Origin of the sequence: Aurantimicrobium photophilum (genome assembly GCF_003194085.1) — a bacterium.
Taxonomy (GTDB): domain Bacteria; phylum Actinomycetota; class Actinomycetes; order Actinomycetales; family Microbacteriaceae; genus Aurantimicrobium; species Aurantimicrobium photophilum.
Genome location: NZ_CP023994.1, coordinates 226,032 through 338,825, shown reverse-complemented (window position 1 = coordinate 338,825; position 112,794 = coordinate 226,032). Strand labels below are relative to the sequence as shown.

General features: G+C 54.7%; 116 protein-coding genes, 2 tRNA genes, 1 other RNA gene and 2 riboswitches (2 of these 121 running past the window's edge). Of the genes, 51 read left to right on the top strand and 68 right to left on the bottom strand.

Features of this window, described 5'->3' with window-relative positions; all coding sequences use genetic code 11:
- On the top strand, window positions 1-1,169 hold the 3' portion of the coding sequence (locus tag AURMO_RS01780) for an acyl-CoA carboxylase subunit beta (RefSeq protein ID WP_420807776.1). Its footprint begins 430 nt before the window's first position; the window shows 1,169 of its 1,599 coding nt (coding positions 431-1,599); its start codon lies off the left edge, out of view; the stop codon is at window positions 1,167-1,169.
- On the top strand, window positions 1,166-1,381 hold the full coding sequence (locus AURMO_RS01775) for a hypothetical protein (RefSeq protein ID WP_110232876.1): 216 nt from the start codon (window positions 1,166-1,168) through the stop codon (window positions 1,379-1,381). The genes AURMO_RS01780 and AURMO_RS01775 overlap by 4 nt, the downstream gene beginning before the upstream one ends.
- Window positions 1,382-1,384: 3 nt before the next feature.
- On the opposite strand, the gene AURMO_RS01770 is transcribed toward AURMO_RS01775, so the two are convergent.
- On the bottom strand, window positions 1,385-2,686 hold the full coding sequence (locus AURMO_RS01770) for a class I SAM-dependent RNA methyltransferase (protein ID WP_110232875.1): 1,302 nt from the start codon (window positions 2,684-2,686) through the stop codon (window positions 1,385-1,387).
- A gap of 33 nt (window positions 2,687-2,719) precedes the next feature.
- On the opposite strand from AURMO_RS01770, the gene AURMO_RS01765 reads away from it, so the two are divergent.
- Window positions 2,720-3,346, top strand: a complete 627-nt coding sequence (locus AURMO_RS01765; RefSeq protein ID WP_420807775.1) for a Maf family protein — start codon at window positions 2,720-2,722, stop codon at window positions 3,344-3,346.
- Between the two features lie 86 nt (window positions 3,347-3,432).
- Window positions 3,433-5,208 carry an acetyl/propionyl/methylcrotonyl-CoA carboxylase subunit alpha gene (locus AURMO_RS01760; protein ID WP_110232873.1) on the top strand — a complete coding sequence of 592 codons (1,776 nt, stop codon included), beginning with the start codon at window positions 3,433-3,435 and terminating at the stop codon, window positions 5,206-5,208.
- A gap of 67 nt (window positions 5,209-5,275) precedes the next feature.
- On the opposite strand, the gene AURMO_RS01755 is transcribed toward AURMO_RS01760, so the two are convergent.
- The gene (locus tag AURMO_RS01755; RefSeq protein WP_110232872.1) at window positions 5,276-6,712 is read right to left on the bottom strand and encodes an NAD(P)H-quinone dehydrogenase; all 1,437 of its coding nucleotides are present in this window, start codon (window positions 6,710-6,712) and stop codon (window positions 5,276-5,278) included.
- 39 nt (window positions 6,713-6,751) lie between these two features.
- On the opposite strand from AURMO_RS01755, the gene AURMO_RS01750 reads away from it, so the two are divergent.
- Window positions 6,752-7,606, top strand: coding sequence for a purine-nucleoside phosphorylase (locus AURMO_RS01750; protein WP_110232871.1), 855 nt, complete (start codon window positions 6,752-6,754; stop codon window positions 7,604-7,606).
- On the opposite strand, the gene AURMO_RS01745 is transcribed toward AURMO_RS01750, so the two are convergent.
- Together AURMO_RS01745 and AURMO_RS01740 are read right to left on the bottom strand one after the other, a co-directional pair.
- The gene (locus AURMO_RS01745; protein ID WP_110232870.1) at window positions 7,603-8,724 is read right to left on the bottom strand and encodes an adenosine deaminase; all 1,122 of its coding nucleotides are present in this window, start codon (window positions 8,722-8,724) and stop codon (window positions 7,603-7,605) included. The genes AURMO_RS01750 and AURMO_RS01745 overlap by 4 nt on opposite strands.
- 30 nt (window positions 8,725-8,754) lie before the next feature.
- Window positions 8,755-9,879 (bottom strand): mannose-1-phosphate guanylyltransferase, encoded by a 1,125-nt coding sequence (locus AURMO_RS01740; RefSeq protein ID WP_110232869.1) that lies wholly within the window; start codon window positions 9,877-9,879, stop codon window positions 8,755-8,757.
- Window positions 9,880-9,942: 63 nt separating this feature from the next.
- On the opposite strand from AURMO_RS01740, the gene sdhC reads away from it, so the two are divergent.
- The 4 genes from sdhC to AURMO_RS01720 are packed head-to-tail and all read left to right on the top strand — an operon-like array spanning window position 9,943 to window position 13,419.
- Window positions 9,943-10,362: a succinate dehydrogenase, cytochrome b556 subunit gene (sdhC, locus tag AURMO_RS01735; protein ID WP_110232868.1), complete on the top strand. Its 420-nt coding sequence runs from the start codon at window positions 9,943-9,945 to the stop codon at window positions 10,360-10,362.
- Window positions 10,359-10,811, top strand: coding sequence for a succinate dehydrogenase hydrophobic membrane anchor subunit (locus tag AURMO_RS01730; protein ID WP_110232867.1), 453 nt, complete (start codon window positions 10,359-10,361; stop codon window positions 10,809-10,811). The genes sdhC and AURMO_RS01730 overlap by 4 nt, the downstream gene beginning before the upstream one ends.
- A 35-nt stretch (window positions 10,812-10,846) precedes the next feature.
- Window positions 10,847-12,661, top strand: coding sequence for a succinate dehydrogenase flavoprotein subunit (sdhA, locus tag AURMO_RS01725; RefSeq protein WP_110232866.1), 1,815 nt, complete (start codon window positions 10,847-10,849; stop codon window positions 12,659-12,661).
- A gap of 2 nt (window positions 12,662-12,663) precedes the next feature.
- A complete protein-coding gene (locus AURMO_RS01720) occupies window positions 12,664-13,419 on the top strand; it encodes a succinate dehydrogenase iron-sulfur subunit (RefSeq protein WP_110232865.1) in 756 nt (251 codons plus the stop codon).
- Window positions 13,420-13,505: 86 nt separating this feature from the next.
- Here the strand turns inward: AURMO_RS01720 and ptsP are convergent, their stop codons facing one another.
- Complete coding sequence (gene ptsP, locus AURMO_RS01715) at window positions 13,506-15,149, bottom strand: phosphoenolpyruvate--protein phosphotransferase (RefSeq protein ID WP_110232864.1); 1,644 nt, start codon at window positions 15,147-15,149, stop codon at window positions 13,506-13,508.
- A gap of 216 nt (window positions 15,150-15,365) precedes the next feature.
- Here ptsP and AURMO_RS01710 point away from each other — a divergent pair, with 216 nt between their 5' ends.
- From AURMO_RS01710 to AURMO_RS01630, 17 genes are all read left to right on the top strand, one after another.
- Window positions 15,366-16,127, top strand: a complete 762-nt coding sequence (locus AURMO_RS01710) for a DeoR/GlpR family DNA-binding transcription regulator (protein ID WP_110232863.1) — start codon at window positions 15,366-15,368, stop codon at window positions 16,125-16,127.
- On the top strand, window positions 16,124-17,110 hold the full coding sequence (locus AURMO_RS01705) for a 1-phosphofructokinase family hexose kinase (RefSeq protein ID WP_110232862.1): 987 nt from the start codon (window positions 16,124-16,126) through the stop codon (window positions 17,108-17,110). The genes AURMO_RS01710 and AURMO_RS01705 overlap by 4 nt, the downstream gene beginning before the upstream one ends.
- Window positions 17,107-17,568 carry a PTS sugar transporter subunit IIA gene (locus AURMO_RS01700; protein WP_110232861.1) on the top strand — a complete coding sequence of 154 codons (462 nt, stop codon included), beginning with the start codon at window positions 17,107-17,109 and terminating at the stop codon, window positions 17,566-17,568. Before AURMO_RS01705 ends, AURMO_RS01700 begins: the two co-directional genes overlap by 4 nt.
- Window positions 17,568-17,987, top strand: a complete 420-nt coding sequence (locus tag AURMO_RS01695) for a PTS fructose transporter subunit IIB (protein WP_110232860.1) — start codon at window positions 17,568-17,570, stop codon at window positions 17,985-17,987. Before AURMO_RS01700 ends, AURMO_RS01695 begins: the two co-directional genes overlap by 1 nt.
- 88 nt (window positions 17,988-18,075) lie before the next feature.
- Window positions 18,076-19,194 carry a PTS fructose transporter subunit IIC gene (locus AURMO_RS01690; protein ID WP_239406850.1) on the top strand — a complete coding sequence of 373 codons (1,119 nt, stop codon included), beginning with the start codon at window positions 18,076-18,078 and terminating at the stop codon, window positions 19,192-19,194.
- Complete coding sequence (locus AURMO_RS01685; protein WP_110232858.1) at window positions 19,187-19,462, top strand: HPr family phosphocarrier protein; 276 nt, start codon at window positions 19,187-19,189, stop codon at window positions 19,460-19,462. Before AURMO_RS01690 ends, AURMO_RS01685 begins: the two co-directional genes overlap by 8 nt.
- A gap of 72 nt (window positions 19,463-19,534) precedes the next feature.
- Complete coding sequence (locus AURMO_RS01680) at window positions 19,535-20,440, top strand: YihY/virulence factor BrkB family protein (protein ID WP_110232857.1); 906 nt, start codon at window positions 19,535-19,537, stop codon at window positions 20,438-20,440.
- A gap of 17 nt (window positions 20,441-20,457) precedes the next feature.
- A complete protein-coding gene (locus tag AURMO_RS01675) occupies window positions 20,458-21,297 on the top strand; it encodes an exodeoxyribonuclease III (protein WP_110232856.1) in 840 nt (279 codons plus the stop codon).
- Window positions 21,298-21,305: 8 nt separating this feature from the next.
- Window positions 21,306-22,316, top strand: coding sequence for a tryptophan--tRNA ligase (trpS, locus tag AURMO_RS01670; RefSeq protein WP_110232855.1), 1,011 nt, complete (start codon window positions 21,306-21,308; stop codon window positions 22,314-22,316).
- A gap of 72 nt (window positions 22,317-22,388) precedes the next feature.
- Window positions 22,389-22,530: riboswitch (FMN riboswitch) on the top strand.
- Between the two features lie 92 nt (window positions 22,531-22,622).
- On the top strand, window positions 22,623-23,660 hold the full coding sequence (gene ribD, locus AURMO_RS01665; RefSeq protein WP_239406849.1) for a bifunctional diaminohydroxyphosphoribosylaminopyrimidine deaminase/5-amino-6-(5-phosphoribosylamino)uracil reductase RibD: 1,038 nt from the start codon (window positions 22,623-22,625) through the stop codon (window positions 23,658-23,660).
- Window positions 23,660-24,286, top strand: a complete 627-nt coding sequence (locus tag AURMO_RS01660) for a riboflavin synthase (RefSeq protein ID WP_110232854.1) — start codon at window positions 23,660-23,662, stop codon at window positions 24,284-24,286. Before ribD ends, AURMO_RS01660 begins: the two co-directional genes overlap by 1 nt.
- 1 nt (window position 24,287) lies before the next feature.
- On the top strand, window positions 24,288-25,571 hold the full coding sequence (ribA, locus tag AURMO_RS01655; protein WP_110232853.1) for a GTP cyclohydrolase II: 1,284 nt from the start codon (window positions 24,288-24,290) through the stop codon (window positions 25,569-25,571).
- Window positions 25,568-26,038 carry a 6,7-dimethyl-8-ribityllumazine synthase gene (gene ribH, locus AURMO_RS01650; protein WP_110232852.1) on the top strand — a complete coding sequence of 157 codons (471 nt, stop codon included), beginning with the start codon at window positions 25,568-25,570 and terminating at the stop codon, window positions 26,036-26,038. The genes ribA and ribH overlap by 4 nt, the downstream gene beginning before the upstream one ends.
- Before the next feature lie 16 nt (window positions 26,039-26,054).
- Entirely contained in the window at window positions 26,055-26,414 is a 360-nt protein-coding gene (locus tag AURMO_RS01645; protein ID WP_110232851.1) for a hypothetical protein, read from the top strand.
- 10 nt (window positions 26,415-26,424) lie between these two features.
- Window positions 26,425-28,365 carry an ABC transporter ATP-binding protein gene (locus AURMO_RS01640; protein WP_110232850.1) on the top strand — a complete coding sequence of 647 codons (1,941 nt, stop codon included), beginning with the start codon at window positions 26,425-26,427 and terminating at the stop codon, window positions 28,363-28,365.
- A gap of 96 nt (window positions 28,366-28,461) precedes the next feature.
- Window positions 28,462-28,935 (top strand): helix-turn-helix domain-containing protein, encoded by a 474-nt coding sequence (locus tag AURMO_RS01635; protein ID WP_110232849.1) that lies wholly within the window; start codon window positions 28,462-28,464, stop codon window positions 28,933-28,935.
- On the top strand, window positions 28,887-29,795 hold the full coding sequence (locus AURMO_RS01630) for an IS3 family transposase (protein WP_110232848.1): 909 nt from the start codon (window positions 28,887-28,889) through the stop codon (window positions 29,793-29,795). Before AURMO_RS01635 ends, AURMO_RS01630 begins: the two co-directional genes overlap by 49 nt.
- Before the next feature lie 67 nt (window positions 29,796-29,862).
- Here AURMO_RS01630 and AURMO_RS01625 read toward each other — a convergent pair whose 3' ends face one another.
- A complete protein-coding gene (locus tag AURMO_RS01625; protein WP_110232847.1) occupies window positions 29,863-31,335 on the bottom strand; it encodes an NAD-dependent succinate-semialdehyde dehydrogenase in 1,473 nt (490 codons plus the stop codon).
- 123 nt (window positions 31,336-31,458) lie between these two features.
- Window positions 31,459-33,714, bottom strand: a complete 2,256-nt coding sequence (locus tag AURMO_RS01620) for an MMPL family transporter (RefSeq protein WP_110232846.1) — start codon at window positions 33,712-33,714, stop codon at window positions 31,459-31,461.
- A 147-nt stretch (window positions 33,715-33,861) separates the two neighbouring features.
- On the opposite strand from AURMO_RS01620, the gene AURMO_RS01615 reads away from it, so the two are divergent.
- Window positions 33,862-35,040 (top strand): IS481 family transposase, encoded by a 1,179-nt coding sequence (locus AURMO_RS01615; protein ID WP_110232845.1) that lies wholly within the window; start codon window positions 33,862-33,864, stop codon window positions 35,038-35,040.
- A 53-nt stretch (window positions 35,041-35,093) separates the two neighbouring features.
- Here the strand turns inward: AURMO_RS01615 and AURMO_RS01610 are convergent.
- The 4 genes from AURMO_RS01610 to AURMO_RS01595 form a co-directional block, all read right to left on the bottom strand.
- Window positions 35,094-35,169, bottom strand: a tRNA-Thr gene (locus AURMO_RS01610).
- Between the two features lie 69 nt (window positions 35,170-35,238).
- Window positions 35,239-35,838: a copper resistance CopC family protein gene (locus AURMO_RS01605; RefSeq protein ID WP_110232844.1), complete on the bottom strand. Its 600-nt coding sequence runs from the start codon at window positions 35,836-35,838 to the stop codon at window positions 35,239-35,241.
- Window positions 35,835-37,091, bottom strand: a complete 1,257-nt coding sequence (locus AURMO_RS01600) for a Dyp-type peroxidase (RefSeq protein ID WP_110232843.1) — start codon at window positions 37,089-37,091, stop codon at window positions 35,835-35,837. The genes AURMO_RS01605 and AURMO_RS01600 overlap by 4 nt, the downstream gene beginning before the upstream one ends.
- A gap of 9 nt (window positions 37,092-37,100) precedes the next feature.
- The gene (locus tag AURMO_RS01595) at window positions 37,101-37,607 is read right to left on the bottom strand and encodes a copper chaperone PCu(A)C (protein ID WP_110232842.1); all 507 of its coding nucleotides are present in this window, start codon (window positions 37,605-37,607) and stop codon (window positions 37,101-37,103) included.
- A gap of 88 nt (window positions 37,608-37,695) precedes the next feature.
- Between AURMO_RS01595 and AURMO_RS01590 the strand changes: the two genes are divergently transcribed.
- Both AURMO_RS01590 and AURMO_RS01585 read left to right on the top strand, forming a co-directional pair.
- Complete coding sequence (locus AURMO_RS01590; protein ID WP_110232841.1) at window positions 37,696-38,058, top strand: BlaI/MecI/CopY family transcriptional regulator; 363 nt, start codon at window positions 37,696-37,698, stop codon at window positions 38,056-38,058.
- A 16-nt stretch (window positions 38,059-38,074) separates the two neighbouring features.
- Entirely contained in the window at window positions 38,075-38,842 is a 768-nt protein-coding gene (locus tag AURMO_RS01585; RefSeq protein ID WP_162532640.1) for a M48 family metalloprotease, read from the top strand.
- On the opposite strand, the gene AURMO_RS01580 is transcribed toward AURMO_RS01585, so the two are convergent.
- From AURMO_RS01580 to AURMO_RS01540, 9 genes are all read right to left on the bottom strand, one after another.
- Window positions 38,839-40,356, bottom strand: coding sequence for an alpha/beta hydrolase (locus tag AURMO_RS01580; RefSeq protein WP_110232839.1), 1,518 nt, complete (start codon window positions 40,354-40,356; stop codon window positions 38,839-38,841). The genes AURMO_RS01585 and AURMO_RS01580 overlap by 4 nt on opposite strands.
- Window positions 40,353-41,522: a DNA polymerase III subunit delta' gene (locus tag AURMO_RS01575; RefSeq protein ID WP_110232838.1), complete on the bottom strand. Its 1,170-nt coding sequence runs from the start codon at window positions 41,520-41,522 to the stop codon at window positions 40,353-40,355. The genes AURMO_RS01580 and AURMO_RS01575 overlap by 4 nt, the downstream gene beginning before the upstream one ends.
- 36 nt (window positions 41,523-41,558) lie before the next feature.
- Window positions 41,559-42,179, bottom strand: a complete 621-nt coding sequence (gene tmk, locus AURMO_RS01570) for a dTMP kinase (RefSeq protein WP_110232837.1) — start codon at window positions 42,177-42,179, stop codon at window positions 41,559-41,561.
- Between the two features lie 3 nt (window positions 42,180-42,182).
- Window positions 42,183-45,017, bottom strand: coding sequence for a type I DNA topoisomerase (gene topA / locus AURMO_RS01565; protein ID WP_110232836.1), 2,835 nt, complete (start codon window positions 45,015-45,017; stop codon window positions 42,183-42,185).
- Window positions 45,018-45,080: 63 nt separating this feature from the next.
- Window positions 45,081-45,422, bottom strand: coding sequence for an Rv3654c family TadE-like protein (locus AURMO_RS01560; protein ID WP_110232835.1), 342 nt, complete (start codon window positions 45,420-45,422; stop codon window positions 45,081-45,083).
- Window positions 45,412-45,750: a TadE/TadG family type IV pilus assembly protein gene (locus AURMO_RS01555; protein ID WP_110232834.1), complete on the bottom strand. Its 339-nt coding sequence runs from the start codon at window positions 45,748-45,750 to the stop codon at window positions 45,412-45,414. The genes AURMO_RS01560 and AURMO_RS01555 overlap by 11 nt, the downstream gene beginning before the upstream one ends.
- Complete coding sequence (locus tag AURMO_RS01550; RefSeq protein ID WP_110234829.1) at window positions 45,728-45,928, bottom strand: DUF4244 domain-containing protein; 201 nt, start codon at window positions 45,926-45,928, stop codon at window positions 45,728-45,730. The genes AURMO_RS01555 and AURMO_RS01550 overlap by 23 nt, the downstream gene beginning before the upstream one ends.
- 79 nt (window positions 45,929-46,007) lie before the next feature.
- On the bottom strand, window positions 46,008-46,796 hold the full coding sequence (locus AURMO_RS01545) for a hypothetical protein (RefSeq protein ID WP_110232833.1): 789 nt from the start codon (window positions 46,794-46,796) through the stop codon (window positions 46,008-46,010).
- A 58-nt stretch (window positions 46,797-46,854) separates the two neighbouring features.
- Complete coding sequence (locus AURMO_RS01540; RefSeq protein ID WP_110232832.1) at window positions 46,855-47,796, bottom strand: TadA family conjugal transfer-associated ATPase; 942 nt, start codon at window positions 47,794-47,796, stop codon at window positions 46,855-46,857.
- A gap of 337 nt (window positions 47,797-48,133) precedes the next feature.
- On the opposite strand from AURMO_RS01540, the gene acs reads away from it, so the two are divergent.
- On the top strand, window positions 48,134-50,089 hold the full coding sequence (gene acs / locus AURMO_RS01535; protein WP_110234828.1) for an acetate--CoA ligase: 1,956 nt from the start codon (window positions 48,134-48,136) through the stop codon (window positions 50,087-50,089).
- Between the two features lie 70 nt (window positions 50,090-50,159).
- Here the strand turns inward: acs and AURMO_RS01530 are convergent, their stop codons facing one another.
- Both AURMO_RS01530 and AURMO_RS08975 read right to left on the bottom strand, forming a co-directional pair.
- A complete protein-coding gene (locus AURMO_RS01530) occupies window positions 50,160-50,630 on the bottom strand; it encodes a RidA family protein (RefSeq protein WP_110232831.1) in 471 nt (156 codons plus the stop codon).
- A 21-nt stretch (window positions 50,631-50,651) separates the two neighbouring features.
- A complete protein-coding gene (locus AURMO_RS08975; RefSeq protein ID WP_204163632.1) occupies window positions 50,652-50,813 on the bottom strand; it encodes a Sp36 family protein in 162 nt (53 codons plus the stop codon).
- Window positions 50,814-50,861: 48 nt separating this feature from the next.
- Between AURMO_RS08975 and AURMO_RS01525 the strand changes: the two genes are divergently transcribed.
- On the top strand, window positions 50,862-53,459 hold the full coding sequence (locus AURMO_RS01525) for a transglycosylase domain-containing protein (RefSeq protein ID WP_110232830.1): 2,598 nt from the start codon (window positions 50,862-50,864) through the stop codon (window positions 53,457-53,459).
- Window positions 53,459-54,406, top strand: coding sequence for a metallophosphoesterase (locus AURMO_RS01520; RefSeq protein WP_110232829.1), 948 nt, complete (start codon window positions 53,459-53,461; stop codon window positions 54,404-54,406). The genes AURMO_RS01525 and AURMO_RS01520 overlap by 1 nt, the downstream gene beginning before the upstream one ends.
- A gap of 3 nt (window positions 54,407-54,409) precedes the next feature.
- Here AURMO_RS01520 and AURMO_RS01515 read toward each other — a convergent pair whose 3' ends face one another.
- Window positions 54,410-55,486 carry a lipid II:glycine glycyltransferase FemX gene (locus AURMO_RS01515; protein WP_162532639.1) on the bottom strand — a complete coding sequence of 359 codons (1,077 nt, stop codon included), beginning with the start codon at window positions 55,484-55,486 and terminating at the stop codon, window positions 54,410-54,412.
- 67 nt (window positions 55,487-55,553) lie between these two features.
- Here AURMO_RS01515 and murJ point away from each other — a divergent pair, with 67 nt between their 5' ends.
- Complete coding sequence (murJ, locus tag AURMO_RS01510; RefSeq protein ID WP_110232828.1) at window positions 55,554-57,170, top strand: murein biosynthesis integral membrane protein MurJ; 1,617 nt, start codon at window positions 55,554-55,556, stop codon at window positions 57,168-57,170.
- On the top strand, window positions 57,170-58,006 hold the full coding sequence (locus AURMO_RS01505; RefSeq protein ID WP_110232827.1) for a polysaccharide deacetylase family protein: 837 nt from the start codon (window positions 57,170-57,172) through the stop codon (window positions 58,004-58,006). Before murJ ends, AURMO_RS01505 begins: the two co-directional genes overlap by 1 nt.
- Here the strand turns inward: AURMO_RS01505 and AURMO_RS01500 are convergent, their stop codons facing one another.
- From AURMO_RS01500 to AURMO_RS01450, 11 genes are all read right to left on the bottom strand, one after another.
- Complete coding sequence (locus AURMO_RS01500; RefSeq protein WP_110232826.1) at window positions 58,007-59,320, bottom strand: UDP-glucose dehydrogenase family protein; 1,314 nt, start codon at window positions 59,318-59,320, stop codon at window positions 58,007-58,009.
- Between the two features lie 8 nt (window positions 59,321-59,328).
- The gene (locus tag AURMO_RS01495) at window positions 59,329-59,991 is read right to left on the bottom strand and encodes a thymidine kinase (RefSeq protein WP_110232825.1); all 663 of its coding nucleotides are present in this window, start codon (window positions 59,989-59,991) and stop codon (window positions 59,329-59,331) included.
- Window positions 59,991-60,647, bottom strand: coding sequence for a response regulator transcription factor (locus AURMO_RS01490; protein ID WP_110232824.1), 657 nt, complete (start codon window positions 60,645-60,647; stop codon window positions 59,991-59,993). The genes AURMO_RS01495 and AURMO_RS01490 overlap by 1 nt, the downstream gene beginning before the upstream one ends.
- Complete coding sequence (locus AURMO_RS01485) at window positions 60,637-61,734, bottom strand: hypothetical protein (RefSeq protein WP_110232823.1); 1,098 nt, start codon at window positions 61,732-61,734, stop codon at window positions 60,637-60,639. Before AURMO_RS01485 ends, AURMO_RS01490 begins: the two co-directional genes overlap by 11 nt.
- Window positions 61,727-62,929, bottom strand: a complete 1,203-nt coding sequence (locus tag AURMO_RS01480) for a sensor histidine kinase (protein ID WP_110232822.1) — start codon at window positions 62,927-62,929, stop codon at window positions 61,727-61,729. The genes AURMO_RS01485 and AURMO_RS01480 overlap by 8 nt, the downstream gene beginning before the upstream one ends.
- 48 nt (window positions 62,930-62,977) lie before the next feature.
- Window positions 62,978-64,453, bottom strand: a complete 1,476-nt coding sequence (locus tag AURMO_RS01475; RefSeq protein WP_110232821.1) for a malate:quinone oxidoreductase — start codon at window positions 64,451-64,453, stop codon at window positions 62,978-62,980.
- 120 nt (window positions 64,454-64,573) lie between these two features.
- Complete coding sequence (locus AURMO_RS01470; protein ID WP_110232820.1) at window positions 64,574-65,635, bottom strand: aspartate-semialdehyde dehydrogenase; 1,062 nt, start codon at window positions 65,633-65,635, stop codon at window positions 64,574-64,576.
- Entirely contained in the window at window positions 65,632-66,897 is a 1,266-nt protein-coding gene (locus AURMO_RS01465; RefSeq protein WP_110232819.1) for an aspartate kinase, read from the bottom strand. Before AURMO_RS01465 ends, AURMO_RS01470 begins: the two co-directional genes overlap by 4 nt.
- 87 nt (window positions 66,898-66,984) lie before the next feature.
- Entirely contained in the window at window positions 66,985-68,082 is a 1,098-nt protein-coding gene (locus AURMO_RS01460) for a M20 family metallopeptidase (RefSeq protein WP_110232818.1), read from the bottom strand.
- A 21-nt stretch (window positions 68,083-68,103) separates the two neighbouring features.
- Window positions 68,104-68,700, bottom strand: a complete 597-nt coding sequence (recR, locus tag AURMO_RS01455) for a recombination mediator RecR (RefSeq protein WP_110232817.1) — start codon at window positions 68,698-68,700, stop codon at window positions 68,104-68,106.
- Between the two features lie 2 nt (window positions 68,701-68,702).
- Window positions 68,703-70,724, bottom strand: a complete 2,022-nt coding sequence (locus AURMO_RS01450) for a DNA polymerase III subunit gamma and tau (RefSeq protein WP_110232816.1) — start codon at window positions 70,722-70,724, stop codon at window positions 68,703-68,705.
- A gap of 135 nt (window positions 70,725-70,859) precedes the next feature.
- Here AURMO_RS01450 and AURMO_RS01445 point away from each other — a divergent pair, with 135 nt between their 5' ends.
- Window positions 70,860-71,423, top strand: a complete 564-nt coding sequence (locus AURMO_RS01445) for a type IV toxin-antitoxin system AbiEi family antitoxin domain-containing protein (protein WP_162532638.1) — start codon at window positions 70,860-70,862, stop codon at window positions 71,421-71,423.
- A complete protein-coding gene (locus AURMO_RS01440; protein ID WP_162532637.1) occupies window positions 71,416-72,363 on the top strand; it encodes a nucleotidyl transferase AbiEii/AbiGii toxin family protein in 948 nt (315 codons plus the stop codon). Before AURMO_RS01445 ends, AURMO_RS01440 begins: the two co-directional genes overlap by 8 nt.
- Here AURMO_RS01440 and ffs read toward each other — a convergent pair.
- Window positions 72,363-72,459, bottom strand: an RNA gene (ffs, locus tag AURMO_RS01435) — signal recognition particle sRNA small type. The two genes, AURMO_RS01440 and ffs, sit on opposite strands and share 1 nt — an antisense overlap.
- 109 nt (window positions 72,460-72,568) lie before the next feature.
- On the opposite strand from ffs, the gene AURMO_RS01430 reads away from it, so the two are divergent.
- Window positions 72,569-72,656: transfer RNA gene (locus AURMO_RS01430), tRNA-Ser, on the top strand.
- A gap of 443 nt (window positions 72,657-73,099) precedes the next feature.
- Here AURMO_RS01430 and AURMO_RS01425 read toward each other — a convergent pair.
- The 5 genes from AURMO_RS01425 to AURMO_RS01410 all read right to left on the bottom strand — a co-directional run bounded on the left by AURMO_RS01425 (window position 73,100) and on the right by AURMO_RS01410 (window position 78,388).
- The gene (locus AURMO_RS01425; RefSeq protein ID WP_204163631.1) at window positions 73,100-73,624 is read right to left on the bottom strand and encodes an SRPBCC family protein; all 525 of its coding nucleotides are present in this window, start codon (window positions 73,622-73,624) and stop codon (window positions 73,100-73,102) included.
- The gene (locus tag AURMO_RS01420) at window positions 73,621-75,777 is read right to left on the bottom strand and encodes a heavy metal translocating P-type ATPase (RefSeq protein WP_110232813.1); all 2,157 of its coding nucleotides are present in this window, start codon (window positions 75,775-75,777) and stop codon (window positions 73,621-73,623) included. The genes AURMO_RS01425 and AURMO_RS01420 overlap by 4 nt, the downstream gene beginning before the upstream one ends.
- A 75-nt stretch (window positions 75,778-75,852) precedes the next feature.
- Window positions 75,853-77,250, bottom strand: a complete 1,398-nt coding sequence (locus AURMO_RS08885) for a multicopper oxidase family protein (RefSeq protein ID WP_162532636.1) — start codon at window positions 77,248-77,250, stop codon at window positions 75,853-75,855.
- Between the two features lie 55 nt (window positions 77,251-77,305).
- A complete protein-coding gene (locus AURMO_RS09090) occupies window positions 77,306-77,707 on the bottom strand; it encodes a DUF6153 family protein (RefSeq protein ID WP_420807774.1) in 402 nt (133 codons plus the stop codon).
- 258 nt (window positions 77,708-77,965) lie between these two features.
- Window positions 77,966-78,388, bottom strand: a complete 423-nt coding sequence (locus tag AURMO_RS01410; RefSeq protein WP_110232812.1) for a cupin domain-containing protein — start codon at window positions 78,386-78,388, stop codon at window positions 77,966-77,968.
- A 108-nt stretch (window positions 78,389-78,496) separates the two neighbouring features.
- Here AURMO_RS01410 and AURMO_RS01405 point away from each other — a divergent pair, with 108 nt between their 5' ends.
- The 5 genes from AURMO_RS01405 to AURMO_RS01385 are packed head-to-tail and all read left to right on the top strand — an operon-like array spanning window position 78,497 to window position 80,482.
- Window positions 78,497-78,895: a VOC family protein gene (locus tag AURMO_RS01405; protein ID WP_110232811.1), complete on the top strand. Its 399-nt coding sequence runs from the start codon at window positions 78,497-78,499 to the stop codon at window positions 78,893-78,895.
- A gap of 46 nt (window positions 78,896-78,941) precedes the next feature.
- Window positions 78,942-79,211 carry a hypothetical protein gene (locus AURMO_RS01400; protein ID WP_110232810.1) on the top strand — a complete coding sequence of 90 codons (270 nt, stop codon included), beginning with the start codon at window positions 78,942-78,944 and terminating at the stop codon, window positions 79,209-79,211.
- On the top strand, window positions 79,199-79,600 hold the full coding sequence (locus AURMO_RS01395) for a type II toxin-antitoxin system VapC family toxin (RefSeq protein ID WP_110232809.1): 402 nt from the start codon (window positions 79,199-79,201) through the stop codon (window positions 79,598-79,600). Before AURMO_RS01400 ends, AURMO_RS01395 begins: the two co-directional genes overlap by 13 nt.
- Window positions 79,601-79,640: 40 nt before the next feature.
- Window positions 79,641-80,111: a phage tail protein gene (locus AURMO_RS01390; RefSeq protein ID WP_110232808.1), complete on the top strand. Its 471-nt coding sequence runs from the start codon at window positions 79,641-79,643 to the stop codon at window positions 80,109-80,111.
- 14 nt (window positions 80,112-80,125) lie between these two features.
- Window positions 80,126-80,482, top strand: coding sequence for an iron chaperone (locus AURMO_RS01385; RefSeq protein WP_110232807.1), 357 nt, complete (start codon window positions 80,126-80,128; stop codon window positions 80,480-80,482).
- A 65-nt stretch (window positions 80,483-80,547) separates the two neighbouring features.
- On the opposite strand, the gene katG is transcribed toward AURMO_RS01385, so the two are convergent.
- Entirely contained in the window at window positions 80,548-82,710 is a 2,163-nt protein-coding gene (gene katG / locus AURMO_RS01380; protein ID WP_239406848.1) for a catalase/peroxidase HPI, read from the bottom strand.
- A 229-nt stretch (window positions 82,711-82,939) separates the two neighbouring features.
- Window positions 82,940-83,383, bottom strand: coding sequence for a hypothetical protein (locus AURMO_RS01375; protein WP_110232805.1), 444 nt, complete (start codon window positions 83,381-83,383; stop codon window positions 82,940-82,942).
- Between the two features lie 50 nt (window positions 83,384-83,433).
- On the opposite strand from AURMO_RS01375, the gene AURMO_RS01370 reads away from it, so the two are divergent.
- Window positions 83,434-83,823: a hypothetical protein gene (locus AURMO_RS01370; RefSeq protein WP_110232804.1), complete on the top strand. Its 390-nt coding sequence runs from the start codon at window positions 83,434-83,436 to the stop codon at window positions 83,821-83,823.
- Window positions 83,824-83,846: 23 nt separating this feature from the next.
- Here AURMO_RS01370 and AURMO_RS01365 read toward each other — a convergent pair whose 3' ends face one another.
- Both AURMO_RS01365 and AURMO_RS01360 read right to left on the bottom strand, forming a co-directional pair.
- Window positions 83,847-84,131, bottom strand: a complete 285-nt coding sequence (locus tag AURMO_RS01365) for a hypothetical protein (protein ID WP_110232803.1) — start codon at window positions 84,129-84,131, stop codon at window positions 83,847-83,849.
- Between the two features lies 1 nt (window position 84,132).
- Window positions 84,133-84,588, bottom strand: coding sequence for an EndoU domain-containing protein (locus AURMO_RS01360; RefSeq protein WP_162532635.1), 456 nt, complete (start codon window positions 84,586-84,588; stop codon window positions 84,133-84,135).
- Window positions 84,589-84,634: 46 nt separating this feature from the next.
- Here AURMO_RS01360 and AURMO_RS01355 point away from each other — a divergent pair, with 46 nt between their 5' ends.
- A complete protein-coding gene (locus AURMO_RS01355) occupies window positions 84,635-84,823 on the top strand; it encodes a hypothetical protein (RefSeq protein WP_110232801.1) in 189 nt (62 codons plus the stop codon).
- A 49-nt stretch (window positions 84,824-84,872) separates the two neighbouring features.
- The gene (locus AURMO_RS01350) at window positions 84,873-85,154 is read left to right on the top strand and encodes a hypothetical protein (RefSeq protein WP_110232800.1); all 282 of its coding nucleotides are present in this window, start codon (window positions 84,873-84,875) and stop codon (window positions 85,152-85,154) included.
- An 86-nt stretch (window positions 85,155-85,240) separates the two neighbouring features.
- Here the strand turns inward: AURMO_RS01350 and AURMO_RS01345 are convergent, their stop codons facing one another.
- The 9 genes from AURMO_RS01345 to AURMO_RS01305 all read right to left on the bottom strand — a co-directional run bounded on the left by AURMO_RS01345 (window position 85,241) and on the right by AURMO_RS01305 (window position 88,691).
- Window positions 85,241-85,516, bottom strand: a complete 276-nt coding sequence (locus tag AURMO_RS01345; protein WP_162532634.1) for a hypothetical protein — start codon at window positions 85,514-85,516, stop codon at window positions 85,241-85,243.
- Window positions 85,517-85,526: 10 nt separating this feature from the next.
- A complete protein-coding gene (locus AURMO_RS01340; RefSeq protein ID WP_110232798.1) occupies window positions 85,527-85,913 on the bottom strand; it encodes an EndoU domain-containing protein in 387 nt (128 codons plus the stop codon).
- A 161-nt stretch (window positions 85,914-86,074) separates the two neighbouring features.
- Window positions 86,075-86,350, bottom strand: a complete 276-nt coding sequence (locus AURMO_RS01335; protein ID WP_162532633.1) for a hypothetical protein — start codon at window positions 86,348-86,350, stop codon at window positions 86,075-86,077.
- A gap of 10 nt (window positions 86,351-86,360) precedes the next feature.
- On the bottom strand, window positions 86,361-86,747 hold the full coding sequence (locus AURMO_RS01330) for an EndoU domain-containing protein (protein WP_110232796.1): 387 nt from the start codon (window positions 86,745-86,747) through the stop codon (window positions 86,361-86,363).
- A gap of 162 nt (window positions 86,748-86,909) precedes the next feature.
- Window positions 86,910-87,185: a hypothetical protein gene (locus AURMO_RS01325; RefSeq protein ID WP_110232795.1), complete on the bottom strand. Its 276-nt coding sequence runs from the start codon at window positions 87,183-87,185 to the stop codon at window positions 86,910-86,912.
- Between the two features lie 7 nt (window positions 87,186-87,192).
- Window positions 87,193-87,468, bottom strand: coding sequence for a hypothetical protein (locus AURMO_RS01320; RefSeq protein ID WP_162532632.1), 276 nt, complete (start codon window positions 87,466-87,468; stop codon window positions 87,193-87,195).
- 10 nt (window positions 87,469-87,478) lie between these two features.
- Window positions 87,479-87,865, bottom strand: coding sequence for a hypothetical protein (locus AURMO_RS01315; protein ID WP_110232793.1), 387 nt, complete (start codon window positions 87,863-87,865; stop codon window positions 87,479-87,481).
- A gap of 159 nt (window positions 87,866-88,024) precedes the next feature.
- Window positions 88,025-88,300, bottom strand: a complete 276-nt coding sequence (locus AURMO_RS01310; protein ID WP_110232792.1) for a hypothetical protein — start codon at window positions 88,298-88,300, stop codon at window positions 88,025-88,027.
- Window position 88,301: 1 nt separating this feature from the next.
- Window positions 88,302-88,691, bottom strand: a complete 390-nt coding sequence (locus AURMO_RS01305; RefSeq protein ID WP_162532631.1) for an EndoU domain-containing protein — start codon at window positions 88,689-88,691, stop codon at window positions 88,302-88,304.
- Window positions 88,692-88,821: 130 nt separating this feature from the next.
- Between AURMO_RS01305 and AURMO_RS01300 the strand changes: the two genes are divergently transcribed.
- From AURMO_RS01300 to AURMO_RS01290, 3 genes are all read left to right on the top strand, one after another.
- Window positions 88,822-89,103: a hypothetical protein gene (locus AURMO_RS01300; protein WP_162532630.1), complete on the top strand. Its 282-nt coding sequence runs from the start codon at window positions 88,822-88,824 to the stop codon at window positions 89,101-89,103.
- A 34-nt stretch (window positions 89,104-89,137) separates the two neighbouring features.
- Window positions 89,138-89,797 carry a hypothetical protein gene (locus tag AURMO_RS01295; protein ID WP_110232789.1) on the top strand — a complete coding sequence of 220 codons (660 nt, stop codon included), beginning with the start codon at window positions 89,138-89,140 and terminating at the stop codon, window positions 89,795-89,797.
- 47 nt (window positions 89,798-89,844) lie between these two features.
- Window positions 89,845-89,964: riboswitch (SAM riboswitch) on the top strand.
- Window positions 89,965-90,004: 40 nt separating this feature from the next.
- A complete protein-coding gene (locus AURMO_RS01290; protein WP_110232788.1) occupies window positions 90,005-90,763 on the top strand; it encodes a hypothetical protein in 759 nt (252 codons plus the stop codon).
- 109 nt (window positions 90,764-90,872) lie between these two features.
- On the opposite strand, the gene drmB is transcribed toward AURMO_RS01290, so the two are convergent.
- Genes drmB through AURMO_RS01265 form a run of 5 tightly spaced genes read right to left on the bottom strand, consistent with a single transcriptional unit; the run spans window position 90,873 to window position 100,386 of the window.
- Window positions 90,873-92,690 (bottom strand): DUF1998 domain-containing protein, encoded by a 1,818-nt coding sequence (gene drmB / locus AURMO_RS08970; RefSeq protein WP_110232787.1) that lies wholly within the window; start codon window positions 92,688-92,690, stop codon window positions 90,873-90,875.
- Window positions 92,690-96,247 (bottom strand): helicase-related protein, encoded by a 3,558-nt coding sequence (locus AURMO_RS01280; protein WP_110232786.1) that lies wholly within the window; start codon window positions 96,245-96,247, stop codon window positions 92,690-92,692. Before AURMO_RS01280 ends, drmB begins: the two co-directional genes overlap by 1 nt.
- Window positions 96,244-97,836, bottom strand: a complete 1,593-nt coding sequence (locus AURMO_RS01275) for a nuclease-related domain-containing DEAD/DEAH box helicase (RefSeq protein ID WP_110232785.1) — start codon at window positions 97,834-97,836, stop codon at window positions 96,244-96,246. The genes AURMO_RS01280 and AURMO_RS01275 overlap by 4 nt, the downstream gene beginning before the upstream one ends.
- On the bottom strand, window positions 97,824-99,428 hold the full coding sequence (locus AURMO_RS01270) for a hypothetical protein (protein WP_110232784.1): 1,605 nt from the start codon (window positions 99,426-99,428) through the stop codon (window positions 97,824-97,826). The genes AURMO_RS01275 and AURMO_RS01270 overlap by 13 nt, the downstream gene beginning before the upstream one ends.
- Window positions 99,412-100,386 carry a hypothetical protein gene (locus AURMO_RS01265; RefSeq protein ID WP_110232783.1) on the bottom strand — a complete coding sequence of 325 codons (975 nt, stop codon included), beginning with the start codon at window positions 100,384-100,386 and terminating at the stop codon, window positions 99,412-99,414. Before AURMO_RS01265 ends, AURMO_RS01270 begins: the two co-directional genes overlap by 17 nt.
- A gap of 208 nt (window positions 100,387-100,594) precedes the next feature.
- Here AURMO_RS01265 and dcm point away from each other — a divergent pair, with 208 nt between their 5' ends.
- Both dcm and AURMO_RS01255 read left to right on the top strand, forming a co-directional pair.
- Complete coding sequence (gene dcm, locus AURMO_RS01260; protein ID WP_239406847.1) at window positions 100,595-101,896, top strand: DNA (cytosine-5-)-methyltransferase; 1,302 nt, start codon at window positions 100,595-100,597, stop codon at window positions 101,894-101,896.
- The gene (locus tag AURMO_RS01255) at window positions 101,886-102,563 is read left to right on the top strand and encodes a BglII/BstYI family type II restriction endonuclease (RefSeq protein ID WP_110232782.1); all 678 of its coding nucleotides are present in this window, start codon (window positions 101,886-101,888) and stop codon (window positions 102,561-102,563) included. Before dcm ends, AURMO_RS01255 begins: the two co-directional genes overlap by 11 nt.
- Before the next feature lie 256 nt (window positions 102,564-102,819).
- Here AURMO_RS01255 and AURMO_RS01250 read toward each other — a convergent pair whose 3' ends face one another.
- The 10 genes from AURMO_RS01250 to AURMO_RS01205 form a co-directional block, all read right to left on the bottom strand.
- Window positions 102,820-104,556 (bottom strand): DUF2075 domain-containing protein, encoded by a 1,737-nt coding sequence (locus AURMO_RS01250; RefSeq protein WP_110232781.1) that lies wholly within the window; start codon window positions 104,554-104,556, stop codon window positions 102,820-102,822.
- Complete coding sequence (locus AURMO_RS01245) at window positions 104,543-104,863, bottom strand: nucleotide pyrophosphohydrolase (RefSeq protein WP_110232780.1); 321 nt, start codon at window positions 104,861-104,863, stop codon at window positions 104,543-104,545. The genes AURMO_RS01250 and AURMO_RS01245 overlap by 14 nt, the downstream gene beginning before the upstream one ends.
- Before the next feature lie 69 nt (window positions 104,864-104,932).
- Window positions 104,933-105,181: a hypothetical protein gene (locus AURMO_RS08965; RefSeq protein WP_204163629.1), complete on the bottom strand. Its 249-nt coding sequence runs from the start codon at window positions 105,179-105,181 to the stop codon at window positions 104,933-104,935.
- Between the two features lie 187 nt (window positions 105,182-105,368).
- The gene (locus tag AURMO_RS01235) at window positions 105,369-105,788 is read right to left on the bottom strand and encodes a prevent-host-death protein (protein WP_110232778.1); all 420 of its coding nucleotides are present in this window, start codon (window positions 105,786-105,788) and stop codon (window positions 105,369-105,371) included.
- Window positions 105,789-105,893: 105 nt separating this feature from the next.
- A complete protein-coding gene (locus AURMO_RS01230; protein WP_110232777.1) occupies window positions 105,894-106,649 on the bottom strand; it encodes a hypothetical protein in 756 nt (251 codons plus the stop codon).
- Window positions 106,646-107,254 (bottom strand): MerR family transcriptional regulator, encoded by a 609-nt coding sequence (locus AURMO_RS08875; protein ID WP_162532628.1) that lies wholly within the window; start codon window positions 107,252-107,254, stop codon window positions 106,646-106,648. The genes AURMO_RS01230 and AURMO_RS08875 overlap by 4 nt, the downstream gene beginning before the upstream one ends.
- 105 nt (window positions 107,255-107,359) lie before the next feature.
- Window positions 107,360-108,118: an ABC transporter ATP-binding protein gene (locus AURMO_RS01220; protein ID WP_110232775.1), complete on the bottom strand. Its 759-nt coding sequence runs from the start codon at window positions 108,116-108,118 to the stop codon at window positions 107,360-107,362.
- Entirely contained in the window at window positions 108,118-109,068 is a 951-nt protein-coding gene (locus AURMO_RS01215; RefSeq protein ID WP_110232774.1) for an ABC transporter ATP-binding protein, read from the bottom strand. The genes AURMO_RS01220 and AURMO_RS01215 overlap by 1 nt, the downstream gene beginning before the upstream one ends.
- Window positions 109,061-110,047, bottom strand: coding sequence for a branched-chain amino acid ABC transporter permease (locus tag AURMO_RS01210; RefSeq protein ID WP_110232773.1), 987 nt, complete (start codon window positions 110,045-110,047; stop codon window positions 109,061-109,063). Before AURMO_RS01210 ends, AURMO_RS01215 begins: the two co-directional genes overlap by 8 nt.
- Before the next feature lie 11 nt (window positions 110,048-110,058).
- Window positions 110,059-111,408: a branched-chain amino acid ABC transporter permease gene (locus AURMO_RS01205; protein ID WP_239406846.1), complete on the bottom strand. Its 1,350-nt coding sequence runs from the start codon at window positions 111,406-111,408 to the stop codon at window positions 110,059-110,061.
- A gap of 260 nt (window positions 111,409-111,668) precedes the next feature.
- Between AURMO_RS01205 and guaB the strand changes: the two genes are divergently transcribed.
- A protein-coding gene (gene guaB / locus AURMO_RS01200; RefSeq protein WP_110232772.1) for an IMP dehydrogenase crosses the window boundary here: on the top strand, window positions 111,669-112,794 show its 5' portion. 377 nt of this gene lie beyond the right edge of the window; the window shows 1,126 of its 1,503 coding nt (coding positions 1-1,126); its start codon is at window positions 111,669-111,671; its stop codon lies beyond the right edge, outside the window.

The following is a 112,794-nucleotide window of genomic DNA, read 5'->3' as shown; positions in this document are numbered from 1 at the left end:
GTATCCAAGAGGGTGTTGTTGCCCTGGGTAAGTACGGAGAAATCTTCCGTCGCAACACTGCAGCTTCAGGTGTGATTCCTCAGATCTCCATCATCATGGGCCCTGCGGCCGGTGGTGCTGTGTACTCCCCCGCACTGACCGACTTCGTCATCATGGTGGACAAGACCAGCCACATGTTCGTGACCGGTCCTGACGTGATCAAGACCGTGACCGGTGAAGAGGTGGGCTTCGAAGAGCTCGGTGGCGCACTGACCCACAACACCGTTTCTGGTGTTTCCCACTACCTCGCAGCAGACGAGAGCGACGCTCTCGATTACGCTCGCACGTTGGTCGGCTTCCTGCCGGATAACAACATGGCAGAGCTTCCCGTTTATGAGTCCGAGGTTGAACTCGAGATCACGGATGAGGACAAGAAACTCAACACGCTCATTCCCGACAGCACCAACCAGCCTTACGACGTGCACGAAGTCATTCGCGGCATCGCAGACAACGGTGACTTCCTCGAAGTCCAGGCACTGTTTGCTCCCAACATCGTGATCGGCTTCTCCCGCGTGGAGGGTCGCACCGTCGGTGTCGTGGCAAACCAGCCTTCTCAGATGGCCGGAACCCTCAACATTGAAGCCGGTGAAAAGGCGTCCCGTTTCGTTCGCTTCTGCGACGCTTTCTCGATCCCCATCCTGACCCTGGTGGACGTTCCCGGATACCTTCCCGGAACCGACCAAGAATGGGCTGGCGTGATTCGTCGTGGCGCCAAGCTGCTCTACGCCTACTCGGAAGCAACCGTTCCTCTCGTGACCGTCATCACCCGCAAGGCGTATGGTGGCGCCTACATCGTGATGGGTTCCAAGCAACTCGGTGCTGACATCAACCTGGCTTGGCCCACCGCAGAGATCGCGGTTATGGGTGGTCAGGGTGCCGTCAACATTCTTTACCGCGGTGAAATCAAGAAGGCTGAAGAGGAAGGCGCAGACGTCAATGCCGTCCGCACCAAGCTCGCCAACGAATACACCTACAACGTGGCAAGCCCCTTCCTCGCCGCAGAGCGTGGAGAGCTCGACGGTGTGATTGAGCCAGCACAGACCCGTGTTGCCGTGACAAAGGCACTGCGTGCCTTACGCGGTAAGCGTGCGAGCCTGCCTCCCAAGAAGCACGGAAACATCCCACTGTGACGCTCGAGAACGTGCGCTTCCTCACTCAGGGCGTCAGCCCTGAGGAGAAGGCTGCTGTGCTTGCCGTCCTCGATGCACAGATCGAAGAAGAATCAGCGATTGAGCACGAGGTTCAAGGCGCTGGCATGAGTGCCTGGCAGAAGTCTCAGCGTGGCATCCGCGAAGACATCAAGGGTGGCTCACGCCGCTTTGGCTGGGACTTCGGGAAGTAAGTTCTAGTTCTTCACGAAGCGGGCAACCGCTTCAACGTGGTGAGTGTTCGGGAACAGATCGAACGCACGCAATTCTTCGAGCTGGTAGCCACGCTCGGCGAACAGTGCCACGTCGCGCGCAAGCGCGACAGGGTCGCACGCCACATACACCAGCTGCGCTGGTGAGAGCTCAGCAAGAGAGTTCACAACCTCTTTGCCGGCACCTGCACGTGGTGGGTCAAGCACAATCGTGGCTGCGGCATAGCGAGCCTTCTCCACGGCGTTGAGATCACGGCGGACGCTGTCGAGGTAGCGGTCAACTCGTGCAGTTACTGCACGTGCACCAACCCATTCGGCCAAGTTGTCGAGTGCATACTCGGTGGCCATCTCATCGGACTCGACAGAAGTCATGCGGGTAGTTGAACCGAAACGGTCACCTACGGCGGCTGCGAACAAACCGACGCCACCATAGAGGTCATGGTTTGCAGCACGAGGGTCAAAAAGGGCCTCGTCAATGACGGAGCTCACGGCTTCGGACAGCGTGGCGGCAGCATGGCGGTGTACCTGCCAGAAGCCGCGCACATCCACCTTGAACGCACGCTTGCCCACGATCTCCGTGATGGGTTCGGGAGCAGGTCGCTTCTTGTTTTTACCTGTGTCGATGTTTCCAGCAATGGCACGCGCTGAGTCGCCGGTGGGGCCAACCAGATCAATGAAATCAATACCCGGAATGCGCTGACCGAACGGAGCGAGCTCGGCAATGCGCGAGGCAGCGAGGGGAAGATCTTCCACCTCGATGATGTTATGGCTGCGGGCGGCATAGGGGCCAACCTTGCCATCGGCGTCGACGTGCAGGCGCACGCGCGTGCGCCAACCGGTGCCCTGGGATTCGTCGTCACCCTCGAGCGCTTCAACCTCGACCCGGCGCTCGATCTTGCCCATGCGAGAAAGGGAGTCTTCAAGAACAAAAGCTTTGAGGTCGCGCTGAGTAGCCAACTTGATGTGGCCAAACTCAGCACCACCTGCTCGCTGTGCAGGGTCGCGGTTCACACTCGCTGCCGACCAGATGTGTTCTTGGCGGTCAGCAGAAGTTGTCAACACTTCAACTGTGTCAGCACGCCAGAAGCTTTTCTGTGACGCATCGGTGATGCGGGCGAGCACACGCTCACCTGGGAGAGTGTCTGCGACGAAAATGACACGGCCCTCGTGACGGGCGACAAAAACACCACCGTGAGCGACATTGGTAATGTCGAGCTCACAGACTGTGCCCACGAACTCGGAACCTCGAGAGGTGGAAACATTTCTCTGTGTTTTACTGTGTGCCATAGTTCGAGCTTTCCATATTTGAAAGGCGTGTACGTGCGCTTCTATCTCGCATCCACCTCTCCTGCACGATTAGCGACTCTACGCAGCTCCGGAATTGAGCCGATCGTGGTCCCCAGCGAGGTCGATGAAGACGCCGCTGTTGCCGCTGCCGAGGCAGCTGCAGGCGGCTCACTTGCTCCAGCAGAGATGGTTCAACTCCTTGCTCAAGCCAAAGCTGAAGCGGTATTGAATCCCGATATAGATGGTTTGGTTCTCGGCGGCGACTCAGCATTTGTGCTCGATGGTGTGACCTATGGCAAACCCCACACTCCCGAAGTTGCATTGGAGCGCTGGCAGAAGCAACGCGGTCGCACCGGGCAGTTGTTTTCAGGCCACTGGATGATTGATCACCGTGGTGGTCGGCTGAACTCTGCGGTCGGAGAGGTCACTGTTGCCGAGGTGACATTCTCTTCAGATATCTCTGATGCCGAGCTGGAAGCCTATATTTCCTCGGGAGAACCGCTGAAAGTGGCTGGTGCGTTCACGATTGATTCTCTGGGGGCTGCCTTTATTGACCGCATCGACGGTGACCCCTCGACTGTGGTCGGAGTCTCCGTTCCCGCACTTCGCCGGATGGCGAGCAAGCTGGACGTGTTCTGGCCTGAACTCTGGATCAAATAGGCGTTGTAGGCATCGTTCACGACTCGCGGACTTTTTTGTCGTAGATGCCCAACTGAAGAGGCCTCTGTCTTACTAGGCTGGGGACTATGTCCCGCATTACAAAGGTCCTCATTGCGAACCGTGGCGAGATCGCCGTTCGCATCATTCGTGCAGCCAGAGACTACGGAATTGGTTCCGTCGCCGTCTATGCCGACCAAGACATTAACGCCCTGCATGCCAAGCTCGCAGACGAGGCGTATGCACTGAACGGCACCACCAGTGCCGAGACCTACCTGGTCATCGACAAGATCTTGGCAGTTGCCCGCAAGTCCGGTGCGAATGCGGTTCACCCCGGCTATGGCTTCCTGGCTGAGAACGCTGACTTTGCCCGCAAGGTGCAGGCAGCTGGCCTGATTTGGATTGGCCCCAGCCCCGAAGCAATCGAACAGCTCGGTGACAAGGTTTCTGCTCGTCACGTAGCAGAGAAGGTGGGGGCTCCTCTTGCTCCTGGAACCATCAACCCCGTCTCGGGTGCTGAAGAAGTTCTCGACTTCGTCGACATCCACGGTCTGCCCGTTGCCATCAAGGCGGCATTCGGTGGTGGTGGCCGTGGCCTCAAGGTTGCTCGCAATCGTGAAGAAGTAGCAGAGCTCTTCGAGTCCGCAACTCGTGAAGCCATCGCTGCTTTCGGTCGCGGTGAATGTTTCGTGGAGAAGTACCTCGACGAGCCTCGTCACGTAGAGACCCAGTGTCTTGCTGATGCGCACGGAAACGTCGTCGTTGTCTCGACCCGTGACTGCTCACTGCAGCGTCGTCACCAGAAGCTCGTTGAAGAAGCCCCTGCTCCCTTCCTCACTGAAGCACAGACCACTGAGCTCTACCGGGCATCTAAGGCCATCCTCAAAGAGGTGGGTTACCTCGGTGCTGGCACGTGTGAATTCCTCATTGGTAAGGACGGAACTGTTTCTTTCCTCGAGGTGAACACCCGCCTCCAGGTTGAGCACCCTGTGTCTGAAGAAGTCACCGGTATTGACCTGGTTCGTGAACAGTTCCGCATCGCCGAAGGTGGCGTGCTGGATTACCCAGACCCCGTAGTCACCGGCCACTCCTTTGAGTTCCGTATCAACGGTGAAGATGGTGGACGCAACTTCCTTCCTGCACCAGGTCCTGTGCACGTTTTCCGTGCACCCGGCGGTCCAGGCGTTCGCGTGGACTCCGGTGTCACCGCAGGTGACGTCATCTCCGGATCGTTCGACTCTCTTTTGGCCAAGCTGATCGTCACCGGAGCTACTCGTGAAGAAGCTCTCGAGCGTTCACGTCGCGCTTTGGATGAGTTTGAGGTTGCTGGTCTTCCCACCGTGCTTCCCTTCCACCGCAAGATCGTGCGCGACCCTGCGTTCGCTCCCGAAGGTGACAAGCCGTTCTCCGTTTATACCCGCTGGATCGAAACAGAGTTCGTTAACGACATCGAGCCCTGGAGTGGTGAAGCTGAGGAGACCCCTTCTCTGGCTAAGCGTCAGCATGTCACCATCGAGGTGGACGACCGTCGCATCGAAGTTTCTTTGCCCGCCAAGCTTCTCCGTGCAAACAACGCAGACCTCGCAACACAGGGACCTGCTCCTGTGCGCAAGATGGCTTCCCACGCAGTCGGTGGCGCCGGCGGCGCAACCGTGAAGGCTCCCATGCAGGCAACTGTCGTGAAGATCGCAGTTGAAGAAGGCCAAAAGGTCGTCAAGGGTGATCTCATTCTTGTCCTTGAAGCGATGAAGATGGAACAACCCGTCGAAGCACACAAGGACGGTGTTATCTCCGGTATCAATGCAGAGATTGGTCAGACTGTGTCTAACGGTCACGTTCTGCTCAACATTGACGACGCCGAATAATTATTGAAACAACGATGAAGGCCCGCTGAATTCTCAGCGGGCCTTCATCGTTTTCGAATCTTGACTGTTACTTGTGCTCCACGGCGTGCAGGGCACGAGCTGCATCCACAATGCTTCCTGCGATGGAGGGGTAGATAGCGAAGCTCTTGGCCACGTCATCGACGGTCAGGCGGTGCTCCACGGCGAGCGCAAGCGGGAAGATGAGTTCTGATGCGCGCGGTGCCACGATGACTCCACCGATCACGGTGCGAGAGGTGGTCGTGGTGATGAGCTTGACGAATCCATCTCGAATACCCTGCATTTTGGCGCGGGGGTTTGCGGTCAAGGGAAGTTTGAAAACAGTACCTCGAATGATGCCCGCTTCGATTTCTGCTTGACTCCAACCCACCGAGGCAACCTCAGGCTGAGTAAAGATGTTCGCAGCCACGTTGCGCTCATCAAACGGGGTCACAGCGTCACCGAGGGCGTGGAAGGCCGCCGTGCGACCTTGCATCATCGCCACAGAAGCCAGGGGCAAAGCAGCTGAGCAGTCCCCCACACCATAAATGTTGGGAACAGAAGAACGGGCAACACGGTTGACCACGATGCGGCCGGCACTATCCAGTTCAACGCCTGCTTCTTCTAAGCCAAGACCTGCCGTGTTGGGAATGGATCCCACAGCGATCAAACAGTGACTTCCGTCAATGGTCTGACCATCAGCAAGCGTCACCTTCACACCGGTGTCGGTGCGCTCGACCTTTTCCATGCGTGCTTTCGACATGAGCGTCATGCCTCGCCGAATAAAGACTTCTTCCAATACGGCAGCTGCATCCGCATCTTCGCCAGGAAGCACGGTGTCGCGGCTGGAGACCAAGGTCACTTTGGAACCCAAAGATGAATAAGCAGAAGCAAACTCCGCACCGGTCACACCAGAGCCGACCACAATCATGTGCTCAGGTAGTTCGGTCAAGTTATAGAGCTGTGTCCAGGTGAGGATGCGCTCACCATCAGGCTTGGCGGTGTCGAGAACACGAGGGCTTGCCCCGACGGAGACAATGATGGTGTCTGCTTCAATGCGGTCAAAATCAGTGCCACCAGGACCGGTGGCAGCAATCACGGCGTGAGTGCCATCGAGGCGACCGTGGCCTGGAATGAAGTTCACACCAGCCTTCTTGAGAGCCTTTTGCATGTCTTCAGATGTGTCGTGAGCTAGCCCTAAGAGACGCTTGTTCACTGTGGCGAGGTTGATAGAGACTTCAGGCTTGCGTGCTTTACCGTCGTCACCTTTGACGTAGTACTGCACACCCAGCTCATCCGAGCGTTCCAGTGTGGAGGTGAACTCAGCGGTGGCGATGAGAGTCTTGGAAGGAACAACATCGGTGAGAACGGCTGAGCCACCGACACCCGAGCGTTCAATGAGGGTTACTTCTGCTCCGAGCTGGGCTGCTGCCAGTGCTGCTTCGTAGCCACCGGGGCCACCCCCCAAAATTGCAATGCGCTGCTTGCGTTCAAACTCAAAAGCCATGCCCTTATTCTCGCACTACGAGAGCAATAGGCTGGGCGTATGTCGAACGCAGGTGAGTGGGGTTTCAACCCACTGGAAGACCCTTCCCAAGATCCTGCTGAAATAGCCAAGCAGGCCGCCTTTGAGATTGCCGTTGCCACCGGCATCGGCCACCATGACATCGCCTTGACTCTGGGTTCTGGCTGGGGCGCCGTCGTAGACGTGATTGGCAAGACCACCGAGGAAATCCCCGCCGAAGAGATCACGGGCTTCAGTGCCTCAGGCATTGCTGGACACCTGGGCACCATTCGCAGTGTGATTCTTCCCAGCAATAAGCGCCTGTTGGTGATTGGTGCCAGAACACACCTTTATGAAGGCGGTGGGACCCCAGGTTTTGTGCGCCGTGTGGTGCACAGTGTCAGAACCGCTGCGGCAGCGGGTGCCAAGACAATGGTGCTCACCAATGGGGCAGGGGGCATCCGTCCCGCTTGGCAGCCAGGCACCCCGGTGCTCATCAAGGACCACCTCAACCTCACCGGCACTACTCCCATCGAGGGTGCAACCTTCATCGACATGACGAATATCTACACACCCGCACTTCGTGAACTAGCTCAGAGCGTCGACCCTTCACTCGGCGAAGGAGTGCTCGCTCAAGTCCCAGGGCCGCAATATGAGACGGCAGCAGAAATCCAGATGTTGCGTGGCTATGGAGCAGACTTGGTCGGAGCATCGGTTGCCTTGGAGGCAATGGCGGCTAAACAAGCTGGAATGGAAGTCCTAGGCCTTACCTTGATTACGAACCAAGCAGCAGGAATCTCGCCCACTCCCCTATCGCACCGCGAAGTCGTCGAGGCAGGCACGAAAGCAGAACCTCGCGTCAGCGATTTACTGGCAAAGATACTCGAACGTATTTAGCGCGCGAGCTGAACGGCTTCAACGAAGCCATCCGAGATGGCATCGGCGAGCACTTCGCGGTCTTCCAGCGGAAGGAAAGCGGAAGCTGCGGCATTGTGCTGGAAGGTTTCGAGATCTGCCAAGCCATAGGCGAACACATCAGCAACGAGCCACAGTTCTCTCGACAGTGATGTTCCGCTTTGCAAGCGGTTATCAGTGTTGACCGTGACAGTCATTCCCAGTTGATACAGCAGATCGAAGGGGTGGTCCATGATGTCCTCACCCCAGGCAGCAATCGCTCCGGTTTGCAGGTTTGAAGAAGGAGAAAGTTCCAAAGTGATGCCTCGGTCTTTCACCCACTGCGAAAGCAAGCCCAGGGAGACAAAAGTGGCGTTCTCATCAGAGCCATCAATACTGATGTCTTCTGCCAGCCGAACACCATGACCTAATCGCAATGCATGTCCGTCGTTGATTGCACTCTCGATGCTCGGCCGACCGTCTGCTTCGCCGGCGTGGATGGTGACAGGGAAGTATTCGCTTGCGAGATAGTCAAAGGCTTCCTTGTGAAGAGATGCGGGGAAGCCCAGTTCTGCACCAGCAATATCGAATCCCACCACACCGTTATCGCGGTGGCGCACGGCGAGCTGGGCAATCTCAAGACTACGGTCTGCGTGACGCATCGCGGTGATCAGCTGACCGATGCGGATGGACTTGCCATCGGCAGCAGCATCTTCGATGCCCTGCTCAATTCCTTCTTGAACGTATTCCACGACCTGGTCCAGCGTGAGCCCTTTGGTGAGGTGCTGTTCTGGCGCCCAGCGCAGCTCGCCATAGATCACGCCATCGTTGGCGAGGTCAATCACGGACTCGCGGGCAACGCGGGTCAGACCTTCACGAGTCTGCATCACAGCACAGGTCAGATCAAAGGTCTTGAGATATTCCACGAGGGAGCCTGAGTTGGACTGGTCAGCAAACCACTGACCTAAACCTTCAGCATCCAGAACAGGCAGTTCAATACCTTCTGCCTCCGCCAACTCAATGATGGTGGCGGGGCGCAGACTGCCATCGAGGTGATCGTGCAGAGAGATCTTGGGCAGGGTACGCACGTCGACGCCATCAATTACGTATTCAGTAGACATTGGTTTCTTTCAAGGGAGGTTGGGTAAGTGTTAAAGAACGTCGTCGCGACCGGAGATGCGCAGGGCATCCACCACAGACTTCACCTTCTGCGCATTGGCAGTGGTGGTGACCAGCAGAGCATCAGGAGTGTCAACAACAACAATGTCCTTTACGCCGACAAGTGCGATGGTGCGACCGGTGTCGGTGATGAGGATTCCCGAGGAAGCATCGGAGAGAACACGAGCACCTTCACCCAAGATGGCAAGGTCCTTCTTGTAACCAGAGGAGTGCAGCTTGGCAATCGAGGCAAAGTCACCCACGTCATCCCAGTCGAACTCACCCGGAATGACGACGAGCTTGCCGGCGGCAGCCGCAGGTTCTGCCACGGCGTAGTCGATGGCAATCTTCTTGAGGGTCGGCCAAATCTTGTCCACGGCAGGTCCACGCTTGGCGTGGTCATCCCAGACCTCAGCCAGCGCGACAACACCGGCGTGAAGTTCTGGTTGGGTCTTGGCTAGTTCTTCGAGAAGTACGGCTGCCTTGGTGATGAACATGCCTGCGTTCCACAGGTAGTCGCCACTTTCGACATATTCCTCAGCAGTGTGAGCGTTGGGCTTTTCCACGAAGGAGTCGACCTTGAGCGCTGAAGGAGCACCTTCCAGCTCAGTTTCTTCCGTTGCGTGGATATAGCCAAATCCGATGGCGGGCTCGGTGGGAACGATTCCGATGGTGGCAATGAAGCCGGCGCGGGCTGCTTCGACAGCCTCAGCGACGGCCATGTTGAAGAATCGGGTGCCCTTGATCACGTGGTCAGCTGCGAAGGAACCGATGATGACTCCAGGCTCGCGCTTTTCCAAAATGGCCGCTGCCAGACCAATGGCGGCTGAGGAGTCGCGTGGCTCGCTTTCCAGCACCACGTTGAGATCTGCGAGCTCGGGGAGCTGTTCTTCTACTGCTGCGCGGTGTGCACGGCCGGTGACAACCATGACGCGCTGCTCACCAGCAAGCGGTGCCAAACGGTCCCAGGTGTCCTTGAGCAGGGAACTACCCGAACCAGTGAGATCGTGCAGGAACTTCGGGGCATCCGCACGCGATAAAGGCCAGAGCCGGGAACCTATTCCACCGGCCGGAATAACCGCGTAGAAGTCGGTCAGGGGCGTCGTTAGTCGTGCCATAACACCAGACTACTGGGCGTAAAGTTAGGACAAGTTATTGCCCACAACCAAGGAGGGTTGTTCGTGTCAGCTGTCACGGCACCACGCTCAGAAAAGAAGCCCCGTCCGGGCGGCACGCTTTACCGCGGCTACACCGGTATGTGGTCTTGGGTTCTGCACCGTATTACCGGTGTGGCCATCTTCTTCTTCCTACTCGTCCACATTCTCGACACCGCTTTGGTGCGTGTCAGCCCTGAGGCGTATAACGCCGTCATCGGCACCTACAAGACCCCCATCATGGGTCTGGGTGAAATCGGACTGGTCGGAGCAATCCTGTTCCATGCCCTCAACGGTCTGCGCATCATCCTGGTCGACTTCTGGAGCAAGGGCGTGAAGTACCAGCGCACCATGTTCTGGGTTGTCATCGGCCTGTGGGTAGTACTGATGGCAGGATTCCTGCCTCGTCAGATTGCCAACATCATCCTGGAGGTGAACGGACAGTGAGCACCGTAGACGCACCCCGTAGCCCCTATGCCCGCACCCAGCGCTCCGGCACCAACTGGGAAAAGTGGGGATGGATGTACATGCGCGCCTCAGGCGTCGTGCTCGTCGTCCTCATCTTCGGTCACCTGTTTGTGAACATGGTCTCCGGTGAAGGTGTCCGCGCTATCGACTTCGCATTCGTTGCCGGCAAGTGGGCTTCCCCCTTCTGGCAGGTATGGGATCTGCTCATGCTCTGGCTTGCCCTCATTCACGGCGCCAACGGTATGCGCACCATCATCAACGACTACTCGAGCTCACCAGTACTGGGCAAGGTGCTCCGCGGAGCAGTCTTCGCCTCTGCTGCTGTGCTCATCATCCTGGGCACCCTGGTGATCTTCACTTTCGATCCCTGCCCTTCGGTCAGTCCAGATCAGCTCGGCATGCTGCCCTCGTTCTGCCCACCCCAGTAATTCTTTAGATCACCTTTAACTACGGAGTATCCCTCGTGGCAACCAAGAGCAACGACACGTACGAAGAAACCAAGCTCGTCGACGGCGTTTACTACCACCAGCACGATGTTGTCATCGTGGGTGCTGGTGGCGCAGGTATGCGTGCAGCGATTGAGGCTGGCCCCAACGCCCGCACCGCTGTGATCAGCAAGCTCTACCCCACTCGCTCGCACACCGGTGCAGCACAGGGCGGTATGGCTGCAGCGCTGGCCAACGTGGAAGAGGACAGCTGGGAATGGCACACCTTCGACACCGTCAAGGGTGGCGACTACCTGGTTGACCAGGATGCTGCTGAGATCCTGGCCAAGGAAGCTATCGACGCGGTTATCGACCTCGAGAACATGGGTCTTCCCTTCAACCGCACACCCGACGGCAAGATTGACCAGCGTCGTTTCGGTGGCCACACTCGTGACCACGGTAAGGCACCTGTTCGTCGCTCCTGCTACGCAGCTGACCGTACCGGTCACATGATTCTTCAGACCCTGTTCCAGAACTGCGTGAAGCTCGGTATCGAGTTCTACAACGAGTTCTATGTTCTTGATCTCGTCATGGTTGACGTCAAGGGCAAGCAGGTTCCTGCTGGTGTTGTGGCTTACGAACTCGCAACCGGAGACCTGCACGTCTTCCAGGGCAAGTCGATCGTCTTCGCTACTGGTGGTTTCGGCAAGATCTACAAGACCACCTCCAACGCACACACCCTCACCGGTGATGGCGTCGGCATCATCTGGCGTAAGGGTATTCCTCTCGAGGACATGGAGTTCTTCCAGTTCCACCCCACCGGCCTTGCCGGCCTCGGCATTCTCTTGACTGAGGGTGCTCGTGGTGAAGGTGCCATCTTGCGTAATGCTTCCGGTGAGCGCTTCATGGAGCGCTACGCCCCCACCATCAAGGACCTCGCTCCTCGTGACATCGTCTCGCGCTGCATGGTTCAGGAAGTGGCTGAAGGCCGCGGCGCGGGCCCCAACAAGGACTACGTTCTCCTGGACTGCACCCACTTGGGTGCTGAGGTTCTGGAAACCAAGCTTCCTGACATCACCGAGTTCGCTCGCACCTACCTGGGTGTTGACCCCGTGGTTGAGCCTGTTCCCGTGATGCCAACTGCTCACTATGCCATGGGTGGTATTCCTACCAACATCAAGGCTGAGGTTCTCTCCGACAACGACACCGTCATCCCTGGCCTCTACGCCGCGGGTGAATGTGCGTGTGTCTCTGTTCACGGTTCCAACCGTCTCGGCACCAACTCGCTGCTGGACATCAACGTGTTCGGTAAGCGTGCTGGTCGCTACGCCGTGGAATACGCGAAGACCGCCAAGTTCGTGCCACTGCCCAAGGACCCTGCAGGTCCCATCCGCGACATGATCGAATCCATCCGCAACGCTTCGGGCACCGAGCGTGTTCCTGCACTCCGTAAGGAACTGCAAGAAGAGATGGATAAGAACGCACAGGTTTTCCGCACCGAAGATTCTCTCAAGTCGGTCACCAAGACCATTGAGAAGCTCCGCGAGGAATACAAGAACATCTCAATCCACGACAAGGGAAAGCGTTACAACACTGACCTTCTCGAGGCTGTCGAGCTGGGCTTCCTGCTCGACCTTGCAGAGGTTGTTGTCTACTCAGCCCGTAACCGTAAGGAAAGCCGTGGTGGTCACATGCGCGACGACTTCCCCAACCGCGATGACAAGAAGTACATGAAGCACACCATGGCGTACCTCTCAGGTGACGCTAAGAGTGATGACGCTGGTGACCACATCAAGCTTGATTGGAAGCCTGTTGTTATTACCAACTACCAGCCCATGGAGAGGAAGTACTAAGAATGGCTACCGACGTCGCTACTCAGGCAGCCGTACCCGAGGTACAGGCTTTCAACATCACGCTGATTATTCGTCGCTTCCTTCCTGAAATCGATGAAGAAGCTCGTTGGGAATCCTTCGATGTTGAGGTCTACTCAACTGACCGTATTCTCGATGCACTGCACCGCATCAAGTGGGACCAGGACGGATCACTCTCCTTCCGTCGCTCGTGTGCTCACGGTATTTGTGGTTCCGACGCCATGCGTATCAACGGTCGCAACCGTCTAGCCTGCAAGACCTTGATCAAGGACTTGGACATTACCCAGCCCATCTACGTTGAAGCCATCAAGGGTCTGCCCCTCGAGAAGGACCTCATCGTCGACATGGAGCCTTTCTTCGCTGCCTACCGCGAAGTCAAGCCCTTCCTCATTGCCAACTCGTCACCTGAGCCTGGCAAGGAACGTCGCCAGAGTATTGAAGACCGCGAGCGCTTCGACGACACCACCAAGTGCATCTTGTGTGCAGCCTGCACCACCAGCTGCCCCGTGTTCTGGACTGATGGACAGTACTTCGGTCCTGCCGCCATCGTCAACGCCCACCGCTTCATCTTTGACTCTCGTGATGACGCAGGCGATGTTCGCCTCGACATCCTCAACGACAAAGAGGGCGTGTGGCGCTGCCGCACCACCTTCAACTGCACCGACGCATGCCCTCGTGGCATCCAGGTCACGCAGGCTATTGCCGACGTGAAGCAGGCTGTTCTGCGTGGACGAGCATAAGCACTAGTTCTTACTAAAAAGACCCGGCCCTTTGAGGAAGGCCGGGTCTTTTTGTAGTTCCACAGGTCGTCTCCCCTGCAGAAGTTTTACTCGCTGCCGAGCTTGCGTGCTTCGGCTGCGGTGCGACCATTCAGTGCACGAGCAGCACGAGCTTTGGCTTCGTCGAGAGTGACAGTAAGAAGTGCGGCACGAACTTCTGCCAGAGCGGCAGGAGTCATGCTCAAGGTGGTGACACCGAGACCAACGAGAACAATGGCCAGGTTGGGGTCAGCTGCTGCTTCACCACAGACGCCCACAGGCTTACCCGAGGCTATGCCCGCGTCACCAAGCTGCTTGATCAAGCGCAGCACAGCAGGGTGCCACGGGTCTTGGTAGGAACCGACGGTGCCGAGCATGCGGTCCGCTGCCATCGTGTATTGGGTGAGGTCGTTGGTTCCGATGCTGACGAAGTCAGCGGTTTCGAGAACCTGGTCTGCAACAAGAGCCAGTGAAGGAACTTCTGCCATGACGCCCGGAACGCGCAGACCTAATTCGCGGCACAGTCCCACGAAGTAGTCGGTCTCTTCTGCGTCAGCAACCATGGGTGCCATGACCCACAGGTCTGCTTCGGTCTTGTTCTGGGCGTTGACCAGTGCGGTGAGCTGATCGCGCAGGATGTTTTCCTTCACGCGCAGTGCACGAATACCGCGAAGACCCAGAGCGGGGTTTTCTTCGTGAGCTTCGTTCAAGAATGAGAGGGGCTTGTCAGCGCCGGCATCGAGTGCGCGAACGACAACCTTCTTGCCAGGGAATGCTTCGAGCAGTTCGGTGTATTGAACTTCCTGCTCAGCAACAGTAGGTGCCGTGGCGGAGTCAAGGAAGAGGAACTCGGTGCGGAACAGGCCCACACCTTCAGCGCCGAGCGCAATAGCGCCGGCTGCTTCTTTAGGAGATCCGAGGTTAGCCAGCAGGGGAACCTTGTGGCCGTCTTTCAAAGCACCATCAGTAATAGGTGCATTAGATGCTTCAAGCCATTCCGCACGCTTGACCAAGGCTGCCTCAACATCAGCAGCAGAAACACCTGCGGTGACGGTGGAGGTGGCAGCGTTGACAACCACGAGGGTGTCATCGGTCAGTGACTCCGCACCAGCCCCCACACCCACGATCGCAGGGATGGACTTAGCTCTTGCCAAGATGGCGGTGTGAGAAGTGGGACCACCATCACGGGTGACGAGGGCGAACACCTTGGTGAAGTCAAGAAGTGCCGTGTCTGCAGGAGCGAGATCGTGAGCCACAAGAATGAAAGGCTCGTCTGACTCAGGGACACCGGGAGCAGGAACTCCACGCAGGTGAGCAATCACACGCTGGGCAACATCGGCGAGGTCAGCAGCACGCTCACCCATGTAGCCGCCCATGCCTTCGAGCATCTTCTGGAACGAAGCGAACGCATCGAAGACGGCGCGCTCAGCGGTCTTACCAGCCTCAATACGCTTAGCAATGTCTTTCGCCAGTGCTGGGTCGCCAGCCATCAGGGCCTGTGCGTCGAGAACATCTTTAGCTTCGCCACCAGCCTTAACACCGCGTTCGCGCAGCCATTCACCCACAGCAGCGAGAGATACGTTGGCAGCAGCAATCTCAGACTCTGCATCAGCAGTGCGTTCGATGTCCGCTGGTTCAGCCAGGGGCTCGGGCATGCGCTTGACGGGGCCAGCTGCGATTCCGCGGCCTACGCCGATTCCGGTGAGCTCCATTGCTGCTCCTTGAGGGGTAAAGACCTACTCAATTCTTCATCAAGGAGGGCTTGTCTATGTTGGTTAAGTTCTGGGTTGCCGTTTGCAAACGGACACAAACATTAACTTTACCCCCCTTTTATGTTGACAAACAAGTGGAATCGGGAGTAAAAAAAGACAAACAAACATTTTGCTGGCATAATGTTTGAAGCAACGTCCGCTAGACAATGGAGTCCCATGTACGCACCTGAACGCCACCAGGCCATTTTGGCCAAGGCGCGTCATCAGGGACGCGTGGAAGTTCGCTCCCTCGCCGAAGAACTCGATGTCACTCCCGAGACCATTCGTCGCGATCTCACCGCTTTAGAGCGTCGTGGTTTGCTGCACCGTGCACACGGTGGCGCTATTCCTATTGACCGCCTCAGCGTTGAACCAGATGTGTCTTACCGTGAAGGCATGCTCTCGGATGAGAAAGAGCGCATTGCACGCATGGCTCTCTCCGAAGTTCCCCAGGGTGGCTCGATCATCATCGATGCTGGTACCACCACTGCTCGCCTAGCTGCTCTCCTTCCTCAGGACATCGACCTCACCGTGGTAACCAACTCGATTCCTATCGCAGCTGTTCTGGCAACGCGTCCCAACATTCAGCTGCACCTGCTTGGTGGCCACGTACGCCCCCTCACCTTGGCCATGGTTGGCTCCTGGCCAGAGGATGCTCTGCGCTCGCTCTCGGTCGATGTTGCATTCCTCGGCATCAACGGCTTGACCCCTGAGCGCGGTCTCACCACTCCTGACCTCGAAGAAGCTCGTATCAAGAGCGCCTTCGTGGATGCAGCTCGTCGCACCGTCGTCCTGGCTGACCACACCAAGTTTGGTCGTGAAGACTTCGGTCACGTGGCACCACTCAGCCGCATCGACACCGTCATCACCGACAGCTCAATTGATAATGAGCACCTGCTCGAAATCGAAATGGCCGGCCCTGATGTGGTGGTCGCATGATCATCACTCTGACCGCGAACCCCAGCGTTGATCTGACTCTCGAGTTAGAGTCCTTCACCACAGGTGAAGTTAATCGCGCAACGGGCAAGCACAAGGATCCTGCGGGCAAGGGAATTAACGTTGCACGTGCTCTGCACAAGAACAACATCACCACCGCAGCTGTATTCCCCGCAGATGTAACCGTGGGTGGCTGGATTGAGTCAGCACTCAGCGATACGGGCATTCAGACCATGACCACCCGCATTGCCGATGAGGTTCGTCAGAACATCACCATCGTGGATGCACACGGCGACACGACCAAAATTAATGAAGCTGGTCCATTTCTCACTGAAGCAGAGAGTGCGTCTCTACTCGCACAGATTTCTGGGGTGCTCGAAACTTCTCCACGCTGGTTGGTTGCCGCTGGAAGTCTTCCACGCGGACTCGATGGCTCCTTCTATGTTGCTCTCGGCAAGCTTGCACACCAGCACGGTGTTCGCTTTGCTGTGGATACCTCCGGTGGTGCGTTTGCTTCGGTGGCTCACGCCGGCGTCGCCGATTTGATGAAGCCCAACCACGAAGAGTTGGAAGAACTTGCGGGCCGCGAACTCCCCACCGTCGGTGACGTTGTTGGGTTCGCTCAGAGCCTGCTCGGCAACGACGATGCTGCCATCGTGGTGAGCCTGGGAGAGAACGGTGCCTTGCTTGTGAACAAGCGTGGCAGCGTCTGGGCCGGTCACGAGCCTGTCACTCCCGACAGCACCGTCGGTGCCGGTGACAGCACTTTGGCTGGATATCTCAGTGCCGACGTGACAATTTCTGAAGAACTTTTTGGGCACGTAGATGGCGACATTACGCGGATTTCGACCGCTGTTGCCTGGGGCTCGGCAGCTGTGCAGCTGCCTGCAACCACTGTGCCAGGACCAAAAGACATTACTATTACGGCAGTTCACACTGTCATCAATCCCAGTCTCACCACCGCCATTAAGGAGCTCCACGTATGACTGACGCAACCGCAGCACTGACTACCGAAGACATCGTCATCGTTGGTTTGGTTGCTGAAACCAAGGAAGACGCAACCCGCCAGCTAGCTGTCAAGCTCGCTAACGATGGTCGCGTTACTGACCTCGACGGCTTCCTTGCCGACGTTCGTGCTCGAGAGGAGCAGATGGCAACCGGCCTCCCCGGTGGTATCGGTATCCCCCACGCACGTTCCGCCCACGTCACCGTACCTTCGGTAGCTGTGGCAACCAGCGTTGATGGTGTGAACTTCGGAGCCGCTGATGGCCCCGCACACCTCATCTTCTTGATCGCTGCACCAGATGGTGCAGACGACAAGCACCTTCACATCCTCGCTGCACTTGCCCGCAAGCTCGTGCACGAAGACTTCCGCCAGTCACTGCGCGACGCCAACACCGGTGCCGAGATCGCAGCCATCATCACACGAGAGGTACAGTCCTAATGACCAAGATCGTCGCCGTAACATCCTGCATCACCGGTATTGCCCACACCTACATGGCAGCTGAAGCTCTCGAGCAGGCAGCCAAGAAGGCTGGCTACGAAATCACCGTAGAGACCCAGGGCTCCGCAGGTTCTTCCCCCATGAAGCAGTCGACCATCGACGCTGCTGACGTGGTAATTTTCGCAACCGACCTCGAGGTCAAGGATCGCGCTCGCTTCGCTGGCAAGCCTTTCCTTCAGATCGGCGTAAGCAAGGCACTTGCTGACGCAGAGAACGTTGTTGCAAAAGCTGTGAGCTCCATCGACACCCTTCCAAAGGATGCCGGTAGCGCTCCCAAGGCTGCAGCACCCGCCGCAGCTTCAAAGCCCGCCAGCGACACGGGTGAAAAGAAGGGCTTCTTTGCCCGCCTTTTCAGCTAGTCAAGGCGTAGCTTTTTCATAGAGTTCTTGCTGAGACGGCAAGATCTGTAACACCAAACAAAATGCAATGAGGCATTGGAGGCCACAATTGTCTAACAACTCAGGAACAGGAACACGCATCCGCCAATGGCTGATGACCGGTGTTTCCTACATGATCCCCTTCGTGGCGGCCGGCGGTATCCTTATCGCTCTGTCGTTCATGATCGGTGGTTATGACATCGTTTACCAGGACCAGGCTGAGTTCCTGGCTAAGGGTTTCAACCCTCTAGCCGCTCACGACTGGGCTTATGTCATGTTCGCCGTTGGTGCTGCTACCTTCGGTTTCCTCGTACCAGTCCTTTCGGGCTTCATCGCTTACGCGATTGCTGACCGTCCCGGTCTGGCTCCAGGTTTCGTTGGTGGTGCCATCGCTGGTACCGTCGGCGCTGGATTCCTCGGTGGTCTTATCACCGGTTTCCTCGGTGGTTTCGTAGCTCTGTGGCTTAGCCGCATCAAGCTCCCCAACTGGCTGCGTCCGCTCATGCCAGTTGTTGTGATCCCACTGGTTGCAACCTTCATCACCGCTGGTCTGATGCTCGTCATCCTCGGAGGTCCTCTCAAGGCCCTCATGACCGCTCTGAACGACTGGCTGACCGGACTCTCCGGTGGAAGCCTCATTGGTCTGGGTATCATCCTCGGCCTCATGATGGCATTCGACATGGGTGGTCCTGTCAACAAGGTTGCTTACACCTTCGCAGCTGCTGGTCTTACTGAGGCTGGCGCTTCGGCAGACGCAAACGACCCTCGTTTCGTCATCATGGCAATCGTCATGGCTGCAGGTATGACTCCTCCTCTGGGTCTCGCACTCGCGACTGTTCTGCGTAAGAACAAGTTCTCGAACGCTGAGCGTCAGAACGGTAAGGCTGCCTGGCTGCTCGGTGCATCCTTCATCACTGAAGGTGCTATCCCCTTCGCCGCTGCTGACCCACTGCGCGTGATCCCTTCGATCATGATCGGTTCGGGTGTATCTGGTGCTCTCGTTGCAGCCTTCGGCTGCACCCTGCGCGCACCTCACGGTGGTCTGTGGGTATTCGGCCTCGTGGGCAACTGGCCCATGTACCTCATTGCAGTTGCAATCGGTACGGTCGTAACCGCTCTCCTCGTTATCGTCGCAAAGAACATCAAGCCTGGTGTCTCCGACGAAGCACTGGAGGAAGCAGTTGCCTAAAGCTCAGAGAACCGTCACTGTTGGTTCGCGCGTTGGACTTCACGCTCGTCCAGCCAGCACTTTTGTGCAGGCTGTAGGAGCTACCGGTCACGACGTCACGATTACTAAGCCAAACGGTGACAACGCAGATGGTGCCAGCATCCTCTCGGTGCTCGCTCTCGCTGTCGGACACGGAGAAGAACTCGTACTCGACGTCGAAGGTGACAACGCTGAGGCTGTTGCCGATGAGCTGGCTAGCCTGCTCACATCTGACCTCGACGCTGACTAATAGTTAGCGGGGCTCTTTGGCCCGTGGGTTCTTCAAAGGAATCCACGGGCCTTTCCCTTTAAGCTGGCAGGTATGAAGAAGATGCTGACCTGGGCAAAGGCACAACTGCCCTACCGCGTCTACAAGTCTTATTCAGCAGCCGGAGGTAACCTCCTGGCTGCCGGCATGTCCTTCCAAGCGGTCTTTGCCACCTTCGCAGCTATCTGGGTTGGCTTTAGCCTCACCGGCATCTTCCTCGCGGATCGACCAGATATTCGCAGAGCAGTGATCGCGTTCATCAACGCCCAGGTGCCCGACCTCATTCGCACCGGTGGACCTATTGATCCCAAGGTGCTTGAGTCCATGACCAGCTTCGGCTGGACCGGCGGCTTGGCGGTCGTTGTCGTTCTCTACACCGCCATCAACTGGTTGAATTATGTCCGCACTGCTGTGCGAACAATTTTCTCTCTTCCCCAGTCCACGGTGAACTACATTCTGCTCAAGGTCTATGACCTTGTCCTCGCATTGATTTATGTCATCTTCGTTTTGCTAAGTGCCACGGCAACGGTGGGACTCACCAAACTCTCTGGGCTCGTCTTTCCCGAGCTGGGGATCGCCGACAAAAGCGGAATTGGCAAGATTGTCTTTCAGGTCATCGGCCTGTTTGTCGTCTTCCTCTTTGACACCGCGGTGCTGGCCGCCATTATTCGCATCTTGAGCGGGGTGCCCATCCCCTGGCGCATTTTGCGCAACGGAACACTACTTGGTGGTTTTGCCCTCATGGCATTGAAGGTGTTGGGGTCATATGTGCTCACCCGCCCTGAAAGTAACCCACTGCTAGCCAGCTTCACCGTGTTTATTGGTCTTTTGATTTACTTCAACTTTGCGTCGCGGATTTATCTCCTGGCAACCAGTTGGGTGGCCGTGAGTATGAGAGAATCTGGCACCGCCATGCAAGACCTCGGTTGGGTCGTGCCCCACCGTCACCACGTGAACTAGCCCAATAGAATTAGGGCATGTCAGTCCGCATTGCCACCGTCAACGTCAACGGTGTTCGCGCCGCCTTCCGCAAAGGAATGGGTGACTGGCTGAACACTCGTGGCATCGACATTCTTGCCCTGCAAGAGGTGCGTGCATCGACCGAAGACCTCGAAGAACTCCTCGGTCCTGACTGGAACATCCTGCACGATGCTGCCACCGCCAAGGGCCGTGCTGGTGTTGCACTAGCTAGCCGCAGCACGGCTGAGATTCACCGCGTGAGTCTCGGTGCTGACGACTTTGACACCGCAGGACGCTGGCTCGAAGCCGACTACAAGATCGGCGACAAGATCCTGACCGTCGTGAGCACCTACGTTCACTCCGGTGAAGTGGATACTCCCAAGCAGGTGGAGAAGTTCAAGTTCCTTGAAGCCATGCAGGAGCGTTTGCCTGAACTGGCCAAGCACACCGACTACGCACTTGTTGTGGGTGACCTCAACGTTGGCCACACCGAGCTGGACATCAAAAACTGGAAGGGCAACGTTAAGCGTGCTGGCTTCCTGCCCCAGGAGCGCGCCTACTTTGACCGCTTCATGGGTCCAGCAGGAGAAAACGTAACTGGACCTGACGGTTCCACCGGCACTGGCCTGGGCTGGGTTGATGTGGGCCGCGAAGCAGCCGGCCAAGTTCCTGGCCCCTACACCTGGTGGTCGTGGCGTGGTCAGGCATTCGATACCGATGCTGGTTGGCGCATTGATTACCACCTCGCCACCCCTGCCCTCGCTGCCCTTGCTTCCAACTACACCGTCGACCGCGCTGAGTCCTATGACACTCGCTGGTCAGACCACACCCCCGTCGTCGTCGACTACAACCTCTAGGACTTCTCATGACTAAGCCCGTCATTCTTTCCGGAATGCAGCCCTCGAGCGACTCCCTCCACCTCGGAAACTACATCGGTGCTCTGGGTAACTGGGTCACCATGCAGGACGAGTTCGATGCGTTCTATTGCGTTGTTGACCTCCACGCCATCACGGTTCCCCAGGACCCGAAAGAACTGCGTGAGCGCACCCGCTCCACCGCAGCGCAATACATCGCTGCCGGTATCGACACCGACAAGTCGACCCTGTTCATTCAGTCCCACGTCCAGGCCCACACCCAGATTGCGTGGGTGCTCAACACCATCACCGGTTTCGGTGAAGCCAGCCGCATGACTCAGTTCAAGGACAAGTCGGCCAAGCAGGGTGCTGACGCAGCATCTGTGGGTCTGTTCACCTACCCGATCCTCATGGCTGCAGACATCCTGGCGTATCAAGCAAATGTTGTTCCCGTCGGTGAGGACCAGCGTCAGCACCTCGAGCTCACCCGCGATCTCGCGATGCGTTTCAACTCACGCTTTGGCGAGACCTTCACCATCCCTGAGGGCCACATCCTTAAGGAGACCGCCAAGATCTATGACCTGCAGACCCCGACAGCGAAGATGTCGAAGTCGGCAGAGACTGAAGCCGGGCTCCTCAAGATCATGGATGACCCTGCCGTGACCGCCAAGAAGGTCATGCGTGCGGTAACCGACGCAGATGGTGAGATCCGCTTCGACCGCGAGAACAAGCCTGGTGTGGCAAACCTGCTCACCATCTTCTCGGTGCTCTCTGGTCGCTCCATCGATGACCTGGTCAACGAATATGCCGGTGGTGGCTATGGCGGGCTGAAGAAAGATTTGGCTGAGCAGGTCACCGCTAGCTTCACCCCCATCCGCGAGCGCACCAACGAGCTCCTCTCAGACCCAGCAGAGCTTGACCGCATCTTGGGCAAGGCAGCTGACCGTGCATCAGAGGTCGCAGATGCGACTCTGGCGAAGGTATATGACGCTATTGGCCTTCTTCCACGCCACCACGGCTAAGCACGCTCTCAGCGAATCCGCAGGTACTCGCCTCGCGAGGAATAAACCCACCGGCTAGACTGTTTTCTAGAGCAACGCGCTTCGGGGTCAGTGAAAATCTGAGCCGGCGGTTATAGTCCGCGACCCTCATGAACAGGCCACCAGGCCCGAGGATGAGGTTGATCTGGTGAAATTCCAGGACCGACGGTTAAAGTCCGGATGGGAGAACGCGCGCGGCAGGTTACTTTTTGTACCCTGTCGAGTTCGGTTGTCGCCATGGCACCCGTCTACCCGAAGCACGCCTCACCTGAATGAGAGCACCGGTAGATGGACCACACAACACCTTCGACTGCCTACGAGGCACCGATGCGTCGCGCCATCGCACTGGCTGGCAATGGCCCTAGCAACGGGGTTAACCCGCAAGTGGGTTGTGTTGTACTGAACTCTGCCGGCACCATCATCGCCGAGGGTTGGCACCGTGGAGCAGGCACCGCCCACGCAGAAGTTGATGCCCTCAGCCAGCTCACCCCTGAACAAGCTCAGGGCTCGACATTCGTTGTCACCTTGGAACCCTGCAACCACACCGGTCGCACCGGTCCCTGCGCGCAGGCACTGATTGAAGCCGGCGTCGGAACGGTTGTCTATGCCGCTACTGACCCCGGTTACGCCTCTTCTGGTGGTGCGCAGCGTCTGCGTGACGCCGGCATTGAGGTTATTGGTGGCGTGCTCGAGAATGACGTAGAAGAACTCCTGGAAGAGTGGATGTTGGCAGCCCGCCTGCACCGACCCCACGTCACCGTCAAGTGGGCAGCAAGCCTGGACGGCCGTGCAGCAGCGCACGATGGCACCAGCCAGTGGATCTCTGGTCCTGAGTCTCGTGCCCGCGTGCACGAACAGCGTGCGGCAGCAGATGCCATTGTGGTCGGGACAGGTACTGTCCTTGCAGACAACCCTTCGCTGACTGCCCGCACTCCCGAAGGTGGTCTGCATGATCACCAGCCTGTGCCAGTGATTATTGGAAAGCGCAACGTTCCTGGCGATGCACTCGTCCACGAGCACCCCCTAGAGCCACTCATCATTGGTCACAATGATCTCCACGCTGCCCTGAGTGAAATGTTCGACAACGGCATTCGCTCCGTCTTCGTCGAAGGTGGTCCCACCCTGGCCAGCGCTTTCATCGCTGCTGGTTTAGCCGATCGCCTGTACATCTATCTCGCACCTGTGCTGCTCGGTGGAGACAAGGTTGCCCTGGGAGACCTGGGCGTGGGCACACTTGCTGACCGGATAGACCTCAACATCTCCTCTGTCGAACGCCTCGGTGCAGACATTTTCATCACTGCAACACCAAACCGGAAGGACGCGTAATGTTTACCGGCCTCATTGAAGAACGCGGCACCATTACCGCAATTGAACAGCTTCCAGATGCTGTGCGCCTGACCGTGTCTGGCAACACTGCGTTGCAGGGCGTCCAGCAGGGCGACTCCATTGCCGTCAGTGGCGTGTGCCTGACCGTGGTGGAGCACGATGCCACTTCTTTCACGGCAGACGTGATGGAACAGACTCTGGCCATGACCACGATGCGCAATGCTTCCGTGGGACTACCCGTCAACCTGGAGCGCGCTGCAGAACTGGGCAGTCGCCTTGGCGGCCACATCGTGCAGGGCCATGTCGATGGCACTGCCGAAGTTCTGTCCATCACTCCGAGCGAAGACTGGACCGTGATTCGCTTTGGTCTCAGCCGTGAGCTAGCTCCCCTGCTCGTGGACAAGGGCTCGATCACCGTGGACGGTGTCTCCCTCACCGTGAGCAACATCAGTGCTCCTTCGGAAAGCTCCCAGTGGTTTGAAGTCTCTCTCATTCCGGAAACCCTCGCAGTGACTACCCTCGGGCTTCGTTCCGTCGGTGATTCCGTCAACCTCGAAACCGACATTATTGCCCGCCAGGTCGCACGCATGCTGGCCTTCCTTCCCCAACAGAATGCAGGTGCCTAACATGGCTCTCACTCCTATCCCCGAAGTCCTTGAGGCACTCAAGGCTGGACGCATCGTGCTCGTGGCCGATGACGAAGGCCGCGAGAACGAAGGCGACGCCATCATGGCGGCCGAATTCGCCACCAAGGAATCCATTGCCTGGATTGTGAAGCACTCCTCTGGTTTGCTGTGTGCTCCGATGTCTCGCGACGTGGCTGACCGCCTGAACTTGCCCATCATGATTGAGCGCAACCAGGACACCCGCAAGACCGCGTACACCATCACGGTGGACGCTGCCGAGGGCATCACCACTGGTATTAGCGCCTCTGACCGTGCTCTCACTATGCAGGTGTTGGCTAACCCTGATGCTGTTCCCCACGACCTCATCCGCCCAGGTCATGTGCTTCCTCTGCGTGCAGTGGATGGTGGTGTTCACGAACGCCCTGGCCACACCGAGGCAGCCGTGGATCTCATGCGCCTTGCTGGTCTGCAGCCTGTCGGTGTCATTGCTGAGGTTGTTGACGAAGACGGCGACATGATGCGCATGCCAGGCCTTGAGAAGCTCGCTGAACGCGAAAACATGCCCTTGACGACCGTGGCAGCACTCATTGACTACCTGGAAGCACACCCGCTTCCCGCACGCGTTGAGGGCGAGCTAGACGCCCACCGTGTGGCCTTTGAAGTGGAGACCAACGTCCCCACCGAAAACGGCACCTTCCGCATGCGCGGATACCGCGACCAGGCCACCGGCACGGACCACGTGGCAATTGTTGCGGGAAACCCTGATGGTGAAAATGTGTTGGTTCGCGTTCACTCTGAGTGCCTCACTGGTGAAGCACTGCACTCGCTCAAGTGCGAGTGTGGCCCACAGCTGGATGAAGCTCTGCGCATGATCGAGGCAGATCCTGCTGGCGGCGTTGTTCTCTACATGCGCGGTCAAGAAGGCCGTGGCATTGGCTTGGTCAACAAGTTCAAGGCATACAAGCTCCAAGAACAAGGCCTCGACACCCTCGATGCCAACCTGGCTCTGGGGTTCCCTGCCGATGCGCGTGACTACACTGCCGCAGCACGCATGCTCGATGAGATGGGCATCAGCTCAGTTCGACTACTCAGCAACAACCCTGAGAAGAAGCGTCAGCTCGAGCAGTTCGGTATCAAGATCAACGACCTCGTTCCCTTGGTCGTGGGTCTGGGTGAATTCAACACCGGCTACCTCAACGTGAAGCGTGACCGCATGGGTCACCAGCTTCCCGGAACGCTTCCCGCAATTGATCCAGCCCCGAAAACTAAGGAAGTCACCGCATGAGTGGCGCAGGCTCCCCCGAAATTACCGTTGATGGCACAGGACTGAACGTCGTCATCGTCGCAGGTCAATGGCACGACGTCATTACCAACGCCATGATTGCTTCTGCTCAGCGCACCATCGAAGCTAGTGGTGCAACGCACTCCCTGGTTCGGGTGGCAGGAAGTTTTGAGCTTCCCGTCGTGAGCAAGGCTGTCCTCGAGGCAGGCGCTGATGCCGTGGTCGCTCTTGGTGTCATTATTCGTGGTGGCACACCCCACTTCGAGTTTGTCTCTGACGCGGCCACCAGTGGTTTGACCCGTGTTTCTCTCGACACCGGAAAGCCTGTTGGCTTTGGTGTGCTCACGCTCGATGACGAGCAGCAGGGCCTGGACCGTTCCGGCCTGCCCGGGTCTAAAGAAGACAAGGGTGCTGAAGCAGCACTTGCTGCCTTAGAAACCGCTGTGACCCTTCGCGCCATTCGGGGCTAGTGGTTAGGCTGGGGCTATGGAACTTTTAGTCACAATCCTCGTCATCCTGCACTTCGTTGGTCTGTCCTACCTTCTGGGTGCTTTCCTGCTCCAGATTAAAGACATCATCAAGGGCAAGGGTCGCGTTGTTCGCGGCATGCTCGACGGTGCTTACACTCAGCTCGTCACCGGCTTGGCCCTAACCGGCATCTACTCAGCAGGTCTCGTTGAGGATGAAGAAGTCAACAACACCAAGATTGCCGTGAAGCTTTCAGTGCTCATCGTGATCACGGTTCTAGCGATCGTCTTCCGCAAGCGTGAGGTTGCACCCTCCTGGGTTCTCTGGACCATCGGTGGCCTGACTCTGCTCAACGTTGTTCTCGCTGTCGCCTGGTAACTAGGACCTCATGAGTTCACCCCGCATGGGTCGTCGTTCACCGACCCCGGAAAATTCTTCCACTGCGCCCAAAGCTAGTTTCGGGCAGCTCATGCCCTATTTGCTTGAACACAAGAAGGTTCTCTCCTTCGTCATTGTGCTCAGCGTGATTGGTGCTGCCGCGTCCCTGGCACAGCCGCTTCTTGTCGGGCAGGTGATTAACCGCGTCAGCGCGGGAGAACTCATGGGCAACTTGGTCTGGTTGCTGATTGGGTTGGTGGTTGCTACCGCGCTCATCAATGGTTTCCAGCACTACTTGCTCCAGCGCACCGGTGAAGGTGTTGTGCTCTCATCCCGGCGTCGCCTGGTCGGACGCATTCTGCGCCTGCCGATCAGTGAATTCGACACTCGTCGCACCGGTGACCTGGTCTCTCGCGTGGGCTCAGACACCACCTTGCTGCGTGCTGTGTTGACCCAGGGATTGGTGGAGGCAATTGGTGGCTCACTCACCTTTGTCGGAGCCATCATTGCCATGGCGATTATTGACCCTGTTTTGCTCGGGCTCACTGTCCTGGTTGTGTTCAGCGCCATCACCATCGTGACGCTGCTCTCCAGGCGCATTCGCGTGGCCAGCCGCAAGGCTCAGGCCAAGGTGGGTGAACTTGCTGCATCGGTGGAGCGCGCTATTTCAGCCGTCCGCACTGTGCGCGCAGCAAATGCCACTGACCGTGAAATTAAGGTCGTGGAAGAAGAGGCCGAAGGCGCCTGGCGCATGGGCATCAAGGTTGCCAAGATCTCGGCACTCGTTGTTCCTGTTGCCGGTATTGCCATGCAGGTAGCCTTCCTCACCGTGCTCGGTGTCGGTGGTTACCGCGTTGCTTCCGGTGCCATTACCGTGGCCAACCTGGTGACCTTCATCCTGTTCTTGTTCATGATGATCATGCCGTTGGGTCAAGCCTTCGGTGCGATTACTTCGGTGAATTCTGCTCTGGGTGCACTGGGACGCATTCAAGAAATCATTGCTCTGCCCAGTGAAGGTGAATTCGACCGCGACCTGGCTCCCCTGGCCGTGGTTGATGGTGGTGCTCGTGGCGCCGTGAAGAACTCCCCCGTGGCCGTCGAGTTCCTTGACGTTAGGTTCTCTTATCCGAAACTGGTTCTTCCCGTGGAAGAGGATGAGAGCACAACAGACCCCACCGCCAGGATGTCTCGAGCCGAGAAAGCTCGCATCAAGGCAGGCGGTGCGGCTGGTGAAGCTCTCGCTGAAGAAGCAAAGCCCGAGATTGACGCCCCTGAAATCCTCAAGGGTGTTTCCTTCTCCGTAGCTCACGGAACCCGTGCAGCACTTGTTGGACCTTCGGGCGCAGGTAAATCCACCATTTTGGGGCTCATTGAACGTTTCTATGACCCAGGCTCCGGTGAGATCCGTCTCGGTGGCGTGGACATCAAGGCACTGCCTCGTGAAGACCTGCGTGCCCAGATTGGCTATGTGGAACAGGATGCTCCTGTACTTGCAGGGTCGTTGCGTGACAACCTCTTGCTGGGCTCCCCCGATGCCACCGATGAGCAGTGCATTGCCGTGCTGGCAGATGTGAACCTCTCCACCGTGCTGGAGCGCAGTGGACTGGGCTTGGATGCTCCCGTCGGCGAAGAGGGCGTCATGCTCTCCGGTGGTGAACGTCAACGTCTGGCAATCGCGCGTGCACTGCTGGCAGCACCTCCGGTGCTGCTGCTCGATGAGTCCACCTCAAGCCTGGATGGCGCCAACGAGCAACTCATGCGTGAAGCCATTGATCGTGTTGCCCAGGACCGAACGCTCATCATTATTGCTCACCGACTCTCCACCGTGGTCGATAGCGATCAAATCATCGTGTTGGAGAACGGCGCAGTGGTGGGAACCGGAACGCACTCCGACCTGGTCAAGACCACCCCGCTCTATAAGGAACTGGCTAAGCACCAACTTCTGGTTTAGAGCATCGCAGTCAATGAAGAAGGCCCCTCCATCTGAACTGAACCCCAAAAGTGGGACTCGTAATTAAGAGTCTCTACTTGAAAGGGAAGAAAGTTCATGGATCTCAGGGTCAAACATTCACTCGAAACCCGCATCGAAGTCGCAAGACTTTTTGATGCGGGTTTTGGTTTTCATGCCATTGCTACACAACTCGGTCTCAAGCGGGAATCTGTGCGTAATTGGCACGACCAATATATGCAGGGTCGTCTTTTAGACTCAGCTGTTATGGGCAATAAAAAGTATTCGCCTCAGTTGAAAATTGCAGCTGTTGAGAAGTTCCTCTCTGGAACGCCGAAGCAGGATGTTCTTGTCGAGTTCGATATCTCAACTCGCGCCGTGTTCGATAAATGGGTTGTTCTTTATCGCAACGAGGGACCTGAGGGTTTGTCGAAAACTGCGGGACGCAAAGCTCGTGGTGATGGGCCGATGACGCCTGAAGAAGAACTTGCGTTTCTTCGAATGGAGAACGAGATTCTAAAAAAATGGGTAGCTCTAGCCCAGGAGGAAGATCGACGGCTTTCCGGTCTTTGATCGTCACTGAGCTGGAGCACAAATACCCCACACGGGCTGTTTTGAAGGCGGTGGGGTTATCTGTCTCCACCTACTATCGCCACCGCTCCAAAACTCCACACGACCGTTATGAGCAGCTTCGACCGCTACTTCGTGAGGTCTTTGATGGTTCTTATCGTTCTTATGGTTATCGGCGCATTCGCGCCGTTCTTGCCACCAAGCATGGTCTCCGGCTCAGTGGGAAGACGGTGTTGAAGTTGATGCGTCAAGAAGGCCGCACATGCCAAGTTCGACGACGGAAGAGATACAAGTCCTACCGGGGCGAGATTGGCAAGGCAGCGCCAAACGTGTTGGCGAGAAACTTTGACGCCACGCAGCCGTCGAAGAAATGGGTCACGGACGTTACTGAGTTTTATGTCCTGGGGCAGAAGCAATATCTCTCACCGGTGATTGATTTATTCAACCGTGAAGTGATCTCCTATGAACTAGCACCATCACCGGTGATGGGTTTAGTCACAGGAATGTTGGAGAAAGCCTTCACGCAGCTCAAGCCAGGCACTGGGTTGGTGATGCATTCAGATCAGGGATGGCATTACCGTCATGCTGGCTATCAACTCGCGTTGAAACAACGAGGGATTACCCAATCAATGTCACGCAAAGGCAACTGTCTCGACAACGCAGTTGCAGAGAACTTCTTTGGACACTTCAAAGAAGAATTCCTACGTCAACACACCTTCACCAGCATGCCCCAGTTCAAGCGAGAACTAGAGAAATACATTCACTGGTTCAACCACGAACGCATCCAAGAAAAGTTAAAGGGACTGAGCCCGGTTGACTACCGGACACAGTCCCTTGCAAACTTAGAAACGACTCCCAATTAGAACTCCCACTTAAGGGGTTCAGTTCACATCGGAGGGGCCTTCTTCATTTGTTGTTGAGGCGAAGGGGTTATGCGAATGGGTTCGGCGTCATGGTGTACTTCGTGGAGAGGTACTCATTGATTCCTTCGAAACCACCTTCACGACCGAGACCTGACATCTTCACGCCACCGAATGGGGCAGATGCGTTCGAGATGACGCCAGCGTTGAGACCCATCATGCCGGTCTGCAGCTTCTCAATCAGACGCTGACCACGCTTGAAGTCTTCGGTGTAGACATAGCCAATAAGACCGTATTCGGTGTCATTGGCAATGGCGATGCCTTCTTCTTCGGTTGAGAACGTGGTGATGGAAAGCACAGGGCCAAAGATCTCTTCGGTCATGATGTCTGCAGCTGCGGTGACTCCGGTGAGAACGGTGGGCTCATAGAAGGTGCCAGCACCGTCAATTGCCTTTCCACCAGTGAGAACGGAAGCGCCCTTCGAAACGGCATCCTGAACCAGCTGGTCAGCCTTGGCAACTGCCTTGCTGTCGATGAGGGGGCCAATGCTGACGCCGTCTTCGGTTCCACGGCCAATCTTCATTGCCTTCACGCGCTCGGTGACTTTCTGAGCGAAAGCGTCGGCAACGCTTTCGTGCACAATCACGCGGTTAGCAGCAGTGCAGGCCTGACCGATGTTGCGGAACTTCGCGATCATCACGCCGTCAACAGCCTTGTCGAGATCTGCATCTTCGAAAACGAGGAATGGTGCGTTTCCACCGAGCTCCATCGAGGTGCGGAGCATGTTTTCGGTGGCAAGCTTCATCAGCGACTGACCAACACCGGTGGAACCGGTGAAGGAGAGCTTGCGCAGACGCTTGTCGGTGACGATGGGGTCAGAAACCTCAGCGGTAGTGGAGGTGGTGAACACGTTCACGACACCAGCTGGGACTCCGCACTCTTCCAGAATCTTGACGAAGTAGAGGGTGGTGAGTGGAGTCAGGGTTGCAGGCTTGACCACGACGGTGCAGCCGGCAGCCAATGCAGGGGCAATCTTGCGAGTGGCCATGGCCAGCGGGAAGTTCCAGGGGGTGATCAGGTAGCAGGGACCGACAGGCATCTGGGTCACAATGGTGCGACCGGTTCCTTCTGGGTTGGTGCCGTAGCGACCGGTAATGCGTACGGCTTCTTCACTGAACCAGCGCAGGAACTCGGAACCGTAGTTGACCTCACCAATAGCCTCGGAGAGGGGCTTACCCATCTCGAGGGTCATCAGCAGTGCAAACTCATCCTTGAGCTCCTGAACGCGGTCAAACGCCTTGCGCAGGATCTCGCCACGGACACGTGGAGCAGTGGCTGCCCAGGCGTCCTGCGCCGCCACAGCGGCGTCCAGGGCCTTCATACCGTCTGCAGGGGAAGCGTCAGCGATGCTCTTGATGACCAGACCCGTTGCGGGGTCGTGCACATCTACTGTCTTGCCACCAGCGGCATCTACCCACTGGCCGTTGATATACAGCTGAGATGGGACCTTTGCAAGCAGTTCTGATTCGGAAATCGTTGACATTCTTCACCTTTTCTACGGATTCCTCATTCTAATCCCAAAATCGGTGCGGAATAAAGAGGTCGTTCGTACTCAAACGATATTACAAGAACTCAGCCCCCTATCTCTAGGGGGCTGAGGATGGTTTTACTTGCTTGCGCGACCGAGTTTGCTGGGCCACCAAATCTTGGGCCCGATGTCATAGGCCATCGCAGGAACCAGCAAGGTGCGCACCAGCACGGTGTCAATGATGACACCCACCGAGACGATAAAGGCCAGCTGGACCAAGAACAGCAGTGGGATAACACCCAATGCAGCAAAGGTTGCTGCCAACACAATACCCGCGGAGGTAATGACACCACCGGTGACGGTGAGGCCCTTCAAAATACCGGGACGAGTGCCAATCTTGAGACTTTCTTCGCGCACACGCGTCATCAAGAAGATGTTGTAGTCAATACCCAGGGCTACCAGGAAGACGAATCCAAACAGTGGAACGCTCGCATCAGCACCGGGGAAACCAAACACGTTGTTGAAGAAGATCGCCGAGAGACCCATGGTTGCCGCAAAGCTCACCACAACGGTGAAGATCAGCAACAGCGGAGCCACAATCGAACGAAGCAGCAACATCAGGATGACGAAGATCACAACCAGCACGATCGGGATGATCTTGGCGAGGTCTGCTTCAGCTGTCTTGTTGGTGTCAAGAGCAATAGCGGTCTCTCCACCGACCAGAACCGAAGGATCCACAGAAACCAAGTCGGTTCGCATCTGCTCAACGACGTTCTCGGCGTCCTTGGAGTCAGCCTGGTAGGTCAAGTTCGCATTGATGAGAACCTTGCCATCAACAACCTGAGGAATGGTTTCAATCTCAGGCATCACAAACGCCGAAGGGGCACCGGCAGCAGGTGGGCCGCTGGCATAGGCAGCTGCGGCAGCAGCTGCAGCGTCTTCAGCTGCCTTTTTGTAGGCAGCAGACATGGCTTCCGCATCTGCCTGAACACTGACCTTGGAAATACCCTCGGTTGCTTCCGCAGCAGACATCACGGCGTCCATCTTGGACTCGTCCGCGATGATGATCACAGGCGAACCGTCACCCGCATCGAAGTGCTGAGCGAGGACTTCCTGACCATCAACGGACTCGATGTTGTCGCCCAGGAGGAAGTCAGTTTGTGGAATACCACTGGCCTTGAGCCCGGGCAGACCAGCAACGGCGGCAAGAAGCACAACCAGAGTAATAATCCAGGTGGCACGAGGCTTCTTGCCTACGAGGTTACCCACGCCCTTCCAGAGACCACGAACACCTTCGAGACCAGGAAGAGTGTTGGGCTCAACCGGAGCCACCTTCTTCTTGCCTGGCTTGGGCATGAAAGGCCAGAACGCAGCACGGCCGAAGATGGCCAGCAAAGCTGGCAGGAAGCTAATGGCTGCCAGGAACGCAAAACCAATACCGAACGCGGCGATGGGACCGAGTGCCTTGTTGGAGTTGAGGTCAGAGAACAGCAGACACAGCAGCGCCGCAATCACTGTGGCCGCAGAGGCGAAGATGGGCTCAAAAGCACCCTTGAATGCGCGACCCAATGCCGACCACTTGTTCTGAACTTCGAACAGGGCCTCGCGATATCGGGCGACAAACAGCAGGGCGTAGTCGGTGGCAGCACCAATAACCAGAATCGAAAGGATTCCCTGACTTTGACCAGAAACCTTGATCAGGTCATTGAGGGCAAGGTAGTAGATACCGAGGATGGAACCAGACAGGGCGAACACTGACGTCAGCAACACCAAGACAGGCAACAGCAGTGCGCGGTAGACAACCAGCAGAATGATGAACACAGCCAGCAGGGCCACGATCAGCAGAATGCCGTCAATGCCGGCGAAGCCACTGACGAAGTCAGCGAGCAGACCACCAGGACCGGTCACATACGCAGTGAAGCCAGCTGGAGTCACATCAGCGAGTTCTGCACGCAGACCCTCGATGCTACTGAGGAGTTCTTCACCACTTGCGGAGTAGAACACCAAGTACTCAACGGCTTGGCCGTCTTCAGAGTAGGTGGGGCCCAGCACAGAAGGAACCTGTCCCTCAACAGTGGGTGCAACACCCTCTGCCTCTTCGAGCGTGGTGGTCAGTTCATCAAACTTGACCTTGTCCGCGTCTGTGACGTCTCCAGAATCCTTCTGGAAGACAACAATGGCAGGGATGTTCTCCGAGTCGTTGAACTTCGTCTGCCACTCGTTGACCTCGGTGCTTTGAGCACTGGCGGGAAGGAAGCCGGCCTGATCGTTGGTGGAAACCTCAGAGATCTTGCCGAAGGTTGGACCGCCGAGACCAGCAATCGCAAACCAGACAACTACAAGAACTGTGGGCAGCAAGATGCGCAGCCAGAGTTTCGGAGTCCAGTCCTTCATGTGTTTCCCCTAACAAATACGTGTGACGCAACAGAAAGAACGAGCTATGGGGCCGCCTAGGGTGTCTAGGTTCACGACCTTGTTGACACATGAGTCGCGTCCTTATTAACACTAGATGAGTCGCGTCCTTGTTGACACTCTGGAGCAATGTCGAAACAACGCGTCGTCGTCCTCTCTATCGTCCACCAAGGCCTAACAGTCACTGAAGCAGCCAGAACTCATGGCTTCTCCAGAGCCCATATCTACACCCTCCTCAAGCGTTATCAAGAAGGTGGCCTTGACGCTGTCGAACCTCAATCGTCCAGGCCGAAGTCCTCACCACATGCCCTCAGCGATGAACTGCGTTTGCGCATTATTCAATTGCGCATCCATCTCGATGCAGAAGGACTCGATCATGGACCTGAAAGCATTCAACCGTTCCTCACTACTGAAGGCTTCACCGCGCCGTCCACATCCACAATCAGACGTGTTCTCCACCAGGCAGGACTCATCACCCCGGAGCCGAAGAAAAGACCTAAATCTTCTTTCCTCAGTTTCGAAGCAGACCAACCCAACGAAACCTGGCAGTCGGATTTCACCCACTGGTCATTAGCTGACGGGCGCGATATTGAAATCATTAACTGGCTCGATGACCATTCCAGAAAGCTACTTTCCATCACGGCCTATGACCGCATCACCGGCCCCATAGTTGTTGAAACATTCACGGCAAACATCAACAAATACGGGCCTCCCCAGTCCACACTCACCGACAACGGGGTTGTTTACACTGCTCGCTTCACCAAAGGCAAAAACGCGTTTGAATACTTCTTGGCAGAGCTTGGAATCGTTCAAAAGAACGGCAAGCCCTACCATCCTCAAACCCAAGGCAAAATCGAACGCTTCCACCAAACACTGAAAAAACGACTGCGCAGCAGAGAACCAGCACACACTCTCGCAGAACTCCAACAACAACTCGATGAGTTCCAAGCAATCTACAACCACCACAGACCACACCGCGCATTGGGCAAAAGAACACCCGAAGAGGTTTATCAAGCTGGAGTGAAAGCACACCCCGTCAAAGAATCCGTTTCACACGACTGGCGCACCCGCTATGACAAAGTCGACAAAGGAGGAAAACTCACCCTCAGACGCGCAGGAAAACTTCACCACATGAGCGTCGGCGCAGCACATGCCGGAGAAGAAGTTCTTATGTTGATCGACCAAACAACCGTCATCGTGACACTGCAACACAGTGGAGAAGTCCTCAGTCAACATCACATAGAACCAGAAAGAAACTACTGGCGAGACCAACTAAAAAGTCCAGGCCGATGGCCTGGACTTTCATAATTTTGTCAACAAGGTCGGGACTCATCTGTCAACAAGGTCCCGACTCATCACAATGGGGCCGCCTAGGGGAATTGAACCCCTGACCTATTCTTTACGAGGGAATCGCTCTACCAACTGAGCTAAGGCGGCGCGAACCGCACGAAGCGGAACAGTTTTCAAGCTTAGTAGCTTGATTTCTCCAGTTGAAACTGGAGAAAACTACTTTGCAGAGGAATTGCGACGACGGCGCAGTGCCACAATCACAATCACGGCGGCCAGCGCAACGGCACCAGCAGCACCAAGACCCAATGCCAACTGAAGCTGACCATTACCTGCGTCTGTTCCCGACGAGGTAACCATGAGCTCTTCATCTGCTTCAGTGACAACAGCTTCTTCCTCAACAGGAACAGCTTCACCCAGTGGGTCAGCGTCAGAGCCCTCGACAGTGAAGGAGAAAGAACCTGAGGCAGGGTGTCCGTCTTGAGAGACGATGCGGTAGCTCGCGGTGTACACGCCATTGGGCAGAGCGCCGGTCACGATGGGAACCGTCATCGTTGCACCCGTGACGTCAAAGGTGGGGGTGCCCAGCTCTGCAGCAGCACCCTCAGCGTTGACGAGGGAAACTTCGGGTGCAAACTCTTGCGCCACAGCTTCAACGAAGGTGAACTGCAGTTCAACTACGGGGGTCGAGACGACGGATTCATTAGCTGGCACCGACTGGAAAGTGTCAGAGTGAGCGTGGGCCACCGAGGTGGTTCCCATAACGACAAAGAGCGCCATCAGTGCGGTGGCAATGATGGAAGCAATACGACGGATCATCCGAGGAGCCCTTCTCCGATATAGCCTCCTGGCTGACTGCCAGGAGGAAGTGCAAACACTGCCGACCCAATTGGGGTCGTCCACGTGTTCATGAGGTCTAAGTCTGCCAAACGTTGCTGTACGGGAACGAATTGTTTCTGAACATTGGCCATGTATGCGGCAAAGATGAGACCCGCATTGGGCTGCCCCGAAGGCAACAGACCATCTTCATAGTTCAACGGGCGGCGAAGGAACTTTTCTTCGGCGTTGTTTGTCCTCGCCCGACGAACATGTGCAAAAGAAGCAATAACAGGCATGCCATTGTCGTGCTTAGCGGCAAGGTCAGGCGCGTCAAACTCTTTCGTGCCCGTCAGCGGTGCACCGTTGTGCAGGTTGCGACCCATGGCCGTTTCCTTCTTGGTGTCATCAAGTTTGTCCCAGCCCTCAAAGTCCATCTGAATGCGGCGGACAACCAGGCATGTGCCATCACGGAACCATTGAGGCCCAGAGGTTGCCCACACCTGGGCATCAAATTCTTGAGTAGTGCGAGGGTTGATTGTTCCATCTACTTGGCCAAAGAGGTTACGCCCAGTTTGATCCGAGGGAACACCGTATTGCGGACGGTTGAATCCGGTTTGAGACCACAGCGGCTCAGCAAAGGTGTGGGCTGTCCGGCTGAGTTGGCGAGCAGCGTGGGCAACCGTCAAGGGGTTATCTGCGCCCACGTGAATGACAAGATCACCACCACTGAACTCAGGCTGCAGTTGGTCGATGGAGAAGGCAGGAAGTTCACCAAAACCAGAAGGCATTGCTCCCTGCAGTCCCAGCTTGCTGAAGAAGCCTGGACCAAAACCAAACGTTGATGTGAGGCGAGCAGGCTCTGTGGCGAGATAGGGCTCGCCATCGGGGAGGGTGGGCTTTCCCTTGGCTAACCGTGCGGCATCGTCCGTGAGGAGTTGCATCATGGACCGAGCCTGATCGACGGTAATTCCGGGCTTCAGGGTGAAGGCGGCATAAGTTCCATAGGCCTGCAGCGGGGTCATAATCCCGGCTTGGTATTCGCCATAGAAGGGAATCGTTGCTGACTGCTGCTGAGCTCGAAGCTGCGCTTCTTTCTCGGGAGTGGATGCTTGTGCTGCATTGAGCGTCAGGGCACCGCCAGCAAATCCGGCCACTCCAGCAGCCACATAACTTGAGACAACGCCAGCGGAAGCCAGGAACCCTCTGCGGGATACTCCCTGAGTTTCGCTGTCTTCCACTGGCATGTGAGTCATTGTGTTTTCCTAGCCTGCGTAGGTGGAGATGTCGCGGGCTACGGCGTCAACATCACGAGTAGTTCCGTTGGAGAATTCGAGGGTCAAGGTGACGTGGCTACCAACGGGGATGGGCTTGAGAAGATTCCAATACATCACGTGGTATCCACCGGGCTTGAGGGTGACGGATCCCTTGGCGGGGATAACAATGCCGCCTTCAACCATTTGCATCTTCATTTCGCCGTCATCACCCTTGACCACTTCGTGGATCTCCAGGGGGGTCTCAGAAAGTCCTTCAGTGGTGTTGGTTGCACCGACGAGTTCAATATCTTCGTCAGAAGGGTTCTCGAGGGTCATGAAGACACCAGTCATCGCCATGCCGTCCATGAGCTCAGGAACAGCCTTAATCCACACATCGGAAGCGGTGGGGGTGACGGGCTCAGGGGTTGCTGGTGCACAGCCGACGAGTGCGAGTGCAGCGATGACCACAGCTACCAGAGAGAATCCGCGCTTGGTTGCGGAAGTTGAGTTCTTCACATCAATTCCTTTGTTCAGGTATATTCTACGTAACGTAGAACACTGATGTTATTCTACAAGTCGTAGAAAAAACAACTCAGGAGAAGTCATGGCACCCCAGCGCAACCGAGGTGAACTCGAAGCAGACATCATGACCATCCTCTGGCACGAAAACGAGCCGATGACCGCCAAAGAGGTCCAGGCCAAGTTCACTGAAAACATTCCCGCCATCACAACGCTCATCACTGTGCTCGACCGGATGTGTGCCAAAGGCCAGGTTGTGAAGAATTCCACCGGTGGCCGCAGCCAAACATTCGCGGCAGCCCAAAGCCGCATTGATCACGTCACCAGCACGATGACGTCGGCCCTCAATAGTGCTGACGATCAAGCCGCAGCCCTGCTTCACTTCGCGGGGACCCTGTCTGAGGAAGACCGCGCATTCCTGCGTAAAGCCATCGACAACAGCAACTAACAGCTGGCTTCACGCTATGGAACTTCGAACAATAGTGATACTTATTGCGGTCTATGCCGCAATATCTTTGTTCGTTCCACGAGTACTCGCCGACCCGCAACTTGTGAGTAAACGGCCTGGTTTTGTTTTGTATGCCTGGTTCCTCTCACTCGGCATCGCTGCACTCTCACTCCTCACCGCACTGGGTGGTCTCGTTGTTCTGGCACTGGCTCAGCATGGCGAGGAAAGCTACTCCGCGCGGATCATTGTGCCCATCCTGATCAATGTTTTTGGCTGGGTAGCGTTAGCTGTATTGGGTGTCTTGATTTTTCGCTTCGGGGCAGCACTGGGAGAACTCAGAACATCGCGACGCACTCTCAACGAGCAATTCGCGCTGCTGATTCCACGCGGGCAGATTACGGAACTATCCGGTCACCGCGTGATGATCTTCGAATCCAGCGAAACGATCTTGATGGCGGTGCCCAGCTCTCAGTGCATCATGGTCAGCTCCCAGGTGATTTCAACCTTGAGCCCAGAACTCCTGCAGGCTGCACTTGCGCACGAACAAGCACACCTCGATCAGCACCATGGGGTCATCCGCGCTGCTGGGGTTCTCGCGATGGCCGTAGCCCCAGGATTCTCTGCCAGTGAACGTATGGCTCAGGCCACAAGGATTACCACCGAGCTTTTGGCAGATGACGCCGCAGCGAAACAATTCTCCAAGCACACCGTCGCCCAATCACTTCGTGCGTGTTTTGGTTCAAGCCCGCTAGTGGATGAGCGCATTGCTCGGTTAGAGAACTAGCACTTCGGATCTGTTGCAGGCACTTTGCCGCTTAACAAGAATCCATCCACGGCATCATTCACACACGAGTTGGACTTGTTATAGGCCGTGTGGCCTTCACCGGTGTAACTGATGAGATGACCGCCCTCGAGCTGGGCAGCCAAAGCTTTCGCCCAACGATAGGGAGTTGCGGGATCACCCGTGGTGCCAATGACAAGGATGTCACCGGCGCCTTGGGCTGAAATTTTATGTGGAGTCATCACCGCTGGGTAGGCCCATTGAGAGCAGAGCTCATCGCCATAGGCCATATAGGGACCGATAACCGGTGCCTTTCGCGCTAGCTCCTGTGCTTCCTTTTCCCACTGTTCAGGGTCTTTCGTCACGGGATAGTCAAGGCAATTGATGGCAAGGAAAGCTTCCGTGGAATTATCCAGATACTCTCCGTCATCACCACGGCTGTAATACCAATCCACTGAGGAATAAGCAGTCTGAGCATCACCGTCAGCAACCGCAGAAAACACATCAGTAAGAAAGCTCCACGCATCAGGGTTGTAGAGAGGAGCAATGATCGCCGTGAGCATGGCATCAGCACCGAGAACCCGGCCATCACTTGCGTATAGGGGAGATTCATCGAGTTGCGCCAGGAGATCTCCCACCTGAGTCATTGCCTCATCAACACTGCCACTGAAGGGGCACCCCTCAGTTTCAATGCAATCAGCCAGATACGCGCGTAATGCTTTTTCGAACCCGATGGATTGATTGAGATTGACCTCGAAACTCGACGATGCCGGATCAAGTGCACCATCAAGAACCAAGCGACCAACGTTCCCGGGGAAATTCTCGGCATAGACCGCACCCAACAAGGTGCCATAGGAGTAGCCCAAGTAGTTGAGCTCACGATCGCCAACCGTCGCACGCAACATGTCCAAGTCATGCGCAGCACTGACTGTGTCCACATGAGCAAGGAGGTCACCAGTTCGCTCAAGGCAACCTTGAGCGAACTCTGCGCTCGCCCTCTCTCGTTCAGCGAACCATTCTGGGCTGGCTCGAACTGTGTCTGTAGCGCCGAAGAGGAACTCATCCATTTCAGCAGCAGAGTCGACACACACCACAGGTGTGGAGGCTCCCACTCCTCGAGGATCAAAACCGATGACGTCATAGTTCTTCTGAACAGCCCCGCTGACGGCATAGTCCAAAGAATCTGCAATGAAACTCACGCCCGAAGCACCCGGACCACCTGGGTTCACAAACAGTGACCCAAGCTTCTTGGACGACGTCGCGGAGTGACGAACAAGAGCAAGCTCAATAGTCTCCCCCGCAGGCTCGTTCCAATCCAGGGGTGCTACCGCCGTTGCACACTGCATGCCATCGTGACAGTCAGTCCACTCCAGAGTTTGGGAATAGTAGGGCTGGTATTCGGCTGGAATGGCCCCTGGGGTCTTGGTGGGTTCTGGAACCACTCCACCCGAGCAGGCCGTGAGAGTCACTGCAGCAACAGTGAGAATCAGCCCTTTCAGGGCAACTTTCATTTTCATGCAGGAACTTCAGAGCGCGAAGCGCGGATCAACAGTGCTTCCATTGCCAGGGCAGGTGCAACGTTGGCATCAATGCGTTCACGAGCTTCGCCAATGGCTTCCATGGTGGCGAGGGTGTCTTCGCTTGTGCGTGCAGCGGCGGCGGCTCGCAGTTCATTCTCAAACTCCACGTTGATGAGCTCGTCACTGACGCCGAGCTGCAAGCGCAACACGTCGCGATAGACCGAAAGCAGATCAACCAGGATGCGGTCGAGACCATCACGCAGGCTTCGCGTGGCACGACGCTTCTGCTGCTCCTCGAGACCCTTGACTTGGCTGCGCAGGTTGGCGGGGATGGCATCGCCTTCGGCGATACCCATGGACCGGCGAAGCTGGTCGAGCTCAACACCATCACGCTCTTCCGTGATGGCTTTGGCATCGTCGGTGGCAATCTCAATCATGCGGGCAGCGGCAAGAACTGCCTCCCGCACGGTCATGATGTTCAACACCAGGCGCACTGTTTCTTCACGGCGCGCGGCAGCTTCAGGGTTAGTCGCCAGGCGGTGAGCCATGCCGATGTGAGACTGGGCATGACGAGCAGCACGCTCTGCCGTCACCTCATCCACGCCATCTCGGGCCACGATGAGCTTGGCCACGTCAGGAACGCTCGGCACACGCAAGCGCACAGAACGCACGCGAGAGCGAATGGTGGGAATCAAGTCAGCTTCACTCGGTGCACACAGAATCCACACCGTGCGCTCAGGAGGTTCTTCCAATGCCTTCAACAGCACGTTGGAGGTGCGCTCAGCCATGCGGTCAGCATCCTCGATCACAATCACGCGATAGCGCGAGACCGCAGGGGAATATTGTGAGCTCTGCACAAGAGCACGAACTTCATCGATGGAAATGATCACGCGCTCAGTGGTGAGCGTGGCGAGGTCGGGGTGAGTTCGGGCAGCAACCTGCGTGCAGTCGGAACACTTTCCGCAGCCCCCATCTCGACACAGCAACGACGCGGCGAATGCATAGGCCAAGTTGGAACGGCCAGAACCCGGAGGGCCCGTCACGAGCCACGAATGCGTCATGGCCGAATCGTGAGAGGTTGCTGAAGCTAGCTCGGACTCGGATGCCGCACGGAAGACATCTATGGCCTCCTGCTGGCCAACGAGTTCATCCCACACGCTCATAGCTCAAGGCTACCGGGAGTAACTGACAAGAAACTTCTAAGACAACTCAGCTTCGACGCGGGCACGAATAGCGGCAGCAAGCTCGTCGATGGGGCGCGTGGCATCGAGAACGAGGAAGCGCTCCGGCTCTGCCTCGGCGAGCGCGAGGAAACCTGCACGAACACGGCCATGGAACTCTGCCTTTTCGTTTTCGAGTCGATCAAAAGGCTTGTCCGCAGCGTCAAGACGCGTGCGAGCCAGGTTCTCATCGAGATCCAAAAGAACGGTCACATCAGGCAGCAAGCTGTCTGTTGCCCAGAGAGACAAGTCGCGTACTTCTTTAGCATCCAGAACGCGACCAGCGCCTTGATAGGCAACGGAGGAGTCGAAGTAGCGGTCCTGGATGACGACCTCGTCACGCTCCAGTGCGGGACGCACCAGCGTGGCCACATGGTGGGCACGGTCTGCGGCATAGAGCAGTGCTTCTGCGCGGGGATCAATATCCCCGCGGTGATGAAGAACGAGGTTGCGCACCTCAACACCCACATCAGTACCACCGGGTTCGCGGGTGCGCACAACTGTACGACCTTGCTCAGTGAGCCACTCGGCTAATAGACCAGCCTGTGTGGACTTTCCCGAACCGTCTCCACCTTCAAAGGTGATGAACAACCCGGACATGCGTTACTCGCTAGCCTTGGAAGAGACGCCTGACTTGCCTAGGGTGGTGGCAGCCTTCTTTGCGCCGGCCTTCTTCACCACGATGGTGTCGCCGACCTTCTTGGTTGCCTTCTTGGCAGCTGGCTTCTTTGCAGCGGCCTTCTTGGCAGGAGCCTTCTTGCGAACAACGGGTCCCTTGGCTCGCTTGATGGCCAGAAGTTCAACCGCACGGTCGAAGTCGATCTCTTCAGGCACCTCACCGCGAGGGATCGTGGCGTTGGTGGTGCCATCGGTGACGTAGGGACCGAAACGACCATCCTTGATCTTGATGGGCTTGCCGCTTTCGGGGTCAGCGTCGAATTCCTTAATCGCACTGGCTGCCTTGCGAGCTCCATACTTGGGCTGCGCAAACAGCTCGAGAGCACCAGCGAGGTCGATCGCGAAGATCTGATCTTCGTTCTCGAGCGAGCGAGTGTCGGTGCCCTTCTTGAGGTAGGCGCCGTAGCGACCATTTTGCGAGGTGATCATTTCGCCGGTCTCAGGATCCGCACCCACTTCACGAGGAAGGTTGAGAAGCTTGAGAGCAGTCTCCAAATCCACAGTTCCAGGATCCATGCTCTTGAAGAGGGAAGCGGTGCGAGGCTTGATGACCTCAGCCTTGGCCACGCGCTTCTTCTTTTTGACTTCAACGACCTCGCCAGTGGCAGGGTCAATCTCTGCCTCGTCAAGAGCAACTTCAGGCTCTGGCTCGAGCTCGGTCACATAGGGTCCAAAACGACCGTCCTTGGACACAACGGTCTTGCCGTTCTCCGGGTTCACACCCAGCACACGGTCGGTGACAATGGGCGCATCGATGAGTTCTTGAACCTTCTCAGGGGTGAGCTCGTCGGGTGCCATATCCAGGGGAATGTTGACGATGCGGGGCTTCTCATCTTCGGCAGCATCGGGGTTGGTCACCTCGATGTAGGGACCATACTTGCCCACGCGAATAGCTGCACCATTCTCGCCAATGCGGAAGGTATTGAGCTCACGGGGATCGATATCGCCGATGTTGTCGAGGATTTCGCGCAGTCCGTGGTGGCCAGGCTCTCCGAAGTAGAACTTCTTCAGCCACTGTGAACCGGTCCCTTCGCCACCAGCAATCTTGTCGAGATCTTCTTCCATCTCGGCAGTGAAGGCGTAGTCAACCAGGTCGGTGTAGTGCTCCTGCATGAGGCGAACGATGGAGAACGCAACCCACGCTGGAACGAATGCTGAACCCTTAGGAGTGACATAGCCGCGGTCCACGATCAGACCCAGAATGGATGCGTAGGTGGAGGGGCGGCCAATGCCCAGCTCTTCCAACTTCTTCACCAGAGTTGCTTCGGTGTAACGAGGAGGTGGTGTGGTGTCGTGGCCCTTGGCCTCAACATCAGCAAGTACGAGTTTCTGACCTTCGGTCATCACTGGGAGCTTGGCTTCTGCTTGAGCGTCCTGAGCGTTGCGCTCTTCGTCAGTGCTTTCTTCATAGGCGTTGAGGAAGCCGCGGAAGGTGATGACGGTGCCGCTGGCGGTGAACTCCACAGCATCTCCGGATGCAGGGGTTGCCTTTGCGGTGACGGTTGCGGTCTGACCCTTGGCATCTGCCATCTGGGAAGCAACAGTGCGCTTCCAAATCAGGTCATAGAGCTTCCACTCGTTGCCACGGAGAACATTCTGAAGTTCTGCGGGAGTCTTGAAGGTTTCACCAGCAGGGCGAATAGCTTCGTGAGCTTCTTGAGCGTTCTTGCTCTTGCCCGAATACTGACGGGGAGCATCTGCAACCTGGTCTGCTCCATAGAGCGTGGTGGCTTGAGCACGAGCTGCCGCAATCGCCTGTCCCGAGAGGGAAGGCGAGTCCGTACGCATGTAGGTGATGTAACCGTTTTCGTAAAGGCCCTGTGCCACGCTCATGGTCTGCTTCGAAGAGAACTTGAGCTTGCGCGAAGCTTCCTGCTGCAGGGTCGAAGTGGTGAAGGGAGCGGAAGGACGACGGGTGTAGGGCTTGGTCTCCAGACCTGCCACGACGATCTCGGTGCTTGCTTCACGCAGTGCTGCGGCGAGCGCAGTCGCGGCTTCTTCGCTGAGCAGAGTGGCCTTGGTGGTCAGCTGACCGTTGTCATCAAAGTCTTTACCCGAGGCAATGGTGTTGCCGCCGACACGAACGAGTTTGGCTTCGAACTGCGTGGACACCTCTGTTGAGGTCCCCAGAGTTGCAAGCAGATCCCAGTAGTTGGCGGAGTTGAACGCCATACGCTCACGCTCACGGTCTACAACCAAACGCAATGCAACGGTCTGGACACGACCAGCTGAGGTTCCAGGACCAACGCGGCGACGCATCACATCCGACATCTCCCAGCCATAGAGGCGGTCGAGAATACGGCGGGTTTCCTGAGCATCTACCAGAGCTGTGTCGAGCTCACGAGTGTTCTCCTGGGCAGCCTGAATAGCTTCCTTGGTGATTTCGTGGAACACCATGCGGTGAACGGGAACCTTGGGCTTGAGCACCTGGAGCAGGTGCCAGGAGATCGCTTCACCTTCGCGGTCCTCATCAGTTGCGAGGTAAAGCTCGTCGGCATCCTTGAGAGCCTTCTTGAGTTCCGCCACCGTCTTCTTAGAGTTCTCAGAGACAACGTAATAGGGCTCGAAGTTGTCTTCGACGTTCACAGCGAACTTGCCGAAGGGTCCCTTTTTCATGTCCGCAGGAAGCTCGCTGGGCTTGGGCAAGTCACGGATGTGACCGACCGATGCGAGCACCTCGTAGTTGTCGCCCAGGTACTTACCAATGGTCTTGGCTTTGGCTGGTGACTCGACGATGACGAGCTTTCTAGAGCTGGACAAACATTCCTCCGAATTAAGTGGCGTTCCAAAAGGTCAAGATACACGGCAATTTGGGTTCGTCAATCACTCCAGCTCATTTTGGGGTCCTGCTTTGGCTCGAGTGTGGGTAGAAATTCCCAACACGGTGACCTGCAAGGTCACCCGCACAATCAAACCCTGAACCTCACAATTTTCTATCTGGAAAGAATTCTTCTCGGCGAGTCTTTCCGCGCGATTACAGGGATATCCGGGGATGCGCCCCGATGCTGCATCCGCTGCTTCGAGTGCTGCCTGGTCGGTGACGGATTGTGCTCGGTCGAGGGTGATCAGAGCTGCTCCGAAAAAAAGTAGAAGAGATGTCACCGAAATGACCCCTCCGACCAGAATGAGGGTCGCCGCAGCACCCGAACCTCGTTCACTGTGCATTGATCACACACTCCCGAACCTGGACCTCTGCAAGCAGCCATGACAACGGCCCCACACCCGTGGACTGGCTCAGGGAAACACACACCAGATCACCCTCGGTCGAGTGCCGAAGTGAGGCGTGGGAATTGGCCTGTGACAGCGAGCTGGCCACCACGCTGACATCGACACCACGAGATAGCTCCCGGGCAGCTTGTCTGGCCAGGGCAGAGTTCGTCAACTGAATCCCCAGAGCACCCACCGCTTGGAGACACACACCAAGCACCAAGATGATGGCCGGCAGCACCATGGCCAGTTCAGCGGTGACACTACCCTCCGAACGTGAGAGCACGGCGCACCATGTCCGTCAGGATTTGCTTCACTTCATCTCCGCGCAAAATGGTCACGAGTAGTCCGGCAAAGCCAACCGCTGCCATCGTGGCAATGGCGTATTCCGCTGTTGCGGCACCGGCTTCAGAGCGGAAGTGCTTCAGGGCTTGAATGAGTTTGTTGAGTTTGTGAGTTGTCATATTCACCACACCTTTCGCCCCCATCACAGCGCAGAAAGAATGCGCGAATTCACACCTCTATATAAGAGGTGGAATTCTTTTATGAATTCAGTGCTGTGGAGGAAATCACACTGGCAACCAGCGGCAGCACCCCGACGGCAATAAATGCCGGTAAAACGCACATTCCCAGCGGGATCATCAATCGCACGGCAAGCTTTTCTACACGCATCTGCGCTTCTTCACGGGCTGCGTTGCGCTCCCGTTGGGCTTGGCTTCGAAGAAGCCCGGATAAACCCACTCCCGTCTTGCTTGCCAACGCCATGAATTCATCGCACCGAGCAAGCTCCTGTTGAACCATCTCGTGATCCAACGTGAATGAGGTAGCGACCTCACTTGCCCACCGCCTGGCCTGGGCAAGGGAGTGGCCCGCCGACAGCGACATCGACATTGCCTCTGCTGCCATTCCCCGCGACCATTCCCACTGTTGTGCATGTCTCACCATTCGCCGTGACCACCGGGAGGAAAGAAACAATAAGAATGCAGCACCAACAAGAAGGAGCCAGCCGAATAACGAACCGAGCAGGAAAGCCAGCGGGTTATATCCAGCGAGGTACCCTCCCGCCACCGCAACCAATGGCAATCCCATGACGAGATGCGTTGCCGCTTGAGGTCCAGCAAGCTGAACACGAGCATGACGTGCATTTTCAGCTGCGTGCGCAAAAGCCTCAGCGCACACCTTCAACACCGCAGACGGTGCCGCTCCTGACTCCAACGCAAAGTTCCACACAACACTCAAGAAGGCTTTTGGGGTCCTCTCCTGAATGTTCACGGCGGCCTGAAGATCAAGTTCCGCAGAGTGTGCTGCTTCTCTCGGCGAGAGTCCGGCCATGAGTAATGAGGCAACGCGTTCTGTTTTCTGCGCCAGTTCTCTGAGTGAGCGTTCAACCTCAGAGGGCGAACTCGCGGACAGTGAGTGGAGCTTCCCCCGGAGTGAATTCACCCAGCGCTGCAATACGCCTGCCATGTTCACCTCGCTCCACATGAACAATGACGTCGAGTCCTCCCCGGGCCAGTGCGGAAACTAGTTCTGTGCTCATTCCGGCGAGATAGCCCAGGGCAGTCAGACGTGCCGGAACATCTGCCAAAGAATTGGCGTGGAGGGTGAGGCCGCCACCACTGTGGCCTGTGTTGAGGGCAGACAACACGGCTCCCACTTCAGCACCGCGACATTCCCCCAGCACCAAGCGGTCTGCCCTCATCCGCAAAGCCTGAGGAACAAGTTGTTCCACGCTCACGCCACCAGCGCCCTCAATATTTGCTTGCTGGGCTTCGAGCGCAATCACATGAGGATGATCTATCTGAAGTTCGGTGACATCTTCGAGAACCACAATGCGCTCATGATGAGGGACTGAAGAGAGTAGGTGCCCCAATAATGAGGTCTTGCCGGAGCCAGCTCCTCCGGTGATCAGTACTGTGCGCTTGCGCTCCACACACTCGAGCAAGAAATGCTTTTCTCTCTCCGTCATGAAGTCTGACGCCACTCGGTCTTCCCAGGTAAGGGCAGTGGTGCGAGGGATGCGCAGGGCAATCGTGGTGCCAGAGCTTGCAACCGGTGACAGCACAGCGTGCACGCGAATGTTTCCCGGCAATCGCACATCCACACAGGGATGTGCTTGGTCGATATGTCGACCACCACGGCCAATGAGCTCAACAGCGAGGGCTCTGACCTCGGGTTCTGTATACGACCAGCTGGCGTCGAGCAGCAGTCCCTCGCCCTGATCTATCCACAATCCAGCGTTGCTGGAGATGAGAACGTCCGTAATTCGCGGATTTCTCAGGTGGGTATCCAGATGGGCAAGCATCGGCCCAAAATATGGAGAAAAATCCATTTCACGGGAATTTTTACCCTGATTTGGGGCTATTTGTACCCCTTTTGCCCCTGTGGAGGACTAGGGCGTACGTATCCGTACGAACCACTTAACGGTGGAAGGCGACACCAGTTGGGGGGAACGGTGTCGCCTTCGTGGCGCCAGATTGGGGGAATCGGCGGCGCCACCAGTCAGATACGAAGCTCTGAACTATTCGAGTGTAAGGCATAAAACTGAAATTTATCTTGTACCCCGAGTATAAAAAGTAACTTTGTATACAAAGTGTGGAATTGGGGGTAATCTCAATACAGACTTTGTTCGACCTTTAGTCACCGCCCAATGAAGTGAGGTGCTCGAAATGAGCAACAATATTGACAACCTTCTGCACGAAGAACGTCGCTTTCCGCCCAGCGCCGAATTCACTGCCCAAGCAGTCGGACAGGCCAGCCTGTATGCAGATTCCAAGAAAGACCGCCTCGGCTTCTGGGATAAGCAGGCAAAGGAACTCCTTCACTGGCACAAGCCCTTCACACGTGTGCTCGACTGGAGCGATGCTCCCGTAGCCAAGTGGTTCGATGACGGCGAGCTCAACGTGGCATACAACTGCCTCGATCGCCACGTACTCGAAGGCCGTGGAGACCGTGTCGCCATTTATGGCGAAGGCGAGCCCGGAGACCAGCGTGTATACACATACAGCGAATTGACAGCTGAAGTTAAGCGCGTCGCAAACGTATTTCTTTCACTAGGCGTAAATGCGGGCGACCGTATTGCGATCTACATGCCCATGATTCCCGAGGCAGTCATCACCATGTTGGCCTCAGCACGTATTGGCGCAGTCCACACCGTGGTCTTCGGTGGATTTAGTGCAGACAGCCTGCGCAGCCGCATTGACGACGCTGAAGCAAAGCTCGTCGTCACCGCTGATGGTGGATGGCGTAAGGGCAAGGTCTTCCCACTCAAGCCAACCGTGGATGCTGCTCTCGAGGCGAACGGTGGCGGAAGCTCCGTGACCAACGTTCTCGTGGTCAAGCGCGGCGAGAACGAGGTTGCCTGGACCGAAGGTCGCGACCTCTGGTGGGATGACGCCAAGGCTGGTGTGGACGCAGAGCACGTGGCTCAGGGCTTCCCTGCAGAGCACCCACTCTTCATTCTCTACACCTCGGGCACCACTGGTAAGCCCAAGGGTATTTTGCACACCACCGGTGGCTACCTCACCCAGGCTGCCTTCACCCACAAGAACATCTTCGACCTGCACGCAGACTCGGATGTCTACTGGTGCACCGCAGACGTGGGCTGGATCACCGGTCACTCCTACGTGGTTTATGGACCACTCGCGAACGGTGCAACCCAGGTTGTCTACGAAGGCACCCCTGACGCACCTCACCCCGGTCGCTGGTGGGAAATCATCGAGAAGTACAAGGTCTCGATTCTCTACACCGCACCTACTGCTATTCGCTCTTTCATGAAGCTGGGCCGCGAGATCCCTGGAAAGTTTGACCTCTCCAGCATCCGTGTTCTCGGTTCCGTGGGTGAGCCCATCAACCCTGAAGCGTGGATTTGGTACCACGACATCATCGGTGGCGGCAAGGCACCGATTGTGGACACCTGGTGGCAGACCGAGACCGGCGGCATCATGATTGCTGCTCTTCCTGGTGTGACCACCTTGAAGCCCGGTTCAGCACAGGTACCCATCCCCGGTGTCGTCATCGACATCGTGGACGAGCAGGGTGTTCCTCAGGACAAGAACTCCGGCGGCCTCCTGGTCATCTCTGAGCCATGGCCTGCCATGCTCCGCGGTATCTGGGGAGACCCCGTCCGCTTCCAGGAAACCTACTGGGACAAGTTCGGTGACAAGTACTTCGCCGGCGACGGCGCTCGTTACGACCGCGACGGCGACATCTGGCTCCTGGGCCGTGTGGACGACGTCATGAACGTCTCTGGTCACCGTCTCTCCACTGCAGAAATCGAATCCGCACTGGTCGGCAACAACATCGTTGCTGAAGCAGCTGTGGTGGGCGCAGCCGATGAGACCACCGGTCAGGCCGTTGTTGCCTTCGTGATCTTGAAGAAGAGCCACGTGGATGACCAGACCCCCGAGGAAGCGAGCGCCTTGCTGCGCAAGCACGTCTCCGACCAGATTGGTGCGATTGCTCGCCCCTCGAAGGTCTACATCGTGGAAGAACTTCCCAAGACTCGCTCTGGCAAGATCATGCGTCGTCTCCTTCAGGATGTCGCAGAAGGCCGCGAGATTGGGGACACCACCACCCTGACCGACACTGGTGTGCTCAGCATCATCAGCGCTCAGGTTCACTAAACAACTACGAAGCTCATACTGAAACACCCCCAGGCCATCGGCCTGGGGGTGTTTCGTTGTTACTCAAGAATTACTTGAAGGAGACGATGATCTCTACCTCAACCGGGGCATCTAAGGGAAGAACCGCAACACCCACGGCAGAGCGCGAGTGAATTCCTGCGTCACCGAAGATCTCACCGAGAACTTCAGATGCGCCGTTGATCACGCCAGGCTGGCCGGTGAAGGCAGGGTCACTGGAAACGAAACCCACAACCTTAACCACGCGGGTGACACGGTTGAGGTCACCCAGCACCGACTTCACCGCTGCGAGCGCGTTGAGTGCACAGATGCGTGCATACTCCTTGGCATCCGAGGCAGGGATCAGGCCGTGGCCTTCTCCGACCTTGCCGGTGGCAGGAAGTGCACCGGAAACCATGGGGAGCTGACCAGAGGTGAAGACGAGATCTCCATGGATCACCGCAGGGGTGTAGGCGGCTACGGGAGGAACGAGATCAGGGATATCGATGCCGAGTTCGGCAAGACGAGCTTCGATGTTTGACATGATTTTCCTTCGATTCTTGAGCTATTCAGCCAGTGGTCGTTTGAGGTACGCAACAAGGCCACCTTCGGGGCCCGTGACAATTTGAACGAGCTCCCACCCTTCTGAACCCCACGTGTTCAAAATGGCGGTGGTGTTGTGAATAAGCAGCGGAGTGGTGATGTATTCCCACTTGATGGCGGCCATGAGTCTCCGTTCGGTCTTTTCTCAGCAATTCCGGCTAAATTAGAGTCTATGTTTGCCAAGAAGCCTACGCGTTCAGGAATCATTGGGGGATTGCTCGCTTTTGTCGGCATGAGTGCCGTTGCAGCAGTCTTGATTGCCGCCGCAGTGACCCCCGCTATTGCCGTTACGGGAGTAACCACGAACAGCGCCCTAGGTGTTTTTGACGAACTCCCCGCCTACCTCAAGATCAACGACTTGGCTGAAAAGTCGAGCATGTATGCCAAGCGTGAAGACGGCTCAGAAGTTCTCCTCGCCTCGTTCTATGCACAGAACCGTATTACGGTTCCTCTCGAAGAAATTTCTCCCTTCGTTGTTGACGCAGCTATCGCAACAGAAGACCCTCGTTTTTATGAGCACGGTGGTGTGGACCTCATCGGTACTGCACGCGCCATCATTTCCAACGCCACCGGTGGTGACGTTCAGGGTGGTTCGTCGATCAGCCAGCAGTATGTGAAAAACATCCTGGTGATGCGTGCGGAAGAGATTGCAGATCCTGAAGCACGTAAGGCTGCCTACTACGCAGCCACCCAGACCACCATTGAGCGCAAGCTCAAGGAAATGAAGCTGGCGATCAGCATCGAGTCCAAGTACACCAAGGACGAGATCCTCAACGGTTACCTCAACATCGCTTCCTTCGGTGGTCGCGTCTACGGCATCGAATCTGCCTCTGAGTATTACTTTGGCGTCAAGGCCAAGGACCTCACCCTTGCTCAGGCAGCAAGCCTGATCGCCACCGTGAACAACCCCAACAACTTGCGTATCGATATTCCTGAGAACGTGGAATACAACGAACAGCGTCGTAACTACGTACTGGGCCGCATGCTTGCTGAAGGCAAGATCACCAACAAGGAATACAAGGCCGCTGTAGCCGAGCCTGTCACTCCGGTGATCACTCCGTCCAGCACTGGTTGCCAAACAGCTGGTGGTGCTGCCTTCTTCTGTGACTACGTCACCTGGATCATCAAGAACGACCCCGCCTTCGGTGCAACCGAGGACGAGCGCTGGGCAGCCTTCCAGCGCGGTGGGTGGAAGATCATGACCACACTTGATGTGGAACTGCAGGCAGCTTCTGAAACAGCAATCTACGAGCGTGTTCCCAAGATCGTTCCCGAAGGTGACATCGCAGGTGCGTCCGTTTCGGTTCAAGTCGGTACTGGTCGAGTTCTCGCAATGGCTCAGAGCAAGGATTACTCTGCTGATCCTGAGGTTGTGGCATCAGGCGCCAACTACACCTCGGTGAATTACAACACCGACAGCAAGTACGGAAGCTCCACCGGTTTCCCCGTGGGTTCGACCTACAAGATCTTCACCCTGATCGAGTGGCTCAAGCAGGGCCACGGTCTCAACGAAGTTGTCTCCGGCAAGGTCAAGGACTGGAAGATGTCCGAGTTCAAGAACAGCTGTGAGCCAACAGGTGGCCCTAACTGGAAGCCCGTCAACTACGCGGGTGCATTCGACTCCACCACAACCGTGATGAACGCGTTGAAGAACTCCTACAACCTCAACTTCATCACCATGGCTTCCAAGATGGACCTCTGCAACATCCGTAAGGTTGCTGAATCATTTGGCGTTCACCGTGCTGACCAAAAGACGTTGAAGTCAAACCCTTCAACCATCATCGGTACCGAGGAAATTGCACCGCTTGCAATGGCCGTTGCCACAGCAGGTATTGCCAATGATGGAAAGACCTGTACTGCAATCGCGATCGATGAAATCATCGACTACAAGGGCAAGAAAATCACTCCGCCCAAGTCCAAGTGCACCCAGTCGGTAACCCCAGCAGTGGCTCGCACCACCGCCTATGCCATGGAAAACGTCCACTCTGCTGGTGGTACGGCAGCTCGTGCTGATGTCGGTGACGGTATCCCCTGGATTGCCAAGACCGGAACCTCAGATAACGCTGAGCAGAACTGGATCATGGGCTCCACCTCCAAGGTGGCCACCGTTGTGTGGCTCGGTAACGTCTCTGGTCACGTCGCGCTTTCCAATGTGGACTTCACGAATGGTCGTCAATACAACACCAAGCAAGACATCTACCGAGACATCATGACGGTTGCGAACCGTCAATTTGGTGGCGATCCCTTCGGTGCCCCTGACCCCAACCTGGTCAAGGGTAAGTCCGTTAGTGTTCCCGCTATCCAAGGCCTCACCAAGGAACAGGCACAAGCCCTCATCGAAAGCGTGGGCTTGACCTTCACCGATGGTGGCGAGATGGACTCTGAACTCCCCCTCAACACGGTGGCCAAGTCTGAGCCCGCCTCAGGTGAGCCCACGGCAGTCGGTGGCGAAGTCAAGGTCTACTTCTCAAACCAGACCCTCGTTGCAGGTCCTCCCAGCACCGTGGGCATGACCGAAACTCTCGCTCGCAGCACGCTTGTGGCTGCTGGTTGGACTGTTGGCGCAACCATTGAGCTGCCTATCCCTGATGCGCAGTGCCCGGTTCCCACACCAACCCCCATGCCAACCCCTGCACCATCACCGTCCACCACGGCTTGTCCTGGAACAGCTAACCCACTTCCTGTGGGCCAGCGCCTCGTGACGGTGCAGTCGCCTGTGGGTGGATTCATCAAGCCCACAACCCCGATTCTGATCACCGTTCAGAAGTAATGAGCTCTTCCTCAGCAATTGGCCGCGATGTCCTGGTGGGCATCGGGCTGGTTGCTGTGGGTGCTCTTGCGTGGGGAACACTCGTCGAACGCAATGCGTTCACCCTGAGAAATGTTGAAGCGAAAGTGTTGGAACCTGGTTCCGCACCTCTTCGAATCCTGCACATCTCTGACCTGCATCTTGCACCCTGGCAAAAGGGAAAGATGGAGTGGATTTCCTCACTTGCTGAGCTAGCACCTGATCTTGTCGTCAACACCGGTGACAACTTGGGCCATGAACATGCCTTGCCTGCTTTGCAAGAAACCCTGGCTGCATTCAAGGGGATTCCAGGGGTTTTCGTCAATGGATCAAACGATTACTTCGCCCCTGAGTTCAAGAACCCCTTTGCTTACTTCGCAGGTCCCTCCAAGGCCACCAAGGTCGCTCAGCGACTCGACACCGCCTCCTTGATGGAATTCTTTACTGACGAACTCGGCTGGGCTAACCTCAACAACTCTGCAGCCTCGTTGACATTGGGTAGTCGCCGCATTGACTTCATGGGAGTGGATGACCCTCACCGCTCTTTTGATTCGCTCTCGCGCATGGAGCGTGCCCTCGAATCTATACAGTCAGATGATTTCCTCGATGAGGTCACGCCCGAGATCACCATTGGTGTTGCCCACGCTCCCTACCAGCGCATCTTGAATGACTTTGTTACTCAAGGGGCTGAGATGATCTTCGCCGGCCACACTCACGGCGGTCAGGTCTGTGTTCCTGGCTTTGGTGCACTCGTCACCAACTGTGACATCCCCCGCGACAAGGTCAAGGGTTTGAGCACGTGGACGCGTGGCAGTCGCACAGCAGCGCTGAATGTCTCAGCAGGTGTTGGCACATCTATCTTTGCTCCGGTGCGCTTTGCGTGTGCCCCAGAGGCGTCTCTGGTCACCCTCAGCGCGCGTGAGGGCTAACGCTTAGAAGTACACCTCTTTGCGGAACATTCTGTTCAGCTTGCCGGCAATGCGATAGCCGAAGGTGTTCCATTTCTGAGTCTTCTTGGCATCAATGACGAGGTCATAGGTTCCGACACGATCAATGACAATGGGGCTCAGGCTCGTTTTGAACATGCCAATGCCGTGCAGGTGGTGTGAGGGGTCTTTGAGCTGATCTGCTGGCGGGCAGCCCATCATGTCGTAGCTCACAGCCTGGCCACGAGCTTTGTGCCATTCGATGATGTGCCACTGCAGCGCATGGCTGGCGCCATAGGCCTTGCGATCACGAATAGAGGCGCCGTCTTTGTACCAGGCCTTGAAGCCCATCCAGCCGGTATACGCACCGGCCACAACTTCGCCATCGACATAGGCAAAGAACATCTTGCCCTGGTCACGGTTGGCGTATTCGTTCCAGAAGGAGACGTAGTAGTCGTAGGTGCGAATCATGAAGCCTGCGTCATCACCGGTAGCACCCAAGAGTGTGTACATGGTGCGCATGTTCTCTTCGGTCAGCGGCGCTTCTGCCACGGTCACACCATCACGCGCTGCCCGGCGGATGGCGTAGCGACCCTTCTGCGGCATCTCAGCCAAGATGGTGTCGATATCTGGGGTGAGGTCAATCATCACCGTCGAGGAGATGGGCTGGACATTGTCCACCTTGACCAGACCTGCGGAGCGCAATGTCTGATCTGCTTGCTCGGAATAGATCAGCTCAGATTCGAGCTTGACCAAAAAAACACCATTGTTAGCAGCGAATTCTTTCAGGGCAGGAATGACCGCAGCGACCTGTTCAGCAGAGCCGAAACCTGGCCCGGTGGGTGAATACCAGAGCTTGCCCAGGGTGGGAATTGTGCGCTCAATGAACAATCCGGCAACACGAGGCGCTGCCTCGGTGTTGTCCTCATTGAAGATGAGGTGACGAGGAGTCCAGCCGCCAATTGCCTTCGCAATAGCGAAACTTTCCGCTTGATACATCGACCCGTGGTCAGGGTTAGCAATAACCAGATTGTCCCAATTGGCAATCTCTGCGTCGGTCGCGAAGCGCACTGGAAGAGTCATCGAACTAAGCTTAGAGCACGGACTATGGCCCTCCCCTGAGGCTTGAGCAAAGGATGGAAACCCGATTATGGCTTCTTCCACTATCGCTCGCGCCAGCACGTTAATGGCCGTGGGAACCACCGCTTCGCGTGTGCTGGGATTCGTTAAGGCCATGGTGTTGGCCACTGCCATTGGTGTGACCGCATCCGTTGGTGCAGACTCCTTTGCCGTGGGAAACATGCTTCCCAACAGCGTCTATATGGTGCTGATTGGTGGCGTGCTCAGTGCTGTGCTGGTGCCCCAGATTGTGCAGGCCATGGCTGGCCACGATGGTGGCAGTGCCTATGTGAACAAGCTGGTCACCATTGCGATGGTGTTCCTTTTGGCCATCACTGCACTGGCAATGGCGTTAGCTCCCTTCCTCGTGCGCTTGTATGCGATGGCGTGGTCGCCTGAACAACTGGCTCTCGCTGTCGGCTTTGCCTACTGGTGCTTGCCGCAGATTTTCTTCTACGGCCTGTTCAACATCTTGGGCGAAGTGCTCAACGCCAAGAAGGTTTTTGGCCCTTCCTCCTGGGCTCCTGTTCTCAACAACATCGTGGCCATCTCTGGCCTTGCCGTCTACATTGCCCTCTTCGGCGCAGACCCCGATGGCAATCGTGGTCTGGACGACTGGAGTTCAGGCCAGATTGCTCTGCTTGCTGGCAGTGCCACACTCGGCGTCATTGCACAGTCGATCATCTTGTCTCTGGCCTGGCGCAAAGCAGGCATCCGCTACCGTCCTGATTTCCTCTGGCGCGGTGTCGGCTTTGGCACCCTGGGCAAGATTGCCGGCTGGTCGTTGGCCACCGTCATCGTGATGCAGCTTGGTGGCATTGTCACCACCAACGTGGCGAGCACCGCCTCAGGTAAGGGTGCATCCGTTGCAGCTCTGCAATACGCCTGGCTGATCTTCATGCTCCCCTACTCGATCCTCGCGTTCTCCATCGGCACCGCCTACTTCACGCGTCTTGCAGAACACGCCCGGAACAACAAGCCCGAAGACATGCGTGCGGATGTGTCCTCTGCGTTGCGCGTCATTGGGCTGGTGATGACGGGATCCGCGGCCATCGTCTTCGTCACGGCACCTTTTATTGCACTGGTGTTGATGGATGGAGCTAAACCAGCAGATATTGCCGCCCTGGCCGTTGTCATCATGATGTATATCTTGAGCTTGACCCCGTATGGCATGCTCTTTGTGATTCAGCGCACCTACTTTGCCTTCAATGACACTCGCACCCCGTTCTTCTTCACGGTGCTGCAGATTCTGTTGTTCGTGGGCGGATCTTTGCTCGTGCTGGCATTCTCGCCGGTGGAACTCGTTGCTGCCATGTTGGCCCTGTCCTTCACATTCGCCACCATGATCCAAGTGGCTGTGGGAATGTTCTTCCTCAGGAAGAAGATTGGTGGCATCGATGGCAAGCGAGTGTTTGTCAGTCACCTCAAGTTTGGAATCGCTGTCATCCCTACCGTGATTGCGGGCTACTTCATGCTGCAGTTCAGTGCTGCCTATATCGATACCGATAACTTGGCTGTGGCCATCATCGAGAGCATCATCTACGCCGCCATTTTGGGCAGCATCTATTTCGCAGTGTTGTGGCTCATGCGCTCAGAAGAAATCACTGAGCTTGTCTCCCAGGTCAAGGGCAAACTCACCCGACGCTGATGGAACGCCGAACATTCCTTGAGCTGCTGGCAGCAGGTGTCATCACCGCTGCAACAGGAGCGGCAGCGGGAATATTTCTCCCCAAACTGATTGAGGAGAAATCTGAGTTTGGCTTCGGCAAAATGGGGGCAGCCCTTCCCCCCATCGCTGAAGATGTGAACGTCTATCCTTCTGCCATCCCCATCATTTTTGAACCTCCTCGAGTCACGCAGGTTCCTGTTCCCTTTGGCACAATCAGTTCCATTCCTCATCACCCCGGAATGTTTGCCCTGACTGTTGATGATGGAATTTCCTCTCACGTGGTGAGGGAATACACACGCTTTGCCCAGGAAACGGGAATGAGGCTCACCTTCTTCGTCACTGGCCAATACCCCTCGTGGTCGGAGAATATTCCTGAGCTACGACCCTTAGTGGAGAGCGGTCAAATCCAGATGGCCAACCACACCTGGACACACCCCTCCTTACTCAAAGTCAGTAATGGACAGGTATCTTCCGAGCTCGGCCAAACCCATGACTTCCTTCTCAAGAACTATGGCGTCGACGCCACACCATATTTCCGGCCGCCCTTTGGCAACCACGATGAACGAATTGACTCAGTTGCCGCCTCATTGGGTTACACCACTGCCGTGATGTGGCACGGTTCTCTCTCTGATGCTGGGCAGATAACCCCGGATCAATTGCGCGAGTTTGCCGGCAAATGGATTGGTGAAAAACGCATCGTCATTGGCCATGCCAACTTCCCTGCAGTAACCGAATGCTTTGGCTATATCAAAGACCTGATTTTGGAGCGCAAGCTTCAACCGGTCACGCTCAATGACCTCTATCTCAAGAGGTAATTAGGGTCGACCCAGGCTGCTGAAGTGGAAGCCGGCGGCGCGCCAGGCAGCTGGATCGAGAACGTTTCTGGCATCCACAATGCGCTTGTGTGCCATGAGATCACCAGCGGTGCGGGGATCAAGCTGGACAAACTCTGGCCATTCAGTTACCAACACAGCAATGTCAGCATCCAGAAGTGCCTGCTGAAGGGTGCTCGCGACCTTCAGCTCAGGAAAACGCTTCTGCGCAGGACCCATGGCCTCGGGGTCATAAGCCGTGACGAGTGCACCTGCTTCGGCTAATCCGCGGGCAACATCCAAAGCAGGCGAGTCCCGCACATCATCTGACTGAGGCTTGAATGCGAGTCCGAGGACTGCAACCTTGAGATCAACGGGGTCACCGCCGCCGTCAGAGATCACACGGTCAATCACGCGCTGACGCTGGCGCAGGTTGATGGCATCTACTTCGCCCAGGAAGGCAACCGAGGAACCTAGACCCAATTCTTCGGCACGGGCAGAGAAGGCCCGGATGTCCTTAGGTAAACATCCCCCGCCGAAACCCACACCAGCATTTAAGAAGCGACGGCCAATACGAGTGTCATAGCCAATGGCATCCGCCAGCTCGGTGACGTTCGCACCGGTTGCTTCGGCGATCTCGCTCATCGCGTTAATGAAGCTGATCTTGGTGGCCAAGAATGCATTCGCAGCCGTTTTCACAAGCTCTGCCGTTGCACGGTCTGTTTCCACGACGGGTGTGCCGGCATCGATGGCGGCGGCATAGACCTCGCGCACAGCTGCCAGTGCCCGGTCCTGGCCGACACCGTCAGCAACACCGAAAACAAGACGGTCAGGGCTCAGGGTGTCCTTGACGGCAAAGCCTTCACGGAGGAACTCAGGGTTCCATACCAGAGTTGCTGAGGATCCCGCAGACAGAAGCTTTTCTGCCAAGCGCTGTGCTGTTCCAACTGGAACGGTGCTCTTGCCCACTACAACGTCTTCTGGCCCTAAATTGGGCAACAGCGCATCAACCGCTGCATCCACAAAGCGAATGTCGGCAGCTCCGCTGTCGTCGCTTTGGGGCGTGCCCACGGCGATGAAGTGCAGCTCACACCCTGCCACCTCAGCAATATCGGTAGTGAACCGCAAACGCCCAGAGGCAAGTGAAGAGGAAAGGATCTCCGGCAGTCCTGGCTCAAAGAACGGAGGGGTGCCAGTGCTGAGCGCGGCTACCTTCTCGGCATCCACATCAACGGCAATAACCTCATGTCCGAGGTCGGCCATCGCCGCTGCATGAACAGCGCCGAGGTAGCCGCAGCCAATGACAGAGACGCGCATGGCCTGAGCTAGCTGAAGTCGGGGTCAGGCTCGAAGGAGTAAGCCACAGGCCACTGGCGACGACCAGCGTTGAGAACACCGTTGCTTTCCATGAGGTAGCAGTTACCACAGAGAGGCTCGTAGCTCACCGCGATGCCGTCAATAGCGAGCTGGTCTCCATCGAAGATGAAGCGATCGTTGAACTTACGAGCGTTGAAGATTGCCTTCTTGCCACAACGGCAGATTGTCTTAAGCTCTTCGATTTCGTGTGCAATTTCAAGCAAACGGCGAGAGCCAGGGAATGCAACAGTCTGGAAGTCGGTGCGAATACCAAACGCTAAAACGGGCACGTCCTCCAGAAGAGCAATGCGCAGAAGGTCATCAACCTGCGCTTCTGACAAGAACTGTGCCTCGTCTACCAGCAGGCAACGAACATCAGCACCAGTTTTGCGAATGACCGCTTCACGTTCGTGCTGGAATAACCCGTAGAGGTCACTGTCACCAGCAATTAAGAAATCTGTGCGGCGGTTAATACCAAGTCGAGAAAGAATTCCCTTGTCACCCTTGATGTCAATCTCGGGCTTACACAACACGACATTGTGACCGCGTTCTTCGTAGTTATACGCAGCTTGGAGCATCAATGTGCTCTTGCCGCTGTTCATTGCGCCATAACGGAAATAAAGCTTGGCCATTAGGTCAAATATCCATCCTCGGCTGCACGCCGAACCAAATCTGCCCGCCGGGACGCGGGTCTTCCTGCTCTAGCGTACTTCTCACGCACGCGTCTGAGGTACGTTTTGGCCGTCTCAAACTGAACATTCATGGCCTCGGCAACCTCTTTGGTCGCTAACCCCCGGCAATACAGGACAAACGCCTGCTCTTCACCGGCACTCAGGCGTGGTTTGACCAGCTCTTCGGCGTGTTGAGAGGCTCCAGAATCCCCCGAATCACTGCCCTGCGGGTTGATCTGGGCCATGCCCAGAAGTGTGCGCATGCGGGCAGCAACCACATTCATCGAGGTGGACTTATCAAAGAAGGCATCAGCACCAGCAGCGAGTGCTCGGTCATGGAGTTCAGGGCTTGCCAGCGCACTCATCACGACCACCATGGACCCGGCCGCTTTACAGGTCAAAACACGTGCCTCAATCGAGACCGGCTCGGCCAATTGGTAGTCCATCAACACCACATCGGAAGGGAAAGCACCATTGGCCAGACACCCTGCCCAGGACGTTTCAGCCACGGCAACACTGAAGTCGGGGGCATTGCCGGTGAACCAGCTGCTCAAACTATCGACCAAGAGCCCGTGGTCATCAAGGATGGTGAGGGAGACTGCGGGCTTATTTTGCATAGTAGAACATCACATTCACGTGTCCATCGTTATTGATGAAGCGGACATCTTCAAACACGACATACATCACCCTCAAGAACGAAGCTAGGTGTGTGCGCAATTTTCCCCCGGTTAATGCGTGCAGAGATTCTGTTCCCTGAATAACGCAAGACAAACGTTCACTGGAAGGATCGACCCGGAGAGATACCTGAAGGTTGACTACCCCTGCTTCGAGCAATCCAGAAATCAACGCTGAAATTGCTGACTGAGCTGAAAGATCAAACTTACTCAACACCTTTTCAGGGTCATGCAATGTGCATCCAGATCGTTCCACCCAGGTTTGTTCGGCAAGTAAGAGGAGCTCTGAACGAATCTCTGCAGAAAGCTGACGGGCTCGCTGAGTGTCTGCTTCTGTGATGCGACCACGAGCCAACAGTTCAACAAGGAGCTCACGTGCCTCCCGGCTGAGCGGACCAGCGATGTCGGTTTCAGCGACGATCCCCGGTTCAACCGCCGTTTCATTCACGGTCTTTTGCCACGCCAACAAAATCCGGCTGGCTTTATGGGTGTAACTGCCCTGGCCCAACACCACGATAGAGACCAAGGCAACACCAGAGACGCAGAAATACAACATGCCAAATGGCAGGGGATGATGCAAACTATCCAGCCCCAACGCAGCAAAGAGCGCCACAACCGCGGCAAGACCACCGTAGTAGAGATCAGGTAACGATCGGTATCCGCTCGCGGAAGCAAAGACGAGCGCAACAGCAATGGGTCCCCACTCGGTCAACATCGAGATGGATCCCGTGCCATCCGAGGCAATCTGGAACACAGCTGCGCTGATGGTGAGGGTCACAACGAAGATGTAATTCCGGCGGGGGTAGGGAGCATGCTGAGGTGCGGCCGACCAAAGATGGTAGCAAATAGAAATGGTGAGGATCACCAGGGCCACGATCAAGAACACTGGATTGTCGGTGTAACCAAAACTGGAAATCGACACAATGACGGCGTAGGCCCAGGTCAACAAACTGAAGGTGACGGCAACATCCCAGCTGGTCCCCGCAGCAAGAGGGTCAAGCTGTTGCATGGTGCGTTCTTGTCTACGCATCGATACCCTCCCGTTCGAGAGGAAGCTGGAGCATGACCGCTGTTCCTTGGCCGTGATTTGACCACAATCGCACACGACCACCGGATTGCTCGATGCGGTCCTTCACGGACAGTTTGAGGCCCATCCGGTCCTCCGGCACTGATTCCACATCGAAACCTTGACCACCATCGATGACGGTGACAGCAAGGTTTTCCCCGGCAGGCAAGATGACCACTTCAACAGCATTCTGTCCTGAGTGGAGATGAACATTTGTCAGGCACTGTGCCAATGCGGACGTGAGGGCATCGACCCTTTCCTCAGAAAGGAGAGCGACCGCCGACGGGTCGCCACCCAGATTGACGGTGAGCCCTCGGGACTCAGCCTGAGTAATCACTGCCATTAAGCGCTCGAGTTCCGTCGAGGACTTAATGCCCGTGCTTGTCTGCACAGTGCGAATGGAGAAGTCACTCGTTTCAAATAGGGCTAGCTGAGTTTCAATAGCTTCACGGACCGGGTCCTGCAACATTCCGGGCTTGGTAGCACCAATAACGGCAAGATTCGCCAGCAATGTATCGTGCAGTCGCGCAGCGACAGCACGAGTGTTTTCCAGTCTCTCGGCATCTGTTGCGACCGACTCTGCGCTTTGGTCAAAGGTGATCTGGAAACGTTTGTTCGAGATGAGGAGTCTGGGGGTTGCGATGACTGCAGCCAACACAACAACAAATCCCAGCATCAGCCGCAGGTCAAATTCAAACGGTTTCCCAGCTAGAGCCGCTCCGATGAAAAGCGACAGGTTGGCAGCAAGAAATCCCAGAGTTGCCCACACCACACGATCTTGAGCGCGAGCAGCAACACCACATGCGGTGACGAGGGCAAACCCGAGAAGAGAGAAGGGGAGGAACAGGGTGCTCTCAACGTCGGGCATGGTTGCTAAAACTGCCCACGTGGCGAGAACGAGCGTGGCGGAAAGAAAGAGAATATAGAGCGAAGCTGACAGGGGGGAAAGTGGCGTGAACATGAGTCGCCACAGCACAAAGCCCGGGAATCCCACTAGGAACCCTGCCCACATCACCCAGGCATTGTTCTCATGCCATCCGGCCAGGAGCAAAAGAATCTCAGCAAAGATGACGGAGTAGGCCGAGTAGACCAAGAACAGGCGTGAGAGTGCCTGGGCAAACAGAACTGGTGCCAGCTGTGCTGGAATTCCTAACTGCATCTCACCGCCCCCGTTGAAGAATGTGGTCTTTCTACAGACCAGTCTTCCCTATGTAGAGAGCTTGAGCGTCTTAGCCGAGGCGGCAAATGACTTCTTTGCCACGTCAGGAGTATCTGACAGGCGTGTGCCAAAACTTGGAATCATCTTCTTGATTTCGGGCTCCCAGCCTGCAAACTCGGTGGGGAAGCAGCGCTTGAGAACATCGAGCATGACAGGGACAGACACAGATGCACCCGGGGAAGCACCGAGCAAACCTGCGATGGACCCATCCGCAGCAGCGATGACCTCAGTACCGAACTGAAGAACTCCGACCTTCTTGGGATCCTTCTTCATGACCTGAACGCGCTGACCTGCAGTGATGAGTTCCCAGTCCTCGTGCTGAGCATCGGGGAAGAACTCGCGCAGAGCATCGAGTTTCTTCTGGGGGCTCGCCATGAGCTCACCGATCAAGTACTTGAGCAGGTCAAGGTTGGTTGCTCCCACAGCCAGCATCGGGAAGATGTTGTTGAAGCGAATGGAACCGGGAAGGTCAAACCACGAACCTTCCTTGAGGAACTTCGGGGTGAAGCCTGCGAAAGGACCAAAGAGGAGCGACTTCTCGCCATCGACCACACGAGTGTCGAGGTGAGGAACAGACATGGGGGGTGCTCCCACAGACGCCTTGCCATAGACCTTGGCTTGGTGGCGAGCCACGAGGGCAGGGTTCGACGTGCGAAGGAACTGACCTGAGATGGGGAATCCACCGAAGCCCTTAGCTTCCTTGATTCCTGCGCTCTGCAGCAGTGCCAGCGCACCACCACCAGCACCCACAAAGACGAACTTCGCGGTGATGGAGTGAGGAGTGTTTCCGACAGAGTCTCGCAAGGACAGCTTCCAGTGACCGTTGTGCAGCTTCTTGAGTCCCGTGACCTGCGTCTCGGTGCGCAGCTTCGCACCGTTGGTAGTGATGTAGTTCAAGAGCTGCTTGGTCAGCGATCCATAGTCCACGTCAGTACCAGCAGTGATGCGGGTTGCGGCGATGGGTTCATTGCCGGTGCGGCCATCCATGAGCAGAGGAGTCCACTTAGCAATGACCTTGGGGTCTTCGGAGTACTCCATGCCCGCAAACAGTGGCTCATCCTTGAGCACGGCGTAACGCTTGCGCAGGTATTCCACGTTGGCCTCGCCCCAGACGAAGGTCATGTGGGGGGTGGAGTTAATAAAGCTGGTGGGTGCATCGAGCATCTTGGCCGCGACCATGTGTGCCCAGAACTGCAGGGAAACCTGGAACTGCTCGTTGATGGCAACAGCCTTGGAAGCTTCAACCGAACCATCGGCAGCCTCAGGCATGTAGTTCAGTTCACACAGACCGGCGTGACCAGTACCAGCGTTGTTCCAGGGGTTGGAGCTTTCCTGAGCAACCTCACCGAGGCGCTCATAAACCTGGATGCTCCAGTCGGGTTGCAATTGCTTAATCAGAGCGCCGAGGGTGGCACTCATGATTCCGCCACCAATTAGGGCAACATCAACCGTCTTTGCATTCACATCCGCCAGTTTACGCGTGAAGTGCCTCCACCACCGCTGTCCTCATTCCCACCTACCGGGAGCAACGCCGAAGGCCACCAGGAGAGAATCCTGATGGCCTTCGGCTGAAGTACTGAATACTTAGGCGCGGTCAGCTGCAATCAGCTCTGCGATCTGCACGGCGTTGAGCGCTGCACCCTTGCGCAGGTTGTCATTGCTGACAAACAGCGCCAGTCCGCGGCCACCATCAACGGTCTCATCGGCGCGAATACGGCCAACGAAACTGGGGTCAGCACCTGCCGCCTGGAGAGGCGTGGGAACGTCTTCCAGCTGAACGCCGGGAGCATTCGCGAGCAATTCGCGAGCACGCTCAGGCGAGATTGCCTTACCGAATTCTGCATTGATAGACAGCGAGTGACCGGTGAATACGGGAACGCGAACACACAAACCCGACACAAGAAGCTCTGGGATCTCGAGAATCTTGCGGCTCTCGTTACGCAGCTTCTTCTCTTCGTCGGTTTCGTTGAGTCCGTCTTCGAGGATGGAACCTGCGAGCGGAACAACATCGAAGGCGATGGTCTTCACATACTTCACAGGTGCAGGGAAAGTGATGGCAGAACCGTCGTGCACGAGGTCTTCCAGGTTGCCCTGGTCAACAGCGGCACGAATCTGGTTCGCGAGCTCTTCAGCACCAGCCAGACCAGAACCAGACACCGCCTGGAAAGTGGTCACGTTCATGCGCTCGAGGCCAGCCTCAGCGTGGAGAACCTTGAGCACGGGCATTGCTGCCATGGTGGTGCAGTTGGGGTTTGCAATGATGCCCTTGACGGCCTGCTTAATGGCGTGAGGGTTGACCTCAGAAACCACGAGAGGAACCTCGGGGTCCATGCGCCAGCCGGACGAGTTGTCGACAACGATGACACCAGCAGCGGCAAAGCGAGGTGCCTGTGCCTTGGATGCGGTGGCACCTGCCGAGAAGAGAGCCACGTCGATGCCCGAAGGATCAGCAGTTTCCACGTCTTCGACAACAACGTCATGTCCTGCATAGGGAAGTACGCTTCCTGCCGAACGCGCAGAAGCGAAGAAGCGGATGGACTTCACGGGGAAGTTACGCTCTTCGAGCAGACGACGCATGACCTTGCCGACCTGGCCGGTTGCACCGACGACGGCAACATTGAGCCCCTCGGGGGCGATGACGGTCATCGGCCGGTTCCTGCGTAGACAACAGCCTCAACATCAGAGTCGAGACCGAAAGCGGTGTGCACCTTACGCAGTGCCTCGTTGAGCTGGTCAGCGCGCATGATGACCGAGATGCGAATCTCAGAAGTGGAGATCATGTCAATGTTGACGCCTGCTTCAAAGAGTGCGGTGAACAGCTGAGCAGAAACACCCGAGCTGGTGCGCATACCGGCACCGACCACAGAAAGCTTGCCAATGTTCTCATCCAGTGCCAGGTCAGAGAATCCGATGTCGGACTGTGCTGCCTTCAAGGCAGCCAGTGCGTCATCTGCTTCTGCGGTGGGCAGGGTGAAGGAGATATCGGTCTGACCAGAGCCGCCTGAGGAGACGTTCTGCACGATCATGTCGATGTTGATGTCCGCAGCTGCGACAACGGTGAAAATCTGTGCAGCCTTACCTGGAACGTCTGGAACACCGGCAACGGTGATCTTTGCCTCGCTCAGGTCCCCGGCAACACCGGTGATGATGGGCTCTTCCACTGTTTCTCCCTCCGTGGGGTTGTAGACAATTGTTCCCTCGTTGGGTACGAACGAGGAGCGCACGTGCAAGGTCACGCCGTGACGGCGTGCATACTCGGTTGCGCGAATGTTGAGAACCTTGGCACCGCTGGCAGCCAGCTCGAGCATTTCTTCGCTGGAGATGCGGTGAATCTTGGACGCGTTGGGAACAACGCGAGGGTCAGCGGTGAAAACACCGTCGACGTCGGTGTAAATCTCACAGACATCTGCATCGAGTGCAGCAGCCAGTGCCACGGCAGAGGTGTCTGAACCACCGCGACCGAGGGTGGTGATGTCACCGGTAGAGCGGTTGAAGCCCTGGAAACCAGCAACAATGACAATGTTGCCTTCAGCAACTGCTTCACGCAGACGACCGGGGGTCACCTCCACGATGCGGGCAGTACCGTGCTGTGCATCGGTGATCATGCCGGCCTGTGAACCGGTGAAAGATTTAGCGTCGTGACCGAGGGAACGAACGGCCATGGCAACTAGTGCCATCGAGATGCGCTCACCTGCGGTGAGGAGCATGTCGAGCTCACGCGGCGCGTGATTACTAGAAACCTCGTTGGCCAGATCCATCAGCTCATCGGTGGTGTCACCCATGGCAGAAACAACGACAACAACGTCGTTTCCAGCCTCTTTGGTCTCGACAATGCGCTTGGCGACGCGCTTGATGCTCTCAGCATCTGCAACGGAAGATCCGCCAAACTTCTGCACAATCAAGCTCACGGTTGATAACTCCTGAAGGAATATGCTCGCGGCTACGGTTCTCACGAGCTGGAAACTCTATTCTACGGGCAGTTCGAAGCTCACTTTTTACGCAAGCAGTTTTATCAAAGCCGAGCAAAGCGAGCGTACTTGCCGCAGATCCACCCATTCATCGATGGCATGAAGGCCCCCACCGGTTGGTCCGCAGATCAGAGTGGGGCAGACTTCTTCCCACAAGGGGGCTTCCATCCAGTACGGTGCTACAAAATTCAATTTGGTTCCCAATTCCAGGGCTAGGGCCTGGGAAAGATGTGCAGCGGGGCCTTCGGCTTGTAATTGCCACGCTTCACGAGAGGCAACCAGCTCAAGATCCCAGGTCCATGTTGAATCCCCAAGCGAACGAACCACCTCTAGAACCTGGTCTGACCGCTGTCCGGGGACTGTGCGTAATTCAATAATGCACTCTGCCTCATCAGGTATTACAAAGGAGGACTCTCCTCCCCTCACCATCGTGACCATGAGGTCGCCACCAGTCTCGCGAATCTCCTGCGCCTTGTTTTCAATAGCAGAAAGTAGATGCCCTAACTGTGTCACTGCATTGATACCCAGTTCAGGCTGTGAGCTGTGTGCAGCACGACCACTGATGCGCGCTCGAACAACGGCGAAGCCACGTAAGGACACAGCTAGATCCAAACCAGTTGGCTCAGCTATGAGGCACAGGTCGGGGTGAATGCCTAAACCAGGAAGAGCTGCAATGACTGCTTCCGACCCCATGCTGGCGTCTTCTTCGTCTGCGACTAGTGCCAAGAGTGGTCGGTAGGAGGAAGAACTACGAGAGAGATGTTCAGCAGCCACCACCAATGCTGCAACTCCCCCCTTCATATCTGCAGCACCGCGAGCAAAGAGCTTGTCGCCTTCCACTTGTGCAGTGAAGGGATTTTCCATGCCCTTAACCCCGACGGTATCGAGATGGCCATTGAGCACCACCGTCGGACCCTCTCCGGGGCCAACGGCAACGAGGCTCGGTCTGTTTGTCTCATCTTGTGAAGGCACAATATGAATGGTGAAACCGTTCGCTTCAAGTCGAGTTGCAAGAAAGCGCACGATATCTGCTTCTCCCGCAGCTCCATTAACCAAGCCAGGATTGACACTGTCGATTCCGACGAGCTGCGTCAGAAGCTCTACGGCTTCGTGCTCCGGTGACATAGGAACCTCTCCCACTGGAAGTTAGTTGACGGTACGACGACCTTCAAAAGCACGACCCAGCGTGACCTCATCTGCATATTCCAAATCTCCACCCACGGGCAGACCTGAAGCCAGGCGGGACACCTTGATTTCGAGGGTCTTGAGTAAACGTGAGAGATAAGTCGCCGTTGCTTCACCTTCAAGGTTGGGGTCGGTCGCAATGATGACCTCGGTCACGGTGCCATCAGCTAGACGAGTCATGAGTTGGCGAATGCGCAGGTCATCCGGACCGATGCCATCGATAGGGCTAATGGCGCCGCCAAGCACGTGATAAAGCCCGCGGAATTCACGGGTGCGCTCGATAGCAACCACGTCTTTGGCTTCTTCCACGACGCAGATGAAGGTGGGGTCACGGCGAGGATCACGGCAAATACCGCAGGTGACTTCTTCACTGACGTTTCCGCAGATCTCGCAGAACTTGACCTTCTCGCGCACCTCAATCAGCACCGAGGACAGGCGCGTCACATCAAAAGACTCGGTCTGCAGAATGTGGAACGCGATGCGCTGGGCAGACTTAGGCCCAATACCGGGAAGGCGCCCCAGCTCATCAATGAGCTCCTGAACGATGCCGTCATACATGACTAGGCCTGGTCCTCGGGCTCGGGTGCAACAACAGCTACAGGAGCAGTCACTTCTTCAGCAATGAACTTGGCATCGAGAAGTTCGCGCACAACAGCTTCGCCATAGCGAGCTTCTTCGTGTGCTGCCTGTTCAGGAGTGAGCTTCTTGGCCGCAGGTGCAGCAGGAGCTGCAACCTCTGCAACAACAACGACTTCGTCAACGACAGGCTCGTCTTCGAGAACAGCAGGTGCTCCCCCGCCAGGGATAGCGACAACGTCCCAGCCGTCATCAACGGCGGGAGGATCTGTTTCCTCGAAAGGGGGTTCTTCTTCCAGATCAGCAGGTGGCTCTTCAGGAAGTGGTGGTTCTTCTGCCTGGGCAGCGGGTGCTGGGGTGGCAAACTCACGTGGAGCGTTGACGGGGGCAGCTGGAGCAGCAACAGAACCTGTATCCGTCATGCGATCAATCGGAGCTGTCGCACTGGAATCACTGGACACCTTGAAGCCCACACGAACACCGACAGTGTCGAGGATGGCTTGGCGAAGAATCTCGTGCACACCGCCAGGCACGCCCTTCTGAGGGCGGAACGACGCAGCATCTGCTTCGTTGCTGAAGACCAGAGTCAGCACCTCATCTTCAAGAGAGCGAACCTGGGCAGAGACAACTACCAACCACGCAGCACGGCTTGTGGTTTGGATCTTCTCCAGAACTGCAGGCCACGCTTCAAGAAGTTCACGGGTGCCGACAGGTCCGGTTGGAACAACAACCTTGGGCTCTTCCACAACAGGAGCTTGTGCAACAGGAGCTTCCTTGACCGACTCAGGCTTGGCAACGGGAGCCTCAACCTTAGGTGCGGGTGCAGGGGCAGGTGCTACTGCAGGCTTTGCAGGAGCTGTGGGTGCTGAAGCAGCTGGTGCGACAGCTACAGCTGGAGCTCCACCTGTTGCACGAACCAGTAGACGAGCAATCATGAGTTCGAGGTGAAGACGTGGAGAAGTGGCACCGGTCATCTCAGTGAGGGACGAGTTCACCACGTCTGCAGCACGAGAAAGCTCAGCAGAGCCAAAGTTCTTGGCCTGAGCCTGCATGCGCTCGAGTTCATCGGCAGGGATACCGCGGAGTACAGCGTTGGCATTGGCGCCGGTGGCGGCAACAAGAATGAGGTCACGCAAACGTTCAAGCAGATCCTCAACAAAGCGGCGAGGGTCCTGACCGGTCTGAATGACACGGTCAACCGCAGCGAAAGCACCTGCCGAGTCTGCTGCGGCGAGCGCATCTACTGCTTCATCCAGCAGTGCGCTGTGGGTGTAACCCAGGAGAGAAACTGCACGCTCATAGGTCACGGCATCGTTCTCAGAACCAGCAATGAGCTGATCCAGGAGAGACAGAGTGTCACGAGCTGAACCGCCACCTGCGCGCACAACAAGTGCGAGCACACCAGGCTCAACGGCAATCTTCTCGGAAACACACAGGCTCTCGCAGTACTCAAGCATCTGTGCGGGAGGAATCAAACGGAAGGGGTAGTGGTGGGTGCGCGAGCGAATCGTGCCGATGACCTTTTCAGGTTCGGTCGTGGCGAAGATGAACTTCACGTGCTCGGGGGGTTCTTCCACCAACTTGAGCAGAGCGTTGAAGCCCTGAGGGGTGACCATGTGAGCCTCATCGAGGATGAAGATCTTGTAACGGTCACGGGCCGGAGCAAACACGGCACGCTCACGCAGATCACGGGCGTCATCAACACCGTTGTGGCTGGCGGCGTCAATTTCGACGACGTCGAGAGAGCCGCCACCGTCACGTGAGAGTTCAATACAGCTGGGGCACTTGCCACAGGGAGTATCGGTAGGTCCCTCAGCACAGTTGAGGCAGCGAGCCAGGATGCGAGCAGAAGTTGTCTTACCGCACCCACGGGGGCCGCTGAAGAGATAGGCGTGGTTGACCCGGTTTGTGCGCAGTGCCGTCATCAGAGGATCGGTGACGTGGGATTGTCCAATTACGTCAGCGAATGATTCTGGCCGGTAACGGCGATACAGTGCGGTAGCCACAACTCAATCGTATCGGCGAAAAGGGACATTGCTTCCTTCGCAAGTTCTGCACAATTCTCGGAGCATGACGATTATTGGAGAGCTAGATCGATAAAAAACAATGACAAAAGTATGCCATTTTGGTATACTTTTGGCATGAACGAAGTGCTCACTTATCTTGAACAATTACGAGAACTTGCACTCGATCAACATGGTTTTGTTTCAAGCGCACAAGCTGTAGCTGCCGGGATTCCTAAGACTGAACTTCCTCGTCTTGCATCCCGAGGCAGGATTTCCCGAGTGGGGCACGGAATTTATCGCATCTCCCAAGTGCCCTCCACTCAATATGAAAACCTGGCACTGGCGCTGTTAGAGACCGGTGTTGAGGATGCATGCATCTCTCATGACACGGCCTTGGCGGTATGGGAAATCTGCGATATTAACCCAGCGACTTTACACATCAGTGTGCCGCAGGGCAGGCGAATTAGGCGTTCACTAAAACCACATTACGAAATCCATCGTCAAAACGTTCAGCCCTCAGATGCGACCTGGTGGCAAGAGATTCCATTAACCAGCATCGCAAAAACCATCGGTGACTGCATAGTTGATGGCACACCCACCTACCTCTTGCGTCAAGCCATTGTCAATGGTGCGGCCTCTGGGATGCTCAGTTCTCTCGACCAACAAGAACTCACCCAGAAACTTGATCAACGTGGATGATGTGACTTCTCCTTTAGATCTATCTGCATTTCTGAAGACCTTGCAACGAAGAGACAAGGAGCCAAATTCTGCCCGTGTGCTCAATTCCTGGATTGCTCAGGCAGAGCGGAAAGCGGGCTCGGAGTCTGGGCGTCTTGGCTGGCTCATCGCCTCGACTGTCGTGACAGCAAAATTACAAAAGGTATCCCAGGCAGATCAGACTCCCTATTTCCTCCTCAAAGGAGGAACACTGCTCCAACATCGCCTGACCCACTTTTCTCGCGCTACAAGGGACCTCGACGGAATGGTCCGGGCAGACCTCGACACCTTTATTGCCTTACTGGATTCCGAACTCGCATATGACTGGGGGCCATTTAGCTTCACTAGAGGAAGCGTCTCTCTCATTAACGTGCCCTACCTAGAAGTAAAACCTCGTCGATTCACCGTTTCCCTTTTTCTCAATGGAGTTATTTGGAGAACTATCAACGTAGAAATTTCTCCCTCCGAAGGCGGCGTAGGGGAAGATATTGAATCATTCCTCGCCCCAGACATAGCGGGGTTTGGGATTATCGGTCCAGAACAGCTCTCTGGTATCCCCCTCAGCTACCAAATTGCCCAGAAAGTCCATGCTGTTACCGACCCCCATAATCCGCCAGCAAGTCGAAACGATCGAGTCAGAGATGTGATTGATCTTGTGCTGCTCAAAGAACTCATAGAAATGTTAGGAGCTCCACATTTAGGTGATGTTGCAGATTCCATTCAAGAGACATTCATCTTTCGCGCAATGGGTTCCAGAAAAGCCGGAATGACGGCTCGCACCTGGCCGGCAACAATTCAGGCTTACCCCCATTGGGAGGTTGAGTTTGAACGTACAGCGCGCGAGATTAACTTTCCCTATTCGCTAAGCGAATCAATCCAACTACTAAATAGTTGGCTTCTGGGCATCCAGCGAAAGAAATGAAAAAGGACCCCTCGCGCACCCGCCAGAGCCCGGTTACCCTTGCTACGTTTCCGTCCTGGGGGAGTTGGCCTGGGTGGCGCCACGCGAGGAGCCAGTATCAAGTGTAAAGCACACAGCTGAGTGCTCTCCACGCGAGTTCGTCTGCACCCAAAAGTGCGGTTAGAATAATGAAGTTGTCCTCTCACGCAAGTGAGTAGGTTCACCAGGAGGATTCGCCTAGTGGCCTATGGCGCACGCTTGGAAAGCGTGTTGGGTTAACGCCCTCGGGGGTTCGAATCCCCCATCTTCCGCCAATGTGATCTCTCGAGACATCGTTCATATATGTCTCGAGAGATCGTTCATATTTATGGACGTGTTGCGCATCATGCCTGTTGGTTTGTGGGCCATCTTCAGCCTTGAATATGAGGCATTTGTAAGTAATCCTGTCCAACCGCCTGTAGAGGCACGGACTGTGTTCAATCGCAAGGGCGAGAGCTCTTTGTTTGACTGACTTCTATACTCGTTTTCAACAAAACTTAATTGTTGTTAAATGTGGCCAAACCTAAGGTAACAAACCAGGCTGCTGAGGAACCCCGCAGCACCCTTACTTGCTGGATTTTCTCAATTGTGAACCCTTGATGATGTGAACGATGTCTCGAGAGATATGTGAACTATGTCGTGAACCTAGACACCCCATTCTCCGCAAACAAAATGACCGCCCCTGAGGCGGTCATTTTGTTTGCTGGTTTTGTTTTGCCTAACTACTGGGCTTCGCCGCGGCGAACATTTTGATTGCCGCACTTACCATTTGCTTCACACACCATCGAGCGTAGGGCGCACCACCCAAGAGCCCCAGGAAGGTGGTATTGGACGGAAGATTGTAGGAAATGTGAACTAACAGCTTGCTAGTGTCCGTATCGACCGGCTCAATGTCAAAGCCAAGTCTGTAGTGACCGATTACAAGCAAGTCAGCAACGACTGTTTCCCAGACCTTACGGCGAAACGGCGTCCGTTCGGTGACCACTTCGTCCAAATGGAGAGGAATGCCTAGAACTTTGCCGTCCATTTTGATGTGAGAACCGACCACTTGCCCTCGATTTTCATCGAGAATGAGGTGCATCGAACCACCGAGCATCATGAGCGATTTCTTTGACTCCATGTGTCCAGACAAGTTTTCGTGATTGTCAAGATACTCAAACAGGCGCTTTGCCCCTGCAGGCAGAATGACCGAGGCCTGTGAATGCCTGCGATACTTTCGCTCGGAATCGCCAGGCGTTTTCATGATTTGGGCAACCTCAAGCCCTTGAGTAACAGAGCATTTGCCGCAACTATGATGCTCGATCCAGACATGCTAATCGCTGCAATCTCTGGCGACAGCATGAGTCCGAATGCTGGATAGAAGACTCCTGCCGCAATCGGTAGTGCTATTGCGTTATATCCAATGGCCCAACCGAGGTTTTGGCGCATTTTCCTCAGGGTCCCTTTTCCGATTGCAAGAGCCACTGCGACATCCAGCGGGTCGGATCTCATCAGGACTACATCTGCCGTCTCGATAGCGACATCAGTGCCTGCTCCGATTGCGATACCAACGTCTGCTTGCGCCAGTGCTGGGGCATCGTTGACGCCATCTCCCACCATGGCTACACGCTTTCCGCTCGCTTGCAGCTCTGCAATCTTGGCAGCCTTATCTTCTGGTCGAACTTCAGCCATCACATTGTCTATGCCGAGCGAGTTGGCGATTCGTGTCGCTGTTTGCAGGTTGTCGCCAGTCAACATAGCAACTTCTACGTTTTGTCGATGGAGTGCCTCAATCGTTGGTATTGCGGTTGGACGCGGAGCGTCAGCGATGGCAAGCACACACGAGATTCGACCGTCAACTGCGGCCAAGATGGATGTCCGCCCTGACTCAACAAAGGATGCGTGAGAATCTCGGGCAGGCCCAAGGTCTATGGATTCAGACTCCAAAAGACTGGCATTGCCGAGAACGACTCTGTGACCATCAACCGTCGCGATAGCACCTTGTCCTGTAACGTTGCGGAACTCTGTAACTGAACCCAGGACGATTGATTTCGACTCAGCATAAGAAACAACGGCCCGAGCTAGAGGATGTTCTGATTGAGTTTCGGCTGCTGCTACTAGCCCCATTACCCGGTCTGATTCACCCTCCAAAACGACATAGTCAGTAACTTCAGGTGCACCCCTTGTGAGCGTGCCCGTTTTGTCAAATACAACAACATCAATGCGAGCTGATGCTTCGATTCCGGCAGCATTCTTGAATAGCACGCCTCGTTTCGCACCTAGGCTGGTCCCCACCATGATTGCAGTGGGTGTAGCAAGACCTAGAGCGTCAGGGCAGGTGATGACCACGACAGTGATCGCAAAGAGCATCGCCGTGGGAACATCTGCACCAGCCAGTAGCCACCCTGCGAAGGTGGCTGTTCCGCCAATAAGTGCCACTAACACCAACCAAAAGGCCGCTCTATCTGCCAGCCGTTGCCCTGGTGCTTTGGAGTTCTGGGCTGTTTGTACAAGCTGAACTATCTGTGCCAATGCGGATTCGGAGCCTACCTTGGTAGCTCGGACCTTCATAGCTCCGAAAGTGTTGACCGTGGCGCCAATAACCTCGAAACCGACAGCCTTGTGCACCGGCATGCTCTCGCCGGTGACCATGGATTCGTCAACCTCTGATTCGCCGTCGATGACAATGCCATCAGTGGGGATCTTTGCTCCCGGGCGGATGACCATAACATCGCCCTCAACTACGTCTGCAGTGGCGAGCTCAACTTCGTGACCGTCTCGAATGACAATGGCTGATGGGGGTGACAACTCCAGCAAAGTTCGGATCGCATCATTTGCGCCTCCACGGGCGCGCATCTCAACCCAGTGTCCAAGTAAGACGAAAGTCGCCAAGACTGAAGCGGCCTCATAGAAGACTTCGCCTCCTCCAGTCAGAGTTACCACGACGCTGTAGAGCCAGCCGGTTCCAATACCCACGGCAACCAGAACCATCATGTCCAGCGTGCGACGTCGAAGTGCTCGCCATGCCCCATCAAAGAAGATCCACGAGGAGTAGAAGATAACGGGAATGGAGAGCATGAGCGCGAAATACGCGTCTGAGAGGCCAAAAGGTGCAGGAAGCGTGAAGCCAAATACCTGGCGACCAATCGGCGACCAGAGCGTTATTGGAATCGAAAGAATGGCAGCGACAAGGAAACGGTTTCGCATGTCACGTGACATCTCTGCGAATGACATGTGGCTATGGTGACCACCATGCCCCATCGCGTCCTGCATCGAAAGCGAGGGACTTTGAGCTGCTGCGGACGATGCGCCGTTGTGATTTGCCTGGTGCTCATGCATCTCATGGTGTTCATGGATGCTGTGATGATCCGGCATTGATGAATGGACGTGGTCGTGGTCGTGGTCGTGGTTTTCCATCAGAATCCTTTGATTGGGGGCTGGGCTGTGCCGTGAAATGAAGTTCTTTCACGGCACAGCGCATTTGAGCCGAAACTAATCGACCTTGATGATCGCCATCATTCCGGTGTCTTCATGGTCCAGAATGTGGCAGTGCAGAACTGTTGTACCGGCAAAATCATCGAATGCGATTCGAATCACTTTCTTTGAGTTAGGTGCAACGGTGACAACGTCTTGCCAACCTTCTTCACCTTGCACCTGGAAGCCCCAGGTGTGAAGGTGTATCGGGTGATACATCGGGGTGGTGTTGTCAATCACCCACTCTTCGACTGTGCCTTTCTTGGCAGTGAAGTTGACGACGTTCGGGTCGAACAACTTGCCATCGATCGTCGGTGTCATGTGGCCAGAGAGCGTCACAACGCGTTGGTTAGCAACTTTGACGTCCGAGGCGAACAAGTCCCGAGTGTTGGCCATCATGAATGAGATAGGAAGGGAGCTGATGTCAGAACCTGCGTCCGCCGCGATGCTGGCGATCTTCTCAGGACTTCCCATTGCAGCACCATTTCCCTCATTGCTGAGGCGCTGTGCTGTCAGGGTGCCGCCGTTGGTTCCGGGTATGAGTACGATTTCGGTTCGTTCGGAGTTTGCGAGCGTTACCTCTTTGACTTCCTTAGGTGCTGGAAGTCGTCCCCCTTCAGACGAGAGCACAAACATCTTCGCTCCCGAGTAGATCAGTTTGAGGCTGGTCGATGCCGTGGCGTTGACTATGTGGAGTCGCTCGAGCTTCCCGCCGCTGCCGGTCAGGTCGACGCCCTCAAAACCGTTGGTCAAGAGTTTTGGTCCGGTGCGCCCCATCATGGCGGTCATCATGTCGACGCCCGATGAGTTGTTCCCCATTCCGCCCATACCGTCCATGCCGCTCATGCCGTCCATCCCACTCATGCCGCTCATGTCGTGGTTCATACCACCCATGCTGGAATCGTTAGATTTTGCGGAATCACTGGCGTCAGCCCAAGGGTTCTTGTCAGTTAGGGGTGGGTCATTGATAACAAGAACGCGGTTGGTTGAGATCGTGTTCAGTTGGTCATCGTCCATGTCCTCGACGATGATTGCGCCTGATAGACCAGATGCGACTTGCTCAGCGGTAATGCCGTGCATGTGAGGGTGATACCAGAAAGTTCCCGCTGTGTGGTTTGCCGGTATGTCATAGGTGTAGGTGTACGACTTGCCTGGTTCCACCATGATGAACGGGTTGTCCTGTTCAGGTGAAACATGCAATCCATGAGTGTGAAGGCTTGTGGCTTGCTTGAGGTTGTTCACCAGCTTGACAGTGACATGGTCGCCGGGGTGAACGCGCAGAGTTGGGCCTGTAACTTTGCCGTTGTAAGTCATAGCCCAGCGGGTCGAGTTGCCGAACGGAACCATGGTCTCAGCGGCTGTGAGGGTCACCAATGATGTCGCAAGAATCGACTTGCGAATGGTTTTGAGTTGCAATGAACTGCCTTTCAGTTTGGACGCGAGAAATAGATGACTGGGACCGGCCCCGTCATCAGATTCGCCAAACTGAAAGCATTGCCCTTTCTGGTGGCCCGCGATCGTGCCTTGCGTCGGCAAAGCGGGTTGACAGCTGGATTAGTTGCGGCGCGGGAAACGCAGATGTTTGCCCCACGATTGGCATAGCGAAGTCTTGTGTAGCGATTGCTTGACAGGAATCATGGCTGCTGACGCAGGATGCTGGATGCTCTGAGTGGCCGTTGTAATCGGCGGGAGTCGTTTGGAACCCGGCATCCATCATGTCGACCTCGTGGCTCATGTGGGCCACATGTGATTCGTGTGACGCTGCGGAAAACGAATGTCCGCCACCAGATAGTTGGTGCATTGCGACGAGCGCTATCGCAGAGAGCAATGCGATAACTACGCCCAGCTTTCTCCACGATGCAGTTGATGTCACGCATTCAGTCTACGACTCGAATGTTGGCTCAACCTGTGACGTTTGGAGCCGTAGCGGATGCTCTCAGCTAACAGCGAGTAACAGGTGCCTCGCATTACCAACTAGTGACCACACAAGTGACCAAGCCAACCCTGAAAATCCTGTTTCTCATGTATCTATTGGTCAAGAAGCCTGTTTGTTTGGCGTAGATTCCAAGTCCTACATCTTCCGCCAAAGAAAATGACCGCCCAACGTGGCGGTCATTTTGTTTGTAATCGGTTACCAGGGCTTAGGTCGGTCCCAGTCCACGGTGGCATCCGTGGGCTTGACGCCCAGTTCACTGCCACCTGCACGCACACAGATAAACCTCAATTGATCTGGGCTCTCCGGTAAGCAGCGGTAGGTGCGCATGGTGTGCTGTCCCACCTTGACCACTGTGCCAGGGCCGACCTCGATGACATCGTCGTCGAGCCCCATCTGTCCCCTGCCGGTGAGGAAGATATAAACCTCTTCCACTTCGGCATGGTCATGCCAGTAGGCATCTTCTTGACCAGGAATCAAAGCATTGACGGTGAGGCCGATGTATTGATTGGTGAACTCGTGATCAACAACGCGGCGACCTTCGCGGGTGTTGTGATCACTCCAGCCACCGGTGTGGTCTCGCCATTGTTCGAGAGCGCCCACATTGACGACTTCATACATTCCGACTGCCCTCTTTCGTGATCTGAACAGGCTTCCACCTAGAAATGTAGTCACATCAATCGAGTTACATCCATAGAGAGTTTTCAATTGACGGGATAAGTTTGCTCCATGTCGAAATCCCTCTTCGTGAATCTCCCCATTGCCAATTTGAAGAAGTCAGTTGCGTTCTTCACTGAGCTGGGGTTCACTTTCAACCCACAATTCACGGATGAGCAGTCCACCTGCATGATCATCAGCGACAACATCTTTGTCATGCTGCTGGAGCACGCCAAGTTTGAAGGATTCATTGACAAGAAGATTGCTCCCCGCGACACTGCTGAGGCAATCCTTGCTTTGTCCTGTGATTCACAAGAAGAAGTGAGGACTCTGACGGAGAAAGCATTCGCCATGGGCGCCAGACGCCTGAACGATCCTGAAGACATGGGCTTCATGTTCAGCTGGGGTTTTGAAGACCTGGACGGTCACCTCTGGGACGTGTTCTGGATGAACCCAGACCACGTGATGTAGAGAAAGACAAGGTGTAACACTTCTACACAAGTGTTACACTTGGGTTATGCCCACCGCTAGACAGCGTCACATGATTACTGAGACCGAAGAGCTCTCCCGTGCACTGGATGCTGCCGCGACTATCTGGCCCTCCGAGAAAGACAAACGAGCAGAACTCCTTCGCCACATTATTGATGAAGGTGTAGTTGCAATAACTTCTGTTGCAGATAAAAAAGCTCAGAGACGACTGAGCGCAATCTCAAATGTAGCCGGATCAATGAACGGTGTTTGGCCAGCAAACTGGCGTGAGCAACTTCGTGATGAGTGGCCCGAGTGATTGTCCTCGACGCCAATGTGTTGATTGCTGCCTTCGCTAGTGATGACTCACACCATCAGTGGGCAATTACTTTCCTGCGTGACACCGTGAGCGAAGAGCTCGTCATTTCTGCACTTTCCTATGCAGAGATTCTTGTTGCCCCTATTCACGCAAACAGACTGAACGAATTTAGGAAGGGCATCGATTCACTCGGGTTCAACATTGATGACTTATCTGCTGATGATTCGATTGAGATCGCACAGCTGAGAGCAGACACAGGGCTCAAAATGCCCGATGTGATTGTCTTACACACAGCGCTGAAGCATGGAGCTTCACTCGCCACTGCAGACGCCACTCTGAAGCGCAAAGCATCTTCACTGGGAGTAACTGTCTACTCTCCTTCTCCCTAGCTCGGATGCACCTCAGCGCAATCCGTGAGAGGGTAACTACATGCCCACTCCCGTAGATTTCGTCAACGTCTCCACCGCAGGACTTGAGTCCTCCCCCTGGGCGGATGCACTTGCTGGTCTTCGTGCCAACGAGGCTCGTTACTTCAAGAACAAGTACGACCTGGTGTTTGAAACCACGCCTGCCAGCGAAGCTCCAGAGCTCGTGGACTACGTGGCCAAGGTTCTTCTTGAGCGCGACATTGTGGTCTCCTCCAAACCCCTCGAGGTCACCGAGATGATGATCGACACCGCAGACGGTCTGACGCGCTGGACCTACGTGTTCTATGAAAGTGGCCTGGCCATCAACGTTCTCTACACCGTCAGCGACAACAAGAAGCGTGCGGTGGGCTTCAAACTCTCTGACGGCATGGAAATCCCTGAAGAACTAGGGAAGTTCAAGTTCGCACGCATGAAGTCCAAGCTGGCCGGAACTATCCGTGGCAGCTTCTTCGTGGTCAAGGGCGAGTACTAAACCGGAGCACAGCCATGCCCAAGTTTGATAACTTCACAGATTTCTACGCATCACTTGCTCCAGAGCAGCTCGAGCACATCACGTCCTTGGTGGAGTGGGTGAGCACGAACTATCCAGAACTGGAACCTGTTATCGCCTGGAATCAACCCATGTTCAAGAGTGGGACGAAATACATCCTTGGCTTCATGCCGACAAAGAAGCACACCAACTTGTTAACAGTGACCGACACTGCCGTGACCGAGTTGATGCCACAGCTCACTCACTACAAACATGGCACGCGCTCTATTCAGCTGCCCTTTGACTGGTCAATCGACCCCGAACTTTTCGCGCAGGTCATCTCCCTGCGCATGAAAGAAGAAGGTTTGTCCTAATCCTGAAGGGTTAAGAACAGTAGGGCACTGGATTTCTCCAGTGCCCTACTTCTTTGTTCTGTCGACTATGCAGTCAGGTCGAAACGATCTGCGTTCATGACCTTGGTCCAGGCAGCGACGAAGTCGTTGACGAACTTCTCGCTGGCGTCGTCCTGAGCATAAAGCTCAGAGTAGGCGCGGAGGATGGAGTTTGAACCGAATACGAGGTCAACTCGTGATGCGGTGAACTTCACCTGACCGTTGTTGCGGTCACGCACGTTGTAGAGGTTACTTCCGGCAGGCTCCCAGGCATAGGTCATGTCGGTGAGGTTGACGAAGAAGTCGTTCGTCAGCTGACCTTCACGCTCGGTGAGAACACCGACCTTGGATCCTCCGTGGTTGGTTCCCAGCACGCGCATGCCACCAACCAGCACAGTCATCTCAGGAGCGGTGAGGCCCATGAGCTGAGTGCGGTCGAGCATGAGCTCTTCAGCACTGACGGTGTAATCCTTTTTGAGCCAGTTACGGTAACCATCGTGGATGGGCTCGAGAGGCTCAAAGGATTCAACATCAGTCTGTTCCTGGGTTGCGTCACCGCGACCAGGAGCAAAGGGAACAACAACGTTGTGACCGGCAGCCTTGGCTGCCTGCTCAACACCGAGGTTTCCAGCAAGAACAATGACGTCAGCAATGCTGGCGCCGGTCTCGGCAGCGATGGGCTCCAGAACAGAAAGAACGCGAGCCAAACGCTCAGGCTCGTTGCCTTCCCAGTTCTTCTGAGGCTCCAGACGAATGCGAGCACCATTAGCACCACCACGAAGGTCGGAGCCACGGAAGGTGCGCGCAGAATCCCATGCGGTTGACACCATGTCCGAGATGGACAGGCCAGCTGCAGCAATCTTTGCCTTCACTGCGTCAACGTCATACTGAGCGTTGCCAGCAGGTACAGGGTCCTGCCAGATGAGGTCCTCTGCGGGAACTTCTGGACCGATGTAACGAACCTTGGGTCCCATGTCACGGTGAGTGAGCTTGAACCACGCACGAGCGAATACTTCAGAGAAGTAGGCAGGGTCGTTGTAGAAGCGCTCCGAGATCGCACGGTAGGCAGGGTCCTTGACCATGGCCATGTCTGCGTCGGTCATCATGGGCATGAGGCGGATCGAAGGATCCTCAACATCGACAGGCTTGTCTTCTTCCTTGATGTTGATGGGGTGGTAGATCTGCGCCCCTGCAGGAGAGTGAGTCAGCTCCCAGTCGTAGTTGAACAGCAGGTAGAAGTAGCCGTTGTCCCACTGGGTGGGGTTGGTGGTCCAGGCGCCTTCAATACCGGAGCTGACGGTGTCGCGTCCCACACCACGAGTGGTGTGGTTCATCCAACCGAGGCCCTGCTCCTGAATGTCAGCACCTTCAGGGGATGGGCCGAGGTTACCGGCGTCACCATTACCGTGAGCCTTACCCACGGTGTGACCACCGGCGGTGAGAGCAACCGTCTCTTCGTCATTCATTGCCATGCGGGCAAAGGTTTCACGAATCTGCTGAGCAGTCTTGAGGGGGTCAGGGTTACCGTTGACACCTTCAGGGTTCACATAGATCAGACCCATCTGGACTGCAGCCAGAGGGTTCTCCATGGTGGAAGGGTCTTCCAGGTTGCCATAGCGAGAGTCAGAAGGCGCAAGCCATTCCTTCTCAGAACCCCAGTAGACGTCGAGCTCGGGGTGCCAGATGTCTTCACGGCCGAAACCAAAGCCGAAGGTCTTCAGACCCATGGATTCGTAGGCCACGTTTCCAGCGAGGATGAACAGGTCAGCCCAGCTGAGCTTGTTTCCATACTTGCGCTTGATAGGCCAGAGCAGACGGCGTGCCTTGTCCAGGTTCACGTTGTCAGGCCAGGAGTTCAATGGTGCGAAACGGAAGTTTCCGTTTCCAGCACCACCGCGACCATCGGCGGTGCGGTAAGAACCAGCCGAGTGCCACGCCATGCGGATCATGAGACCGCCGTAGTGACCCCAGTCAGCGGGCCACCATGACTGGCTATCAGTCATGAGGTTGGTGAGGTCCTTCTTCAGCGCTGCAACGTCAAGCTGCCTGACCTGTGCGCGGTAATCGAAGCCTTCACCCAAAGGGTTGGTCTTGGTGTCTTGCTGGTGCAAGATGTCCAGGTTGAGGGCGTTAGGCCACCAGTCCATGTTGGACTTTCCAGTGGTTGTTTGCGCTCCGTGAATAACGGGGCATTTTCCTGCGGTTTCCACAATTTCTCCTTTGACGTGATTCCCATGCAGTCAGCTCAACTGCATCACGCACCTAGAGCCAAACTACCAAAGGAAAATGCCCACACTCCAGAGAATTCACAGATACCTCCCAGTGAAAAGGGAATAGTTCCGCATTCATGCAGAGTTACACGCACAGCAACGTTGAAGAAACGTTCACTGAGTGAAAGTTCGATTCGTTCGAAAGCGAACGAAACAGTACAGGCCTGGTTTAGTCAGCCTGAATAAACAGCATGTATTGCCCGCCACCGGAGGTGATCTGGGTAGACACTGCCAGGTCAGGCGCATAGCGAGAGAGGCGATCTAACAACCACTCTGATGCCTGTTCGGCATCTTCCTGGCTGGGGCAGCGAGCAATGACCTCACGGCCACCCTTGCGCTCCAAACGGTCAACAGTTGCCACAATCGGAGAAGGGTCCACCACCAAAAGCTCTGGAGACCACGCAACAACCGGAGGCTTCTTGCCCTTCATGGTGTTGCAATCACGGTGAGCTAAACGCTCCACGGTGACCACGTTCTTCTTTGACTTCGCAACGGAGTAGCTGTCCACACTCGGACCACGGTCTGAGTTCACCGAGGCATCAGCATCAACAGGGGTGTCACACAACCAGCAGATCCAGTTGTCGCGGTCGCCTACTTCGTTTAAATCGCTCATAACTTCAGGCTACGCGATGCCGAGGACCTCAGCATTCCAAGAATGTGAACATGAACATTGTTGTCATTGCCGCACTGATCCAAGCCGTCATCGCCTTAGGCGTGGCCATCTTCCAGATTGCCTTGGTTGCCGGAGCTCCCTTAGGCGAATACACCATGGGTGGTCAGCACCCCGGAAAGCTGCCTGGGCAGTTCCGCGTGACAGCAACGGTCTCCGCCATCATCATGGTTGCCCAGTCCGGTCACTACCTGGCCCAGGCAGGAATCTTGAACCCCGCACTGAGCCCAGGACAAAACGCCATAGTGAACTGGTTCTGGTTTGGCTTTGCCGTGCTGGGTCTCATTGTGAACAGCATCAGCAGAAGCAAGAAAGAAAGGAACACCTGGGTTCCTGTCTTGCTGGTTAGTGCCATCTGCACACTGCTGGTGGCACTGAACTAGAAAGCTACACAGCTAAATCCACTTCATGAAGCTAGTTGAAACCACGTGGGCAATTCTGCGAACTGTTCAGAGAGAACTTCGCGATCCTCTTCATTCCAACCAGGCAATTGCTGGATTCGTTCAATAAAAATGGGTGGAATTGCCACAGAAAAATGTTGAGCGATTCCCAACGAAGTTGAGATGGCTGAATAAGGTTCGCCCGCATTCATTGACATATCAATGAATTGCATTTCGGACAGGCCGATTGAAGGCCTGAGGAAATCCCTCAGAGCATGTGCCACAAGTGTGCATTCGTCCATACGCTGCATTTTACGCCTCCAAGATGTAATTATTGAGAGGTATTTCCCTGGGAACTCCTCTGTCATTGCGCACTACCCCGGGTCCTGAGTCTGGAAATGCAGAATCGATAAACAAGTGGTTTCTCCTCATCTTGAGTTTGACCACCACCATGATCCCTCTGAAGTTGCTCCCGAGAACGATGTCGTTGCCGTAATGACCAACGAACTGAGGTTTCTCTAGAATCGTGCGAATTGCGTTTTCCACGATGTCTGGTGTCCAATGGGCTGGGAATTCAGTCTTTCCCTCACGTCCCAGGCCAGAACGATGTCCGCCTTGGTGGCCATTCGGCTCTCCTTCCCACACGTGCCGAAGGAGTTCCTCGGTAACAGGAACATGCGCAAAGGATTCAAACACCATGCGCGCAAGATTAGAAAGACAGGTCTTCTCCTCACTCATCATTTGTGACATCAGTGGAGAAACCTCCACAGCTGCATGCTGTGGAGGAAAAACACAGAATTCCTAATCGGAGAACATGAGCATTGTTGTCATTGGCGCACTGAGCCCAGGACAGAACGCCATAGTGAACTGGTTCTGGTTTGGCTTTGCCGTGCTGGGTCTCATTGTGAACAGCAACAGCAAAAGCAAGAAAGAGCGGAACACCTGGGTTCCTGTCTTGCTGGTCAGTGCCGTCTGCACATTGCTGGTTGCACTGAACGTATAACCCCAATGTCCGTACCTCCCTTTACAGTCACTCACTGGAGGGAACAACAATGGATATTTTCTTTGGACTACTGCTCTTCGGAGGACTAGTACTCATCATCTGGGGGTTCTTTGCCTTTCTCTTTGCCATCGGCAAAGCCTTGTCAGGCACAGCGTCACCAGTCACACGAAGCACAACAAACACCACCGCCTCTGACGAGATCGATGGCATGAACAATGGGGACTACTACAACGGCCCCCATGGCTACTCCCCTATGACGGGTTATCCCGAGACCCAATACGGGTCAGGGTTCGACCCCGATGCGGAGTGGAACCATGAAGAGCACGACTAGCTACTTGAAAACAACCCCATAGGGCAGAGATCTAGTTAACGAAGTGTGGGCGAAGCTACTGCTTCGCCCACACCCTGAAACAACCGTTAGGAAGCTAACTGATACCAAGTAGGGATCTTGCTCAGCTCTTCGGTGAACATCTCAACAAGATCATCACTCAGCCATTCGAGGCCGAGAATTTTCTCTCCGAAAATAGGCGGAAGAGCTATGGAGTGCTCAATAGCGAGACAGAGACCGGAATCTAGGGCGCACACCGATTCACCAGCTTGGATAGGAAGATCCATCATGAGGATGTCATCTTTGCTCAACTGTGGTCTGAGGTAGTCCCTCAGAGCATGTGCTAACAGTGTGCTTTCATCCATAAACATCATTCTATGACTCCCATTTCGGTAACTCGAGGGGTAATAACACTTTGATACCTAGCTGATTTCTATACACGCCCACACCATTCATGGGATATGCCGTGACAAAGAAGTGTTCTTTCTCTTTGGTTCTGAGCTCTACAGCAATCAACACTTGTGCAAACTGTCGAAGCATTGTGATCTTGTGCTCAGCCCTCTTGACCCATTGGGGTTGAGCCAACGTCAACTCGATACCCAGTTGAACAAGTTCAAGAGTCCAATCTTCAGGAAATTCCGTCTTCCCCTCCCGTCCCAAGCCATAGCGATGGCCGCCTTGGCGGCCATTCGGCTCTCCCTCCCACACGTGCCGAAGGAGTTCTTCAGTAACCGGAACATGCGCAAAGGATTCGAAGGCCATGCGCCACAGAGTAGAAACGCTCAGTGAGCAAAAACCCGGCTAACTCATTACTGTGCGCATGGACCTCACAGCTCTTCCTGTGGAGGAGCTGGCACAGCCAGCATCACGGGTAATGCAACTGTGGACGGAGCATCAACTCCGCCCACACCTCAGAAAACGCTTTAGGAAGCTAGTTCCCACCAGGCTGGGAGGTTAGCTAATCTTTCAACGATAAATTCACGTTCCATATCGCGAAGATCTTCAATTCCCTCAATTTTCTGAACAAAAAGCGGCGGCAGAGAAAGTGAATATTGATCTGCGATGGCTAGTCCTTCGCAGACAGCGGAGACAGGTTCTCCCGCTTCGAGGTCCCAATCCATTGAGCGAATGACTTTCTGGTCCACTCGCGAACGAAGATAGTCACGCAGTGCACGTGCAATGAATTCGCTTTCATCCATAACTAACATGTTATGCCTCCAATGTTGACAAATCGAGGGGCCGTTGAATTCTCTGACCGTTGAGATTTTGAAAAACTCCCACGCCACACAGTGGAAACGCCTTCTGCACATAGATATGTTTATTGGAACGAAATAAACGAACTACGACAACAACCATTCCCACTTGACGTAGGCAAATAATGAATCCTTTGTTTTCGCGGATTACTTGAGGTTTATGCAACACCTCTTCAATCGACTGACGAACTTTTTCGCGGTCCCACTCTTCAGGGAATTCAGTTTTACCTTCACGGCCCAAACCATAACGATGCCCGCCGTCTCGACCGTTCTTTTCTCCATCCCAGACATGCCAAATGAGTTCCTCAGTAACAGGAACGTGCGCGAAGGATTCGAAGGCCATGCGCCACAGAGTAGGAACGCCCAGCGAGCAAAAACCCTGCTAACTCATTACTGTGCGCATGGACCTCACAGCTCCTCCTGTGGAGGAGCTGGCACAGCAAGCATTACGGGTGAAATAACTGTGGGTGGAGCGTCAGCTCCACCCACACCTCAGAACACGCATCTAGGAAGCCAGCTCCCACCATGCAGGTAATGACTCAAGTTGACGCTCTAGATTTGTTCTTTCAGAACTGGTCCAGCTACTGAGCGCTGTGATGTGATCAACAAAAACCGGGGGCATAGGTATCGAGAAGTGTTGGGCAATACTCAACGCAGATGTAATTGCGGAATACGGCTCACCTGCGTCTAACGGGGAATCAATGAAACCCAGCTCAGATTCCTCCACGTTCTTGCGCATATAGTCGCGAAGCGCGTGGGCAAGCAAAGTGGATTCGTCCATGAGCGTCTTAGGAAACCATCTTCAACCACACAGGGATGTGCGTGAAGTCAGTAGTGAAGTCTGCGATTTCATCAGCCGAGAGGCTCTCCAGGTGGAGAATCTTTTCAGCGAATATGGGCGGCAGAGCAACAGAGTTGTGGGCAGCAATACTCAACCCAGCGCCTAGAGCGCTGACAGGCTCTCCTGCTTGCAGGGCGTTATCCATCAGGCGGACCTGCGAATCCGTGAGTTGGACACGAAGGTAGTCACGCAGTGCGTGAGCTAAAAGCGTTGATTCGTCCATAGTGAACATTTTATGACTCCATAACTGAGATATCGAGGGGGAGTAATTGTCGACGACCTTTTTGATTACGAAATACCCCTTCGCCGCACACCGGGAAAACACTTTTGATTGTGAATCCTCCTGCAAGTTTCCGCATTTCAATTTGGAGAATCACTTGCTTTACCTCGCGAAGGAGAAAAGTTCTTTCTTCGTAGACGTGGATCGACTGAGGATGAGCAAGAGTGGCAAGTATTACCTCTGTGACAGTCACCAGAGTCCACTCTTCGGGGAATTCAGTCTTCCCTTCCCTTCCAAGTCCATGGCGATGCCCGCCCTTGGCGGGATCCGCCTCCCCTTCCCACACGTGCCGAAGGAGTTCCTCAGTAACCGGAACATGCGCAAAGGATTCGAAGGCCATGCGCCACAGAGTAGAAACGCTCAGCGAGCAAAAACCCGGCTAAATCATTACTGTGCGCAAGGACCTCACAGCTCCTGCTGTGGAGGAGCTGGCACAGCCAGCATCACGGGTTAAGTAGATGTGGGCGGAGCTGATGCTCCGCCCACACTGACGATTCACTTATGCCGCTTTGAGCGGAATGTGTTCGAGTAGGTCCATGACATCTTTGAGTTCTGCTTCTGGCCAAGCAAATTCATGAATGATGAGTTGGCGAATGTTCTCTGCAATGGGCGCCTCTGCTTGGAGCGCTGCTGCAACACCGCAATAAACCGCGCTCCGAGGATAGCCATAATCGAGTGATTCATGAGCAAGAGTCAAGTCTTCCTCGTCAACTGTTTGGCTGATGAGAGTAAGAATTCCTCGTGCAGCAATCATGGGGTCGGTCATGACAGTCATATTATCTTCCGTTCCTAAGATTGTGGAAGGGCTTCGGCACCTGAACGCCCATCACATTTTGGATAACTCCTGGTCCGCGGAGCGGGTAGGCAGCAAAAGGATTAAGTGCTGACTTATATGGAGCAAGTTCAACTCTGATCTCAACGCCTGCGACGATGCGCTTCAAGAAAACTCTGGCGCCTACCAGCTCAACGAAGTCCGGCTGTTTCAGCACGCTCTGGAGAGCAGTCACAATGTGTTCTTGTGACCAATCTGGCGGGAACTCCGTCTTATTTTCATGTTTCATCCCAGAGAGGTGTCCTCCCTTTCCTGGGTCTCCCTCTTCACCGAACAAAACATGAGCAATGAACTCGTCTGTGAGTGTCACATGGGAGTAATCGAGAAAGGTCATCCCGCGATTGTTGCTGTTGTGCTGACCACACCTCATTGAGTAATTCAGAGTGTGGAGAGGGAAGAACATCCTCTGGTTGTGGAGGGAATGTCCGTACCCCCTTCTACAGTCACAACTGGAGGGAACAACTATGGAATTTATTGCAGGCTTTCTGCTTATTGCTGGCATTGGTGCCGCTGCATGGGGAGTGATCTACTTCTTCGTTGCGATTGTGAAAGCAATGTTTACACCGCCCCCACCGGGCAGTAACCAGGTGACGCCGTCGAATGACGGCGACACCATTGACGGCATGAACAATGGCGACTACTACAGCGGTCCCCATGGCTACTCAGCTATGACCGGATATCCCGAGACCCAATACGGGTCAGGATTTGATCCAGATGCTGAGTGGAACCACGAAGAAGAGTACTAACTTCACACATTCATTGAGGGGAAAGAACAACACCATGAATACATCAGTCAAGAAAACACAACGAACCACAGCACGCTTACGTTCAGTAACGGGAGGGCGCGCATCGCGCGCCGAGGTATACGGCCTCTTTATCGCAGCCGTCGTGCTCGTTGGCGGCGGTGTCACCGGGGCTATTGCCTATAGCAGTGGGGACATCACTCTGCCCACAGTGGCGGCAACAGAAACAACACCGCCCAGCAACCTCAACACAGCAGGACCTGCAGAACTCTCACCCGAAACTGCAACAGGCGCTGAAGGCGGAACCACTGAACCGGGGAGCACCACTCCTGTCACCCCGCGCTCAGCTCTAAGCGTGGAAACCTGCGCCTACACCCCAGCAGAACTTGCCTACTACGACAGTATTCGTGCAACGAAACAGCAAGCAGTTGACTATGCCCAGACGGAGGTCAACGGAACACATGCAGCAATCGCAAGTAACACCGCCCACCTCGAAGAACTCTTGGCAGCTCCTTATCGCCCCATAGAGGTATTCCAGTGGCACCCAGACGGAACACCTGCCGCTTACCGCGTTGACTCGAACGAGGAGATAGCGTTCGAACGTCAACGCATTCTGGACAACCAGTCACAACTCGTTAGAGCAGAAGAGAACCTTCGCAGAGCAATCGCAGATCGGGATCTCATCCCCGGTTGCTAAACACACAGGCCTCTGATGTCAGAGGCCTGTGTCATACTCAATCCAACGTTCCAGAGCGATAGCGCCAAGTACCTAGCTAGCTATCCGGCAACCCCCAACCATTGAGTGGGGTGCCCTAGGGGAAGAACGGATCCGAACTGCATCTGCAGTTCGGATAAGTCAATGGAGTGCAGCTACCACTGCCTCCACAACAACAAGGAGGCAACAATGTCCGCGCCCCAAAACCGCCTAGGCAGAGGACCAGGAGAGAAAGAACCCCTCTCCAGGGATCTCCGCCACCAAAGAGAACAACTCTGGGGACCAATCCCCCCACATGAGCGCAGGCTGTGGAGCAATGCCCTGTTGGATAACCCGCCCACAGACTTGAACACCATTGGCAAGCAACAAAACATGCAGCTCTATGGTCGTGACGGCATTGTCATGAACAGGCTCTGGGTTGCTGTGGCAAGGCACTGGGATGACCTGGGGCTCAGCGCCTATGAGTGGTTACTACAGCGCAACACCTTGGTGGACATTGTCGAATACAAGAGAAACCTTGAACGTGACAGCGAGGCCACTAAGGATCACTGGGGTGACTGCGCCGAACAAGAACGCAGAGAATGGACCTCAGCCACGCTGCGGTTCCCTCCTATGTTCTTGGGAGCAACCATCATGGCTCTGCATGACAACCACGCCAGGAAGACCGGCATCACCAACAGCAAGACTTGGATCGAGTTAGCACTTGAGTTCAGAGCTGCCGGGTTCACCCCTGAAGAGTTTGTTGTGCTCAACACTCAGGTGAGGAAGTTCCACAAACGTGGACAGGCGAACAGTCTCATCACCACAACTTGGGGCCTCAACAATATCCAGTTCGTCCGGCTGGATGCCCAGCAGTGGACGAACTGGCTAGAGCGTTACCGGGCTGGTGAAGATGCTGTGGAGCTGACAAAGGAGCTGCTCGGCTCCAATGGGTTAAAACGAGAATAAGGAGTGCTGGAACTCAATGACTATTGTTATTTTATTCAACCCAAAAGATGGCATCTTCAAGTTGAGGAAAGTTGAGCATTGAATAGAAACAAACGCTCAACATTAATCTCTAAATCCCAAGAAATCCCACAATTTCGTTTCTACCAATCAGTGTGGCCCTATCAAGTGCATGGTTGAACCACTCACAACTTGTTTCAGGTAGGAAACAACATTGGTGGCATGCTCCTGGAGTGTTCTCGATGTCGTGGTCCAGAGGGGATATACAAATTGGGTCCAGACCGCACCAACGACCATTTACAAGGGCTTTCTCAAGCACGTGTTCAAGTTTGCCTGGTCGGGCAAGTTCAACTAACCCACCCATGGTTCCAACGCTGTCACCAGCTGCTGTATAGATGAGTAGACCTAGCACCCCTTCTTCATCATAAATTCGGTCACGAATTGATGCGGTTGGGTATCCGCATTCCAAGGAGACCACGTTGATAAGCAAATGCGCCAAGGTGTGCGCAAGTAGAAATTTTTGACTCAGTATGTGGTCGCGTAGTACTTCGGGTGGGTATGCACCAATAGTTTTGCTTAACCATTCATTGACCGAACTTTGATTTAGCTCGATGTAAATACCCTCGCCATAAACTCGATGAGCGGGTAACCAAGAGCGGGTGAGAGAGTCCTTTTCAGGGACGGACCCCCACATTTGTGCAAGCCCATCTCGAATGTCTCGGTTACTGCCTGGTGGGGTGTCTCTTGTGAATCCAGCCAGTACTCGTGTTTCAGCAAGGCGGTGGACCGCAACAACCTTGCTTATTAATCCGTCAACACCAAAGCGGCTGCTGCTGAATCTTTCGGTTGGAATCAATTCTGGGTCAAGGACTGGAGGACCATCTTGGGTAGTTCTTCCCCGTTTCCCTGCAGTCAGTGCTTTTACTTCGCCAGCTCTGCCAGCTTCACCTCCGACAAAACTGCCTGTTCGAACATGTTTTATATGCTTGCTCAGTTCTTCTTTGTCTAAGTCAGGGAAGACGACAGTAGCTCTTTGATGAATCATGGATTGAATTTCATCCTGGTCTCCACCTTGAATTCGGACGTAAGCATTAGCAACAGAGTCTTCTTGGAGCCAGCGGACCAGAGAATCTCGTAACCCTTCTGGTGCTGGCAAGTGCAGTGATGAGCGAACATCTGGAAAGTAAACTTGCGTCGCAGTACGCAAGAGCAATTTCATCTCCTGGTCGCAATTTTCGTTCGCTGACTCTGGAAGCCAGGCCCGCCTTCCGCTGCATTTTGTGGTCCAAATGGATTGACCTCGGCCTAAAGGCCCGAAGTACTTAGAGGCCCCACAAGACCTACATTTGACCAACGGGCGAGCGCCATCACTTGTTTCTTTGTACTCAAGTTCTGAGTAGGGGCAATCAGCCCCATCGTGGACTTCAGCGAACCAATCAACTTCGTCAAGATGTCCCTTAGGGCAACAAAGGACCACGGGTACTTGCTGAGTTTTCCAGGCGAATTTTCTAGTTTTCTGACATTCAGGTTTAGTGCACGAACCCACTGAGGGGTCGTCAGGGGTTCTTGCGAGAGTAATTGTGCTGCACCAGGGGCTAGTGCAATATTCGGCAAGAGGGAACCTTGTGGAGGGAATAAACCAAGTATTGAAGTCCGCTTCCCCACCTTCGATGATGGGAGGTTGAATAAACCTTTGGACTCCGAGCGTATTTTCTAAAGCGAAATCGTGAAGCTCATAGGCATTCATTCTTTCTGCACGAATCTTGTTCTGACTCGTGACATCAGGTCCATCAGTTTTGATGCCCCTAACCCAATCGTCTAGGCCCGTCATCAGAACAGTGACTCCCGAGCGTGAGACAACGATTGAGCCCACTCCTAGAGGTCCGACAATGTGATTTCGTCGAATTGGAGTATAGAAAGGTCTGCGCATTAGAAAAGGTCTTCTTCCAGGTCTCCAAGGCCACTAGCGTTAGCTTTTGCTGGCCCAAGGTTTGCATTTGACGGACTTCTTCGAGAAAGCTGCATGCCACATTCCAGGTCCACCGACCTCATTGAATTTGGGACAATCCAATGGTCAAATTCTTCGACTGCGGGAGTTGTATCTCCAGCTTTGAGTAAGAGTCCCTCCGCACCATCCCAGCCAGGGTGCAATGAGCGGCGGGCAGCATCTGCCGATTGAATCAAACGAGACAGCTCGATTTCTAGAGCTTCCACTGCGTGTTCATCGCCAAACGTTCGGGCACGTTCCCTTGCGCTTTCTATAAGTTGTGTTGCTTCGGGGCTCTTCAACGCTTCTACAGGTTGCTGCTCAGACGTCGCTCTAAGTACCGTCGTCAACATGCCAGAAGCGGCCCTAGAGAGTGACTGAGAGGTAAATGGAGTAACACTCACTGATTCAACCGCTGCATAAAGCCGTTCGTGGTTTTGGCGAAAGTTTTCAAAGTGTGAGCGGTCACGAACGTTGTACGGAGAAAGAACAACAACAACAAGTCCAGGTGCGTCGTCATCACGACCAACTCGACCAGTCACCTGGATATATTGGCTTGCACTCTTTGGCTGTCCCATGACTGTCATAAGTCCTAGTCGAGGCACGTCAACACCGACCTCAATCATCGAGGTTGCGAAGCAGATATCAACTGAGCCTTTATCTTCTTTCGGCACGAGAAGGGAGTTCATGAGGCGTGAGATGTTTTCGCCCGAAGTTGCAGTTAGCTCTCTAACGTTGGAGACATTTCTAACCGAGCTACGTGAACCGTCTTCTTTGAGATATCCAGTTCTAATGCCTGACCTTTGGGTCAAACTCCAAGTGTGAATTCTCAAGGATGCTTGTGTAGCAGCACGTTGAAGCCCGAGGCTCCTGCGACTGCTGAAGAAAGCAAGATTCGTCCACCAAGCATCCGAAGATTCGGATTCCTCTTGTTCGAGTGATGCTGCCCCGTGAGCCATTGCTGCAATGACTCGTAGCTGAGATTCAACAACTGTTCCGAGGCCCGATGCACAGACGGCCACATATGTTTTACCAGGCTTATTTGAATTATCAGGAGGGCTTTTTGCAAAGAAATTATCTTCTATCTCTATGCCAGATGGAGGAAGAAGCCTTGATTCACTTCGACCGTAAAGTCGTTTTACCTGAGAATCAAAGTTTTTGGTCGTAGCGGTAGCTGCAACAATCCGTGGCTTAGAACCACCCATTGCTAAGCAAAGATTTTCAAGTGCAATCTCATAAAGGGCATTCATACTGCCCAGGGGGCCAGCAATCAGGTGGAGTTCGTCCTGAATCATCAAATCGGGTGGTGGCGCAAAACGTTCAATCTCACCTGCGTCTGATTTTCTAAGACCAAACAAACGCCTGGAGCGTTCTTTCCATGCGAGCTGAGCAAACTTATCGATTGTCCCAACAATGAAGCTGGGAGGCATTTTGTAGATTTCTTCATCAACCTCGAGGACGGGCAATCTTTTGAAAGGTCCCTCAGCACTTGAAAATGGACAAGTTGCATCTGGGCAAAAAATGCTTATGTAGTTGGAGTTTCCATCTTTGTAAGACTTCTTTGCATACCCCGAAAGATGGCCGTCTTTTGCGACCCCCATTTCGGCACTGCACCACGGGCACTTTGCAAGTAGAAAAGTTCTTTCAGAACTTCGACCGTTTGCAAGTTTGGTGAAGTCACCCACCGCCTCTTTCGAAGTGTTAGCGGTGGTTTTTCCTCCTAACCAAGCTCCAATTCGGAAAGGAATTTTGGTCGGGCCATCGAGTAACTTGCTGTTAGAGACACGGATTATTTCGAGCGCACAAATTAGTGCAGCGGCGCGAAGCACCTGCTGGGTAGTTAGTAGCTTTAGTGTGTATCGCATCATCACCGAAACACGGAAGTTCGGCTGCCCCCCATTAGCTACTTCTTGCCCCCGTTCCCAAAGAATCGTGAATGCAGCAAGGGCAAGGTAAGCCTCTGTCTTTCCACCACCAGTTGGCATCCAAATAATGTCAACTAGTTCGCGCTTCGGATGGTTTTTATCAACAAGCGGAGCGATGGAGGCCAATAGAAATGCAAGTTGGAAAGGTCGCCAGTAGCCTTGAGATTCAAAATCGAGCTTTCCGAAGCCCAGGGAATTCGAGTTCGCGTCAAAATTCGGAGTGCTTTGCGGTGATTCTTCGTCATAGACGTAATTGAAGCCTGCACTTTGAGACTCATTCGGTTTACGAATTTTGGCGCTCGCCGAAACCCTCTGTGCATTCATTGCCAAACTCGTCCATTTGAAGACACGATTGATTTCCGAGTCAGTTTGAATAAGTTTCCAACCAGCCTCAGCGTCACTGAGGAAGTCTTTGGCCAGGTTTAAATGCTTGTTTGCAGTTGATTTATATTCCTCAACAACCAGAAGGTCTGCTTCAAACTCTTTTGAGGAAATCCATTCTTTGTAGTCGTTGAGTAGGCTCTCGACTTTTTCGCCTGAAGAGTTGGAATCAGTGGCAAGGTCTAGCATCCCTAAGGCATATTTTTGCCCTGAAGAATCAAGGATGTCAGGACTTGGGCTTTGGACTGTGACAACTGGCATTACATCGGTTGAAACGCTCCAACCATTTGTGTTTTGCGCGCTTTTTGTATCGCAACCATGCCCAATGCTCATTATTGGGTGATGGCGGTAGAGCAGCGAAAAACTTTCTTCAGTTTCATCTGTATTGAGCTCAACCCTTGGATAAGCAAGGAGCTCTTGAGACGTAATTGTGAGCTTGGACTGAAAGAGGCAGTTTTGTGAGACTTCGTCATTTGCCAGTGTTTCGTTTACAGCAAACACGGTGCAGAGCGCGTTGCTCTCTTTGCCAGCCTGCCTCGAAAGGCCCAGTCGGAGCTTTAGCCCAGATTCTTCAACCGTTATCTCATTGTTTTTCGTCGTATCCAGAGACAAGGAGAGCTTGAATGGATTCCGTTTCCAGAGGGTCTTCTTTTTGCTACCCACCGTAATGTTGATGGGCTCGTAGGTTGCTCCCTCAATTGCCACCTCAAATGTCTTCACTGAGACTGGAACATTAACTGACAGAGCGAGAGTTCGCGGTCTCCCCTTCGGCTCTTCAGTTGGTATTGGCGCTTCGTCATCTGCTTTATCTGCAGTGGAGTCGCTGAGAGAATCATCCGAATCCAATTGCATTGGAGCCCTGACTTCTGTGGGCGCTTCCTCAATCTCATCCTCATCAAGCGTTTGCTGCTTAAGAGTGAGCTCAGTGCTTTGCTGTGCCGTCATCTTTGGATAGAGAATTCCTATTCCGTAGAGGAAGGCTGGAGGGCGGGCAACAATCTCGTTACCAAGGCCATCGTGCATAGGAACGTTTAGTCGAAAATCGCTGGCAAATTCCTGGTCGGGTGAAATGACGCGAACATCATCCTGAAATCCTGGCCATCGCTCAAGTTGGTCACTCTCAGGCCCGTGTAAAGCAAGCTTCAGGTTCTTCACCATCAACTCTCGCGATTCAGCAGCAGACAATTTGCTCATTCTGAAATCCTCCGTATGAATTCAGTCTGGTCGGCTTCAGGTAGAAGTACTACTAACTCCTCCGTCGCTCGGGTCGCAGCAGTGACGAATTCATCTGTTGGGCCGCCGAGGCTTCCTTCAAGAATTACAACGGGCGACTCTAGGCCTTTGAACGTCCTAAATGTTGCAACGCAAGTATCTTTGGTTCCGTTGAAATACGCCTTAACACCTAGGCGTGCGGTGATTTGTTTGAGCCGAGCAACATCTGAAACCAGGATTACGATGTCTTCTGGTTTATGAGTCTTATTCGCAGAATTGACTGCATTTCGTATGGCCTCATCTGAATTGTCACCCACAAAAATGACAAACGGCGCTTCAGCTTTTTCCTCGCGAAGGAATGAACGAAACAGAGTTGGACGCATACTCACAGACTCAACCCATTTGCCATGTGCTTCTAGATTCCTGCAGTTATCTACCAAAGAGAGTTTGGTTGGGTTGCCAGGAAGGTCGACATCAGATGTAACGCGACTGTAGAGGTCTTGGTTTTTGGAATCCCCCGTCATCAGCCATCGGCCATTGCTAAGCCCACCTCGCACTAGTTTGTCCAACACCAACAGATAACTGGGTTCCATTAGGTCTTGCATTTCATCAACTACAAGCAGGTCAACTTGGTCATCCTCAGAAATTCGTTCTGCACTTCGTTTTGCGAATTCCGCCCACCAATTTGAATTCGCACCTGGGGGAGGAGTTTCACGGAACCGTTCAACCAAGAACTGGAAAAAACTACTCGCTGGGAAATCGTCGCCTGATTCCTGGCCTAATTTCTTCCCCAGCAAAGTGTTGAAGCAAATAATTCTTGTTTTGTCTCCCGCGAGCGCAGCTCGGCGAGCAGCTTCTATCGCTATGACGGTTTTACCCGAGCCAGGGGGACCCTCTAAAACAATCCTTTTGTTTCCCTGGATTGCATCGAGTATTCGTTGTTGGTCAAGCGTCGCGCGTTGAAGGTCTTTGTTGAGGCGTTCTCTTCGCACCGACGGGCTTGCTAGCACTTCGAAATCTGGCCGAAGCATCTTGCGGAGTTTCTCGAACGATTGCTCTGAAAGTAGATTTCCTTGTTCTTTTCGAACGGCTGTCTGAAGTTTTTCTACCAATCGTTCGACTACAGAACCGTCTCTTGGCGAAAGCTGGCATTCAGGGTCGAGGTCAGGAAGAAGTGGAACTTCTGCGTCTGTGAAGAGCAAGAACGGAGCGACCTTTACATTTTCAGGTGTCCAACTTTCTATGTGACGTTTGAATGCATAACAAGTGTTTAGGACTTGTTGGACGGGGTTTCGGGAAGGAAAACTATCGCTCCCAAGTCGCCATTGTCCCTTCTCGTTTACAGTGGCGCTTCGATGACCTTTAACTTCAAGCGTGGCAATTCCTAAATCTGGAATCATCACAATGAAGTCGACTTCATGTCTGCGACTGTTGATGCCTTTGGGGAGGTCGTAGGAGTGGAACACCACCCAATTTTCGGTTCCTTCTGCGTATTGGAGCCATTCGAAAACTTGAATCTCTCCAGGGCTTGTATTCCCAGGGGGCATAGTTGGGGGAATCATTTGAGCCATAGTGAGCCTCCTTTGTCGACTGGTCTTCCGAGCTTAGAAAGCGGGACAAGCGCCTTTTCGGCGGACAAGTGAGCGATTGTTGAAATGAATAACTCGCCAAGTACATCGTCATGAATTTTGGCGAAGCCCAATTCAGTTAGTTCATCTAACTCACCTGCTTCTGCAGCAGCCTGTAATTTGAAAATAAGTTCCTGCACCATTCCAAGACCAGCTTGTTGGCGTGCGGTACGAAGTTTGCTCAACAAGTTAAAACTTCCTGTAGGTGCTCGATAGTCAACAGCCCTACAAACGGCTTCATAGTTTTCTGAACTGAGTGGAGCAACATAATCTGGTGCGACGATACGTGAATGCAGCTGGATGCTGTATTCCTTTGATAGGCCAGCAATTCCAAACCTTCTTTTCAGCTCATCCAAACCATTGAGGTCAAGGAAGGTTTGAACCTTCTGCTTGAGAGCGTTTTTGAATTCCTCTGCCTTAGTGAAGCTATGTTCCGAATACTTTTCAGACCACCAAAGCTCTGAGGCATTAAGCAGGTGTTGCCTTTCCACCTCATGTGAGCGAAATACAAGGTGTGTGCCAGGTTTAAGCTCTTGCTTGGTCGCTGGTGTGAAAGTTTGGCTGAAATCACTTCTAAGGATTCTTGGCCTAGGGCCTAAGTTGTCGTCAAAGAACACCCAGAGACCGTCTTCATCACCAAGTAGTTCGTACTGGCGGGCAGAAACCGCGTCTATTTCGTTTGCGAAGTCGAACGCACTCAGATGTTCTCGTGGCTTTTCTATGAATTCAAATGCTGGGAGTGGAGAAACGTCACCCATGTCGTCCATCGGGCTTATTTTCGGGGCCTCAAAGCCCTGCCAGGGACCGACAAAGTCAAGATTCAGCCGCGGATGTGAGGGCCATGACAGGAGCACAACTTTTGTAGCAGGCGGCGCAGTTAATAACCATTGAGCTTTGAAATCTGAATCAGGTGAGCCAACCCACCTCGAGCTTTCATATCTATTGGGAGGACCAAAAAGCACGATGGTCTCGAAAGCGGAGGAACGCCTAAGGCGTGAATATGTTTCCACGGAAGCAAAGAGATTTTCAGAAGCCACCCATTGCTGGATTGAATCCTTGCTGTTGGTCATTTTACATATCAACGCAATTGCTGGCTCTCCAGCTCGCGGGCTGTTTTCACTACATTCAAGAACATCTTGAGTAGTAATCCAATCCTCAAGGAACAAGGCTGCAGGATGCGGTAATCGGCCAATGGCCAATACGCATTGCAGGATTTGTTCAAAATGGGTTGTCTTCGCCCCGTTAACCTGGATGGCTTCTTCTAGCCACTCGACAAGTTGTTCATAGCCAGTTCTTTCGTCCGAAGTGACTACAGGCCCGTCCCAAAGTTTAAATATCCATGATTTAGTTGCAGAAATACAAAGCTCTTCTTTGATTGAAAGTGAAGAGGTCTCATCACGCGAGAGCAGCCCTATTTGCTTCAGTAGGGCTGTCATTTCCGGCCATTGAAGCGTCGCTGTTTCGATTCGAGCGTTCGCAGAGTTCTGGAAAGCATCGATTGCTTCGTCGAGTGTTTTCTTATTCGAAGTCTGCACCGTAAGAATCCCAATCTGAGTCTGAGAATTGCTCTGGGGCTAGGAATGGTTCGGTAAAGAATTTAACGGGAAGACCAGGAATTCCTTTGAGTTTCGCGAACTCAGAATGAATAGTTGGAAACAGTTGACCGTCGTGCCAGGTTCGGAACCTAAGGACATCATCACTTCGGTTGTCCAAGAACAAAGTGTGAGGGAGGTCAGGCCACACCCATCTTGCTGGGGTCGCCCAAGCCGAGAAGCCGACGACAATCACCGCAGAGGGTTTAAGTTCGCCCATCCACTGTCGATTTTGTATCGAACGAGGATTGATGCAAATTATTGGCCGCCTGAACCAGTCTTCAGGGCTAGTCCCTGCATCAAAGGTGGCGGCGATTTGTTCAGGAGTCCACCACTCATTTTCAATTGCTAAGTCAACCAATTCAGTGGCGACTTTGCTGGGCTGCTGGCAGATGATGATTACTGGGTTCTCGCAAAGCCTGAAGTAATCCCAGCATGCTTCACGCGCAGTTTCATGAATTTGTTTCTTGGAGCCTGTGGTTAGAAGAAGGTCTACTACGCCTTCGGGTATGACCCCATCACTTCGTTCTGGAAAATCTTCAGGAAGCTTATGCAGCGGGGGAAAGGTTCCTGGGATGAAGCGAGTTTGGTCTAGGAACTCTTCTCCCACTGTGCCATCTGCGATGTGTTGAAATGAATGAACCACGTCCTTCAGTTGCGTTGAAATTAGTGTGGCTACTCGGCCGAGTTCTAAGGAACGGTCAACATCGAGGCCAAGCTTTCGTTTAACGTTGGCCAATGCCAACAATCCTGGGAAGTACTCAATTGTTGGTGGGGCAACTACGGTACAAAAGTGTCCGTCCACTTTGATGGTCGGAGCGCGGTTTGCAACCAATCGCATTAGTTGAATTGCTTTTTGAAACCCTGGGTTTGACTCAGGTTTATCAAACGTATTGTTCAAGATGACTATTCCTCCCCCCTAGAAAGTAGAAGCCACTTATTCAATCTAGTCAGGACTACGGACACTTGTTCTTAATGCGTCGAAAATTCAATATAAATCAATAGAACTTTGAATAAATAACAATTAATTTGTTGATTTCTTCCGGCGCGGATCCCGGCTTCTCTCTATCGATCAAGTACGTTTGAAGAACACATCAAAGGATTAAATCTTGAGCAACTACACCGAGCCACAGAACCCGATTGGGACTGTTTGCGAACTGTTTGCGGGAGTTGGCGGTTTTCGTATCGGTCTTTCACGCAGCGGATGGAAAACGTCTTTCTCGAACCAATGGGAACCTTCGACAAAGGCGCAACACGCTTCTTCTGTTTACTCGGCTCGGTTTGGCGATGAAGGCCACACAAACGAAGACATAGCTGTTGTCCTCGATGAATACATTTCAGGCAAACGAGAAATCCCCAAGACAACAATGGTCGTTGGTGGATTTCCCTGCCAGGACTATTCGGTAGCGAAAACACTTTCAAGTTCTGCCGGACTCAAAGGCAAAAAGGGCGTCCTTTGGTGGGAAATTCTAAGACTTGTTGAAGCTAATCGACCCCCCATCGTTTTTCTTGAAAACGTAGATCGACTTCTCAAGTCCCCTGCAAGTCAAAGAGGCCGTGACTTCGCAATCATGCTCGCATCAATGAGCGACGCTGGTTATTTCGTTGAATGGCGCGTAGTCAATGCTGCTGAGTACGGCTTCCCACAGCGTCGTAAGCGTGTTTTCATCGTCGCAAAAGACCTCTCGGTATTCGGGGTTCCTCAAAATGCGGAGCCTGCTTCTTTCCTTGATAGCGAAAGCACCATAGCTAAAGCTCTCCCCGTGGAGGCCATTCCTACTGGGTCACTGGTTTCCGAATTCCGACTCGAAGGCGACCTTGCAGATTTAACAGAGAACTTTGACATAGGCGGAAAACTAAGCCCCTTCAAGAAGTCCGGCTACATGGTTAACCGACATGTTTTCACAGCCGATGTGATTGCTAGAGAACAAGGACTCGGCAATCTTGGCAGTGTTCTGCTTCCCGAAGAAGATGTTCCTTCTGAATACTTTGTTCCAGAAGACCAACTTGCTAACTGGAAGTATCTCAAGGGCGCGAAACGTGAAGAGCGCACTCACACTGCCAGTGGAACTAAATACTTCTATGCAGAAGGCTCTATGGCATTCCCAGACTTGCAGAGCAATCCGTCACGGACGATTCTCACTGGCGAAGGTGGCTCGTCAGCTTCTCGTTTCAAGCACATCATTCAAACAAATGATGGAAGATACCGTCGCCTAGTTCCCGTTGAGCTAGAACGCCTCAACGGATTCCCGGATAACTGGACATCGACCGGATTGAATGGTGAAGCGATTTCTGACGTAAAGCGAGCATTCTTTATGGGCAATGCTCTTGTTGTAGGAATAGTAGAAAAAATTGGCTTTCAACTATCAAAAGACTGGATTGAAGTAAAAGGGGAAAAAAATGTACTTTGATGTCCACTCTCATAGAAACGCTCTGGTTATTGCAGAAAACGAGCCTGGCTACCTAGAACTTTGGGAGAGTTTTAAGCAAGCGATACTCTCAATTTCCGAAGAAGAAGTTTCTGAACATTTCAAAACAAATCACGAGGGAAAAGCGAAAAGCGTCTCAAAATCAATCAATGCATTGATAAAAAAACGACTCACTGAAAATGATTGGATTTCTGAGCCACGCATTTTTGGTGAGCCTGGATATAGCGATACCAAGAGAGATAAAAAGTGGAGACTTGATTTTGCTAAATCTCTTGGAAGTCATGATCATTTTGAGTTAGAACAAAACTTAGAACCGACACCAGGGATTTCCGTTGAGGTTGCTTTTAATAATGATGGATCAACTGCATGGAATCTAATCAAACCTGTTTTGGCAGGTGAATTAAATCACGTGCGAAAAGAAACCCAAACTGGCATGGGAATCATCGTCACTGCAACGGAAACGTTAAAACGCGAGGGCGGTTTCGACAATACCGTTGGAACATATGATGATTTCAAAATGCATCTTCGTCCCCTCAGGAACTTATTGACAATCCCGATGATTGTCATAGGCCTAAAACCATTTGACACATTTGAGATTGAAGTAAGAAAAATTGAAAACAATCTTCGTGGCTTTTTAAAATACAAGTGATTTTTAGAAATATTCCCCGCAAGTGAACAGTGAACCGTTGCCTAATTAGTTGCGGGAACTAATTTAGTACTTACTATTTTGACTTCAATTGATTGCGGAATTTGTTAGAAAGTCTAATTTTCATATCTACATTGCCTGTACTCAGCTATTTGAATTCAAACAAGATGTTGCCTGCCACGCTTCAGGCTTTCTGCAAAAGAATCTTTGATTATGGGTCATATGAAAGTACTCCCGCTTATCGCAGTAATCAAAAATCCTATTTGTTAGAAAATAAACCAGGTTGGCAAAACTGCCTCAGGTAATTCTGAAGTGCCGGATCGCACACATACACAAACGTCCCTTTGATCCCTCGGGTAAGCAACACTCGATAGATATTCACCACGTAGTTGAGTAGATCTTCATCTGTGTACTCGATACCGAGCCTGGGGTTGTTTTCTTTGCCCTTCTTGTCGTGATAATTCTCACGATGAAAGACGATCTTCTTTGCAACTGGGTCATACCCGAGGTCTGGCCCAATGATTACACCGGCGTAGTTCAAGTCATAGCCCTGAACAGTGTGTATAGACCCGACCTCTTCGAGTGAAGTGGGTGAGTTGATCCAGTCTGTGGCTGTCCGGTTCCATGTGAGACCAACGTTACCGATCTGAATATCCACAGCAGTTGGGTCGTTCTTACTAGCCCATGGCCAGGCATAGCCTGCAATCATTCGAGAAAGCCCTACTACTTTCTCTTTCTCGAAGATTGACTCACGCATCTCAGCAATGTCATCAAAGAATCGGAGTTCGTAGTTCCCGAAGGTTTCAGGTCCTTGCTGTGTTCCAGCAAAAATTCGGCCAACAAACTCGATGTAGTCGGTTCCACCTCCCACACGCATCTGGGAAACCAGTCGGAAGAAGCTATTTGCCTGGCGTGCTTGTTCAACAAGCGCAGCAGTGACTTCTGCCGGAAGGTCTGCTGGCTTCACGCTCTGTGCCGAGTCCAACAAGTAGAGCTGGTGAGTACTCTTAGCCTTGATCCAGTCCAATTGCGTCCATGACAAGTCATCATTGCCAAACAACGCGGTGTTGATCTCCGTGAACTTCTTGTTCTGAGCTGCAGAGGGCTGGTTAGAACGCTGACCCAGTCGATGTGATTCGTCCACGATAAGGAGGTCGTAATGTTCTTTCGACGCACCTGCATCGAAGGGACTCAAAACCATGGACTTTGAGAGCCCAGGTGTCTTTGCAAACACCTTCTCAATGGACTTCCGCAAGGACTGTTGCGGAATGACCAACCCGATGGTGAAGTCTGTGAGCTGCTCTCGGTAACCCTGTTGGAAGAAGTCAGAGAACATTGAGTCGCTATCGAGCTGTTCGTCTGGCTGACTCTTCGCGATGTCGACCAGGAGCTTCATGAGATAGACGGCAACGATTGTCTTACCCGTGCCAGGGTCTCCCTGGATAACGATGGGTGTATCTGTCTTGTTCTCGAGGTCTTCAAAGAGTTTCTCAAGAACACCCTCAATAGCCACAGATTGATCTGTATTCAGTGCTTTGAATGGTGAGAACTTGAATAGGTCGCTGTTAACAATGTCTGGGATGCTTCGCGTGAAGACACCTTCTTTGAGGAGCTCCTCAAAGAGTTCATTGAAAGTCTCGCGATAGCGATCACGTTCGAAGTAATCGGCATCTGTGATGCCGTGGTTTCCGTTGAGGACTTTGTATTTGCTGTCAGCCGCGAGGTAACGAATTAGCTGTGACTCGAGGTCCAGGCAAACGGACTTATTGAAGCGGTCATCAAGGATGACCTTGATCTTCTTGAGGTGCTGGCGTTGTTCCACAGCCAGGTGCTGAAACATACGGTTTGCCACGTTGGTGGATTCACCAACGTAAATCTCATCAGAGCCTTCAATTGTGTAAACAACAGGCCAGTTCTTGTGGCGAGGGTTTGTTTCAGCCCAAGTTGTTACTGCGCCTTTGTCGAAAGGAAGTCGCTCGATATTAAAGCTGGTCATATTTATCGCTGCGCCCCCGCGCTTTCTCAACAGGGTATTTCTGTTGAGTTTTAGCCAGCTTTTCTAGAACTATTTCGTTCGGGTCCATCCCCAACTTATCCGCCAAGAGAAGGCAGTAGGTCAGCACATCAGCCAACTCATCTTGGACGTTTTCAAGATTGGCTGGGCTTCCCCATTGGTAGTTTTCCAGAAGTTCAGCAGCTTCAATGCTCACGCTCTTGGCGAGGTTCTCTGGAGTGTGGAACTGACCCCAATCACGCTCTCGAACAAACTCTCTGAGAGCTTGAATTACCTCGCGTTGTTCCATAGTTTCAACTTATCGCAGAACGCTCAAATCGGGCTTGGCATTAGAGCTAGACGCATCTACCCCGAAACCTTAAACGGCGCCTTCGGCACCTGCCAAGAGATCAGCTCGCTTCTCAGCAGCCTCTGCAGGAGTGAGTGTGAGGGCATCTTGTTCGCTCACCCCGAGCCGCATGAGTTCTCTGAGCAGGAAGAGCGGCAGGCTTTGTGGAGGTGCAGTAAGTGGCTCAAACCCGCGGTCAGGAAGCTGTCCCTCTCTTACGCAATTCCAGAATTCCTCCTGAGTGACTTCGAGCTGTTGCTTGAGTATGTGTGACCACATGTGTGGGCCATACTCCGAAGAATTGATGGGCCTGGAAATACGCGTCCGGAGTACTCGACCGTCCCACAGTGTTATTTCATAGGTCCTGTGATGTGAGACGGGTTTTCCCGTGGCACCGCGAACAAGGGTCCACCCTTCGGTCCGACAGAAAGCATCGTGGCTTTCTCGATCTGCGGGTGGGTAGGTGTTACTCGCCACCTGTCTCGAACCATTCACGTAGCTGTTCGTCTGTTGAGTACTTCACGAGTTGAACGAGCGCCCAGTATTGCTGGTGGTTGGGTGCATCTTTCAATCGGGTATCCCAGTCAGCTGCATACTCCCGTAGTACCAGGGCGAGATCAGTCAATGCACTGTCTAGGTCAACTCCTTCAGCAGCGAAGGGACTATCTACCATCAGGGCGACGGTGAGAGTGTTCTCCGTGAAGATGGAAATGCGTGGGCTGACTGTTCGGAAGAAATAGTCACGTAAACGGTCCAAAGGCAGCACCACAGAGACGTTGCCCTGCCTGGAAACAGAGACGGAAACCCCGTGCTCGGTCGCATCAAGAACTTCTTTGAGGTTTTCTCGAGCGCTACTGAAGCTGGGGTAGTCGGCAATGATCGACATTGGCAATCTCCACGTTTCTCTAATTTACGTACGTGACGTACATCAAGTACGTAACTAACTCATTTTATGTCTATGACTACTGGGAGTCAATGACAACTATCAGCGTTACAGTTTCCCAACTAAAGCTTCTAGTGCTTCCTTCGCCAGAGATTGAACGAGTTGAGTGTGGTTTGTCCAAGGCAATGTGCTCTGGTTCAACACCGTTGCAATTGCTTTGACCCGCTTGCGACTCTCGCTACTCAACCCACTCAGAACGTGATCTGTATCTGTGAGGCATGCCAGTAACAACACTGCGTCCTCAGCATGACGCATCTTGTCACGTGAGTCTTCCAGGTATGCGGCACCCTTGAGGACTAGCGCTCCTCTCACGCTGGGAATGACAAGTGAAACAGTCCCGTCTCCCGTCTCGAGCTCAACATTGATTGTCTCTTGAAGCGCCCGAGTTCCCCCAGCAACCCCGAATAGGGGCCTGCCCAGATAAGCAGGCTTGTTCTTCGCTACATACCTATCAGCACAAAGAACATCAACTTTGTCCGGCTGTAGTTCATCTCCGATGTTTCGTTCAAATTGGTACGCGAATTTAGTTTCTTCATTCAGGGTGAATCCTGCGCTCTGCAGCAACGCTGCAGTCTGAGCAAATGAAACAACTCCTGTTTCAAGATGCAATGCACTGTCGACATCTGTCGTTGTTCGTGGTTGAGGCAACCCTGCCAGCTGTGCGTGGAGAGAAACCATGAGACCACCGACAAGTGTCCACGACCTCTGTGGAAGAAGACGTGCAAGTTCAAACGCAACAGGCCAGGGTGGTTCTAGCCATTCACTCCCCGTTGCATCAAGATGCACAGTCTCACGTTCCGTCACAGTTTTCCCCGAAGCTCCTCTAACCAGGTTTGCGCTGCAGAATGCTCTCTCACATCTCCGAAGATATAGAGGGCACATGCTTCGAGTACTTTACGGTGTGCTTGAGTTCCTTCGACAACAACAATGTCACCTGTGGAGTCTTGTGCCAGTCGTAGCTCACGTGCACGACTAGATGCGTTTTCAGCAATGAGGACAGCGTTTCCCCCTTTGGCTGAAAGTCCCAGCTCAGGAAGTACAGCCATATCAAGATTATTGAGAGTAGTTGAGGTAGCCGATCTCCTCAGCGCATATCGCCCTCTCATGATCTGACCAATAAGCGCGTGTAGCGCCATGGTCGCTACCCGCTTCTTCAGCCTGCTCTTCTCTGTGCTGTCAAGGCCTTCCACATTGGTTCCAGAAAGGAGAGATAGTGCTGCATTCTGAGTTTCTGCACTCCAGTTGCGTCCTCGGTGATTGATCCTAGAGAACGCCTGTAACTGTCGGGATTGAATAATGTAGCTCGCGCCTACTCGATCAGCCGAGAGAATGCCTTCTTCAATTGCTCTGCGCACTTGCCTAGCTGAGATGCCCGCTTGTTGGGCAGCTTGTGAAACAGTGAGAGACATACATATATTGTCTGATATCGGACTATATATGTCAATTATTTTCTCGGCGTTAAACAACTCGCCCTCTGCACGTGTGCAGAGGGCGAGTAATGAGTTTCTTTGTGACTACTTCGCGTCAACATCCTTTGCCAGGGTGCCGAGGTAGAGCTCGATGACCTTAGGGTCATCGGCCAGCTCGCGGCCGGTGCCGGTATAGGCATCGCGTCCCTGGTCGAGAACATATCCACGGTCAGCAATCTGGAGGCAACGACGAGCGTTCTGCTCCACCATGATGACCGAGACGCCAGCCTTGTTAATGCGGCGTGTGCGAATGAAGGTCTCATCCTGACGAACTGGAGACAGACCAGCAGATGGCTCGTCCAGAAGAAGGACCTTAGGGTCCATCATCAGGGCGCGTGCCATAGCGACGGACTGACGCTCACCACCGGACAGCGAACCTGCGCTCTGCTGACGACGGTCAGCGAGCACGGGGAAGATGTCAAAGATGGCTTCGAGACGCTCGTTCAGACGCTTGGGCTGCAGGAACAGACCCATCTGGAGGTTCTCCTGGATGGTCAGGCTGGGGAAGACGTTGTTGGTCTGAGGCACGAAGCCCACACCCATCTGAACCAGCTTGTTGGTCTTGAAGCCTGTGATGTCTTCACCGTTGAGGGTGACAGAACCTTCACGGATCTTGACCAGACCGAAGAGTGCCTTGAGGAGGGTCGACTTGCCGGCACCGTTAGGGCCGATGATGCCGATGAGCTCACCAGGGTAAGCCTCGATGGAACAACCGTTAAGGATGTTCACACCGGGGAGGTAACCAGCAACAAGGTTGTCGGCGCGCAGTACTGGCTCGACGCCAGTCTTCTTTGCTTCAGCCATTACTTCTTCTCCTTCTTGGGAGCGTCCATTGCGCCTTCTTCGAGCAATGAGTCATCGCCGAGGTCGGTGTCGTGGTGGGCTCCGAGGTAAGCATCGATAACAGCCTGGTCGCTCATCACGGTGTCCGCAGGACCTTCCGCAACGACGCGACCTTCAGCCATCACAACAACCCAGTCTGAGATGTGGCGAACCATGTGCATGTCGTGCTCAACGAAGAGAACGGTGGTTCCTTCGTCGCGGAGCGACTGGATGTGGCCCAGCAGTGACTGAGTCAGTGCAGGGTTCACGCCAGCCATAGGCTCGTCGAGCATGATCATGACGGGGTCGCTCATGAGAGCGCGTGCCATTTCGAGGAGCTTCTTCTGACCACCAGAGAGGCTACCGGCAAGGTCTTCCTTCTTCTCATAGAGCTTGAAGCGCTTGAGGAGATCTTCGGCCTTGGCGATGTTTGCCTTCTCTTGTGCTGCCCAGAGAGGCTTCACAAAAGCAGCAAGGAATGATTCTCCACGCTGATCCTTGGCACCGAGAAGCATGTTCTGCATCACGGTGAGGCGCGAGAGCGCCTTGGTCAGCTGGAAGGTGCGAACCATTCCGCTCTTGGCAACGGAAGCAGCTGCGGTGTTACCGAGCAGCTTGCCGTTGAAGGACCACTTAGCAGCCTTGTCAGCGGAGGGTCCACCAAACGCCTTCTTTGCAGAAGAGGGCTGGTCGAATCCGGTGATGAGGTTGAAGAAGGTTGTCTTACCGGCACCGTTAGGGCCGATCAGTGCGGTGATGACACCGCGCTGGACTTCCAAGTGATCGACGTCAACAGCACGGTTACCACCGAAGTCACGGACGACGTTGTCGACCACGAGGATGGCATCGGGCTTTGCTGCGCCAGGAGTCTGTGCGACAGTCTTCAGCTCTGCACGAGCTTCAGCAGCAGTCTTCTTTGTTGCATTAGACATTGAAGTTCAGCTCCTTCTTGTCGCCCAAGATTCCTTGAGGTCTGAAGATCACCAGCAGCATCAGTGCGACACCAACCATGATCCATGAGAACTGCTCGGTCTGCTGCGTGTTCAAGATGGCGTCGGGGACAAGGATGTCCACGGTGCCCTGGATGAAGATACGCAGTGCAAAGAACAGGATGGAACCCAGTACGGGACCCCAAATGGTGGCAGCGCCACCGAGGAGCATCGCGGTCCAGATGAGGAAGGTCATGTTACGACCCATGGCATCTGCCTGGAGTGAGGTGGGAAGGATGTAGAACATACCTCCGATAGCACCGAGCACACCACCGATAATGAGGGCCTGCATCTTGAAGGCGAAGACGTTCTTGCCGAGGCTGCGAACAGCATCTTCGTCCTCACGGATGCCCTTGATAACGCGACCCCAGGGGGAGCGCATGAGCAGCCAGACGAGAACAGCGAAGATAACAACCAGGCTCCATGCGACGATGCGGATGAACCAACCGTTCACACCGGTGTTGTCGAAGGTGAACCACAGGATGGTGGTCTGACCGTCAGGCATCGGTGAGAGAACAGCGAAGGTGTTGCGGAAGCGCTCACCAGCAAGACCGTTAGATCCACCGGTGATGTCGTTGAGGACCGAAGCACGACCCACCATGCGGACGATTTCAGCCGCGGCAATCGTCACGATGGCCAGATAGTCCCCTCGCAGTTTCAGGGTTGGAATACCCAGAAGGAGCGCAAAGATCACGCCGGCAGCGATGGTGACCAAGGTGGCTGCCCAGAAAGGGAAGCCCGCAATGGTGGAGATGGCGAAGCCATACGCACCAATAAGCATGAAGCCCGCTTGACCCATGTTCAACAGACCGGTGAAACCGAAGTGAACGTTCAGACCAATTGCTGCGATAGCAAAGGCAGCGGTGGTCGGCAGAATCATGTTCGCCGACATGTCATAGAAGACTTTAATCCACATATCCATGACTGTCCTCCTTAACCAATCCGCTCTTTGCGACCGAAGATACCCTGCGGACGAACCAGCAGGATAACGATCAGAAGCACAAGGGCTGTTGCGTACTTGAAGTCACCAGGTACCACGAAGTTGGCGAGCTCTACGGTCATACCGATGATGAGCGAACCGACCAGTGCACCGAAGGCGGTACCGAGACCACCGAGGGTAACTGCGGCAAACATAAGCAGCAGCAGCTGCATACCTGTCTGCCAGTTAATGCCGTTGAGGACCAGGCCGAGCATGACACCGGAAAGACCAGCGAGTGCGGTGGCGATGACCCAGACCAGACGGATGATGCGGTCTACGTCGATACCGGAAGCCACAGCAAGTGCTGGGTTGTCCGATACGGCGCGGGTTGCGCGTCCCGTGCGGGTCTTGAGCAGGAAGAGACCTACCAGGATGAGAACGATAACCGACAAGCCCATTGCCCAGATTGACTCGAAGGTCAGCGTGACAGGGCCGATGGTAAAGGTATCAGGGTTGTTCTTGATTATTCGAATGGTCTTCGCACCCCAGAACATCTGGAAGGTGTACTGCATTGCGAGTGCCAGACCGATGGTCACAATGATCATCTGGGTCAGGGACAGGCCCTTCTTACGCAGCGGCTTCCAGATCACCGCATCTTGGATGTAACCGGTAGCACCGGTCAAGATAACCACGATGATGATGGTGACGAAGATGTTCAAGCCCAGTACGTTCGCGAAGGTGTAACCCAGCAAACCACCGAGCGTTACCTGCTCAGCGTGAGAGAAGCTGGAAAGACCAGTGGTTCCGTAGATGAGCGAGAGACCAATAGAGGCCAGTGCAAGGAGGAGACCAAGTCGAAGACCGGAGACTACCTGCTGTGCAAGGCGGTCCCAGTTGAATCCCTCTGCGGCAATTTGCTCCTGTGATTGGCCGTTGTCAGCACCTTCACCAGTTGCACCATCCACTGCGAAGATCGCACCCTTGGTGAAACCAAGGGTGATGTCTCGCTCCTGAACAGCGTCGCCCTTGAGGGTGACACCTGCAGGGAGGGTCTTCTCGTCGAGGGTAATGGTGTACACGCCAGCAGTTGTAACTGCTGCGTTCCACTTACCGTCTTTGTCGGTCTCGGCGACAACGTTAAGTCCGTTACCGTCGATGGTTAGTTTGACACCAGCACCAACACCCTTGATGGTTCCGTTAAAACACGCAGTTTCTGCATTAGCGACGCAGACGTCACTTGCAGCGTGAGCAGCGGGAGCACCCGTACCCAGCGTGAATGAGAGAACCAACAGGCCCAGGAGTACACCGAAGATGACTCGCAGGCTAACGGGGCTGGAGCGGCGCGCTAAAGCTGTGTTTACCACTGCACCTCCATAGGGAGAGCAACCGAACTGTTGGTCACGCGTTACCCTCCATTTGCTTACATCGTTTGTCGACTTTGACAGACGATACGTGTCGATTATGTCGCACTTGTTAACAACGCGCGATATTGACGACCGGATAAGACTTTAGTAGGGGAATGACAGCTCGCGCCAACACGTTAAGCTTGAAGAGCGTTGCATTACTGTAACGGCGCGGAAAATTGCCCGGAATTTCAGACAAAAAGATTAAGAACGAGGAATCAATGGCCCAGAACGATCCCTTCGGATTTGTTGGACTTACCTACGACGACGTATTGCTGCTTCCCGGCCACACGGACGTTATTCCGAGCGAGGCAAATACCGCCAGCCGCTTCACCCGCCGCATCACGCTGAACAAGCCATTGATCTCCAGCGCTATGGACACCGTGACCGAAGCCCGCATGGCTATCGCCATGGCCCGCCAGGGCGGTATTGGCATTTTGCACCGCAACCTCTCTATTGAAGATCAGGCTGACCAGGTAGATAAGGTCAAGCGTTCTGAGTCCGGCATGATCACCAACCCCGTCACCACCAGTGCCGACGCTACTGTTGCTGAGGTTGACCGCATGTGTGGTCAGTTCCGCGTGAGTGGCCTTCCTGTCGTGGACGCCGACGGAGTACTCGTTGGCATTATTACCAACCGCGATATGCGCTTTGTCTCTGAAGCTGACAAGCAGAAACTCACCGTGCGCGAGGTGATGACCCCCATGCCGTTGGTGACTGCGCCTGTGGGTGTCTCAGCTGATGACGCTATTGCCCTGCTGGGTAAGCACAAGATTGAGAAGCTGCCCATTGTTGATGGTGCGGGCAAGCTCACCGGTTTGATCACCACGAAAGACTTTGACAAGTCCGAGAAGTATCCCGACGCCACCAAAGACGACGCAGGACGCTTGCGCGTCGGTGCCGCAATTGGTTTCTTCGGTGACGCCTGGCAGCGTGCGGAGGCACTCCGCGATGCCGGCGTGGACGTTCTTGTTGTCGATACCGCTAACGGTGACTCCGCTGGTGTGCTGGAGATCATTAAGAAGCTCAAGTCTGACCCTTCCTTTGCACACATCGATGTGATCGGTGGCAACGTGGCAACACGTTCCGGTGCACAGGCACTGGTGGACGCGGGTGTTGACGGTATCAAGGTCGGTGTGGGTCCCGGTTCTATCTGCACCACCCGTGTGGTTGCTGGAGTTGGTGTTCCTCAGGTCACCGCCATCTGGGAGGCCTACCAAGCAGCTGGCCCCGCTGGCGTTCCAGTTATTGCTGATGGTGGTCTGCAGTACTCCGGTGACATTGCCAAGGCACTTGTTGCAGGTGCTGAGTCTGTGATGCTGGGGTCATTGTTTGCTGGCTGTGACG

Excerpts from the sequence above, each read along its gene's own strand:
- AURMO_RS01770 (WP_110232875.1), bottom strand. The coding sequence starts at position 2,686 with ATGGCACACAGTAAAACACAGAGAAATGTTTCCACCTCTCGAGGTTCC.
- AURMO_RS01760 (WP_110232873.1), top strand. The coding sequence starts at position 3,433 with ATGTCCCGCATTACAAAGGTCCTCATTGCGAACCGTGGCGAGATCGCC.
- AURMO_RS01755 (WP_110232872.1), bottom strand. The coding sequence starts at position 6,712 with ATGGCTTTTGAGTTTGAACGCAAGCAGCGCATTGCAATTTTGGGGGGT.
- AURMO_RS01750 (WP_110232871.1), top strand. The coding sequence starts at position 6,752 with ATGTCGAACGCAGGTGAGTGGGGTTTCAACCCACTGGAAGACCCTTCC.
- AURMO_RS01745 (WP_110232870.1), bottom strand. The coding sequence starts at position 8,724 with ATGTCTACTGAATACGTAATTGATGGCGTCGACGTGCGTACCCTGCCC.
- AURMO_RS01740 (WP_110232869.1), bottom strand. The coding sequence starts at position 9,879 with ATGGCACGACTAACGACGCCCCTGACCGACTTCTACGCGGTTATTCCG.
- AURMO_RS01720 (WP_110232865.1), top strand. The coding sequence starts at position 12,664 with ATGGCTACCGACGTCGCTACTCAGGCAGCCGTACCCGAGGTACAGGCT.
- ptsP (WP_110232864.1), bottom strand. The coding sequence starts at position 15,149 with ATGGAGCTCACCGGAATCGGCGTAGGCCGCGGAATCGCAGCTGGCCCC.
- AURMO_RS01710 (WP_110232863.1), top strand. The coding sequence starts at position 15,366 with ATGTACGCACCTGAACGCCACCAGGCCATTTTGGCCAAGGCGCGTCAT.
- AURMO_RS01705 (WP_110232862.1), top strand. The coding sequence starts at position 16,124 with ATGATCATCACTCTGACCGCGAACCCCAGCGTTGATCTGACTCTCGAG.
- AURMO_RS01700 (WP_110232861.1), top strand. The coding sequence starts at position 17,107 with ATGACTGACGCAACCGCAGCACTGACTACCGAAGACATCGTCATCGTT.
- AURMO_RS01695 (WP_110232860.1), top strand. The coding sequence starts at position 17,568 with ATGACCAAGATCGTCGCCGTAACATCCTGCATCACCGGTATTGCCCAC.
- AURMO_RS01680 (WP_110232857.1), top strand. The coding sequence starts at position 19,535 with ATGAAGAAGATGCTGACCTGGGCAAAGGCACAACTGCCCTACCGCGTC.
- AURMO_RS01675 (WP_110232856.1), top strand. The coding sequence starts at position 20,458 with ATGTCAGTCCGCATTGCCACCGTCAACGTCAACGGTGTTCGCGCCGCC.
- trpS (WP_110232855.1), top strand. The coding sequence starts at position 21,306 with ATGACTAAGCCCGTCATTCTTTCCGGAATGCAGCCCTCGAGCGACTCC.
- ribD (WP_239406849.1), top strand. The coding sequence starts at position 22,623 with ATGGACCACACAACACCTTCGACTGCCTACGAGGCACCGATGCGTCGC.
- AURMO_RS01660 (WP_110232854.1), top strand. The coding sequence starts at position 23,660 with ATGTTTACCGGCCTCATTGAAGAACGCGGCACCATTACCGCAATTGAA.
- ribA (WP_110232853.1), top strand. The coding sequence starts at position 24,288 with ATGGCTCTCACTCCTATCCCCGAAGTCCTTGAGGCACTCAAGGCTGGA.
- ribH (WP_110232852.1), top strand. The coding sequence starts at position 25,568 with ATGAGTGGCGCAGGCTCCCCCGAAATTACCGTTGATGGCACAGGACTG.
- AURMO_RS01645 (WP_110232851.1), top strand. The coding sequence starts at position 26,055 with ATGGAACTTTTAGTCACAATCCTCGTCATCCTGCACTTCGTTGGTCTG.
- AURMO_RS01640 (WP_110232850.1), top strand. The coding sequence starts at position 26,425 with ATGAGTTCACCCCGCATGGGTCGTCGTTCACCGACCCCGGAAAATTCT.
- AURMO_RS01635 (WP_110232849.1), top strand. The coding sequence starts at position 28,462 with ATGGATCTCAGGGTCAAACATTCACTCGAAACCCGCATCGAAGTCGCA.
- AURMO_RS01630 (WP_110232848.1), top strand. The coding sequence starts at position 28,887 with ATGGGTAGCTCTAGCCCAGGAGGAAGATCGACGGCTTTCCGGTCTTTG.
- AURMO_RS01625 (WP_110232847.1), bottom strand. The coding sequence starts at position 31,335 with ATGTCAACGATTTCCGAATCAGAACTGCTTGCAAAGGTCCCATCTCAG.
- AURMO_RS01620 (WP_110232846.1), bottom strand. The coding sequence starts at position 33,714 with ATGAAGGACTGGACTCCGAAACTCTGGCTGCGCATCTTGCTGCCCACA.
- AURMO_RS01615 (WP_110232845.1), top strand. The coding sequence starts at position 33,862 with ATGTCGAAACAACGCGTCGTCGTCCTCTCTATCGTCCACCAAGGCCTA.
- AURMO_RS01605 (WP_110232844.1), bottom strand. The coding sequence starts at position 35,838 with ATGATCCGTCGTATTGCTTCCATCATTGCCACCGCACTGATGGCGCTC.
- AURMO_RS01600 (WP_110232843.1), bottom strand. The coding sequence starts at position 37,091 with ATGACTCACATGCCAGTGGAAGACAGCGAAACTCAGGGAGTATCCCGC.
- AURMO_RS01590 (WP_110232841.1), top strand. The coding sequence starts at position 37,696 with ATGGCACCCCAGCGCAACCGAGGTGAACTCGAAGCAGACATCATGACC.
- AURMO_RS01585 (WP_162532640.1), top strand. The coding sequence starts at position 38,075 with ATGGAACTTCGAACAATAGTGATACTTATTGCGGTCTATGCCGCAATA.
- AURMO_RS01580 (WP_110232839.1), bottom strand. The coding sequence starts at position 40,356 with ATGAAAATGAAAGTTGCCCTGAAAGGGCTGATTCTCACTGTTGCTGCA.
- AURMO_RS01575 (WP_110232838.1), bottom strand. The coding sequence starts at position 41,522 with ATGAGCGTGTGGGATGAACTCGTTGGCCAGCAGGAGGCCATAGATGTC.
- tmk (WP_110232837.1), bottom strand. The coding sequence starts at position 42,179 with ATGTCCGGGTTGTTCATCACCTTTGAAGGTGGAGACGGTTCGGGAAAG.
- AURMO_RS01560 (WP_110232835.1), bottom strand. The coding sequence starts at position 45,422 with ATGCACAGTGAACGAGGTTCGGGTGCTGCGGCGACCCTCATTCTGGTC.
- AURMO_RS01550 (WP_110234829.1), bottom strand. The coding sequence starts at position 45,928 with ATGACAACTCACAAACTCAACAAACTCATTCAAGCCCTGAAGCACTTC.
- AURMO_RS01545 (WP_110232833.1), bottom strand. The coding sequence starts at position 46,796 with ATGGCCGGACTCTCGCCGAGAGAAGCAGCACACTCTGCGGAACTTGAT.
- AURMO_RS01540 (WP_110232832.1), bottom strand. The coding sequence starts at position 47,796 with ATGGATTTTTCTCCATATTTTGGGCCGATGCTTGCCCATCTGGATACC.
- acs (WP_110234828.1), top strand. The coding sequence starts at position 48,134 with ATGAGCAACAATATTGACAACCTTCTGCACGAAGAACGTCGCTTTCCG.
- AURMO_RS01530 (WP_110232831.1), bottom strand. The coding sequence starts at position 50,630 with ATGTCAAACATCGAAGCTCGTCTTGCCGAACTCGGCATCGATATCCCT.
- AURMO_RS08975 (WP_204163632.1), bottom strand. The coding sequence starts at position 50,813 with ATGGCCGCCATCAAGTGGGAATACATCACCACTCCGCTGCTTATTCAC.
- AURMO_RS01525 (WP_110232830.1), top strand. The coding sequence starts at position 50,862 with ATGTTTGCCAAGAAGCCTACGCGTTCAGGAATCATTGGGGGATTGCTC.
- AURMO_RS01520 (WP_110232829.1), top strand. The coding sequence starts at position 53,459 with ATGAGCTCTTCCTCAGCAATTGGCCGCGATGTCCTGGTGGGCATCGGG.
- AURMO_RS01515 (WP_162532639.1), bottom strand. The coding sequence starts at position 55,486 with ATGACTCTTCCAGTGCGCTTCGCGACCGACGCAGAGATTGCCAATTGG.
- murJ (WP_110232828.1), top strand. The coding sequence starts at position 55,554 with ATGGCTTCTTCCACTATCGCTCGCGCCAGCACGTTAATGGCCGTGGGA.
- AURMO_RS01505 (WP_110232827.1), top strand. The coding sequence starts at position 57,170 with ATGGAACGCCGAACATTCCTTGAGCTGCTGGCAGCAGGTGTCATCACC.
- AURMO_RS01500 (WP_110232826.1), bottom strand. The coding sequence starts at position 59,320 with ATGCGCGTCTCTGTCATTGGCTGCGGCTACCTCGGCGCTGTTCATGCA.
- AURMO_RS01495 (WP_110232825.1), bottom strand. The coding sequence starts at position 59,991 with ATGGCCAAGCTTTATTTCCGTTATGGCGCAATGAACAGCGGCAAGAGC.
- AURMO_RS01490 (WP_110232824.1), bottom strand. The coding sequence starts at position 60,647 with ATGCAAAATAAGCCCGCAGTCTCCCTCACCATCCTTGATGACCACGGG.
- AURMO_RS01485 (WP_110232823.1), bottom strand. The coding sequence starts at position 61,734 with ATGCGTAGACAAGAACGCACCATGCAACAGCTTGACCCTCTTGCTGCG.
- AURMO_RS01480 (WP_110232822.1), bottom strand. The coding sequence starts at position 62,929 with ATGCAGTTAGGAATTCCAGCACAGCTGGCACCAGTTCTGTTTGCCCAG.
- AURMO_RS01470 (WP_110232820.1), bottom strand. The coding sequence starts at position 65,635 with ATGACCGTCATCGCCCCCGAGGGGCTCAATGTTGCCGTCGTCGGTGCA.
- AURMO_RS01460 (WP_110232818.1), bottom strand. The coding sequence starts at position 68,082 with ATGTCACCGGAGCACGAAGCCGTAGAGCTTCTGACGCAGCTCGTCGGA.
- recR (WP_110232817.1), bottom strand. The coding sequence starts at position 68,700 with ATGTATGACGGCATCGTTCAGGAGCTCATTGATGAGCTGGGGCGCCTT.
- AURMO_RS01445 (WP_162532638.1), top strand. The coding sequence starts at position 70,860 with ATGAACGAAGTGCTCACTTATCTTGAACAATTACGAGAACTTGCACTC.
- AURMO_RS01425 (WP_204163631.1), bottom strand. The coding sequence starts at position 73,624 with ATGAAAACGCCTGGCGATTCCGAGCGAAAGTATCGCAGGCATTCACAG.
- AURMO_RS01420 (WP_110232813.1), bottom strand. The coding sequence starts at position 75,777 with ATGGAAAACCACGACCACGACCACGACCACGTCCATTCATCAATGCCG.
- AURMO_RS01410 (WP_110232812.1), bottom strand. The coding sequence starts at position 78,388 with ATGTATGAAGTCGTCAATGTGGGCGCTCTCGAACAATGGCGAGACCAC.
- AURMO_RS01405 (WP_110232811.1), top strand. The coding sequence starts at position 78,497 with ATGTCGAAATCCCTCTTCGTGAATCTCCCCATTGCCAATTTGAAGAAG.
- AURMO_RS01400 (WP_110232810.1), top strand. The coding sequence starts at position 78,942 with ATGCCCACCGCTAGACAGCGTCACATGATTACTGAGACCGAAGAGCTC.
- AURMO_RS01390 (WP_110232808.1), top strand. The coding sequence starts at position 79,641 with ATGCCCACTCCCGTAGATTTCGTCAACGTCTCCACCGCAGGACTTGAG.
- AURMO_RS01385 (WP_110232807.1), top strand. The coding sequence starts at position 80,126 with ATGCCCAAGTTTGATAACTTCACAGATTTCTACGCATCACTTGCTCCA.
- AURMO_RS01375 (WP_110232805.1), bottom strand. The coding sequence starts at position 83,383 with ATGAGCGATTTAAACGAAGTAGGCGACCGCGACAACTGGATCTGCTGG.
- AURMO_RS01370 (WP_110232804.1), top strand. The coding sequence starts at position 83,434 with ATGAACATTGTTGTCATTGCCGCACTGATCCAAGCCGTCATCGCCTTA.
- AURMO_RS01365 (WP_110232803.1), bottom strand. The coding sequence starts at position 84,131 with ATGCAGCGTATGGACGAATGCACACTTGTGGCACATGCTCTGAGGGAT.
- AURMO_RS01355 (WP_110232801.1), top strand. The coding sequence starts at position 84,635 with ATGAGCATTGTTGTCATTGGCGCACTGAGCCCAGGACAGAACGCCATA.
- AURMO_RS01350 (WP_110232800.1), top strand. The coding sequence starts at position 84,873 with ATGGATATTTTCTTTGGACTACTGCTCTTCGGAGGACTAGTACTCATC.
- AURMO_RS01345 (WP_162532634.1), bottom strand. The coding sequence starts at position 85,516 with ATGGATGAAAGCACACTGTTAGCACATGCTCTGAGGGACTACCTCAGA.
- AURMO_RS01340 (WP_110232798.1), bottom strand. The coding sequence starts at position 85,913 with ATGGCCTTCGAATCCTTTGCGCATGTTCCGGTTACTGAAGAACTCCTT.
- AURMO_RS01335 (WP_162532633.1), bottom strand. The coding sequence starts at position 86,350 with ATGGATGAAAGCGAATTCATTGCACGTGCACTGCGTGACTATCTTCGT.
- AURMO_RS01330 (WP_110232796.1), bottom strand. The coding sequence starts at position 86,747 with ATGGCCTTCGAATCCTTCGCGCACGTTCCTGTTACTGAGGAACTCATT.
- AURMO_RS01325 (WP_110232795.1), bottom strand. The coding sequence starts at position 87,185 with ATGGACGAATCCACTTTGCTTGCCCACGCGCTTCGCGACTATATGCGC.
- AURMO_RS01320 (WP_162532632.1), bottom strand. The coding sequence starts at position 87,468 with ATGGACGAATCAACGCTTTTAGCTCACGCACTGCGTGACTACCTTCGT.
- AURMO_RS01315 (WP_110232793.1), bottom strand. The coding sequence starts at position 87,865 with ATGGCCTTCGAATCCTTTGCGCATGTTCCGGTTACTGAGGAACTCCTT.
- AURMO_RS01310 (WP_110232792.1), bottom strand. The coding sequence starts at position 88,300 with ATGACTGTCATGACCGACCCCATGATTGCTGCACGAGGAATTCTTACT.
- AURMO_RS01305 (WP_162532631.1), bottom strand. The coding sequence starts at position 88,691 with ATGACCTTTCTCGATTACTCCCATGTGACACTCACAGACGAGTTCATT.
- AURMO_RS01300 (WP_162532630.1), top strand. The coding sequence starts at position 88,822 with ATGGAATTTATTGCAGGCTTTCTGCTTATTGCTGGCATTGGTGCCGCT.
- AURMO_RS01295 (WP_110232789.1), top strand. The coding sequence starts at position 89,138 with ATGAATACATCAGTCAAGAAAACACAACGAACCACAGCACGCTTACGT.
- AURMO_RS01290 (WP_110232788.1), top strand. The coding sequence starts at position 90,005 with ATGTCCGCGCCCCAAAACCGCCTAGGCAGAGGACCAGGAGAGAAAGAA.
- drmB (WP_110232787.1), bottom strand. The coding sequence starts at position 92,690 with ATGCGCAGACCTTTCTATACTCCAATTCGACGAAATCACATTGTCGGA.
- AURMO_RS01280 (WP_110232786.1), bottom strand. The coding sequence starts at position 96,247 with ATGAGCAAATTGTCTGCTGCTGAATCGCGAGAGTTGATGGTGAAGAAC.
- AURMO_RS01275 (WP_110232785.1), bottom strand. The coding sequence starts at position 97,836 with ATGGCTCAAATGATTCCCCCAACTATGCCCCCTGGGAATACAAGCCCT.
- AURMO_RS01255 (WP_110232782.1), top strand. The coding sequence starts at position 101,886 with ATGTACTTTGATGTCCACTCTCATAGAAACGCTCTGGTTATTGCAGAA.
- AURMO_RS01250 (WP_110232781.1), bottom strand. The coding sequence starts at position 104,556 with ATGACCAGCTTTAATATCGAGCGACTTCCTTTCGACAAAGGCGCAGTA.
- AURMO_RS01245 (WP_110232780.1), bottom strand. The coding sequence starts at position 104,863 with ATGGAACAACGCGAGGTAATTCAAGCTCTCAGAGAGTTTGTTCGAGAG.
- AURMO_RS08965 (WP_204163629.1), bottom strand. The coding sequence starts at position 105,181 with ATGTGGTCACACATACTCAAGCAACAGCTCGAAGTCACTCAGGAGGAA.
- AURMO_RS01235 (WP_110232778.1), bottom strand. The coding sequence starts at position 105,788 with ATGTCGATCATTGCCGACTACCCCAGCTTCAGTAGCGCTCGAGAAAAC.
- AURMO_RS08875 (WP_162532628.1), bottom strand. The coding sequence starts at position 107,254 with ATGTCTCTCACTGTTTCACAAGCTGCCCAACAAGCGGGCATCTCAGCT.
- AURMO_RS01220 (WP_110232775.1), bottom strand. The coding sequence starts at position 108,118 with ATGGCTGAAGCAAAGAAGACTGGCGTCGAGCCAGTACTGCGCGCCGAC.
- AURMO_RS01215 (WP_110232774.1), bottom strand. The coding sequence starts at position 109,068 with ATGTCTAATGCAACAAAGAAGACTGCTGCTGAAGCTCGTGCAGAGCTG.
- AURMO_RS01210 (WP_110232773.1), bottom strand. The coding sequence starts at position 110,047 with ATGGATATGTGGATTAAAGTCTTCTATGACATGTCGGCGAACATGATT.